This is a genomic window from Streptomyces diacarni (assembly GCF_003323715.1).
GTDB lineage: Bacteria > Actinomycetota > Actinomycetes > Streptomycetales > Streptomycetaceae > Streptomyces > Streptomyces diacarni.
Window position 1 is genome coordinate 1 of the sequence record NZ_QOIN01000070.1, and the last position, 112,758, is coordinate 112,758.

Annotated in this window: 102 protein-coding genes and 2 pseudogenes (1 of these 104 only partly in view); 46 read left to right on the forward strand and 58 right to left on the reverse strand. The window is 73.1% G+C overall.

Annotated elements, in window-relative coordinates; genetic code table 11:
• Positions 1–98: pseudogene (locus DTL70_RS34665) on the forward strand (IS982 family transposase); the annotation flags it as partial.
• Positions 99–117: 19 nt separating this feature from the next.
• Here the strand turns inward: DTL70_RS34665 and DTL70_RS31085 are convergent.
• Positions 118–348: an alpha/beta fold hydrolase gene (locus DTL70_RS31085; RefSeq protein ID WP_114025360.1), complete on the reverse strand. Its 231-nt coding sequence runs from the start codon at positions 346–348 to the stop codon at positions 118–120.
• A gap of 145 nt (positions 349–493) precedes the next feature.
• Here DTL70_RS31085 and DTL70_RS31090 point away from each other — a divergent pair, with 145 nt between their 5' ends.
• From DTL70_RS31090 to DTL70_RS31105, 4 genes are all read left to right on the forward strand, one after another.
• Positions 494–1,579 (forward strand): branched-chain amino acid aminotransferase, encoded by a 1,086-nt coding sequence (locus tag DTL70_RS31090; protein ID WP_114025361.1) that lies wholly within the window; start codon positions 494–496, stop codon positions 1,577–1,579.
• A 241-nt stretch (positions 1,580–1,820) separates the two neighbouring features.
• A complete protein-coding gene (locus tag DTL70_RS31095; RefSeq protein ID WP_147266846.1) occupies positions 1,821–2,498 on the forward strand; it encodes a hypothetical protein in 678 nt (225 codons plus the stop codon).
• 151 nt (positions 2,499–2,649) lie between these two features.
• Complete coding sequence (locus DTL70_RS31100) at positions 2,650–4,758, forward strand: SpoIIE family protein phosphatase (RefSeq protein WP_425470426.1); 2,109 nt, start codon at positions 2,650–2,652, stop codon at positions 4,756–4,758.
• 150 nt (positions 4,759–4,908) lie between these two features.
• Positions 4,909–6,054, forward strand: coding sequence for a pyridoxal-phosphate-dependent aminotransferase family protein (locus DTL70_RS31105; RefSeq protein ID WP_114025363.1), 1,146 nt, complete (start codon positions 4,909–4,911; stop codon positions 6,052–6,054).
• 63 nt (positions 6,055–6,117) lie between these two features.
• On the opposite strand, the gene DTL70_RS31110 is transcribed toward DTL70_RS31105, so the two are convergent.
• A complete protein-coding gene (locus DTL70_RS31110; protein WP_114025364.1) occupies positions 6,118–6,774 on the reverse strand; it encodes an HD domain-containing protein in 657 nt (218 codons plus the stop codon).
• 100 nt (positions 6,775–6,874) lie between these two features.
• On the reverse strand, positions 6,875–7,321 hold the full coding sequence (locus tag DTL70_RS31115; RefSeq protein ID WP_114025365.1) for a nitroreductase family deazaflavin-dependent oxidoreductase: 447 nt from the start codon (positions 7,319–7,321) through the stop codon (positions 6,875–6,877).
• A 220-nt stretch (positions 7,322–7,541) separates the two neighbouring features.
• Here DTL70_RS31115 and DTL70_RS31120 point away from each other — a divergent pair, with 220 nt between their 5' ends.
• Positions 7,542–8,435, forward strand: coding sequence for a DUF3626 domain-containing protein (locus DTL70_RS31120; protein ID WP_114025366.1), 894 nt, complete (start codon positions 7,542–7,544; stop codon positions 8,433–8,435).
• 60 nt (positions 8,436–8,495) lie between these two features.
• Positions 8,496–9,311, forward strand: a complete 816-nt coding sequence (locus tag DTL70_RS31125) for an SAM-dependent methyltransferase (RefSeq protein ID WP_114025367.1) — start codon at positions 8,496–8,498, stop codon at positions 9,309–9,311.
• Between the two features lie 37 nt (positions 9,312–9,348).
• On the opposite strand, the gene DTL70_RS31130 is transcribed toward DTL70_RS31125, so the two are convergent.
• From DTL70_RS31130 to DTL70_RS31140, 3 genes are read right to left on the reverse strand one after another with little or no spacing between them, the layout of a single operon-like run.
• Positions 9,349–10,194 (reverse strand): sugar phosphate isomerase/epimerase family protein, encoded by an 846-nt coding sequence (locus DTL70_RS31130; protein ID WP_114025368.1) that lies wholly within the window; start codon positions 10,192–10,194, stop codon positions 9,349–9,351.
• Entirely contained in the window at positions 10,191–11,378 is a 1,188-nt protein-coding gene (locus DTL70_RS31135; RefSeq protein WP_114025369.1) for a dihydrodipicolinate synthase family protein, read from the reverse strand. Before DTL70_RS31135 ends, DTL70_RS31130 begins: the two co-directional genes overlap by 4 nt.
• Before the next feature lie 32 nt (positions 11,379–11,410).
• Entirely contained in the window at positions 11,411–12,562 is a 1,152-nt protein-coding gene (locus DTL70_RS31140; protein WP_114025370.1) for a Gfo/Idh/MocA family protein, read from the reverse strand.
• Between the two features lie 363 nt (positions 12,563–12,925).
• Here DTL70_RS31140 and DTL70_RS31145 point away from each other — a divergent pair, with 363 nt between their 5' ends.
• Entirely contained in the window at positions 12,926–14,023 is a 1,098-nt protein-coding gene (locus DTL70_RS31145; protein ID WP_114025371.1) for a LacI family DNA-binding transcriptional regulator, read from the forward strand.
• 178 nt (positions 14,024–14,201) lie between these two features.
• Here the strand turns inward: DTL70_RS31145 and tatA are convergent, their stop codons facing one another.
• The 3 genes from tatA to DTL70_RS31160 are packed head-to-tail and all read right to left on the reverse strand — an operon-like array spanning position 14,202 to position 17,606.
• On the reverse strand, positions 14,202–14,507 hold the full coding sequence (gene tatA / locus DTL70_RS31150; protein ID WP_114025372.1) for a Sec-independent protein translocase subunit TatA: 306 nt from the start codon (positions 14,505–14,507) through the stop codon (positions 14,202–14,204).
• 29 nt (positions 14,508–14,536) lie between these two features.
• Positions 14,537–17,254, reverse strand: coding sequence for an HAD-IC family P-type ATPase (locus DTL70_RS31155; protein WP_114025373.1), 2,718 nt, complete (start codon positions 17,252–17,254; stop codon positions 14,537–14,539).
• A complete protein-coding gene (locus tag DTL70_RS31160; protein WP_114025374.1) occupies positions 17,247–17,606 on the reverse strand; it encodes an ArsR/SmtB family transcription factor in 360 nt (119 codons plus the stop codon). The genes DTL70_RS31155 and DTL70_RS31160 overlap by 8 nt, the downstream gene beginning before the upstream one ends.
• A gap of 244 nt (positions 17,607–17,850) precedes the next feature.
• Between DTL70_RS31160 and DTL70_RS31165 the strand changes: the two genes are divergently transcribed.
• Positions 17,851–18,117: a GlsB/YeaQ/YmgE family stress response membrane protein gene (locus tag DTL70_RS31165; protein ID WP_114025375.1), complete on the forward strand. Its 267-nt coding sequence runs from the start codon at positions 17,851–17,853 to the stop codon at positions 18,115–18,117.
• 78 nt (positions 18,118–18,195) lie between these two features.
• Here DTL70_RS31165 and DTL70_RS31170 read toward each other — a convergent pair whose 3' ends face one another.
• Positions 18,196–19,179 (reverse strand): hypothetical protein, encoded by a 984-nt coding sequence (locus DTL70_RS31170; RefSeq protein WP_147266847.1) that lies wholly within the window; start codon positions 19,177–19,179, stop codon positions 18,196–18,198.
• A gap of 174 nt (positions 19,180–19,353) precedes the next feature.
• Between DTL70_RS31170 and DTL70_RS31175 the strand changes: the two are divergent.
• A pseudogene (locus DTL70_RS31175) lies at positions 19,354–19,743 on the forward strand (BlaI/MecI/CopY family transcriptional regulator); the annotation flags it as partial.
• Positions 19,744–19,890: 147 nt separating this feature from the next.
• Positions 19,891–20,841: a M56 family metallopeptidase gene (locus DTL70_RS31180; RefSeq protein WP_114025378.1), complete on the forward strand. Its 951-nt coding sequence runs from the start codon at positions 19,891–19,893 to the stop codon at positions 20,839–20,841.
• A gap of 107 nt (positions 20,842–20,948) precedes the next feature.
• On the opposite strand, the gene DTL70_RS31185 is transcribed toward DTL70_RS31180, so the two are convergent.
• A complete protein-coding gene (locus DTL70_RS31185) occupies positions 20,949–21,179 on the reverse strand; it encodes a tautomerase family protein (protein WP_114025379.1) in 231 nt (76 codons plus the stop codon).
• A gap of 206 nt (positions 21,180–21,385) precedes the next feature.
• Complete coding sequence (locus DTL70_RS31195; protein WP_114025380.1) at positions 21,386–22,168, reverse strand: SDR family oxidoreductase; 783 nt, start codon at positions 22,166–22,168, stop codon at positions 21,386–21,388.
• Positions 22,169–22,326: 158 nt separating this feature from the next.
• On the opposite strand from DTL70_RS31195, the gene DTL70_RS31200 reads away from it, so the two are divergent.
• Together DTL70_RS31200 and DTL70_RS31205 are read left to right on the forward strand one after the other, a co-directional pair.
• Positions 22,327–23,232 carry a helix-turn-helix transcriptional regulator gene (locus tag DTL70_RS31200; protein WP_114025381.1) on the forward strand — a complete coding sequence of 302 codons (906 nt, stop codon included), beginning with the start codon at positions 22,327–22,329 and terminating at the stop codon, positions 23,230–23,232.
• A gap of 182 nt (positions 23,233–23,414) precedes the next feature.
• Positions 23,415–25,208 carry a hypothetical protein gene (locus DTL70_RS31205; protein WP_114025382.1) on the forward strand — a complete coding sequence of 598 codons (1,794 nt, stop codon included), beginning with the start codon at positions 23,415–23,417 and terminating at the stop codon, positions 25,206–25,208.
• Here DTL70_RS31205 and DTL70_RS31210 read toward each other — a convergent pair.
• Complete coding sequence (locus DTL70_RS31210; protein WP_114025383.1) at positions 25,135–27,264, reverse strand: ATP-binding protein; 2,130 nt, start codon at positions 27,262–27,264, stop codon at positions 25,135–25,137. The genes DTL70_RS31205 and DTL70_RS31210 overlap by 74 nt on opposite strands.
• A gap of 91 nt (positions 27,265–27,355) precedes the next feature.
• Positions 27,356–29,434 carry an AfsR/SARP family transcriptional regulator gene (locus DTL70_RS31215; protein WP_245980169.1) on the reverse strand — a complete coding sequence of 693 codons (2,079 nt, stop codon included), beginning with the start codon at positions 29,432–29,434 and terminating at the stop codon, positions 27,356–27,358.
• Between the two features lie 192 nt (positions 29,435–29,626).
• On the opposite strand from DTL70_RS31215, the gene DTL70_RS31220 reads away from it, so the two are divergent.
• Positions 29,627–30,529: an alpha/beta fold hydrolase gene (locus tag DTL70_RS31220; protein WP_114025385.1), complete on the forward strand. Its 903-nt coding sequence runs from the start codon at positions 29,627–29,629 to the stop codon at positions 30,527–30,529.
• Positions 30,530–30,543: 14 nt separating this feature from the next.
• On the opposite strand, the gene DTL70_RS31225 is transcribed toward DTL70_RS31220, so the two are convergent.
• On the reverse strand, positions 30,544–31,545 hold the full coding sequence (locus DTL70_RS31225) for an adenosine deaminase (RefSeq protein ID WP_114025488.1): 1,002 nt from the start codon (positions 31,543–31,545) through the stop codon (positions 30,544–30,546).
• A 250-nt stretch (positions 31,546–31,795) separates the two neighbouring features.
• Between DTL70_RS31225 and dhaK the strand changes: the two genes are divergently transcribed.
• The 3 genes from dhaK (at position 31,796) to DTL70_RS31240 (ending at position 34,104) form a co-directional block, all read left to right on the forward strand.
• Positions 31,796–32,788 carry a dihydroxyacetone kinase subunit DhaK gene (gene dhaK, locus DTL70_RS31230; protein WP_114025386.1) on the forward strand — a complete coding sequence of 331 codons (993 nt, stop codon included), beginning with the start codon at positions 31,796–31,798 and terminating at the stop codon, positions 32,786–32,788.
• A gap of 300 nt (positions 32,789–33,088) precedes the next feature.
• Positions 33,089–33,685 (forward strand): dihydroxyacetone kinase subunit DhaL, encoded by a 597-nt coding sequence (gene dhaL / locus DTL70_RS31235; protein ID WP_114025489.1) that lies wholly within the window; start codon positions 33,089–33,091, stop codon positions 33,683–33,685.
• A 2-nt stretch (positions 33,686–33,687) separates the two neighbouring features.
• The gene (locus tag DTL70_RS31240; protein ID WP_114025387.1) at positions 33,688–34,104 is read left to right on the forward strand and encodes a PTS-dependent dihydroxyacetone kinase phosphotransferase subunit DhaM; all 417 of its coding nucleotides are present in this window, start codon (positions 33,688–33,690) and stop codon (positions 34,102–34,104) included.
• A 124-nt stretch (positions 34,105–34,228) separates the two neighbouring features.
• Here DTL70_RS31240 and DTL70_RS31245 read toward each other — a convergent pair whose 3' ends face one another.
• On the reverse strand, positions 34,229–34,777 hold the full coding sequence (locus DTL70_RS31245; protein ID WP_181861151.1) for a helix-turn-helix domain-containing protein: 549 nt from the start codon (positions 34,775–34,777) through the stop codon (positions 34,229–34,231).
• Positions 34,778–35,350: 573 nt separating this feature from the next.
• On the opposite strand from DTL70_RS31245, the gene DTL70_RS31250 reads away from it, so the two are divergent.
• Positions 35,351–36,550, forward strand: a complete 1,200-nt coding sequence (locus tag DTL70_RS31250; protein ID WP_114025389.1) for a cytochrome P450 — start codon at positions 35,351–35,353, stop codon at positions 36,548–36,550.
• 173 nt (positions 36,551–36,723) lie between these two features.
• Positions 36,724–38,226 (forward strand): M28 family peptidase, encoded by a 1,503-nt coding sequence (locus tag DTL70_RS31255; RefSeq protein ID WP_114025390.1) that lies wholly within the window; start codon positions 36,724–36,726, stop codon positions 38,224–38,226.
• 19 nt (positions 38,227–38,245) lie between these two features.
• On the opposite strand, the gene xdhC is transcribed toward DTL70_RS31255, so the two are convergent.
• From xdhC to DTL70_RS31275, 4 genes are all read right to left on the reverse strand, one after another.
• On the reverse strand, positions 38,246–39,064 hold the full coding sequence (gene xdhC / locus DTL70_RS31260; protein ID WP_114025391.1) for a xanthine dehydrogenase accessory protein XdhC: 819 nt from the start codon (positions 39,062–39,064) through the stop codon (positions 38,246–38,248).
• Positions 39,057–41,474 (reverse strand): xanthine dehydrogenase molybdopterin binding subunit, encoded by a 2,418-nt coding sequence (gene xdhB, locus DTL70_RS31265; RefSeq protein WP_114025392.1) that lies wholly within the window; start codon positions 41,472–41,474, stop codon positions 39,057–39,059. Before xdhB ends, xdhC begins: the two co-directional genes overlap by 8 nt.
• Positions 41,471–42,955: a xanthine dehydrogenase small subunit gene (locus tag DTL70_RS31270; protein WP_114025393.1), complete on the reverse strand. Its 1,485-nt coding sequence runs from the start codon at positions 42,953–42,955 to the stop codon at positions 41,471–41,473. The genes xdhB and DTL70_RS31270 overlap by 4 nt, the downstream gene beginning before the upstream one ends.
• 653 nt (positions 42,956–43,608) lie before the next feature.
• Positions 43,609–44,061, reverse strand: coding sequence for a nucleoside deaminase (locus tag DTL70_RS31275; RefSeq protein ID WP_114025394.1), 453 nt, complete (start codon positions 44,059–44,061; stop codon positions 43,609–43,611).
• A gap of 659 nt (positions 44,062–44,720) precedes the next feature.
• Here DTL70_RS31275 and DTL70_RS31280 point away from each other — a divergent pair.
• Positions 44,721–45,725 carry a LacI family DNA-binding transcriptional regulator gene (locus DTL70_RS31280; RefSeq protein ID WP_114025395.1) on the forward strand — a complete coding sequence of 335 codons (1,005 nt, stop codon included), beginning with the start codon at positions 44,721–44,723 and terminating at the stop codon, positions 45,723–45,725.
• Between the two features lie 138 nt (positions 45,726–45,863).
• On the opposite strand, the gene DTL70_RS31285 is transcribed toward DTL70_RS31280, so the two are convergent.
• The 8 genes from DTL70_RS31285 to DTL70_RS31330 all read right to left on the reverse strand — a co-directional run bounded on the left by DTL70_RS31285 (position 45,864) and on the right by DTL70_RS31330 (position 55,022).
• The gene (locus tag DTL70_RS31285) at positions 45,864–46,622 is read right to left on the reverse strand and encodes an HpcH/HpaI aldolase family protein (RefSeq protein WP_245980186.1); all 759 of its coding nucleotides are present in this window, start codon (positions 46,620–46,622) and stop codon (positions 45,864–45,866) included.
• Positions 46,619–47,383 carry an SDR family NAD(P)-dependent oxidoreductase gene (locus tag DTL70_RS31290; protein WP_114025397.1) on the reverse strand — a complete coding sequence of 255 codons (765 nt, stop codon included), beginning with the start codon at positions 47,381–47,383 and terminating at the stop codon, positions 46,619–46,621. Before DTL70_RS31290 ends, DTL70_RS31285 begins: the two co-directional genes overlap by 4 nt.
• Entirely contained in the window at positions 47,380–48,702 is a 1,323-nt protein-coding gene (hisD, locus tag DTL70_RS31295; RefSeq protein ID WP_114025398.1) for a histidinol dehydrogenase, read from the reverse strand. The genes DTL70_RS31290 and hisD overlap by 4 nt, the downstream gene beginning before the upstream one ends.
• A gap of 31 nt (positions 48,703–48,733) precedes the next feature.
• The gene (locus DTL70_RS31300; protein WP_114025399.1) at positions 48,734–49,477 is read right to left on the reverse strand and encodes an alpha/beta fold hydrolase; all 744 of its coding nucleotides are present in this window, start codon (positions 49,475–49,477) and stop codon (positions 48,734–48,736) included.
• Positions 49,474–50,610 (reverse strand): cupin domain-containing protein, encoded by a 1,137-nt coding sequence (locus tag DTL70_RS31305; RefSeq protein WP_114025400.1) that lies wholly within the window; start codon positions 50,608–50,610, stop codon positions 49,474–49,476. Before DTL70_RS31305 ends, DTL70_RS31300 begins: the two co-directional genes overlap by 4 nt.
• A 393-nt stretch (positions 50,611–51,003) precedes the next feature.
• On the reverse strand, positions 51,004–51,966 hold the full coding sequence (locus tag DTL70_RS31315) for a nuclear transport factor 2 family protein (protein WP_114025402.1): 963 nt from the start codon (positions 51,964–51,966) through the stop codon (positions 51,004–51,006).
• Between the two features lie 12 nt (positions 51,967–51,978).
• Positions 51,979–53,325, reverse strand: a complete 1,347-nt coding sequence (locus tag DTL70_RS31320) for an MFS transporter (protein ID WP_114025403.1) — start codon at positions 53,323–53,325, stop codon at positions 51,979–51,981.
• Positions 53,326–53,828: 503 nt separating this feature from the next.
• Positions 53,829–55,022, reverse strand: coding sequence for an MFS transporter (locus DTL70_RS31330; protein ID WP_114025404.1), 1,194 nt, complete (start codon positions 55,020–55,022; stop codon positions 53,829–53,831).
• A gap of 234 nt (positions 55,023–55,256) precedes the next feature.
• On the opposite strand from DTL70_RS31330, the gene DTL70_RS31335 reads away from it, so the two are divergent.
• Both DTL70_RS31335 and DTL70_RS31340 read left to right on the forward strand, forming a co-directional pair.
• On the forward strand, positions 55,257–55,802 hold the full coding sequence (locus DTL70_RS31335) for a TetR/AcrR family transcriptional regulator (RefSeq protein ID WP_114025405.1): 546 nt from the start codon (positions 55,257–55,259) through the stop codon (positions 55,800–55,802).
• 888 nt (positions 55,803–56,690) lie between these two features.
• Complete coding sequence (locus DTL70_RS31340) at positions 56,691–56,987, forward strand: hypothetical protein (protein WP_147266849.1); 297 nt, start codon at positions 56,691–56,693, stop codon at positions 56,985–56,987.
• A gap of 42 nt (positions 56,988–57,029) precedes the next feature.
• Here DTL70_RS31340 and DTL70_RS31345 read toward each other — a convergent pair whose 3' ends face one another.
• Both DTL70_RS31345 and DTL70_RS31350 read right to left on the reverse strand, forming a co-directional pair.
• Positions 57,030–57,671 (reverse strand): SMI1/KNR4 family protein, encoded by a 642-nt coding sequence (locus DTL70_RS31345; RefSeq protein WP_114025407.1) that lies wholly within the window; start codon positions 57,669–57,671, stop codon positions 57,030–57,032.
• Positions 57,672–57,821: 150 nt separating this feature from the next.
• Positions 57,822–58,154 (reverse strand): hypothetical protein, encoded by a 333-nt coding sequence (locus DTL70_RS31350; RefSeq protein WP_181861156.1) that lies wholly within the window; start codon positions 58,152–58,154, stop codon positions 57,822–57,824.
• Positions 58,155–58,160: 6 nt separating this feature from the next.
• Between DTL70_RS31350 and DTL70_RS31355 the strand changes: the two genes are divergently transcribed.
• Complete coding sequence (locus tag DTL70_RS31355; RefSeq protein ID WP_220183684.1) at positions 58,161–58,760, forward strand: ester cyclase; 600 nt, start codon at positions 58,161–58,163, stop codon at positions 58,758–58,760.
• Positions 58,761–58,774: 14 nt separating this feature from the next.
• On the opposite strand, the gene DTL70_RS31360 is transcribed toward DTL70_RS31355, so the two are convergent.
• Positions 58,775–59,257, reverse strand: coding sequence for an NUDIX hydrolase (locus DTL70_RS31360; protein ID WP_114025410.1), 483 nt, complete (start codon positions 59,255–59,257; stop codon positions 58,775–58,777).
• A gap of 112 nt (positions 59,258–59,369) precedes the next feature.
• Between DTL70_RS31360 and DTL70_RS31365 the strand changes: the two genes are divergently transcribed.
• On the forward strand, positions 59,370–60,011 hold the full coding sequence (locus tag DTL70_RS31365) for a class I SAM-dependent methyltransferase (protein ID WP_114025411.1): 642 nt from the start codon (positions 59,370–59,372) through the stop codon (positions 60,009–60,011).
• Here DTL70_RS31365 and DTL70_RS31370 read toward each other — a convergent pair whose 3' ends face one another.
• Complete coding sequence (locus tag DTL70_RS31370) at positions 60,012–60,653, reverse strand: hypothetical protein (protein WP_245980187.1); 642 nt, start codon at positions 60,651–60,653, stop codon at positions 60,012–60,014.
• A gap of 95 nt (positions 60,654–60,748) precedes the next feature.
• Positions 60,749–61,549 carry a glutamate racemase gene (locus DTL70_RS31375; protein ID WP_181861152.1) on the reverse strand — a complete coding sequence of 267 codons (801 nt, stop codon included), beginning with the start codon at positions 61,547–61,549 and terminating at the stop codon, positions 60,749–60,751.
• An 84-nt stretch (positions 61,550–61,633) separates the two neighbouring features.
• On the opposite strand from DTL70_RS31375, the gene DTL70_RS31380 reads away from it, so the two are divergent.
• Positions 61,634–62,794, forward strand: coding sequence for a glycosyltransferase (locus DTL70_RS31380; RefSeq protein ID WP_114025413.1), 1,161 nt, complete (start codon positions 61,634–61,636; stop codon positions 62,792–62,794).
• 109 nt (positions 62,795–62,903) lie between these two features.
• On the opposite strand, the gene DTL70_RS31385 is transcribed toward DTL70_RS31380, so the two are convergent.
• Complete coding sequence (locus tag DTL70_RS31385) at positions 62,904–64,373, reverse strand: TerD family protein (RefSeq protein WP_114025414.1); 1,470 nt, start codon at positions 64,371–64,373, stop codon at positions 62,904–62,906.
• A gap of 423 nt (positions 64,374–64,796) precedes the next feature.
• Between DTL70_RS31385 and DTL70_RS31390 the strand changes: the two genes are divergently transcribed.
• Positions 64,797–65,483, forward strand: coding sequence for a DUF6643 family protein (locus DTL70_RS31390; protein WP_114025491.1), 687 nt, complete (start codon positions 64,797–64,799; stop codon positions 65,481–65,483).
• 108 nt (positions 65,484–65,591) lie between these two features.
• On the opposite strand, the gene DTL70_RS31395 is transcribed toward DTL70_RS31390, so the two are convergent.
• From DTL70_RS31395 to DTL70_RS31405, 3 genes are all read right to left on the reverse strand, one after another.
• The gene (locus tag DTL70_RS31395; RefSeq protein ID WP_114025415.1) at positions 65,592–65,981 is read right to left on the reverse strand and encodes a DUF779 domain-containing protein; all 390 of its coding nucleotides are present in this window, start codon (positions 65,979–65,981) and stop codon (positions 65,592–65,594) included.
• Positions 65,981–67,504: an acetaldehyde dehydrogenase ExaC gene (gene exaC, locus DTL70_RS31400; RefSeq protein ID WP_114025416.1), complete on the reverse strand. Its 1,524-nt coding sequence runs from the start codon at positions 67,502–67,504 to the stop codon at positions 65,981–65,983. Before exaC ends, DTL70_RS31395 begins: the two co-directional genes overlap by 1 nt.
• Positions 67,505–67,724: 220 nt before the next feature.
• Entirely contained in the window at positions 67,725–69,017 is a 1,293-nt protein-coding gene (locus DTL70_RS31405) for a helix-turn-helix domain-containing protein (protein ID WP_114025417.1), read from the reverse strand.
• A 149-nt stretch (positions 69,018–69,166) separates the two neighbouring features.
• Between DTL70_RS31405 and DTL70_RS31410 the strand changes: the two genes are divergently transcribed.
• Positions 69,167–71,578: a phosphoketolase family protein gene (locus DTL70_RS31410; RefSeq protein WP_114025418.1), complete on the forward strand. Its 2,412-nt coding sequence runs from the start codon at positions 69,167–69,169 to the stop codon at positions 71,576–71,578.
• A 75-nt stretch (positions 71,579–71,653) separates the two neighbouring features.
• On the opposite strand, the gene DTL70_RS31415 is transcribed toward DTL70_RS31410, so the two are convergent.
• On the reverse strand, positions 71,654–73,042 hold the full coding sequence (locus DTL70_RS31415) for a family 2B encapsulin nanocompartment shell protein (RefSeq protein ID WP_114025419.1): 1,389 nt from the start codon (positions 73,040–73,042) through the stop codon (positions 71,654–71,656).
• Positions 73,043–73,112: 70 nt separating this feature from the next.
• The gene (locus tag DTL70_RS31420; protein WP_114025420.1) at positions 73,113–74,525 is read right to left on the reverse strand and encodes a family 2B encapsulin nanocompartment shell protein; all 1,413 of its coding nucleotides are present in this window, start codon (positions 74,523–74,525) and stop codon (positions 73,113–73,115) included.
• A 575-nt stretch (positions 74,526–75,100) separates the two neighbouring features.
• On the opposite strand from DTL70_RS31420, the gene DTL70_RS31425 reads away from it, so the two are divergent.
• Both DTL70_RS31425 and DTL70_RS31430 read left to right on the forward strand, forming a co-directional pair.
• On the forward strand, positions 75,101–75,706 hold the full coding sequence (locus DTL70_RS31425) for an Rv1733c family protein (RefSeq protein WP_114025421.1): 606 nt from the start codon (positions 75,101–75,103) through the stop codon (positions 75,704–75,706).
• Positions 75,707–75,851: 145 nt separating this feature from the next.
• Positions 75,852–78,311: a right-handed parallel beta-helix repeat-containing protein gene (locus tag DTL70_RS31430; RefSeq protein ID WP_114025422.1), complete on the forward strand. Its 2,460-nt coding sequence runs from the start codon at positions 75,852–75,854 to the stop codon at positions 78,309–78,311.
• Here DTL70_RS31430 and DTL70_RS31435 read toward each other — a convergent pair.
• Positions 78,281–80,671, reverse strand: coding sequence for a hypothetical protein (locus tag DTL70_RS31435; RefSeq protein WP_425470428.1), 2,391 nt, complete (start codon positions 80,669–80,671; stop codon positions 78,281–78,283). The two genes, DTL70_RS31430 and DTL70_RS31435, sit on opposite strands and share 31 nt — an antisense overlap.
• A gap of 337 nt (positions 80,672–81,008) precedes the next feature.
• Between DTL70_RS31435 and DTL70_RS31440 the strand changes: the two genes are divergently transcribed.
• From DTL70_RS31440 to DTL70_RS31450, 3 genes are all read left to right on the forward strand, one after another.
• Complete coding sequence (locus DTL70_RS31440) at positions 81,009–81,881, forward strand: DeoR/GlpR family DNA-binding transcription regulator (RefSeq protein WP_114025424.1); 873 nt, start codon at positions 81,009–81,011, stop codon at positions 81,879–81,881.
• Between the two features lie 117 nt (positions 81,882–81,998).
• Positions 81,999–82,472 carry an SRPBCC family protein gene (locus tag DTL70_RS31445; protein ID WP_114025425.1) on the forward strand — a complete coding sequence of 158 codons (474 nt, stop codon included), beginning with the start codon at positions 81,999–82,001 and terminating at the stop codon, positions 82,470–82,472.
• A 66-nt stretch (positions 82,473–82,538) separates the two neighbouring features.
• Positions 82,539–83,369, forward strand: coding sequence for a DUF8017 domain-containing protein (locus DTL70_RS31450; RefSeq protein WP_245980190.1), 831 nt, complete (start codon positions 82,539–82,541; stop codon positions 83,367–83,369).
• An 82-nt stretch (positions 83,370–83,451) separates the two neighbouring features.
• On the opposite strand, the gene DTL70_RS31455 is transcribed toward DTL70_RS31450, so the two are convergent.
• Positions 83,452–84,594, reverse strand: a complete 1,143-nt coding sequence (locus DTL70_RS31455; protein WP_114025426.1) for a PLP-dependent cysteine synthase family protein — start codon at positions 84,592–84,594, stop codon at positions 83,452–83,454.
• Positions 84,595–84,718: 124 nt separating this feature from the next.
• Between DTL70_RS31455 and DTL70_RS31460 the strand changes: the two genes are divergently transcribed.
• Positions 84,719–85,030 (forward strand): hypothetical protein, encoded by a 312-nt coding sequence (locus DTL70_RS31460; RefSeq protein ID WP_114025427.1) that lies wholly within the window; start codon positions 84,719–84,721, stop codon positions 85,028–85,030.
• 150 nt (positions 85,031–85,180) lie between these two features.
• The gene (locus DTL70_RS31465; RefSeq protein WP_114025428.1) at positions 85,181–85,834 is read left to right on the forward strand and encodes an ATP-binding protein; all 654 of its coding nucleotides are present in this window, start codon (positions 85,181–85,183) and stop codon (positions 85,832–85,834) included.
• Between the two features lie 42 nt (positions 85,835–85,876).
• Here DTL70_RS31465 and DTL70_RS31470 read toward each other — a convergent pair whose 3' ends face one another.
• The 3 genes from DTL70_RS31470 to DTL70_RS31480 are packed head-to-tail and all read right to left on the reverse strand — an operon-like array spanning position 85,877 to position 88,089.
• The gene (locus DTL70_RS31470; protein WP_114025429.1) at positions 85,877–86,194 is read right to left on the reverse strand and encodes an SHOCT domain-containing protein; all 318 of its coding nucleotides are present in this window, start codon (positions 86,192–86,194) and stop codon (positions 85,877–85,879) included.
• Between the two features lie 40 nt (positions 86,195–86,234).
• Positions 86,235–86,852: a GNAT family N-acetyltransferase gene (locus DTL70_RS31475; protein WP_114025430.1), complete on the reverse strand. Its 618-nt coding sequence runs from the start codon at positions 86,850–86,852 to the stop codon at positions 86,235–86,237.
• A gap of 4 nt (positions 86,853–86,856) precedes the next feature.
• A complete protein-coding gene (locus DTL70_RS31480; RefSeq protein WP_114025431.1) occupies positions 86,857–88,089 on the reverse strand; it encodes an ROK family protein in 1,233 nt (410 codons plus the stop codon).
• 17 nt (positions 88,090–88,106) lie between these two features.
• On the opposite strand from DTL70_RS31480, the gene DTL70_RS31485 reads away from it, so the two are divergent.
• The 3 genes from DTL70_RS31485 to DTL70_RS31495 all read left to right on the forward strand — a co-directional run bounded on the left by DTL70_RS31485 (position 88,107) and on the right by DTL70_RS31495 (position 90,817).
• Positions 88,107–89,354, forward strand: a complete 1,248-nt coding sequence (locus DTL70_RS31485) for an MFS transporter (protein ID WP_114025432.1) — start codon at positions 88,107–88,109, stop codon at positions 89,352–89,354.
• A gap of 100 nt (positions 89,355–89,454) precedes the next feature.
• Complete coding sequence (locus tag DTL70_RS31490; protein ID WP_114025433.1) at positions 89,455–90,330, forward strand: alpha/beta fold hydrolase; 876 nt, start codon at positions 89,455–89,457, stop codon at positions 90,328–90,330.
• A 22-nt stretch (positions 90,331–90,352) separates the two neighbouring features.
• Positions 90,353–90,817: a DUF4442 domain-containing protein gene (locus DTL70_RS31495; protein ID WP_114025434.1), complete on the forward strand. Its 465-nt coding sequence runs from the start codon at positions 90,353–90,355 to the stop codon at positions 90,815–90,817.
• 65 nt (positions 90,818–90,882) lie between these two features.
• Here DTL70_RS31495 and DTL70_RS31500 read toward each other — a convergent pair whose 3' ends face one another.
• From DTL70_RS31500 to DTL70_RS31510, 3 genes are all read right to left on the reverse strand, one after another.
• Positions 90,883–91,548, reverse strand: a complete 666-nt coding sequence (locus tag DTL70_RS31500) for a response regulator transcription factor (RefSeq protein ID WP_114025435.1) — start codon at positions 91,546–91,548, stop codon at positions 90,883–90,885.
• A gap of 36 nt (positions 91,549–91,584) precedes the next feature.
• Complete coding sequence (locus DTL70_RS31505) at positions 91,585–92,925, reverse strand: sensor histidine kinase (protein WP_245980194.1); 1,341 nt, start codon at positions 92,923–92,925, stop codon at positions 91,585–91,587.
• Positions 92,926–93,056: 131 nt separating this feature from the next.
• Positions 93,057–94,469, reverse strand: a complete 1,413-nt coding sequence (locus tag DTL70_RS31510; RefSeq protein WP_245980197.1) for a geranylgeranyl reductase family protein — start codon at positions 94,467–94,469, stop codon at positions 93,057–93,059.
• 126 nt (positions 94,470–94,595) lie between these two features.
• Here DTL70_RS31510 and DTL70_RS31515 point away from each other — a divergent pair, with 126 nt between their 5' ends.
• The gene (locus tag DTL70_RS31515; RefSeq protein WP_114025437.1) at positions 94,596–96,035 is read left to right on the forward strand and encodes a dipeptidase; all 1,440 of its coding nucleotides are present in this window, start codon (positions 94,596–94,598) and stop codon (positions 96,033–96,035) included.
• Positions 96,036–96,057: 22 nt separating this feature from the next.
• On the opposite strand, the gene DTL70_RS31520 is transcribed toward DTL70_RS31515, so the two are convergent.
• Positions 96,058–97,095, reverse strand: coding sequence for an NUDIX hydrolase (locus tag DTL70_RS31520; protein WP_114025438.1), 1,038 nt, complete (start codon positions 97,093–97,095; stop codon positions 96,058–96,060).
• A gap of 309 nt (positions 97,096–97,404) precedes the next feature.
• Positions 97,405–97,974: a TIGR03086 family metal-binding protein gene (locus DTL70_RS31525; RefSeq protein WP_114025439.1), complete on the reverse strand. Its 570-nt coding sequence runs from the start codon at positions 97,972–97,974 to the stop codon at positions 97,405–97,407.
• A gap of 190 nt (positions 97,975–98,164) precedes the next feature.
• On the opposite strand from DTL70_RS31525, the gene DTL70_RS31530 reads away from it, so the two are divergent.
• From DTL70_RS31530 to DTL70_RS31540, 3 genes are all read left to right on the forward strand, one after another.
• Positions 98,165–99,088 (forward strand): DUF6597 domain-containing transcriptional factor, encoded by a 924-nt coding sequence (locus DTL70_RS31530; RefSeq protein ID WP_245980206.1) that lies wholly within the window; start codon positions 98,165–98,167, stop codon positions 99,086–99,088.
• 193 nt (positions 99,089–99,281) lie between these two features.
• Positions 99,282–99,608, forward strand: a complete 327-nt coding sequence (locus DTL70_RS31535; protein WP_114025441.1) for a DUF8129 domain-containing protein — start codon at positions 99,282–99,284, stop codon at positions 99,606–99,608.
• A 225-nt stretch (positions 99,609–99,833) separates the two neighbouring features.
• Entirely contained in the window at positions 99,834–100,610 is a 777-nt protein-coding gene (locus tag DTL70_RS31540; protein ID WP_114025442.1) for an alpha/beta hydrolase, read from the forward strand.
• Positions 100,611–100,727: 117 nt separating this feature from the next.
• Here the strand turns inward: DTL70_RS31540 and DTL70_RS31545 are convergent, their stop codons facing one another.
• Entirely contained in the window at positions 100,728–101,429 is a 702-nt protein-coding gene (locus tag DTL70_RS31545; protein WP_245980200.1) for a DUF4232 domain-containing protein, read from the reverse strand.
• A 287-nt stretch (positions 101,430–101,716) separates the two neighbouring features.
• Positions 101,717–102,661 carry an ROK family protein gene (locus DTL70_RS31550; RefSeq protein ID WP_114025443.1) on the reverse strand — a complete coding sequence of 315 codons (945 nt, stop codon included), beginning with the start codon at positions 102,659–102,661 and terminating at the stop codon, positions 101,717–101,719.
• A gap of 383 nt (positions 102,662–103,044) precedes the next feature.
• Between DTL70_RS31550 and DTL70_RS31555 the strand changes: the two genes are divergently transcribed.
• Complete coding sequence (locus DTL70_RS31555) at positions 103,045–104,049, forward strand: LacI family DNA-binding transcriptional regulator (RefSeq protein WP_114025494.1); 1,005 nt, start codon at positions 103,045–103,047, stop codon at positions 104,047–104,049.
• Between the two features lie 153 nt (positions 104,050–104,202).
• On the opposite strand, the gene DTL70_RS31560 is transcribed toward DTL70_RS31555, so the two are convergent.
• A complete protein-coding gene (locus DTL70_RS31560; RefSeq protein ID WP_114025444.1) occupies positions 104,203–105,057 on the reverse strand; it encodes an MBL fold metallo-hydrolase in 855 nt (284 codons plus the stop codon).
• A gap of 255 nt (positions 105,058–105,312) precedes the next feature.
• Here DTL70_RS31560 and DTL70_RS31565 point away from each other — a divergent pair, with 255 nt between their 5' ends.
• Together DTL70_RS31565 and DTL70_RS31570 are read left to right on the forward strand one after the other, a co-directional pair.
• The gene (locus DTL70_RS31565) at positions 105,313–105,819 is read left to right on the forward strand and encodes a MarR family winged helix-turn-helix transcriptional regulator (RefSeq protein ID WP_114025445.1); all 507 of its coding nucleotides are present in this window, start codon (positions 105,313–105,315) and stop codon (positions 105,817–105,819) included.
• 94 nt (positions 105,820–105,913) lie between these two features.
• Entirely contained in the window at positions 105,914–106,477 is a 564-nt protein-coding gene (locus DTL70_RS31570) for a DinB family protein (RefSeq protein ID WP_114025446.1), read from the forward strand.
• Between the two features lie 61 nt (positions 106,478–106,538).
• Here the strand turns inward: DTL70_RS31570 and DTL70_RS31575 are convergent, their stop codons facing one another.
• Positions 106,539–107,816, reverse strand: coding sequence for a DUF6986 family protein (locus tag DTL70_RS31575; protein WP_114025447.1), 1,278 nt, complete (start codon positions 107,814–107,816; stop codon positions 106,539–106,541).
• A gap of 426 nt (positions 107,817–108,242) precedes the next feature.
• Here DTL70_RS31575 and DTL70_RS31580 point away from each other — a divergent pair, with 426 nt between their 5' ends.
• Positions 108,243–108,686 (forward strand): subtilase-type protease inhibitor, encoded by a 444-nt coding sequence (locus DTL70_RS31580; protein ID WP_114025448.1) that lies wholly within the window; start codon positions 108,243–108,245, stop codon positions 108,684–108,686.
• A 94-nt stretch (positions 108,687–108,780) separates the two neighbouring features.
• On the opposite strand, the gene DTL70_RS31585 is transcribed toward DTL70_RS31580, so the two are convergent.
• The 3 genes from DTL70_RS31585 to DTL70_RS31595 form a co-directional block, all read right to left on the reverse strand.
• Positions 108,781–109,743, reverse strand: coding sequence for an electron transfer flavoprotein subunit alpha/FixB family protein (locus DTL70_RS31585; protein ID WP_114025449.1), 963 nt, complete (start codon positions 109,741–109,743; stop codon positions 108,781–108,783).
• Positions 109,744–109,815: 72 nt separating this feature from the next.
• Positions 109,816–110,610, reverse strand: coding sequence for an electron transfer flavoprotein subunit beta/FixA family protein (locus tag DTL70_RS31590; RefSeq protein WP_114025450.1), 795 nt, complete (start codon positions 110,608–110,610; stop codon positions 109,816–109,818).
• Between the two features lie 287 nt (positions 110,611–110,897).
• Positions 110,898–111,227 (reverse strand): TlpA family protein disulfide reductase, encoded by a 330-nt coding sequence (locus DTL70_RS31595; RefSeq protein ID WP_114025451.1) that lies wholly within the window; start codon positions 111,225–111,227, stop codon positions 110,898–110,900.
• A 213-nt stretch (positions 111,228–111,440) separates the two neighbouring features.
• Here DTL70_RS31595 and DTL70_RS31600 point away from each other — a divergent pair, with 213 nt between their 5' ends.
• Positions 111,441–112,160, forward strand: coding sequence for a lysophospholipid acyltransferase family protein (locus DTL70_RS31600; protein WP_114025452.1), 720 nt, complete (start codon positions 111,441–111,443; stop codon positions 112,158–112,160).
• Positions 112,161–112,277: 117 nt separating this feature from the next.
• Here the strand turns inward: DTL70_RS31600 and DTL70_RS31605 are convergent, their stop codons facing one another.
• Together DTL70_RS31605 and asnB are read right to left on the reverse strand one after the other, a co-directional pair.
• The gene (locus DTL70_RS31605) at positions 112,278–112,703 is read right to left on the reverse strand and encodes a MarR family winged helix-turn-helix transcriptional regulator (protein WP_114025453.1); all 426 of its coding nucleotides are present in this window, start codon (positions 112,701–112,703) and stop codon (positions 112,278–112,280) included.
• 30 nt (positions 112,704–112,733) lie between these two features.
• On the reverse strand, positions 112,734–112,758 hold the 3' portion of the coding sequence (gene asnB / locus DTL70_RS31610) for an asparagine synthase (glutamine-hydrolyzing) (RefSeq protein WP_114025454.1). It continues 1,820 nt past the right edge of the window; 25 of the gene's 1,845 nt are visible here — the last part of the coding sequence; the start codon falls outside the window, past its right edge; its stop codon occupies positions 112,734–112,736.

Genomic DNA, 112,758 nt, shown 5'->3' on the forward strand with positions numbered 1-112,758 from the left:
GCGTCGGCCAACGACTCCTCGCCCTCGCAGCCGCACTCTGGCGCAACTGGACCACCGGCGCCGACGTCAAACGATCACTGACCGCCTACGACCACTAAAAACATCGGACTCACTCATCTAGCCGGTCACCTGCTCCAGAAAGGTGCGCAGGTGGGCGTTGTAGGCGGCGGGGTTCTCCATGCCGGGGTAGTGGGCCGCCCGCTCGACGGTCGCCGTGCGCCCTTCGGGGACGGCGCGGATGAGGCGTTCGGCCATGCCGAGGTGGTCGGGGGAGTCGAGGGAGCCGTTGAGCGCGAGGACCGGGACGCCGATGCCGGCGGCGCGCTGCCAGGTGTCGGTGACCGGCACCCGCCGCCCCGGGCACCGCCTCCGCGCCCACCCGCGGTGACGTACCGCTTAACGGTCATTAACATCTGTTTCGACGCCGGCGCCCGGCGTCCGCACACCGGCGGCCCCGCCGCCGTGACCGCCGCACCGGCGTGAGGAGTTGGCCGTGGCCTCTGACTACCCACTGACCCCGACGACGAGTCCGACTCCGGCGGCGGAACGCGAACGCATCCTCGCCGCGCCGGGTTTCGGCCGCTACTTCACCGACCACATGTCCACCGCCACCTGGAGTGCGGACCTCGGCTGGCACGGCCACCGCGTCGGCCCGCTGGAGCCCTTCTCGCTCCACCCCAGCGCCGCCGTGCTGCATTACGCGCAGGAGATCTTCGAAGGGCTCAAGGCCTACCGGCACGCCGACGGCAGCGTCTGGCTCTTCCGGCCGGAGCAGAACGCGGCGCGCTTCGCCCGCTCCGCGCGGCGGATGGCACTGCCGCGGCTTCCCGAGGAGGATTTCCTCGCCGGGGTGGAGGCGCTCGTCCGCGCCGACGAGCCGTGGGTCCCGGTGCCGGGCAACGAAGAGAGCCTGTATCTGCGCCCGTTCATGTTCGCCTCCGAGGCCTTCCTCGGGGTGCGCCCTGCCACGCAGATCGTCTTCTCGGTGATCGCGAGCCCCGCGGGCCCGTACTTCACCAGCGGCCTCACCGGCGTCACGCTGTGGGTGACCAGCACCTACTCGCGGGCGGCCAGGGGCGGTACGGGCGCGGCCAAGTGCGGCGGCAACTACGCGGGCGGGCTGGCCGCCCAGCTGGAGGCCGAGGAGCACGGCTGCGACCAGGTGCTGTATCTCGACAGCGCGGGCGAGGGCAACCTGGAGGAGTCGGGCACCATGAACCTGTGCCTGATCACCGCGGACGGCCGCCTGATCACCCCGCCGCTGGGCACGATCCTCGAAGGCGTCACCCGCGACACCCTCCTCACGCTGGCCGCCGAGGCCGGGCTGACCTGCCAGGAGCGCCCGATCACCATCGAGGAGCTGCGCGAGGGCGCCGCCGACGGCACCGTCACCGAGGTGTTCGCGGCGGGTACGGCGGCCGTGGTCACCCCCGTCGTCGGCTTCAAGGGCGACGGTTACGCGTTCACCGTCGGCGACGGCGAGCCGGGCCGGCGGACGGCGGCCCTGCGCACGCGGGTGCTGGACATCCAGTACGGCCGCGCCGAGGACCCGCACGGCTGGCTGCGTCGCGTGCTGTGACTCCTTCGGGAGCGGGTCGTCGTCGATCCTCAGGCGCCGCCCGTGACCGTGGTCATCGACGCCGAGGTCCAGGCCCGCGGCTCGACGGCGGCCCCGCGCGAGAGCTGAGGGGCCCGATCGCACCGGCCCGTGCGGACTGCCCCGATCGCACCGGCCCGGGCGGATACCCCCACCGCGGCTGAGTAACCCGCTGAGTACGCGCGCTCAGGTAGGGCCGGGGGCGGACGGGAAAGCTGAGCGCATGACGACACCGCCGCTGTCCGGGCAGCCGTACCCGCCGCACCGTCCGGGCACGGCTCCCCCTCCCCGTCCGCCGGCGCCTTCGCGGGTGCGGCGCGGTCTGCGGGCGGCACTCACGGTGGCGGTCGTGCTCACGCTGGCGTGCGGCGGCGGCACGGTCTGGTGGCTGCTGCGCGGCCGTGACGACGCCCCACTGGCCGACAGGCCCCGGGTGAGCGACGACAGGGCCGGTGTCTCCTACGCCCTGCCTCCGGGCTGGGAGCTCGACCGCCGGGAAGAAGCGGGCCCGAGAGGCGCCTTCTCGTCGCGGATCACCCGCACCACCACGGGCGGCCGAAGCGGCGGCACCGTCCTCACCGGCCGGTCGGGGCAGGTGGTGCCGGACGCCGACCTCGGGACGTACACCGAGGCGGCGGCCAGGTCGAACGCGGAGCGCTTCTTCCCCCGCCGCCCGGCCGAGCTCGGCGGGTCCCGGGCCACCGAGGTCAGCGGCCATCCGGGGCACACGGTGGCGCTGCGGCTGCCGGCCCGCGGGGGAAGGCCCGCGGGCCACCTGCTGATGACCGTCTTCACGGTGGACAGCGACCGCACCTCGTTCGTCCTCGGTATCGCCAGGGGCGGCTCACGGGCGGACGTCCACGACGTGGAGGACGTGCTGGCCGGCGCCCGTACGAGGTGAGCCGGGTCCGGCGACCGCCGGTCGGGCCGCCGCCCCTGTCCTGACCACCCGAACGGGCGCATCGGATGTCACCCCGCGCGCTGGAGGGGCACGTCGCCGGGGCGCGAGGGAGGATGGAAGGGGAGCCCAGGGCAGGAAGGTAGCCGTCGTCGTGAGGAACCGCGAGGAGCCGCCGGCAGGCGACGCCGACGGCGCGCCGGAGGCAGGCGACAGACCGCGCGGCGTGTCCCTGTCGCCGCCCGGCGGGCTCTTGGACGTGCTCGGCGTGGGGGCCGTGGTGCTGGACGCGCGGGGACGCATCGTGCTGTGGAGTCCGCAGGCCGAAGAGCTGTTCGGCTACTCGGCCGCGGAGGCGCTGGGCAGCTACGCGGCGCCGCTGCTGGTGCCCGACGAGCAGCGGGAGCTGGTACTGCGGCTCTTCGACGAGGTGCTGCGGGCCGGCCGGAGCTGGGCGGGCTCCTTCCCTGTGAAGCTGCGGAACGGCAAGGTCAAACCCCTGGAGTTCCGCAACATGCGCCTCAACGACGACCAGGGTGCCGTCTTCGCGCTGGGCTTGATCACCGACCAGGCCACGCTGCGGGAGGTCGAGCGCGACCTGGCCTTCTCCGCCCGGCTGGTGCAGCAGTCGCCGATGGGGTTCGCGGTCATGGACACCGCGCTGCGCTACGTGTCCGTCAACCCGACCCTCACGCGGCTGGACGGCGTCGGTGTCGAGGAGCACCTGGGCCGCTCCGTCCACGATGTCCTCCCCCACGGCCACGCGGGCAAGGCCGAGCGGGTGATGCGGCGGGTGCTGGAGACCGGGGAACCGGTCATCGACCAGGAGGTCCTCGGCGGTGAGACCTCGCGGGGCCAGGGGCGGGCGTGGTCCGTGTCCGTCTTCCGGCTCGACGACGCGGGCGGGCGCCCGCTGGGGCTGTCCGTCTCCGTCACCGACATCACCGAGCGCCACCAGGCCGCGCTCCAGGCCGAAGCGGCCCGGCAGCGCCTCTCCCACCTGGCGGAGGCGTCGGTCCGTATCGGCACCACGCTCGACCTCGAACAGACCGCCAGGGAACTGGCCGAGGTCGCCGTGCCCGACCTGGCCGACATCGCCGCCGTGGACGTGCTGGACGCCGCCGTCAGTGACCAGCCGGTGCGCATCCCCGAGGAGGAGACCGCCACCTTCCGTGCCCTGGCGCTCGCGCTCGCCTACCCGACCGTCGCCGCGGACGCTGCCGACCTGCCGGGGCATGTGGCGCGCTACGGAGCCGACCGGCTGGTCACCCGCTGTGTCGCCACGGCGGAACCCGTGGCCGTACCGGCGGTGCGCCCCGAGGATCTGCTGCACATCGCCAGGGACGAGGAGTCCGCGGCGCTGCTGGCGCGCGCCGGGGTCCACTCCTATCTGGCCGTCCCCCTCATCGCGCGCGGTGAGGTGCTGGGGGCGCTCGACCTCAAGCGTTCCCGCAACCCCAAGCCCTTCGACCGCGACGACACCATCCTCGCCTGCGAGCTGGCAGGGCGCGCCGCCGTCTGCATCGACAACGCTCGCCTCTACCGGCAGCAGCACAACATCGCCCTCACCCTGCAGCGCAGCATGCTGCCCACGCCGGCCGCCGCCACGACCCGGCTGCGGGTCGCCTCCCGCTACCAGCCGGCCGGCGCCCACAGCGAGGTCGGCGGCGACTGGTTCGACGTGCTGGAGCTCGAAGAGGACCGCACGGCCCTCGTCGTCGGCGACGTGATGGGCAGCGGCATCAACGCGGCCGCCACCATGGGACGGCTGCGTACCGCCACCCAGACCGTCGCCCGGCTGTCGTTGCCGCCGCACGACGTGCTGCGCCACCTCGACCGGATCACCATGGGCTTCGACCCCTACATCGCCACCTGTCTGTACGCCGTCTACGACCCGGCAAAGGGCCGCTGCCGGATCGCCTCGGCCGGCCACCTGCCGCCCGTCCACGTCCCGGCCCGGGGCGAGCCCCGCCTGGTGGGACCGCCCGAGGGCGCCCCGCTGGGCACGGGGCTGGGCGAGTACGGCACCACCACGGTCGGCCTGGAGGCGGGCGACCGGCTCGTGCTGTACACCGACGGGCTGGTCGAGACGCGGCGGGACGACATCGAGGACCGGCTGGACGCGCTGCTGGATCTGCTGCGTCCGTGCGGCTCCGGCGCGGCGGAGTCGTTGGAGGAGACCTGCGACCGGCTGCTGAGGACGCTGCGCCACCCCGACAACCACGACGACGTGGCCCTGCTGGTGACCAGCCCCCGCCCCTGACCCGCCCGGTGCCGGCCGGTGCCGGTCCGTGCCGGTCGGCCTCCGGCGGTGGAAGCGGGGTACCGGAGGTGAGGCGGGCGGGTCGCGGACGTAGGGTCGTGCGGAGACGGGGCCGTGCCCAGAAGCGCCCCTCGTGGCTGGAAGGCGACCGTGACTGCGAACACCGAGCACCCGTCCCTGCTGGATCTGCCGCCGCTGACCGCGGAGCACTTCGCCGCCGTCGAGGACAAGGTCGCCGCGCTGCTGCGGACCGGGTGCGACGTGGTGGCGATGCAAGGCGAGGCGCTGCTGCCGCTGGAGGCGTGCATCCGTTCGGCGGCGGCGCCCGGCAGTACGGCGCTGAACGTGGTCAGCGGCCCCTACGGGGAGACGTTCGGCGGCTGGCTGCGTGCCTGCGGGGCCGAGGTGGTCACTCTCAGCGCGCCGTTCACCGGCGCTGTCGACGCCGAACAGGTGGCCGAAGCCCTGCGGCGGCACCCGCGCGTCGGGCTGGTCAGCCTCGTCCACGCGGAGGCGGCGACCGGCAACACCAACCCCGTCGCCGAGATCGGCGAGGCGGTACGGGAGAGCGGCGCGCTGCTGATGCTCGACGCCGTCGCCTCGGTGGGCGCAGAGCCGCTGCTGACGGACGCGTGGGGCGTGGACCTGTGCGTCGTCGGCGGCCAGAAGGCGCTGGCGGGCCCGGCCGGGGTCTCCGCCGTCTCGGTCAGCGCCCGGGCGTGGGAGCGGATCGCCGCGAACGAGCAGGCGCCGCGCCGCTCGTACCTCTCGCTGCTCGACTGGAAGCAGCGGTGGCTCGACGGCGGCCGTACCGCGCTGCCCCACGCCCCCGCCCAGTTGGAGATGCTGGCGCTGGAGCAGGCCGTCGACCGGGTGGCCGCCGAGGGGCTCGAAAGCTCGATCGCCCGGCACCGCGCGGCCTCCGCCGCGACGCGCGCCGCGGCGCGCGAGCTGCCGGGGCTGGCCCCGTACGTGCTGCGCGACCAGGACGCGGCGCCCGCCGCCACGACGCTGCGCGCGCCCGAGGGCGTGGACGCGCGCGAGGTGGTGGCCGCGGCGCTGAAGGCCGACCCTCGGGTGCCGCTCCAGGCGGCGGCGGGCGCGCTCGCCGAGGAGATGCTCCGGGTGAACCACTACGGCCGTGCTGCCGACCGCACCGTGGTCGCGGACACGGTAGCGGCCCTCGCGGCGGGGCTGCGGACGCTGGACGTCACGGGCGCGGGCACGGGGACGTCCGCGGCGGCCGCGGCCGTCGACAGCGCCGAAGCCGCCTGGGACGCGACGGCATCGGTTTGACGGCGGGGCGGCGGAGGCGGGCCCGGGCCCCGGGGCGCCTCCGCCGGTCGCGCACGCGGCGGTTCACTCCGGCCAGGGCGACTCCAGGATGGTGCGGACGAAGTCGCCGCGCTCGAAGTGCGGGTCGTAGTGCGCCAGGACGTCGGCCTTCACGTTGCCGAACGCCGTCTCGGGCTTGGGGCCCACGCCGTCCGCGAAGGCGCGCAGAATGCGCTGTTTGAACGCGGGGCGCGGATGCAGCGCGACGACGGCCGCGCGGTCGTCCGCCGCCAGTTCGTCGAAGCCGAAGCCCAGGACGTCGTACTCCACTCCCGCCGTCACCAGCGCCACCTCGGGCTCCATGAACTCCGGGATGCCCGGTGTGGTGTGCAGGGCGATCGCCGTCCACACCCGCCGGATGCTGTCCTCTGGCACGGAGCGGGCCGCGAGGAAGCGGCGGGCCTCGTCCGCGCTGTCGACCTCGAAGCGGCGTCCGCTGTCGTGGAACGGCTCGCCCAGCCCGACGTCGTGGAAGAGGGCCGCGACGTAGAGCAGCTCCGGGTCGTGGCTGAGGCCGCGGGCGCGGCCCAGGAGGCTGCCGAAGAAGAAGACGCGGCGCGAGTGGTCGTAGACCAGGTCGCCGGTCGTGTCCCGTACGAGCTCCGTGGCCTCCGCCGCCAGCCGGGAGTCCGGTACCCGCACCCCGCCAGGGCCCTCGTGTCCGTCCGTCCGCTCACCCATCCGGGCTCCTTCGCTCCTGCCTCGTGGCTTACGCCCTCGCCCACGCGCCGCTTCGGCCGCCGCCCCGGGCGCCTCGGGCCCGCGGCCTTCACCGTGCCGCTCAGTGTCCGCCAGGGGTGGGTTCGAGGACGAAGACCGGGATCTCGCGGCCGGTCTTGCGCTGGTATTCGGCGTAGTCGGGGAACGCCTCCACGGCGCGCTCCCACCACCGCGCCCTCTCCTCGCCCGTGGCCTCGCGGGCCGTCATGTCCTGCCGCTTCGGCCCGTCCTGGAGTTCGACACGGGGATCGGCGACCAGGTTGTGGTACCAGACGGGGTGCTCGGGCGCCCCGCCCTTCGAGGCGACCACGGCGTACTTCCCCTCGTGCTCCACGCGCATCAGCGGCGTCTTGCGCACCTTGCCGCTCCTGGCACCCCGCGTGGTGAGGACGATGACGGGCATCCCCCGCATCGTGGTGCCCTCCGTGCCGCCGGAGCTCTCGTACAGGTCGACCTGGTCACGCACCCACTGCTCCGGGCTCGGCACGTACTCACCCTGGATCGGCATGCTGCGTTCGTCCCCTCGTCGGTTCGCGGCCGGACCGCTCGCGGCCGTCAGATCATCTTGCCTGGCACTCCTCGGCTTACCACCGGTGACGGGGCCGTACACGTGGCCGGAAGCGGCCGGTGGGCGCCGCACCCGCCCGGTACGGGCAGGCGGGCCCCCGCCTGGCGTCCGCCCGCGATTCCGTGTGCGATCAGCGTCCTGCTCGCGGCACTGTGGACGCATGGATGCGTACTCGAGCCGCGCCACGGGCCGTGCGGGACATGTCGCCCTCGGGACGCCGCAGCTGCGGGCGTTGCGGTACGTCGCGGCGCGCTCGCGCGGCGGGCCGCTCGGCGCCGGGGCCGGCGTCACGCTGAACTTCCACCCCGACCGGCTGGTCGGCAAGGAGACCGTGCTGGAGCGGCTGGCGCGGGAGGGCACCTACTCCTCGCAGTTCGTCACCGGTGTCGGCAACGGCGGTCTGACGGCGCACCCGGGCGGCGAGCGGTGGCGGTGGGAGACCCGGATGTTCGGCGGCGCCTACGACGAGGCGCCGCCCGAGGAGCGCCCCGTCTACGGTGCGCTCGACCACCGCCGCCGTCGGGGCGGTGCGGCCCCGCGCTTCGGCTCGGCCCATCTGCGGCTCACCGCAGCGACGCTCGCGCGTACCACGTTCTGCTATCCGGACAGCGTCACCGAGCCGTCCGCCTTCGGTGTGGCCTGCCGGATGGCGCTCGTCGAACTGGCCGAGGCACAGGTCCGCGACCCGCTGGACGACTACGTCGAGGCCCACGTGCACGGCGGCGTCGAGCTCGACCGGGACGTCGACGCGCTCGTCCTCGACCCCTCCTTCCGCGACACGGCGGTGGAGGCGGCGGCCGCGCGGCTCCCCTGCCCCGTCGCATGGCACCCCGGCTTCGTGCTCACCGCGGACGAGCTGCGCCGCCATCCCGACTACCGCGGCCAGGAGTACGTGGACCTGGGCGTGCGCATCGCGCGGGAGGGCGGGGGCCGGCTCGACCCCCGGGTCCTGGGTGAGGCCGCGCGCACGGGCCGCCACGATCCGCAGGCGGTGAAGAAGGTGTGGCACTGCCTGGCGCGGTTCGGTTCCGCGTCAACCAACCTCCCCCCGTAGGGTGTCGGCAACGAGTTCGACGCTCCGGCGGACCACCGGAGCCCAGTTGGGGAGCGGCGCATGCATATCGGGGACGGCGGTCAGGAGCGGCTGAACACGGGGACGGCACACTCGGCCCGGGTCTACGACTACATCCTGGGCGGCAAGAACCACTACGAGGCCGACACGGTGGCCGGGGACGCCATGGTGGAGGTGTGGCCCGCACTGCCGGTGCACATGCGGGCCAACCGCGCGTTCATGCTGCGCGCGAGCCGCTATCTGGCGCGGGAGCGGGGCGTGCGCCAGTTCCTGGACATCGGCACGGGGCTGCCGACCTCCCCCAATCTGCACGAGGTCGTCCAGGGCGCGGCGCCCGAGTCCAAGGTCGTCTACGTCGACAACGACCCGATCGTGCTGAACTACGCGCAGGCGCTGCTCACCAGCACGCCCGAGGGCCGTACCACCTACATCGAGGCGGACATGCGGGACCCGGACGCCATCCTCGGCTCCGCCGAGTTCCGCGACACCCTGGCCCTCGACGAGCCGGTGGCACTGCTGGTCGTCGGCATGCTGCACTTCATCCACCCCGGCGACGACGACCACGGGCTGCTGAGCCGGCTGCTGGACCCGCTGCCCGCGGGCAGCTACCTCGCGGCGACCGTCGGGACCGCCGACTTCGCCCCGGAAGAGGTGGGACGGGTCGCCGAGCGGTACGCGGCGGAGGGCATGCCGATGGCACTGCGCACGCGCGAGGAGGCCGCCGCGTTCTTCGACGGGCTGGAACTGGTCGAGCCCGGTCTCGTGCAGGTCCACAAGTGGCGCCCGGACCCGGGCGACGAGCAGGTCCGCGACGAGGACATCGCGATGTACGGCGCGCTGGCCCGCAAGCCCTTCTGATCCCCGGCCGCCCGTGCCGCGCGGCCGCCCTGGCCAGTCAGCCGAGCGCGTGGCGCACGTACCGCCGGGCGGTCTGGGCCAGCACCTCGGTGCCGTCACGTGCCCACAGGCCGGGGTTGAAGATCTCCACCTCGACGGGGCCCCGGTATCCGGCCGCGTCGACCAGCGAGCGGAAGTGGCGCAGATCCACGCAGCCGTCGCCGAGCTGGCCCCGGCCCACCAGCACGCCCTCGGGCAGCGGGGTGACCCAGTCGGCGAGCTGAAAGGCGGCGATACGGCCCGTGCTGCCCGCGCGAGCGATGTGCCCGGGCACCTGGTCGTCCCACCACAGGTGGTAGGTGTCCACGACGACGCCCACCTGGTCAGGCGGAAAGCGTTCGGCCAGGTCGAGTGCCTGGCCGAGGGTGGAGACCACGCACCGGTCTGAGGCGAACATCGGGTGCAGGGGTTCGAGCGCCAGGCGCACGCCCACGGCGGCCGCGTGGTCGCCGAGTTCGGCGAGCGCGTCCGCGACCCGCTCGCGTGCCCCGCGCAGGTCGCGGCTGCCCCGGGGGAGCCCGCCCGAGACGAGCACGAGGGTGCCGGTGCCCAGCGCGGCGGCCTCCTCCAGTGCCGCGCGGTTGTCGTCCAGGGCGCGGCGCCGCTCGCCGGGATCGGTGGCGGTCAGGAAGCCTCCCCGGCACAGTGAGGTGACGGTGAGGCCCGCGTCCCCCATCAGCCGGGCCGCCGCCTCGACGCCGTACCGGCGCACCGGCTCGCGCCACAGCCCGGCCTGGGTGACGCCCAGTTCGCCGCAGGCCTCGGCGAGCGCGGGCAGGGAGAGTTGTCTGACGGTCTCCTGGTTGATGGAGAAGCGGGCGAGCTCGGGCGGGGTGGCTGTCACCGGGGTACTCCGTGGACGGCGAGAAGCTGCTGCATGCGGGTGCGGGCCAGGTCGGGGTCGGGGAAGAGGCCGAGTCCGTCGGCGAGTTCGTAGGCGCGCGCCAGGTGGGGCAGGGAGCGTGCCGTCTGCAGGCCGCCGACCATCGCGAAGTGGTCCTGGTGGCCCGCGAGCCAGGCGAGGAGGACGACGCCGGTCTTGTAGTAGCGGGTGGGCTCCTGGAACAGGTGCCTCGAAAGCGGGACGGTGGGGTCGAGTACCGCGCGGAAACCGGCGGTGTCCCCGGCATCGCCGGCGTTCCCGGCGTCCAGGGCGCGGACGGCCTCGGCGGCCAGCGGGGCGAGGGGGTCGAAGACGCCGAGCAGCGCGTGGCTGAAACCGCGCCCGTCGCCCGCGATCAGCTCGGGGTAGTGGAAGTCGTCTCCGGTGTAGCAGCGCACCGTGTCGGGCAGGCGGCGGCGCAGTGCGGTCTCGCGGCCGGCGTCCAGCAGGGAGACCTTCACCCCGTCCACCTTACCGGGGTGTTCGGCGATGATCGTCAGGAACGTCTCGGTGGCGGCGTCCAGATCCTGGCTGCCCCAGTAGCCCTCCAGCGCGGGGTCGAACATGGGGCCGAGCCAGTGCAGGATGACGGGCTCGGCGGCCTGGCGCAGCAGATCGCCGTAGAGGGCGAGGTAGTCCTCGGGGCCGCGGGCCGCGGCGGCCAGCGCGCGGGAGGCCATGACGATGGCCTGGGCACCCGCGTCCTCCACGACACCGAGTTGCTCCTCGTACGCCGCACGCACCCGCTCCGTCCCGGCTGCGGGGCCGCTCAACTGGTCGGTGCCCACCCCGCAGGCGATGCGGCCGCCCACCGCGCGCGCCTCGGCGGCGGAGCGGCCGATCAGCTCGGCGGCGCGGGGCCAGTCGAGCCCCATGCCGCGCTGGGCGGTGTCCATCGCCTCGGCCACGCCGAGACCGTGCGCCCACAGGTGGCGGCGGAACGCCAGGGTGGCATCCCAGTCGACGGCCGCGGCGGCGCCGGGGCGGTGGTCCGCGAACGGGTCGGCGACGACGTGCGCGGCGGCGAAGACCGTGCGGGAGGCCGGCGGCGCGGCCCCGGGCCCGGCGCTGACGGCCGGGGCCGGTTCGGCCCGTGGCACGTAGGTGCGCAGCGCACCGGTGGCGTCGGGCAGCCGGATCCCCACGGGCGCTCCTGCGGCCGTGGGTGGCGCGGCGCTCACAGCGACAGCTCCGGCACGGGCAGGCGGCGGCCCTCGGCCGACGACCGCAGACCGAGCTGGGCGAGTTGGACACCGCGCGCCCCGGCCAGCAGGTCCCACTCGTAGGGGGTGCCGAGTGCGACGTGGCGGAGGAAGAGTTCCCACTGGGCCTTGAAGCCGTTGTCGAAGTCGCCGTTGTCCGGCACCTCCTGCCACTGCTCGCGGAACCTCTCGGTCGCGGGCAGGTCGGGGTTCCACACCGGTTTGGGTGTGGCGGCCCTGTGCTGGGCGCGGCAGCGGCGCAGCCCGGCGACGGCCGACCCCTCGGTGCCGTCGACCTGGAACTCGACCAGTTCGTCGCGGTGTACGCGCACCGCCCAGGAGGAGTTGATCTGCGCGAGGGCGTCGCCCTCCAGCTCGAAGATGCCGTAGGCGGCATCGTCCGCGGTCGCCTCGTAGGGCCGGCCGCGCTCGTCCGCGCGGCGCGGGATGTGGGTGGTGGCGTGGGCGGTTACGGAGGTCACGCGGCCGAAGAGGTTGTGCAGCACGTACTCCCAGTGCGGGAACATGTCGACGACGATGCCGCCGCCGTCCTCGGCACGGTAGTTCCAGGAAGGGCGCTGCGCCTCCTGCCAGTCCCCCTCGAACACCCAGTAGCCGAACTCGCCGCGTACCGAGAGGATCCGGCCGAAGAAGCCGCCGTCGACGAGCCGCTTGAGCTTCAGCAGGCCCGGCAGGAAGAGCTTGTCCTGTACGACGCCGTGTTTGACGCCCGCGCTCGTGGCGAGCCGCGCCAGTTCCAGTGCGCCGTCGAGCCCGGTGGCGGTCGGCTTCTCGGTGTAGAGGTGTTTGCCCGCGGCGATGGCCTTCTTCAGCGCTGCCTCGCGTGCGGAGGTCACCTGCGCGTCGAAGTAGATCTCGATGGTCGGGTCGGCCAGGACGGCGTCCAGGTCGGTGCTCCACTCGTGCAGCCCGTAGCGGGCGGCGAGGGATTCCAGCGCGTGCGCGCGCCGGCCCACCAGTACGGGCTCCGGCATCAGTACGGTTCCCTCGCCGAGGTCGAGGCCGCCCTGCTCGCGCAGTGCGAGGAGCGAGCGCACGAGGTGCTGGCGGTGTCCCATGCGGCCGGTCACGCCGTTCATGGCGATCCGTACGGTCCTGACTGTCACGTGTGCGTCTTCCTCTCGACTGCCTCTCGATCCGCTCGCGCCGACGGTCGGTCCCGTGCGGGGCCGCCGTGCAGTCGATGAGCGTCGGTAAGCGCTTTCTCCGCGGCACGCTAGCTGCCCCCGGAAGAGCCCACAAGAGGGCCGTGCGGAGAAGCGGCAGTCCGCACGGATGCTTCATGGGAGAGTGGGCGAAGAGGGAAGACCTGTTCGAGGGAAAGCGCTTGTGCAGTGAAAGAGGGTCTCACCGTGGAGGGGAGTCAAGGACACGCCCGGAGGTGAGAACATGGCGCTCGCCCCTCGGCCGCAGCCCCACAGCGCACGCGGGAGCCGGGGGCGCGCGGGAGCGGGAAGACGGAGGAAGACATGACAGTGACCCTGGCCGACGTGGCCGCCCGGGCCGGGGTCTCCTCGGCGACGGTCTCCCGCGTGCTCAACGGCAACTACCCGGTGGCCGACGGAACCCGCACCCGCGTCCTGCGCGCCGTCGACGAACTGCAGTACGTCGTCAACGGGCCCGCGAGCGCACTGGCCGCCGCCACGTCCGATCTGGTCGGCATCCTGGTCAACGACGTCGCCGACCCCTTCTTCGGCATCGTCGCGAGCGCCGTGCAGAGCGAGATGGGCGGCGAAGGGGCCATGGGCGCGGGCCAGAAGCTCGCCGTCGTCTGCAACACCGGCGGCTCCCCCGAGCGGGAGCTGACCTATCTGACGCTGCTGCGCCGCCAGCGGGCCGCCGCCGTCGTCCTGACCGGAAGCGCCGTGGAGGAGACCGCACACAGCACCGCGCTCACCGACCGGCTGCGCCACCTCGCCGCCTCAGGCACACGGATCGTCCTGTGCGGCAGACCCCCGCTCGCGCCCCGCAACGGCACGGGGGAAGAACCCGCCCTCGCCGACGACGGCATCGTCACGCTCGCCTTCGACAACCGGGGAGGAAGCCACCGCCTCACCGCGCACCTCCTCACCCTCGGACACCGCCGCATCGGCTACGTGACGGGCCCCGCGGAACGCTCCACCACCCGGCACCGGCTGGAGGGACACAGGAGGGCCCTGGGTGAACAGGCGCCCGAGGCGCTCGCCGAAGCGGAGCGCCTCACCGTGCACGGCGGCGCATACGACCGTTCGGCCGGCTACGACGGCGCACTCGAACTGCTGCGCCGCGCACCGGACCTGACGGCGGTGCTGGCCGCCAACGACACCGTGGCACTCGGCGTCTGCGCCGCTCTGCGCGACCGCGGGCTGCGCATACCCGAGGACGTCTCGGTGGGCGGCTTCGACGACCTTCCCTTCGCGGCGGACGCCTCCCCCGCGCTGACGACCGTGCGCCTGCCTCTCTACGAGGCGGGCGCCAGGGCCGGGCGTCTCGCCCTGGGCCTGGAGACTCCGCCACCCGGCGACGTCGCCACGGTCCGCGCCGAGTTGATGGTGCGCGCCTCGACGGCCCCACCCGCCCCACGCTGACACCCCCTGTGCCCCGGGATGCGCCCCGCACGGACGCGGGGAACGGCTCCCCTGAGGGCACCTCCCAGCCCACAACCCACCCGCGGGCCGCACGCTACGGGCAGAGGCACCCCTCATCAGAGCACCTTCCGCAGGAAAGCCCCGGGCCCGGCCGAGTCGCTGCGGGGGCCACCCGGGCCTACCCCCGCGCGGCAGGAGGCGCGGCCGCGGCCTCGCCGTCCGCGCCCTGGCCCTCCCCCACGCGCGAGGTTGCGTCCGCGTCCGAGGTCTCCCGCGCAGGGGAAACCTCGTCCGCGGACGAGCGGGAGGACGGAGGCCGCCCGCCGTCCTCCTCCTTCATCGCCCGCGTCTCACTCTTGAGAATCCGCAGGGACTTGCCCAGTGAGCGGGCGGTGTCCGGGAGCCTCTTGGAGCCGAAGACGAGGAGCGCCACCAGCGCCACCACCAGCAGATGCCAGGGCTCCAGACCGTTGCGCAAGAACACTGCCGCCTCTCCCTTCCTCGACAGTTGCGTTATTGCGCAACCATACAACCGGCGCTCTCGCCGGCACCGGTGGGCTCCTCGCGTGCGTACCGCCTCATGGCCGCGGCGAGCGCGGCGCCGTACAGCAACAGCACCAGCGCGAGCAGCGCATAGGACAGCGGCGTCAGCGCGGCGACCATGCCCAAGAGCGGGCCGAGAGCGGTGAGGGGCAGCAGAATGCCGGTGGCCGCCAGCAGGAGAGCGGCGAGCGCGACGGGTCCTGGCAGGGCGGGGCGGCGAAGGCGGGGCACGGTGCGCAGCAGCACCATCACCATCGCCTGGGTGAGCAGGTTCTCCGTGAACCAGCCCGCGTGGAAGAGGGCCTGCCCACTCGCGTCGGCCGCGCCGCGGACGGTGAGGGCGAGCACCCCGAAGGTGGCGAGGTCGGCCGCGGCGTTCAGCACGCCGAAGGCGGTGATGAACCGCAGGATCTGCCCGGGCCGCAGCGCGGCGGGCCGCCGGGGCGAGGCGGGGCCACACCGGTCGAAGGCGAAGGCGAGTTGCGCCGCGTCGAAGAACAGGTTCTGCACGAGGACCTGCGCGGGCAGCATCGGCACGAACGGAAGCAGCAGCGCGGCGGCGAGCATCGCCAGGGCGTTGCCGAGCTGGGAGGAGAGGGTCACGCGCAGATAAGCGGTCAGGGAGACCCCCGCGCGGCGGCCCGCGTCCAGCGCATGACCCAACCCGGCGAACGGGTGCTCGCCGAGGACCACGTCGGCGCTCTCGCGCGCGGGCGCGACCGCGTCGCGCGGGCACAGTGCCACGTCGGCGGCGCGGAGCGCCGCCAGGTCGTTGACACCGTCGCCGAGGAACCCCGTGGTACGCCCGTCGGCCTGCAGAGCGGCGACGACGCGCGCCTTGTGGCGCGGGGTGCACCGGGCGAACAGGCGGACACGCCCGGCCTCGCGGGCCAGTTCGTCGTCGCCGAGCGCGTCGATACGGCGAGCGGTCAGCACGTCGTCGCCCGGGTCGAGGCCCAGCTCCCGGCAGGTACGGACGGCGGTACCCGGATCGTCACCGGTGAGGACCTTCACCTCCACGCCGCGCCCGCTCAGCGCGCGCAGCACCTCCGGCGCGTCCTCGGTGAGGGAGTCACGCAGCGTCACCAGCCCGACGAAGGTCAGACCGCGCTCGTCCGCCACGCCCACGGCGCGCCCGTCGGCCCGGGAGCCGCGTTCGGCGGTGGCCACAGCGAGCAGCCGCAGGCCGTCGGACGCGTACCGCGCCGCCACCGCGCGCAGCGCCTCACGGTCGGCTTCCGGCAGCGCGCACCGTTCCAGCACGGTGTCGACCGCGCCCTTGACCACGAGCGTGTGCACGCCCAGGCGCCCCGGCTCCCGGACGACGGCCGTGGACAGCCGCCTGGCCGGGTCGAAGGGGAGCGCGGCCACGCCCTCCCAGGCCTCGGCACCGGGTTCGGTACCGCTCCCGTCCACGGGCCCCGCCGCCTGCGCCGCGGCGCCCAGGACCGCCTCGTCCAGCGCGTCGGGCACCGGGTTCTCGGCCAGCTGCACGGTCCACAGCGCGTTGAGCGCCGCCCAGCGCAGGACCGCGGGGTCAGGACGCAGGTCCGCGCCCAGCGCCTGGTCGACGACCGGACGGTCCTGGGTGAGGGTGCCCGTCTTGTCGAGGCACAGGACGTCCATGGCGCCGAGGTCCGGCAACGCGGACAACCGCCGCACGATCACCCGGAGTTCCCGCGCGAGGGAGACGGCACCGCGGGCGAGGACGGCGGTCATGACGACGGGCAGCATCTCCGGGGTCAGGCTGACGGCGACCGCCACGGCGAAGGGCAGGATCTGCACCCCGTGCCCGCTGACGGCCGCGTCGGCCGCGAGGGCGAGCGGCGGCGTCAGCAGCATGAAGCGCACCAGGGTCCGGGCGACGCCGCGCACCGAGCGGTCGAAGGCGCCGTGCGTGACGCGTGCGTGCCCGTGCCCGGCCGCCAGCCGGGTGGCCGCGCCGGTGGCGATCACCACAGCGGTGCCGCCACCCGCGACCACGCTGCTGCCCTGGAAGCACAGATGGGGCTGTTCGAACAGTTCGGTGTCACCGGCGGGCGGCACGGCCGCGGCGTCGGCGCGGTGCTTGGGCAGCGGGCCCGACTCGCCGGTCAGCGGCGCCTGGTGCACGACCAGACCCGTGGAACGCAGCAGCAGCACGTCGGCCGGGACGAGATCGCCGGGGCCGAGCCTGATCACGTCCCCCGGCACCAGATCACCGACCGGAAGCTCCCGGGACAGCGGTCGCGCCGCGTCCGCGTCGGGGCGCCGCACCACCGTGACGGTCCCGGCGAGCAGCGCCCGCAGACCCGCGACCGACCGGTCGGCCCGCAGCTCACCGCAGGCCCGCAGCACACAGCTGACGGCGACCAGCGCCGCGATCACCCCCGCCGCCCCCAGCGACCCCACGGCCGTGGAGACGACCGCCAGACACAACAGGACGGCCGTGAACGGGTCACGCACACCGCGGCCGAGGCGCCGCCACAGCGACGGGGTGCGCCACGAGGGCGGGGCGTTCTCGCCGTACCGCGCCAGCCGATCCGCCGCCTCGGCCTCGGTGAGCCCGCGCGGGCCCGCCTCCAGCCGCCGCAGCGCGGTGAGCGGGGCGTGGGCCGCCAGCCCTGCCGCGTGCTCCAGCGGCGCCGCCTCGCCACGGGCGCGCACCGGCCCCTCCCCGCACCGGGAGAGGCCCGCCGTCTCAGGCACCGAACTCGCTCAGCCGCGGAACCCGCCGCGGCCGCGAGGGCTCCACGTCCAGTTGCCGCACCATCTCGTGCACCACGGCGACCACGACCGGGTCGTCGACCAGATACACCTGCCGCCGGCCCTCACGCCGGGCCCGCACCAGCCCGGCCAGCTTCAGCTTCGCCAGATGCTGGCTCACGGCCGGCAGCGTGCCACCGACCCGCTCGGCGAGGTGGGTCACATCGCACTCGCCCTGGGAGAGCGCCCACACGATGTGCACCCGCGAGGGCGAGGCGAGCAGACCGAAGGCCGCAGCGGCCTCTGCCAGCACCCGAGGGGACGGGTCCGTGTGACCGCCTGCCTGCGATGCCACCGCTGCACTCCCGTCCGCACGTCCGCACGTCTTCGAGCGACCGGCCGGCGGCCGCCCCCGCCACGGACCGCGCCCGCGACGGGCCTCAGTCTAGAGGCGCCTGGTGCCGGTGATGCCGGTCAGGCCGCCCCACCTCCTCCCCCACGGCACCCCGTCAGTTGCGCAACCATGGAACTGTTTTGCGCCTCTCGGCGTCTTCCCGTGCGCCGGTACGTCCGTTGCCGGTGAACTGGAGAGGTATGTGATGGGCATCATCAGTTGGATCATCCTCGGCCTGCTGGCGGGAGCCATAGCCAAGGTGCTGCTACCGGGCCGTGATCCGGGCGGCCTGATCGGCACCGTGCTCATCGGGGTCGCGGGCGCGTTCGTCGGCGGCTGGCTCTCGAGCACGTTCCTGGACCGCCCCATCCGGCAGGAGTTCTTCGACCTGCCCACCTGGGGCGCCGCCATCGGCGGCTCGCTGGTCCTGCTCATCCTCTACCGCCTCCTGCTGGGCAACTCCCGCAACTGAGTGCCCGTGCTCCCCGCGCGGGCCGCGGCCCGCGCGGGGAGCACGGGATCGCGGGCGCGCCGGCGTCGCCCGGCCCCCTCACCCGCCGCGCGGGCCCGCTCCGCCGGCTGGGCCCCACGAGTCGGAGTCGCGGCCTCCGGAGCCGGAGTCGGGTCCGTCGGGGCCGGAGTCGCGGCCGGAGCCGGCGGAATCGGGCGCATCGCGGTCGGGGTCGCGGTCGCCGGTTCCCGGACCGCCGCGTGCGGGGCTGCCGAAGTCCGGGCCCGCGTAGTCAGGGCCGGCGAAGTCGGGGCTGCCGAAGTCGAAACTTCCGTAATCGAAAGACCCGTAGTCGGGACTGTGATGACCGGACCGCCTCGCGGACGTCTCACACTCCTCGGAGGCCTCCTGCTCCGCGGATACCTCCCGCTTCGCGTCGGGCAGCCGATCGCGCAGGTACGGCAGTACCGCGCGCTCCAGCAGAGCGGCGCGCCACGCCGTTCTAGCGTTCCCCTCCGCACGCCGCTCCTCCGCGAGGCCCGGTGCACCGCCGGGCCCGGACGCGGGGCCCGATCTGGAGTGGCGGCGCGCTGTGACGACGAGCCTGCCCAGCCCCAGGGCGCCCGTCACCGCGGCGACCCCGGCCCCCGACCACCCCGTCACCACGAGCGAGGCACCGACATCCCGCTGAGCGCGTACCAGCATCAGCCCGTATCCGAGCACCAGAAAGATGACGGCCGCGGCGGCGGCGACCAGGGGCACCAGTACGGCGAGCGCCGCGAACAACCCGCCGCCGCGGATCCGGTGCACCCTCCTCGGAGAGGCTGCCGCCCGGCCGCGGGCGATACGGTCGTCGCGTATCCGGCACAGCGCGCGGTACTCCGCCGCCGCCCCACCCGCCAGCTCTTCGGCGGACGCGTGCGCCCAGTCCCTCAGACGCTCCGCGGTGCCGGCCGGCGCTCCCCGCAGCTCTCGCCGGAAGGCCTCCGAGCGCAGGGCTTCGTCCACCACCTGCGCGAACTCCCTGCCGGTTTCCGTCTGGAGGCGGGGGACGGCCCCACTCCCGGGCGGCGAAGCTCCCATTACTCTTCCTCCCAGACACCCGGCGGGCTGCCAACAGCCCGGCGGGACGCGAAAATCTACAAGACTGTAGAAGATACTCAAACGAGCGGCGCGGCGACCACACATCCCGAGCGCACGGGGCCGGTCGCACGGTGGCCGGCCGACGCGCGGCGCCGGCCGGCGGAGGGAGGAGATGTGGGCGAGACAGCGCACGAGCGGGGACGCCGACGCGGACAAGGCGAGCTGGAAGCCACGGTGCTGACCGCTCTGCACGCCGCGCCGGGGCCCGTCACCGCCGCCTGGGTGAGGGAACAGCTCGGCGGCGGCCTCGCCTACACGACCGTCGTCACCATCCTCACGCGCCTGCTCGCCAAACGGGCCGTCACCCGCGAGAAGTCCGGCCGCTCCTTCGTCTGGACGCCCGCGGCGGACGCGGCGGGGCTGGCCGCTCACCGGATGCGGCAGGTGCTCGACAGCGAGAGCGACCGGGGCACCGTGCTGACCCGCTTCGTCACAGGGCTGACCGACGACGACGAGCAACTGCTGCGCTCGCTGCTGACGCAAACCGGCGACGAGGGTCACGAAGGCGGGCACGAGACCGGACGTGACAGCGGGCACGACCGCGCCCCGCACCCGGCCAGCGGCACCCGCAGCGGCACCGGCACCGGCACCGGCACCGGCACCCGCACCGAGGCGCCGGACAGCGACGCGGAGGGGAAGAGCGACTGAGCCGTGGGGTTCTTCGTCCTCCTTCCTCTCGTCCTGCCCCTGACGTCCTGGCCGGTGGCCCGGCTCGCCGAGCGGCGTCTGCACCCCAGGGCCACGACGCGCCTGCTGGTCGCGGCCGGCGTCGTCCTGGCCGCGTGCAGCACCCTGTGCCTGGGGCTGCTGGTCGTCGTCGGCACCGCCCAGTTGCCCGGCAATCCGCTGCCCGACGCGTGGTCTCATCCGGAAGTACGCGCGGCCGTCCCCTACGACGAGATCCTGGGGAAGGCGGCCATCCCGGCGCTCCTCGCCCTCGTCGGCGCGGGCTGTGTCACCGTGGCGCGCCACCTCCGCGTCCGGCGGCGTGTTCGACGCGCGCTCGACGGCTTGCCGCCCTCCCCCGTCGCCGTACTGCCCGACAGCGTCCCCTACGCTTTCGCTCTGCCGGGAAACCGGCGTACGCGCGCACGGGTCGTGGTCACCAGGTCCCTGCTCGGCGCGCTCGAACCGGCCGAACGGCGCGCGCTCTTCGCGCACGAGCGCGCACACCTGACAGCCCGCCACCCCCTGCTGCTGCTCCTCGCCGAACTCGCGGCCGTCGCCAACCCCTTCCTGCGGCCCCTGCGCACGGCCGTCACCTTCGGGGTGGAGCGGTGGGCCGACGAGGAGGCCGCCCGGATCGTCGGTGACCGCCGGCTGACCGCCCGCGCGGTCGGCAAGGCGGCTCTCCTCGCGCGCGACGGTCCGCCGCGGACCCTTCCCGCGCTCGCGGGCACGGGGCAGGTCCCCCGGCGCGTGCAGGCGCTGCTCGACCCGGCACCGACCGCGCGGCTCTGGCTCCCGCCGACCACCGCCCCCGGGCTCGTCGCGGGGCTCGCCGCGTGGCTCGCCGCCGTCGGCGCCGCCGTCTCGGCCCTCTCCTCGGCCAACGCCGCCGTGGCCCTCGTCGTCATCCTCCACGCGGCCACCCCGCTGTGAGCCGGCGCCGGCCGAGTGGCCGGCCAGTCGGCCCCCGGCCTGCGCCGTGAGATCCGCGGCGGCCCTCGGCTTCGAGGCCCGTCTTGGCCGACGGCCGGTTGGTGCGGTCAGGCGTCGCTGGTGTCGGCCGGTGCCGCCTCGCCGAGCATGGCGAGGGTCAGCACGTTGCCGGAGATGCCCCAGCCGCCGTCGGCGACCTCTTCGACCAGCACCATGGTGTTGTCGCGGGCGCGCTCACCGTAGAGCTCGACGTACAGCTCGGTGGTACGGGTGACGATCTCCTCCTTCTGCCGCGGGGTGAGGGTCTTCTCGGGGACCTTGAAATTCGCGAAAGGCATGGCTGGTCGTTCCTTTTCTCGGTGGGGCGTTACAGGGAGCTGCCTGCGGTGAGCAGGCTGCCCAGTCCGACGCGGCGGAAGAAGTCGGCGCGGAAGCGGTCGGCGACCGCGGAGACGACTTCGCCGCCGCCCTGGCTGGGGTCTGTGTGGGTACGCGGGGGGCAGCGTGCCTCTCTCCCCCCGCGACCAGACGACGCGGAGTCGGTTCAGACGATTCCGCCGTTGGCGCGGACGACCTGTCCGTTGATCCAGTGGCCGGCCGGTGCGGCCAGGAACGCCACGACCTCGGCGATGTCGGCCGGGGTACCGAGGCGCTCCAGCGGAGGCTGGGCGGCCAGGCGGGCGATGGTCTCCTCGTCCTTGCCGTCCAGGAACAGGTCGGTGGCCGTGGGGCCGGGCGCGACGGCGTTGGCGGTGACGTCCCGGCCCCGCAGCTCCCGTGCCAGGATCAGCGTCAGCGCCTCGACCGCTCCCTTGCCGGCGGCGTACGCGCCGTAGCCCGGGAAGGCGAGCCCCACCACGGACGTGGAGAACGTCACGATCGCGCCGCCTGGACGCACCCGACGGGCGGCCTGCTGGACGACGACGAACGTGCCGCGGACGTTGGTGCGGTGCAGGTCGTCCAGGGCGGCCAGGTCCAGTTCGGCGATCGATGCCAGGTGCATCCGCCCGGCCGCGTGGACGACGACGTCGACCCCGCCGAACTCTGCTTCGGCCCTCTCGAACAGGGCCGCGACCGCGTGTTCGTCGGCGACGTCGGCGCGTACCGCGAGCGCCCGGCCGCCACCGGTGACGGCCTCCTCCACAGCTGCCTCCGCCTCGTCCCGGTTGCCGGCGTAGCCGACCACGACGGCGTACCCGTCAGCGGCCATCCTGCCGACGGTCCTGCGGCCGATGCCGCGCGAGCCGCCGGTGACGATCGCGACACGGGGTGAGGGGGAGGGCTGTGCCGAGGCGACGGCCCCGTCGAGGGCAGTGGGGACAGGCATAGCTGACTCCTGTGAGGGATGGGGGTGGGGCCGCGGCGTTGCCGTTGCCCTGCTGCGTCCTCCACGATCGGCCGCTCCCCCGTCCCCAGCCAGGGCGGCGTTTACCCAGGGGATGCCACCCCCTGGCTGGGCTGCGGCACACGAGCGACCATGGACGGGTGAACCTTCCAGAACTCGGCGCCTTCCTCAGGACACGCCGCGACCGCGTCCGTCCCGCCGAAGTCGGTCTCCCCCAAGGCCCGCGCCGGCGCGTCCCCGGGCTGCGCCGCGAGGAAGTCGCCCAGCTGGCGGGGCTGTCAGCCGACTACTACACCGAGCTGGAACGCGGCAGCACGAAGAACGGGGCGCAGCCGTCGGCCCAGACCCTGGCCGCGCTCGCCCGAGCTCTGCGCCTGAACGGCGACGAGCGCGACCACCTGTTCCACCTGGCCGAACGGCCGGTCCCCCCGTCCGTACACGGACCCTCGGCACATGTGCAGCCCGCGCTCCTCGGGCTCCTGGACCGGCTGTCCCGCACGCCCGCGCGCGTCATCACCGACCTGCACGAAACCCTGGTGGAGAACGACCTGGCCTTGGCCCTGCTCGGCAAGTCCCCGGCACACCGCGGCCGCTCGGCGAGCTTCGTGTACCGCTGGTTCACCGACCCGCGGGCCCGTGAGATCTACCCGCCCGAGGACCACCCGCGGCACTCCCGGGTGTTCGTGGCCGACCTCCAGGCAGCGGCCGCCCGGCGTGGCCGGGACGCGGAGGTCACGCGGATGGTCGCCGTGCTACGCCGCCGCAGCCAGGAGTTCGCAGCTCTCTGGAACACTCACGACGTCGCGGTGCGCCGCATGGACCACAAGAGGATCGTCCACCCCATGCTCGGCGTCATCGCACTCGACTGCTACAACCTCCTCAGCGAGGACGGACGCCAACGCCTGCTGTGGTTCACCGCTGCGCCCGGAAGCCCGGGCGCCGAGCAGCTGGAACTGCTGTCCGTCGTGGGAACCCAGGAGCTGAGCGTCACGGAGGACGTGGCACCGGAGAGGTTGTCCGCCGCGGAATCCGGGACGCGGCGCTGACCCGCGTGTCCCCCGGCGAGGACGTCATCGCTCCGCTGCCTCGGGGCTGGTGTCCGAGCCAGGGCACTGGAGCCGAGCCGGACGGACGTGTGCACCGACGCGTCCGTCGGCAGGGCCTCTCGTTAGGGTGATCCGCTGGGCCGGTGCGGCCGTACGGCGCGGAGGGGAAGCGAGGGTGACGCGTGGGAGCAGCTGACACGCCGACGATACGGGTGCCCGTGGGGCGGGACGCCGAGCGCTGGACCAGCCGGAGCACCGAGCGGCGGGTACTTCTCGTGGTGCACAACGTCACCTCGGCGGGCCGGCTGCTGGACGTGCTGCCGCTGTTCCACGACGACTTCCGGCTGCAGTTGCTGGTCACCTCGACGGAGTCCTCCGCCTACCAGGCAGGTACCCGTGAACTGTTCGCCGAGCTGGGCCTGCCCGTGCTGCCCTGGAGTCAGGCGTTGACAACCCCGGTGGATTTGGCCGTCTCCTCCAGTTTCGGTGGTCAGATCGAGTTGCTTCAGGGCAAGTTGGCCGTACTGTCACACGGTGTCGGATATACTAAAAAACTGGCGGTGCCGGGTGCCGGGTGCCGGGTGCCGGGTGCCGGGAGCCGGGAGCCGACGTTCGGGTTGTCCCGGGAGTGGTTGCTCGCGGAGGGCGAGCCGTTCGTGGACGCTCTGGTGCTGTCCCACCCGGAACAGGTCGAGCGGCTGCGCCGGACGTGTCCGGAAGCGGCCCCGGCCGCCGTCCTCGCCGGAGACCCCTGCTTCGACCGCATGCTGGCCGGCCGCCCCTACCGGGACCGGTTCCGCCGCGCGCTGGGGGTGCGCGACGGACAGCGCCTTCTCGTGCTCAACTCCACGTGGAACCCCGAGGGGTTCTTCGGCAACGGCGGTGGCCAGGACCTGCTGCCCGACCTGCTGCCCCGTCTCGCGGCGGAACTGCCTGCCGACGAGTACCGGGTCGCCGCGGTGCTGCACCCGAACATCTGGTACGGACACGGTCCGGGCCAGATCCGCGCCTGGCTGGACCGGGCGCGACGCGGCGGGCTCACTCTGATCGACCCCGTGCACGCGTGGCGGCAGGCGCTGCTGGCGGCGGACGTGGTGCTGGGGGACTTCGGCGCGGTCACCTACTACTCGGCCGCGCTCGGCGTGCCCGTGCTGCTGGCGTCCGCGAACGACGACAGGCTGGACCCCGAGGCCCCGCTCGCGGAGTTCATACGGGAGGCTCCCCGGCTGGATCCGCGCCGTGAGCTGCCCGACCAGTTGGAGAAACTGCTGGCGGACCACAGGCCGTTCAGCGGTCCGGCCGAACACACCAGTTCGGCGCCCGGCGCCTCGGCCGCCGCGCTGCGCCGCCGCTTCTACACCCTGATGGAGCTGCCGGAGCCCGGCGCGCCCGCCCTGCTGGAGCCGCTGCCACTGCCACCGTACGCGCCGCCCCACCGCACGGCGCCCCTGCACGTGCGCACGCGGGTCGAGGGGCGCGACGTGCACCTCGAACGTTCGACGGACCAGCCGTACCACGCCCACACTTTCGGCGAGACGCATCTGGCCGTCCACGAGGACACCCGGGACCCGGGTGACCTGGAGGTGGCCGACGTGATCGTGCGGGAAGGCGGAGCCGACGATCCCCGCCTGGGTGGTCCCGGCCGGTGGAGCGCGCAGGTGCTGCGCCGGCATCCGCACTGCGCGCTGGCCGGCTTCGTGACCGGGCCCGACTCGTGCACCGTGCGCACCAGGGAATGCGGTCTGCTCGACCTGTCCGCCGAGGACGGAGCGGACGCCGATCCGGCCGCGTACGCCTCGGCGCTGTACGCGTGGCTGGCGAGTGGCGGCTCACTGCCGCCCGACGGCACGACGCTGCGGGTGCGCACCGCCGCGCTGTCGCACCCGGTGCGGGTCAGACCGGCTACGGCGCGCCCTCGCAGCGCCGCCGCAGATCCGCCAGATACCGCAGGTGCGTCGTGGCCTTTTCCGGTGTGAGCAGCCGCTCGGCCTCGGCGATGGCCTCCAGCGCCCCGGCCTGGTCGCCCTCGTCGTGCAGCGTTTCCGCGAGGTCGGTGAGAGCGCGGGCGTGGTTGTAGGCCTCGCCTGCTTCCGCGAAGAAGTCCCGTGCGCTGACCAGCCGGGCGCGGGAGCGGGCGAACTCGCGCATGCCGCGCAGCGCCCTCCCCTGGTGGCGCGTGGCCAGGGCGAGCGCGCGGGGAACGTCTGCTGCGCCCTCCTGTCCCGGCGTGATGAGCCGGTAGAGGCGCTCGGCCTCGGTGAAGCACTCGAACGCCTCCTCCCACCGCCACGACGCCAGCCGCAGCAGGCCCCGCAGTTCCACCGCCGAGGCCTCGCCCCGCAGATGCCCCACGGCGCGCTCGCACGCGAGGGCCGCCTCGATCTCGCCGTCCGCCTCGTCGTGGTACCGCAGTTCGCCGAGGCAGTGGGCGAGTTGGAAGTGCAGCGCGCCGGTGATGCGGGAGCGCGGACTGTGCTGCTCCGCGCAGCCCGCGGCGAACCGGAGGGCGGGCAGCACGTCGTCGAAGTGCCCGGCCTTCAGCTGGAGCGGCCACAGCGCGCGGGCCAGTCGCAGCGCGGTATCGGTCTGTTGGTACTCCTGCGCCACGAAGACCGCCCTGAGCACGTTCGCGCGGTCGGCCAGCAGTGCCGTCATGCCGTCGGCCTCGTCGGCGTACGCGGTCCCCTCCGCGGGTGCCGGCTCGACACGCCAGCTCTGCGGCAGTGCCGCGTGGGCGCCGTGCAGCGCCCTGTTCAGCAGGCCCTGGACCACGCGGGAGACCGCGGCCACGCACACCGGAACGGTCTCCTGCGAGCCCGCCGCGTCGGCCAGCGCGCGCCGCACCTCGGGCCTGAACCGGTAGCGGCCCTCCGCGGTGGGCTCCGCCAGCTGTGCCTCGGCGGCCTCGTCGAGCATGCGGGCCGCCTCGTCGGGCGCGACCTGCGCGGCCCAGCCGGCCAGTTGGGCGTCGATCTCCGGCCAGTCGCCCAGGCAGACCAGTCGGCACAGCCGGGCCGTCTCCGGGCGCAGGCGGCGCGACGCGGCGTGCACCAGCCCGCGTACAGGGTGTACGGAACGTTCCATGGTCTCCTCCGCGTCGTCGGGGAGGGGGGCTTCTTCGGTGAGCAGACGCGTCGCCGCGACCTTGAGTGCGTAGGCGTTGCCCGCGCAGTGGTCCAGCAACGCCGGCATGTGCCGCTTGGCCCGCGTCACCGGCTCCTGGCCCGCCACCCGCCGCAGCAGCTTCACCGCGTCCCGGTCCGTCAGCGGGGGTACGGCGACGCGTTCCGCCTCCAGCGCGAAGGCCGGGCCCGAGGAGACGACCAGCAGGAAGACCTCAGGCGTCGCGGGGATCAGTGCGCGGACCTGGGCCGCCGTGCAGGCGTGGTCGATCACCACCAGCGCCCGGCGTCCCGCCGTCAGGCTTCTGTAGAGCTCCTCTCGGGCCTCGCCTGTGGGCGGCATCCGGTCGGGCTCCACGCCCATGCGCTCCAGCAGGCGCCCCAGCACGGCGGCCGGTGCCACGCGGTGCTCCCCGGCGCCGTCGCGGAGGTCCACGTAGAACTGCCCGTCGGGGAACCGGTCGGCCTGGCCGGCTCCCCAGTGCAGGGCCACCGCGCTGGTGCCGATCCCCGGGGGCCCGTGCAGCAGCGCCACGCGCGGACGGCCTCCGGCGGCCCGCCTCGCCTCCCGCTGCAGCTGCCTGACCACGCTCTCGCGGTCGGTGAAGTGGCGCGTGGCGGGCGGCAGTCCCGCGCCAGGGCGCAGCTCGGCCGCGTCCCGCGGCAGGCTCCGCAGCAGCAGTGCCCACTCGTCCGCCTGCCGACGGTCCGCGCTCACCCGGATGTGCACGCGGCAGGCGAGGTCCTCGCGCTCCTCCTCGGTGTCCGGCAGCGGCGCTCCCCACCCCAGGGTGCGGCGCACCTGTGCGCCGGTCGACAGGAGCAGCCGTTTGCCCAACTCCCCGGCGGCGCCGTTTCCCACCGCGCCGAAGAACGCCGCGAGCGCCCCCACCGTGACGACCTCGAACACGCCAGCCCTCCCCTGAGTCCGGTACCGGACCGACTGTATCGGCCCGGTCGCGCACCGAGACAGTCCGAACTCCCCTGCGGGGAAGGGTCGGTCAGCTCTCCAGGGCCGCGGCCATGACGCGCAGGTGGTCGGCGACGGGCCCGAAGGTGAGCAGGCCGCTGCCCGCGCCGGCCTGTTCCCCGGCGGCCGGCGCCAGCTGGGCCAGGGCCCGCCGCGTGACGGCGCTTTCGCCCACCGCCGCCGCGGCGTCGCCGACGAGGCACCACATCGCCTCGAACAGGAGGTCACGCGGCGGTGGGGGCATCGCGCGCAGCGCCGCGCCGGCCTCCTCCCTGCGCCCCTGGGCCACGAGCAGTGCGGGGCGCACCCAGGGTTCGTACGGGCCCCAGTCGGCCGCCTCGTCCACGGTGAGCGGCTCGCCGTGCGCGATCTGCACGCTCAGCAGGGCGAGGGGCGGCAGGCCGTCGCGCAACCCCGGCATGCCCGCGCCGTCGAGACACGCGGCGGCCTGCTCGTAGGCGTGCCGGGCCGACTCGGGCGCCCCGGTCATGGCAGTCCGCAGCGCCCTGTACCAGGTGGTGAGGACGGCGACGAGCGGGAGTTCGTGCCGTGCGGCCAGCGCGTCGGCCGCGGCGGCGTGCCGGTCGGCTCCCGCCAGGTCGCGGCGGGCGCACCTGGACTGGAGGCGGATGAGGTGGCCGAGCACCTCGTACCGCGCCAGCCCGTGGCGCGCGGCGAGGTCCACCACCTCGGCGCCGATCGCGTCCCGCCGTGCCGCCAGTCCGGCGCGGTGGAAGGTCTGCATGAACGTGCCGTTGAGGGCGAAGGCGAGCAGCGCCGCGTCGTCGAGGCTCCGGGCAATCTCCTCGGCCTGCCGGGCCGCCTGGAGCGGGCGCGCCGTCGTCCCCCGGGTGGCTTCCCCGCCGGGCAACGCTCCCCGCGACTCCACGGCGACGGTGGCCAGCAGCCGGCAGCGCGCCGCGGCGTGCTCGTCGGCCGCTGGTGACGAGTGCCCCGAGGGGTCGCGGGCGGCGGGCGGAAGCAGGCGCAGGGTCCGCTCCGCCGCGCCCACCAGCCACCGCGACTGTTCGGGGTCGTCCGCGCGGGTCCAGATCGCGGGCACGTCGAAGACGCCGATGACGCGTGCCGTCAGTTCGGGATCGCCCATCTCTTCGGCGGCGGCCACCGCGGCGACACGGTGGTGCCGGGCCGACTCCAGTCCCCCGCCCCCGGTGACGGCCAGGTCCCGCATGAGGCCGACGGTGGACTCCAGGTGGACCCGGGAGCGCGCCGAGACGTTGCTCTCGTAGGCGGTGGTGGCCTGCGCCCACACCTGGGCCGCCGTGCCGGCGGCGCTCTGGTCCAGGTGTTCCGCCTGGCGCAGGATGTCCTCCTCCAGGCGGCGCAGCCGGGGGCCGGGGTCCACGCCGAGCTGTTCGGTGAGTGTGCCGCGGGCCCTGCGCAGCACGGACAGCGCGTCGGCCTGCCTGCCGGTGCGGTACAGGGCCCGCGCGAGCAGCTGCCAGGCGTCCTCGCGCCACGGGTGCTCCGCCACGTGGGCGTCCAGGTCCGGCACGGCCCGCGCGGCCTCCCCCAGCGCGATGCGGGCCTCGGCGCGGCGTTCGAGGGCGTGGAGGCGCAGCTCGGTGAGCCGGGCCCGCTCCCCGCGCGCCCACGGCGCGTCGCCGAAGTCGGCGTAGGCGGGGCCCCGCCACCAGCCGAGTGCTTCGGTGAGGCGGTCCGCCACCTGCGCGGGCTGCGCGTCGGTGAGGGAGGCAACGGACTGTTCGAACCGCCAGGCGTCGACGTCGTCGGGCGCGGCGCGCAGCGCGTAGCCGGAGCCCTCCGTGACCAGCAGCCGGGAGGGGCTGCGGGGCGGCCGCTCGGGTTCCAGGGCCCGCCGCAGCGCGGAGACGAAGGTGCGCACCGCGCCCACGGCGTCGTCGGGCGGGCTGTCCCACAGGTCCTCCACCAGCCGCGTCACCGTCACGACCTGCCGGCGGGCGACGATCAGGCGGGCCAGGACGGCCCGGTGCCGCGGCCCTTTGAGGGCCAGGGCCTCACCGTCCGGGCTCCAGGCCGCGACCGCGCCCAGAACTCCGTATCGCACCCGCACTCCGGCGTCCCGTTCTCCCGTACCACTCGCCGCCCCCAACGTATACGTGCTCATCGGTTGCTCATCCACGGCCCGCAGGGTGGAGACGCGAAGCGCGGGACGGCGAGGCCGAAGCCCCCGCCTTCGGTGCTGCCGCAGGCGACCCCGCTGAGCGGCGACACGACGAGAGGGCCGGTACGGCCGAAACAAGTGACGGCAGTGACGGCAGTGACGGCAGTAATGGCAGTGACAACAGTGAGGACAGTCATGACAGCACGCACACCTTCCGGGACCGACCCCCGGATCCCCGGCTTCGCGTACCGCCGCATCCGGGTGGCGGACGGCGTCACGCTCCGGGCGGCGGTCGGAGGGGCGGGCTCGCCGGTCGTTCTCCTGCACGGGTTTCCGCAGACCCACCTGATGTGGCGGCACGTCGCCGCGGACCTGGCCGCCGACCACACCGTCATCTGCCCCGACCTGCGCGGCTACGGCGACAGCGACAAACCGCCGGAGGAGGACGGCGAGACCTACTCCAAGCGCACCATGGCGGCCGACGTCGTCGCGCTCGCGCACGCCCTGGGGCACGACCGCTTCGCCCTGGCAGGCCACGACCGCGGGGCACTCGTGGCCTTCCGGGCCGGGCTCGACCATCCGGCCGCCGTCACCCACCTGGCCTGCCTCGACGTCCTGCCCACCCTGGACATGTGGGAGGCCCTGCACGGCACCACGGCGGCCGTCGGCTTCCACCTCTACCTCATGGCCCAGCCCCCCGGCCTGCCCGAGCGCATGATCGAGGCAGCCGCCGACACCTTCTTCTCGCACTTCCTCGACATCTGGGCCAACGACCCCGACGCCCTACCCGCCGACATCCGCGCCGCCTACCTGGCCGCCTGCGCGAAGGCGGTGCCCTCCATCGTGGCGGACTACCGCGCCTCGGCGGGCATCGATGTCGAGCACGACCGGGCCGACCGCGCCGCGGGGCGGCAGTTGACCATGCCGGTGTCCGTGCTGCAGCAGGACTGGGGCGCGGCGCTCGGTTACGAAGCCGCCGCCCTGTGGCGAGCCTGGGCACCCGACCTGCGGCACTCCACCGTCTCCTGCGGCCACTTCATGGCCGAGGAAGCGCCGCGGGACATCAGCGAGGCCCTGCGGGAGCTGCTGGCCCGTTAGGAGCGGCTCCGTCCTTACGGCTCGCGTCGGAAGACGTGGGCGTCGACCTCCTTGAGGTAGGCCTCCCGCGTCGTCTCGTCGAGGAAGGAGGCCCGGAAGGAGTTGCGGGCCAGGGTGCGCAGCGTCTCCTCGTCCAGCCCGAGCGCCTCGCGCACGGCGGTGAAGTTGTCCTCGGCGTAGCCGCCGAAGTAGGAGGGGTCGTCGGAGTTGACGGTGACCATCAGGCCCGCGTCGAGCATCGCGGGCAGCGGGTGGTCGGCGAGGCGGTCGACGACGCGCAGCCGCAGGTTCGACAGGGGGCACACCGTCAGCGGCACCCGGTCGGCGGCCAGCCGCGCCACCAGTTCCGGATCCTCCATGCTGCGCACCCCGTGGTCCACGCGGTCCACACCCAGCACGTCCAGGGCCTCCCACACGCCCGCGGGCGGGCCCTCCTCCCCGGCGTGTGCCACACGCTTGAGGCCCGCCTCCCGCGCCAGCTCGAACACCTCGCGGAACTTCGCGGGCGGGTTGCCGACCTCCGCCGAGTCCAGGCCGACCGCGGTGATGCGCTGAAGATGCGGGCGCGCTTCCTCGAAGGTGCGCAGCGCGGAGTCGGCGCTCTCGTCGCGCAGGAAGCACATGATCAGCCGCGTGGTGATGCCGTACTTGTCCTGCGCCGCGTCCAGCGCCCGCGCGAGCCCGCGGATCACGGTGCCCACAGCCACGCCGCGCGCGGTGTGCGCCTGCGGGTCGAAGAAGATCTCCGCGTGGCGTACGCCCTGCTCACGGGCGCGGGCGAGGTAGGCGTCGGCCAGGTCGGCGAAGTCGTCCTCCGTGCGCAGCACCGTCATCAGCGCGTAGTAGAGGTTCAGGAAGGACTGGAGGTCCTGAAAGGAGTAGGCGGCCCGCAGGTCGTCCTGCGAGGCGAAGGGGAGAGTCAGCCCGTTGCGCTCGGCGAGGGTGAAAGCGAGCTCGGGTTCGAGGGTGCCCTCGATGTGGAGGTGCAGTTCTGCTTTGGGGATCGGTGCTGCCATGGCGTGGAAGCCTATCGGTTCGGCTCCGGTGAGGTCGTGCGCGGTTCCCCGGGTGCCGCGCGCCGTGGACGGGCCCACGGGGCGCGGTGGGCCCGTCCACGGCGCCCGCGCGAGGTCCCGGCCCGCCTGGCACCACCGCTCCGGGTCGGCACTCGGCAGCGTGCCCATGACGTACACGGCTCCCCCGGGGCGCGCGCACTTCGCGGCCGCGGCTCGCCGGCGTGGCTGCTAGTCTCGCCCGGAGGTACACATGCGAATGCTGATCAACGTGCCCGAGACCGTGGTCCCCGACGCGCTGCGGGGGATGGCGGCGGCGCATCCGGAGCTGACGGTCGATGTGGACAGGCGGATCGTGGTCCGCCGGGACGCGCCCGTGGCCGGAAAGGTGGCGCTCGTCTCGGGAGGCGGCTCGGGTCACGAGCCGCTGCACGGAGGTTTCGTCGGGCCGGGGATGCTGGACGCCGCGTGCCCGGGCGAGGTCTTCACCTCTCCCGTCCCCGACCAGATGGTCGCCGCCGCGGCGGCCGTGGACAGCGGCGAGGGCGTGCTGTTCGTCGTCAAGAACTACACCGGCGACGTCCTGAACTTCGACATGGCGGCCGAGCTCGCCGAGGACGAGGGCGTGCGGCTCGCCAAGGTGCTGGTCCAAGACGATGTCGCCGTCACCGACAGCACCCACACGGCCGGGCGCCGGGGCACCGGCGCGACCCTGTTCGTGGAGAAGATCGCCGGGGCGCTCGCCGCCGAGGGCGCGCCGCTGGAGCGGGTCGCGGACACCGCGCGTCGCGTGGCGGAGTCGTCGCGCAGTTTCGGGGTGGCGTTGAGCGCCTGCAGCACCCCGTCGAAGGGCGGGCCCATGTTCGAGCTGCCGCCGGGCGAGCTGGAGCTGGGCGTCGGCATCCACGGGGAGCCGGGCCGGGAGCGGCGCGCGATGATGACCTCGGGTGAGATCGCTCAGGCGGCCGTTGACGCCGTGCTGGAGGAGCTGCCCTCCGATCAGCCGGTGCTGGCGCTGGTCAACGGCATGGGGGCGACGCCGCTGCTGGAGCTGTACGGCTTCTGCGGCGAGGTGCACCGGGTCCTGGCCGAGCGGCGGGTTCCGGTCGCCCGTACCCTCGTCGGCAACTATGTGACCTCGCTCGACATGGCAGGCGCCTCCGTGACGCTGTGCCCGGCCGACGAGGAGCTGCTGCGGCTGTGGGACGCGCCTGTGCGCACCCCGGGGCTGCGGTGGGGCGTCTGAGCAGGAGCGCGCAGCGGCGGTGAGGGGGGACACCGTCGCGGGGCGGTCCTGGCCCGCCGGGATCCGTACCGCATCCGGTACCGGTCCGGTACCGCGGGATTCCGGCGCGGCCGAGGTGCCGCGTGCGGGGCAGGGCGCGCCGCCGTCGCCGCCGGGCGCGGTACGCCCCGCACGTGGCAGCACGAGAGAAACCGGGACAGCGGCGAAGGGACAGTGGTGAGCGGCAAGGTGACGAACGGCGCCGGCGAGGGCACCGGCGGGAGCGCGGAGGGCTGGGACGCCGCCTTCTTCGCGCGCTGGATGCGGGCCGCGGCGGACGCGGTCGACCGCGAGGCCGACCGGCTGACGGAGCTGGACTCGGCCATCGGCGACGCCGACCACGGCGGCAACATGCGCCGCGGGTTCGAAGCGGTCCGCAGTGAGCTGGACGAGGGCGTGCCCGCGACGCCGGGCTCGGTGCTGATGACGGCCGGCCGCAAGCTCGTCTCGACGGTCGGCGGCGCGTCGGGCCCGCTGTACGGGACACTGCTGCGCCGTACGGGCAAGACGCTCGGGGACGCGGAGGTGGTGACGGGCGAGGAGCTGGCCGGGGCGCTGAGCGCGGGCATCGACGCGGTGGCCCAGCTGGGCGGCGCCGCCGCGGGCGACAAGACGATGCTGGACGCGCTCAGGCCGGCCGCCGACGCGCTGGCGGACAGTGGCGGCAAGGATCTGCGAGCGGCCCGGACGGCGGCCGAGAAGGGCGCGGAGGAAACCACTGGGCTCCAGGCGCGCAAGGGGCGCGCCAGCTACCTGGGCGAGCGGAGCATCGGCCACCAGGACCCGGGAGCCGCCTCCGCGGCGCTGCTGATGGCGGCGCTCGCCGAAGCGGGCGGCGAAGCGGAAGGGAGCGCATGAGCATGGCGGACGCGAACGACGGAGCCCGGGTGGGGATCGTGCTGGTCTCCCACAGCAAGCAGGTCGCCGACGCGGTGGCCTCGATGGCCGCCGCTCTCGCCGGGGTGCCCGACGCGCCCGTCACCGGCGCGGGCGGCCTGCCGGACGGCGGTCTGGGCACGAGCGAAGAGGTGATCACCGAGGCGGCCCGGCGCGTGGACGCGGGGGCGGGCGTCGCGCTCCTCGCCGACCTGGGCAGCGCCGTGCTGACGGTCAAGACGCTGCTGGCCGAGGGCGACGAACTGCCCGACCCGGCCCGGCTACTGGACGCCCCGCTGGTAGAGGGGGCGATCGGCGCCGTGGTGACGGCCGCGGGCGGCGGCGACCTCGCCGCGGTGGCAGCGGCGGCCGAGGAGGCGTACACCTACCGCAAGGTGTGAGGCTTACCCCCGAGCGGGCTTACCCCCAAGCGGTGAGGCGGGCGCGGGTGTCCGCTCGGGCGCCCGCGCCGCGCCGTCCCGCGCCGATGTCCGGCCCGGGCCACCTCTCACCCTCTCGTGCGCGTCACCGTGCCGGGACCGTGAACACGGGGGCTGTCCGGGCGCAGGCAGCGCCCTCCACGGGGGCCGGGGCCGGCCGCTCCCGCGCGGCCGCCGGCCCGGATCCCCGCCCTGTCACCGACGCCTTCGCCCCTCCCGCCGTCAGCGCCCTCGCCCTGCGCACTGCCGGCGTCACCGGCATCGCCGCCGGAGGGCGCGCCGTACCCGTTGCGGACCGTGCCGCCGGGCTCGCCGAGGGGCGTGCCGCCGGATGTCCCGCGGGCCGCGCCGACGGACCCGCCGTCGCGGGGCGTGCCGCCGCGTCCGTCGCCGCCGCTTTCGGGGACAACGCGTAGCGGCCGTAGCCGGTCCGGCGAACCAGCCCGTGCTCCTCGGCCTGGGCGAGGAGCTTGTTCGTCTGGGAGGGGCTCAGACCCGCGCGGCGGGCGATGACGCCCAGCCGGTGGGCGCCCGGCTCCTCTTCCTCCAGTTCCGCGAGAGCTGCCAGTAACGCGAAGGCCCGTGCGGCGCTCACGACGTACGCCCCGGTCTCCGTCTGCTGCGTGGTCTGCACTCCACCCGTATCTCCATAGGTACACACCTTTGCAGTCGCGTCCTGTCGAGCGGCTTGCCGAATATGTGCGTGCCCCGCTCGCCCGTTCCGCATTCACTGTTCCGGACCGGCCCCCGTACGTCACGGCGGAATACGTCGTTCACTTTTCCACCGGTGGAAAAGTGGCGTTTTTCGACGTGCCGCCCCTTGCGCGGAACGCAATCGCTGTCGGAGGGTGACGACGGTCGACTTCCGGCCGCCACCGCACCAGCAGGGAAGGCGGGATGCGCGGAATGCTTTTCTTTCAACGAGTGAGCACCGCCACCGCCATGGATGTGCAGGCGTCACCCGGGAGGAACGGCGCCCCCGTTTCCGGATGAATTCCGCCCGCCCCGAAATACCGGGGCCCTCATGAACGCGCCGTCGACTCCTGTGTCCACGGCGTTGCTGACACCCCTTCACGGAAAGGAGAGTGCCATGCGCTACGTCCACTGATGACATCACGTCACCGCGGCCACGCGTGAGAACGCGTGGCCGCGAACGGCGCCCCCGCAAGGCGCACTCCGAGAACCGCACCGGCGAGAGAGGCAGACCATGACGGGAGCCGCGGCGCACCGACAGCGGGACACCCGCTACGACCCACTGGCGCCCGAGGTCATCGCCGCACCGCACCCCTTCTACCGGCGGCTGCGCGAGCATCAGCGCGTCTACTGGCACGGGCAGCTCGACTCCTGGGTCCTCACCGGGCACGCCGAGTGCCGTGCGGTTCTCGGCGATTCGGCCTCCTTCGGCTCGGACTTCCGCAGGGTCGGAGAGGAGATCCCCGAGGCCCTGCTGAGCGTGCAGTCCCTCGACCCGCCCGCCCACGGAGCGATCCGGCACCTGCTCGTCTCCGCGCTGCACACCCGCTCGCACACGGCGGTGACCGACACCGCAGCGCGGCTCGCCGCGCAACGGCTGGCCGCCGTACGCGGCACGGACCGCCCGGTCGATCTCGTCAGCGAGGTCGCCCGCCCCCTCGCCCTGCACACGATGTGCGACTTCCTGGGCGTCGCCTCCCCCGACGGGCCCTGGTTCGAGGAGATGTCGAACGCCATCGTCCGCAGCATGGACGCCGGTCTCGACCCCTCGCGCGCCGAGCCCGGCATCAAGGCCAGACAAGAGCTGAGCCGCATGGTCGGCACATGGCTGGAGACGGCCGAGGAGAGCGGCTTCGTCGGAGCCGTGCGGGCGGCCCGTGCGCGCACGCCCGAGGTCTCGCAGGCCGTGCTGGCCAACTCGCTGCGCGCCGTGCTGCACGCGGGGTACGAGTCGGTCAGCCGTCTGCTGGGCAACGCGCTCGCCCGCCTGGTGACGGGCGAGCAGGCGCTGCCGGAACGCGCGGCCGCCGAGGGGCGGCTCGACACGCTGGTGGACGAACTGCTGCGGCTGGAGGGCCCGGTGCAGGCGGACGCCCGGGTGTGCGTGCGGGACGGCGAGGTGGCCGGGCAGCGGATTGGGCGCGGTGAGGTGCTGGTGCTGCTGCTGGGCGCCGCCAACCGCGACCCGGACGTCTTCCCCGACCCGGACACCGTCGACCTCGGCCGCCGCAGGGGGCAGCACCTGGCCTTCGGCCGGGGCGCGCACGCCTGCCTGGGCGCGGGCCTGGCCACGCTGCAACTGCGCGCCGTGCTCGTGGCGCTGCGTGCGGCGCGCCTCGGATTCGTCCCGTCCGGCACGGCCGAGTACGAGCCGACCGCGACCCTGCGGGGACTGCGGACGCTCCCCGTCCGTGTACGCGACACCGGCCCGTGACCGTGCCCGCGACCGACCCTCGCGGCCTCCCCGGCCCGGCCCCGGACCCGGAGCGCTGACCCGGCACATGCCCGGGCCCTGCCCTTCCCCGGTCAGGAGCCCAAACCGGCCGTCGCCCGTGCGCGGCCGGTCCCCCGCCCGCCGTCGCGGGTCATCGCTCGAAGGGACTTCCTGTGCGTACCTCTTCCCGCCCGCCGCGCCGGGTGCTGAGACTGACGGCGGCAGCCGCGCTGACGCTGACCTGCCTGGCCGGCCAGCAGACGGCGGCCGGCGCCGCGACCGCGCCCGCCGGGGAAGGACCGGCACGCGCCGCCGCGTCGCGCGCGCTGACGGCCGACCGGCTGGCCTCACAGGTGCGCGGCCGTGTCGTGTTCCGCCACCTGCGGGCCTTCCAGCGGATCGCGGACGCCAGCGGCGGCGACCGCGGCTACAACCGGCCCGGGTTCACGCGTTCGGTGCGGTACGTCGCCGGGCGGTTGGAGGACGCGGGGTACGCGGTGCGGCGGCAAAAGGTCCCCTACACCGACTTCGACGTCACGAGCGAGCGGCTGTCCGTGCGGGCGGGCCACGGCGGGCCCCGCGACGTGCCCGTGCTGATGACCCGGTTCACTCCCTCGACCGCCGCGCACGGCGTCAACGCGCGGGCCGTCGCCCTGCCCGAGGGCAGAACCGGCTGCGAGCCCGGCGACTACGAGGGGGTGGCCGTCCGCGGCTCCGTCGTCGTCCTGGCCAGGAACGCCTGCGGGTACGCGCACCAGCAGCAGGTCGCCGCTCGGGCCGGTGCACGCGCTGTGGTGATGTACTACCCGACGCCGTCACCGCGGAACAACTACCGCCTCATGGCCATCGATCCGGAGGATTTCCGCATCCCCATGGGCATGGTCTCGCAGACCGACGGGGAGCGGCTGGCCCGGCAGGCGGCGGCGCGGCCCGGGGCACGGGTGCGCCTGACCCTGCGGGCGCGGAACGTGGAGCGTGAGACGGTCAACCTCATCGCCGAGACCCGCGGCGGCGACCCCGACGACGTGGTCGTGCTGGGCGGGCACCTGGACAGCGTCCCCGAGGCCCCCGGCATCAACGACAACGGCTCGACGGCCGCGACCGTCCTGCAGACGGCGCTGGCGATGGCACCGCACCAGGACGCGGTGCGCAACAAGGTCAGGTTCATGTGGTGGGGCGCGGAGGAGATCATCGACGTCGGCTCCGGGTACTACGTGGACCACCTCTCCCCCGCCGAGCGCGGCAGGATCGCGGCCGTCCTCAACGGCGAGCTGCTGGCGCCCTCCAACTCCGGGCGGTTCGTGTGGGACACGGGGTCGGGCGGCAGCCACGAACTCGCCGAACTGTTCGCCGGGTACTTCACCCGGCACGGACTGCCCTTCGAGCGCCAGGACCCGGGCGCCATCGGCTCCGACCACCTGGTCTTCCAGGAAGCGGGGCTTCCGGTCGGCGGCATCGACGGGGGCAACCTGGGGGTGAAGACGGCGGCACAGCAGAGACTCTTCGGCGGCACCGCCGGGCAGATGTTCGACCCCTGCTATCACCAGCCGTGCGACCGGCTGTCCGCGATCGACCGCCAGGACCTCGACCGCAACGCCCCCGCGCTGGCCTGGGTCACCGCCCGGCTGGCCACGGACGACGACGCGGTCCGAGCCGTACGCAGGGCAGGGCCCTGACCCACCCGGCGCGAGGCGCTCAGCGGCGGTCCGCCTCGAAGGTCCGCAGCAGGTCCGCCGCGACGCTCACCGCGATCGTGGCGGGCTCCTTGCCGGTGATCTCGCTCAGGCCGATCGGGGTCTTGATCCGGTCGATCGCGGCGTCGTCGTGACCGCCCTCGGTGGCCAGGCGCTGCCGGAACCGCGACCACTTGGCGGCCGAGCCGATCAGGCCGATCGAACCGAGTCCCGTGGTGCGCAGGGCCGCGTCGGCCAGCGCCGCGTCCTCGGCGTGGTCATGGGTCATGATCAGCACGTGGGTGCCGGGCGCCAGCTCCGCCAGCGCCTCCTCGGGGAGCAGCGGGTTGTGGTGCACGTGGATCTGCGCCACCGCGTCCGCGAGCACGTCGAGCCGTTCGTCGGTGAGCATGTCGGTGCGGGTGTCGACCAGGTGCAGGTCGAGGCTGTGGCGGGCCAGGACGCGCGCCAGTTCGAGACCGACGTGCCCGACACCGAAGATCGCCACTGCGGGCACCACGGGCAGCGGTTCGAGCAGTACGGTGACGGCTCCGCCGCAGCACTGCACGCCGTGCCGGTTGGTGACCTTGTCGTTGAGGGCGAAGTCCATCAGTTCGGGCTCCGGATCGTCGGTGCCGATCCGCTCGCGGGCCCGGTCGATGGCCACGGCCTCGATGTTGCCGCCGCCGATCGAGCCCCAGGCACCGGCCCGCCCCACGACGAGTTTGGCACCGGCCCTGCGGGGCGCGTGACCGCGCACGGTCGCGACGGTCACCAGCACGCCGGGTTCCCGGCGTGCCCGCAACCGCGCGACCGCGGCCAACCAGGTCGTGTCAGGCATTGCTCAGGGCGCTCACGCCGGCGCGGACCGCGCCGCCGTCACGAGCGTCGTGCCGCACGTGACCGCCGCGCTGTGCGGCACCGCCGCGGGCCGCTTCGACCGCCCAGAACACCGCCTCCGGCGTCGCGGGCGAGGCGAGTTCCACGCTGACCCCGGCGGGACCGAACGCCGCCGCGGCCTCCCGCAACGCCTCCCGTACCGAGAACGCCAGCATCAGCGGGGGCTCGCCCACCGCCTTGGAGCCGTAGACCGCGCCCTCCTCGGCGGCGTTCTCCAGCAGCGTGACGTTGAACTCCTCGGGCATCTCCGAGAAGCTCGGCAGCTTGTAGGTGCTGGCCGCCTGGGTGAGCAGCCGGCCGCGGTGGGGTCCCTCGCCGGTGTCCCAGCGCAGGTCCTCCAGGGTCAGCCAGCCCGCGCCCTGCACGAAGCCGCCCTCGACCTGACCGATGTCGATCATCGGGGAGAGGCTGTCGCCGACGTCGTGCACGATGTCCACCCGCCGGATGCGGTACGCGCCGGTGAAGCCGTCGACCTCCACCTCGGTCGCCGCGGCGCCGTGGGCGAAGTACTTGAACGGCGAACCCCGGAAAGTCTTCGCGTCCCAGTGCAGCCCCTCGGTGCGGTAGAAGCCGGACGCCGACAACTGCACCCGCTGGAAGTACGCGGTGTGCACCAGCTCGTCCCAGGCCAGCTCCTTGTCGCTGCCCAGAGCGCGCGCGACGCCCTCGACGATGCGCACGTCGGAGGCGTTCGCACCCAGCTGCGAGGCGGCCACCTGGAGCAGCCGCTGACGCAGTTGCTCGCAGGCGTCCTTCACCGCGCCACCGTTCAGGTCGGCTCCGGAACTGGCGGCGGTCGCCGAGGTGTTGGGCACCTTGTCGGTACGCGTCGGGGCCAGCCGCACCTTGTGCAGCGGGATGCCCAGCGTGGTCGCGGCCACCTGCAGCATCTTGGTGTGCAGGCCCTGGCCCATCTCGGTGCCGCCGTGGTTGATCAGGACGGAGCCGTCCTTGTAGATCAGCACCAGCGCGCCGCCCTGGTTGAAGGCGGTGAGGTTGAAGGAGATGCCGAACTTCACGCCTGTGAGCGCGAGGGCCCGCTTGGTGTGCGGGTGCGCGGCGTTGAAGGCCGCGATCTCGCGCTTGCGGTCGGCGAGACCGCCGTCCTCGTGGACCTGCTGCCAGACGGTGGAGATCCGCTCGGGCTGCGTCACCGGCTGCCCGTACGGAGTCGTCTGGCCCTGTCCTGGCTGGTAGAAGTTGCGCTCGCGCAGCTGAATGGGGTCCAGCCCGAGCCGCGGCGCGCAGCGGCCCAGGATGTCCTCGATCACCAGCATGCCCTGCGGTCCGCCGAAGCCGCGGAAGGCGGTGTTGGAGACCGCGTGGGTCTTGGCGATGCGGCCGGCGACGCGCGCGTTGGGGATCCAGTACGTGTTGTCGATGTGGCACAGCGCGCGGGCCAGCACCGGCTCGGACAGGTCGAGGCTCCAGCCGCCGTCCGCGGTCAGGCGGGCCTCCAGCGCCTGGATGCGGCCGTCCGCGTCGAAGCCGATCTTCCACTCGGCGTGGAACCCGTGCCGCTTGCCGGACATCGTCAGGTCCTGCGTCCGGTTGAGGCGGAACCTGACCGGACGCCCGGTCAGCTTCGCGCCGAGCGCCGCGACCGCCGCGAACCCGTGCGGCTGCATCTCCTTGCCGCCGAAGCCGCCGCCCATCCGCAGGCACTGCACGGTCACCTCGTGGCTGTGGAGGCCCAGCACGTGCGCGACGATCTCCTGGGTCTCCGACGGGTGCTGGGTGCTGCTCTGGATGAACACCTGCCCGTTCTCGTCGACCTGCGCCAGCGCCGCGTGTGTCTCCAGGTAGAAGTGCTCCTGACCGGAGAACTGGAACTCGCCGCTGAACACGTGCGCGGAGTCGGCGAAGCCCGCCTCCACGTCGCCGGTGACCACCACCGGCTGCGCGCCGTGGAAGCTGTCGGCCGCGATCGCCTCCTGGAGGGTGAGCAGGGAGGGCTGTTCGTCGAGTTCCACCTCGACGGCCGCCGCGCCGAGCCGGGCCGCCTCCAGGGTCTCGCCGAGCACCCAGGCGACCGCGTGGCCGTGGAACATGACCTCGTCGGGGAAGAGCGGCTCGTCGCGCTTCATCCCCGCGTCGTTGACGCCGGGCACGTCGGCGCCGGTCAGCACCCGGACCACACCGGGCACGGCCAGCGCGGCCTCGGTGCGCAGCGCGGTGATCAGGCCGTGCGCCTTCATGACCTGGACGGGGTAGGCGTGCAGCACGTCCTTGGTGCGGTGGACCAGGTCATCGGTGTACAGCGCGGTACCGGTGACGTGCTGACTGGCGCTCTCGTGCGGCATCGGTACGCCGACGACAGGTGCTTCGGGACGCTCGGACAGATGGCTCATGCCGACACCGCCTCAGTGGTTTCCGCGTGCAGCTTCAGCAGGCTCTGGCCGAGCATCGCGGAGCGGTACTCGGCGCTGGCCCGGTGGTCGTTCATCGGAGTGCCCTGGGCCCGCAGCACCTCGGCGGCGGCCTCGGCGGTCTCCCGCACCCACGGCTTGCCCTCCAGGGCCGCCTCGGTGGCCAGGGCGCGGACCGGCGTGGCGGCGACGCCGCCCAGCCCGATGCGCGCCTTGCGGACGAGGCCGTCCTCGATGTCCAGCGCGAAGGCGACCGCCACGCTGGAGATGTCGTCGAAACGCCGCTTGGCGATCTTGTGGAAGGCCGCGAGGGGCGACAGCGGCAGCGGGACGCGCACCGCGCGGATCAGTTCGCCGGGACGGCGCACGCTCTGCCGGTAGCCGGTGAAGTAGTCCGCGAGCGGGACCTCGCGCTCACCGTCGGCGTCGGCGAGCACCACCGACGCCTCCAGCGCGAGCAGCACGGGCGGGCTGTCCCCGATGGGCGAGCCGGTGCCCAGGTTGCCGCCGAGGGTCGCGCCGTTGCGGATCAGCCGGGAGGCGAACTGCGGGAACAGTTGCGCCAGCAGCGGGACGCGGCCGTCGAGCCGGCGTTCGATCTCGGTGAGCGTCAGTGCCGCGCCGATCTCGATGTGGTCGGACTCGACGCTCAGGCCCCGCAGTTCGGGCAGCCGGTCGATGGCGACCACGCACTCCGCCCGGCGGGAGCGGATGTTCACCTCCACACCCCAGTCGGTGCTTCCGGCGACCAGCACCGCCTCGGGCCGCTCGCGCAGCACCCGCAGCGCCTCGCTCAGCGTGCCAGGACGCAGGAACACGCTCTCGCCCTGGGCGTACTCGGTGGCGACAGGTGCGGGCGGAGACTGCTCGCGGCGCTGTGCCAGCGGGTCGTCCTCGGTGGGCGCGCCGAGGGCGAACGCGGCATCGCGGATCGGGCGGTAACCGGTGCAGCGGCACAGGTTTCCGCTCAGCGCGTGCAGGTCGAACCCGTTGGGACCGTGCTCGGCGTCGGGCGTGCCGGCCGCTTCTCCCTCGGCCGGGTCCGTGCCCGCGTGCGCGCAGCGGTCGGGCCGGTAGTACTCGGCGGCCATACTGCACACGAAGCCCGGTGTGCAGTAACCGCACTGGGAGCCGCCGCGGAGCGCCATCTCCTCCTGCACCTGGTGCAGCGTGGGCGGCGTGCCGGGTTCGCCCGCGGTGGCGAGTCCCTCGGAGGTGACGATCTCCTGCCCGTCGAGGGCCGCGGCCGGAACCAGGCAGGCGTTGACCGCCACCCAGTCGGTCGGCTTGTTCACCCCCGGACGGGCCACCAGGATCGAACACGCGCCGCATTCGCCCTCGGCGCAGCCTTCCTTGCTTCCGGTGAGCCCGCGCTCACGCAGGAAATCCAGAACCGATGTATGGGGTGCGGCCGGGGAAATCGGGGTGACCTTCCCATTGACCGTGGCCCGCGCCGCTACCATGACACATCCTCATTTCGGTGCGCGGTCGTACTGATGATCCTAGTCGCCATTTCAGTGGCTTTCTCTTTCGGTGGCGCGGCTGGGGAACCGGGTGCGCGGATCGGCACGGAACGGCGTGCCGCAGGCGATGACGAAGAGCGGAAGACGCCGGGGCCGCTGTACGGGCGCGCCGGGAGGAAGGGGGCTGCTCAGCAGCCGTGTGCTACGCGACCCGGAACCCAGGCGGTCCGCTGAGCGAGGCGCTGCAGGTCGGAGAGAGTGGACATCCGACTTCGCCTCCTTCTGGCCGCCTAGGGGTCGGTGTGCTCGAAGCTAAGTTGCCGCAGACCCGCCAGTCAACCCGACCTGGGAAAACGAGTGTCGGACTCAGAGGAAGCTCTGACGAGCTGATCGAAAGCCTCCTCGTGGATTGGCCTATCGTCCAAAGAGACCCGGCGCCGGGCCTCCCGGAGTTCCCGTACGCGGTGCCCGGTGTTTCCCGTACGCCGGTGCCCGGAGTTTCCCCTACGCCGGTGCGCGGTGCGTCGCGCCTCAGAGCAACTCCCCTTGCCGCGGCGCGGTTTCGTGCCGGCACGTGCGATGTTCCGCGCGGGCGGCCGGCCCCCCGATACGGGTGACCGGCCCCGGCAGGTGAGGCGCGGCGGAGCGGGCAGTCAGTAGTCGACGCGGTCGGACTTGGCCAGCCACGCGTCGAACGGCGCCGTGCGGTGGGGCAGGTCCAGCTGCTCGACGTGCACCGGCCACATCGACGTCGGCTGCTTCTCGAACAGGTCGTAGAACTTGCGGTCGTCGAAACCGGCGACCGCGGCGTCGTGCCGGTCGGCGGAGAAGACGATCCGGTCGACCCGCGCCCACAGCGCGGAGGAGAGGCACATCGGACACGGCTCGCACGAGGTGACCAGGACGCAGCCCTCGAGTGAGAAGGTGTCGAGCTGCTTGCAGGCGGCACGCATCGCACTCACCTCGGCGTGCGCCGTCGGGTCCAGAGCCGCGGTGACCTGGTTGTTCCCGAGCGCGATGATGTCGTCGCCCTTGGCGACCAGGGCACCGAACGGACCGCCGCCGTTCGCCACGCTGTCGGTGGCCAGCCTGATCGCCTCGCCCATCCAGGCACGCTCGCGATCTTGGGTGTTCGCTTCTTGGGTCTGCGCAGTCACGGTCGCTTCTTTCGGTTCGGAGACGGCGGGGACTCCCCGGCTGCCTCGGCCGTGCGGGACACCGCACGGCCAGGGCAGCCGGCGGGTTCCACACGTGCGGTCGCGAGCTCGGCTCGTCCGACGGCACCCGCGGGGAGTCAGCGCGCCTCGACGCCTTCGTTCAGCTTGTGTGAGGAGTACACCGCCCCTCGTGTGACGTCAGCCAGAGGTGGAAGACATGAAGACTTTCGCAGGCAGGGACCCGCTCTTCGTAGGACTCTACGAAGAGCGGGTCGGCTCGCGTTGTCGCACTTGGCCAACGCCGCTGCCGGAAGGCCGGCACCAAGCGCGCCCTCACACGCCCGGGTAGGGCCGGAGTACGGGCATGCCTGGCCGGCAGGGGCCACTGGTCCACCGCCGCGTCGCTCCCCTCGGCCCCGCCACGCCGAGGCGGGCGCCTCGCCGCACGCCCTGACGGGCCCGTCGGGCCACCGGTGGCTCTACGTATGTATGCCGGCGGTCGGGACGGACCTGTCCCCGTGCCTTGACGGCCTCACCCCCGCACGTCCATGGGTGTGTTCCGACGTATGCTGAGCAGCCGAAGACGCAGACATACGGGAGGCACGGCCGTGGCGATCACCAGCATTGACGTCGCACGGCTGGCCGGTGTGTCACAACCGACGGTGTCGCGAGCCCTGCGGGGCGACCCCCGCGTGTCCGAGGAGACCCGGCAGCGCGTGCGGCAGGCAGCCGAGGCGCTCAACTACGTGCCGAGCGAGACGGGCCGCAGCCTGTCCACCCGCGCCACGCGCCGGGTCGGCGTCGTGGTCACCGACCTGACGAATCCGTTCTACCCCCACCTGGTCGCCCCGCTCCACGACGAACTGGAACGCTGCGGCTACCGCATGATGCTCTTCACCGAGCGGTCCGAGGACGCGGTGGCCACCGAGCGCCTGCTGGGGCAGTCGGTCGACGGCGTGGTGCTGACGACGGCGACGACCGAGTCCGCTCTCCCCGCCGAACTCACCCGGCGCGGCCTCCCGTTCGTCTTCCTCAACCGCGAGACGGGGATCTCGGGCCCACCCGTCGCCGTCGTGGACAACACCAACGGCGGCGAACTGGTGGCCCGGGAGCTCGTCGCACTCGGCCACCGCCGCATCGCCGGCATCTTCGGCCCGCGTAACACCACCACCGGGCAGGAGCGTGAGCTGGGGTTCCGCCTCGCGCTGGCGGAGGCCGGGATCGGCCTGGCCGAGGAGGCGGTGTTCCGAGGCCCCTTCGAGTTCGCCACCGGGTACGCCGCTCTCAGCGAACTGCTGGCCTTGCGGCCACGCCCGACCGCCGTCTTCTGCGGCAACGACGTGGTGGCCATCGGCGCCCTCAACGCGGCTCTCGCCGCGCAGGTCACCGTGCCGGACGAGCTCACCGTCTTCGGCTTCGACGACATTCCCATGGCCGGCTGGGAGAGCTTCCGGCTCAGCACCGTCCGCCACGACATGCACGAGATGGCCCGTACGGCGGCCAGATTGCTGGTGCAGCGCATCGCTGAGGGCGGCGAGGGAGAGGCGGAGCGCGTCGTCTTCCCGCCACAGTTGGCGCTGCGCGGCACCCACGCGGCCGCCCGAGCGGACTGAGGCACCGCGACCGCGGGCCCCGTTCGTCCGATGTCGCCGCTTCCCCTTCGGGCACGGGGTGCGGGCGGGGAATGTGCGCTTGCCGGTGTGCCGTCGAGGACGGCACACCGGTCGGCCGCCGGAGAGAGCGCACGTCAGCTACCGCTCCGGCGTGCTGAGCGCACGCAGAGTCCGCATCAGGACGTGCGTGAGGTTGTAGAGGACGGCCCCCGGGGGCGCGGCGGCAGCCTGCTGTGTCGAGTTGACGATCGTCACCATCGGCTTGCCGGACCGCTTCGCCGCCTCGACGACCTGCTGCGTGGCACCGCGCACCTGCGGTTCGGCCGCACCGCCCGTCAGCCCCATCGCGACCGACAGGTCCGCGGGGCCGACGAGCACCGCGTCCACGCCCGAAACCGCCAGGATCTCACCGGCCGCCGCACACGCCTGCGGCGTCTCCAGCATCGGCACGACCACCGTGGTGGCGGCGGCGTGCGCCAGGTGCTCGGCGATGCCCGCCTCGCCGAAACGCCCGGACCGGCTGTAGGTGGCGAAGCCCCGCTCCCCCCGCGGAGGGTAGTGCGCCCAGGCCACCGCCCTGCGGGCGTGGTCCGCGCTGTCCACGTGCGGCACGATGACGCCTTGGGCCCCCGCGTCGAGTGCCCGCAGGACGAGGGAAGGTTCCTCGGTGCCGACGCGGATCAGCACGGGAAGCCCGTGGGCCGCGGCTGCCTGGATGTGCTGCTGCAGGGGCACGACGTCGGCGGGACCGTGCTCGCAGTCGATCACCACGAAGTCGAGCCCCGCGACACCGGCCATCTCCACCAGCGGCCCTGCGGGCAGCCTCAGCAGTCCGCCGAGGAGGCGCTCCCCGCCGGCCAGCCGCTCCTTGAGCGGCACCGGATTCGTGTCCTTCACCGTGCCACCATCCCCGCGGACAGATCGATGTCGGCCGCGCACAGGCCCGGCATCTGCAACATGGCGACCAGCGCGGACGCCACCTCCTGTTCGGTGACCATGCGCCCGAGCAACGCGCGCGAGACGAAGGCGTCCTCCGCCGCCTTGGGAGTGGTGCCCGTGCGCTCCGCCTCCAGCCGGAAGTTCCGCTCCATCCGCGGCCCGCCGACCGGCCCAGGAGAGAGGGAGTTGACGTTCACACCGGCAGGCCCCGCCTCCCCCGCGAGGGTGGTGGTCAGCCCGAGCACCGCCATCTTCGAGGCGCAGTACGGCGTACGCCGCACGAGCGGGCGCTTGCCCGAGACCGACGCGACGTTGACCACGTCGCCCCGGCCGCGTTCGATCATCGCCGGGAGAAACGCCCGGCACATCAGGTAGACGCCGCGGACATTGACGCCGAAGACCCCGTCCCACTCCTCGGGCTCGATGTCCACCAGCGGTTTGACCGGCCCGGGGACGCCCGCGTTGTTGACGAGGACGGAGACCTCCTCGCCGGCGAGTTCCCGCGCCAGGGCCGCCACGGACTCGTGGCTGCCCACGTCGCAGGTCGCCGCGCGGCCCGGCCCGGCGAGAGAGGCGGCGGTCTCCTCCACCGTCGCGCGGGTGCGGCCCACCGCGATGACCCTCGCCCCGGCGGCGGAGAGTGCCTGGCACATGGCACGGCCCAGCCCGTTACCGCCCCCGGTGACCAGTGCGGTACGTCCCTCGACGGGCGCCGTCACCGCTGTGTCCCGGTCGGTTCGCCCTGTGCCCAGGGCAGCTCGGCGTTCCCGTACTTGGCCGCCCGCACGTCACCCGAACGGGCATGCCCCTCGAACAACTCCACGCGGGCCGCCCGTCCGCACACCTCGCCCAGGTGCGCGCTGGAGGAGGTGTCGGTGACCTCCTGGTAGGTCACCGTCTTGAGGTACTTGCCGACCCACAGGCCACCGGTGTAGCGGGCGGCACCCCGCGTCGGCAGCACGTGGTTGGTGCCGATGACCTTGTCCCCGTAACTGACGCACGTGCCCTCACCGAGGAACAGCGCTCCGTAGTCGCGCATCTTCTCCAGCGCCTGCCGCGGGTTCTCGGTGAGGACCTCCACGTGCTCGCTCGCGTAGCCGTCGGCGACCGCGAACGCCTCGTCCAGCGAGTCCACGACCACGACCTCGCCGTGGTCGCGCCACGCGGGCTCGGCGAAGTCCCTGGTCGGCATGCCGGGCAACAGGCGCTCGATGTGCTCGATCACGGCCCTGCCCAGCTCCGCCGAGGTCGTGACCAGCACGGCGGGCGAGTCGGGCCCGTGCTCGGCCTGGGAGAGAAGATCCACGGCGACCACGAACGGGTCAGCGGCCTCGTCCGCCACGACGAGGATCTCGGTGGGCCCGGCGAACAGGTCGATGCCGACCTCGCCGAACAGCTGTCGCTTGGCCTCGGCCACATAGGCGTTGCCGGGGCCGGCGAGCAGGTCCACCCGGTCGATCGTCTCGGTGCCGACCGCCATCGCCGCGACGGCCTGCACCCCGCCGAGCAGGTGGATCTCGTCGGCCCCGGCCAGGTGCATGGCGGCCACGGTGGCTGCCGGGACCTCTCCCCTGATGGGTGGGGTGCAGGCCACCACCCGCGGCACACCGGCGACTTTGGCGGTCACGATCGTCATGTGCGCGGAGGCGGTCAGCGGATACCGTCCGCCGGGTACGTAGGCGCCCGCGGCGGACACCGGCAGGTGCCGGTGTCCGAGGTGGACCCCGGGCAGTGTCTCCACCTCGATGTCGCGCAGCGCCTCCCGCTGGTGCCGGGCGAACGTGCGCACCTGTTCCTGGACGAAGACGATGTCCTCGATCACCTGCTGCGGAACGTCGGCGACGATCTTCTCGATCTGCTCGGGCGACAGGCGGAACGTCTCAGGCGACCACTTGTCGAACCGCTCGGAGTACGTGCGGACGGCCGCGTCACCCCGGTCACGGACGTCGGTGAGGATCGCGGAGACACGGTCGGCGACCCGACCGGAGTCCTGACCGGCCTTCTCCTTGGGAACGGGTCGCTTCAAAAACTCTCGCATGGCGGGCTCCTGGTGGTACGTGCGGAAGTGTTCAGTCAGAGGTGGCGGCAGACGGCGTACCGACCACGTCGGTGAGCCAGTGGCGCAGCGACGCGGCGGTCTCACCGGGGCGCTCCAGCGGGAGCAGATGGCCGGCGTCGGCGAGCACCCGGAGTGAGCCGGCGGCTGCTCGCTGGGCGACCTCGCGGTGGAACGACGGCGGACACAGGGCGTCGCGTTCGCCGCACAGCGCCAGCACCGGGCAATCCAGCGCCGCTACGGCCGCGTGCGCGTCCATGCGGGTCGCCTGGGCCGCCAGCTGGGCGCGGAAGGTGTCAGGGCCGATGCGGCGCGCCATTCCGAGGAACCGTTCCCGCAGCGGCTCCGAGGGATCCGCAGCCGCGTACATCGTGGGCAGGATCCGGTCGGTGAGCACCGACTCGAACTCACCTGCCTCGACACGCTCCGCCAGCTGCCGCCAGCCGGCGAGTTGCCCGGGCCGCGGCGCCTTCGCGTTGGTCGAGAGTGCGCAGAGGCCCGCCAGTCGCTCGGGGGCCCGCCGGGCCACCTCGAACGCGACGATCGCCCCGAGGCTCAGCCCGACGAGCACGAACTCGCCCTCGACGCTGGAGAGCACCTCCTCGGCCATGTCCGCTATGGACGGGGCGGTGATCCGCGCGTGGACGACGGGCCCGGGCAGCGCCGGCTCGACGTCGCTCCACAGCCCGGCGTCGCACAGCATGCCGGGGACGAGTACCGAAGGGAGCGGCCCCCTCCCCGTCCTCGGGCCTGTCATCGAGGCGCCGATGCCGGTACGAGGTGGGCCGGGGCGAGGTAGCCGTTGTGATCGCGCGCGACACCGGCGTCGGCGGCCGCCTTGACGACCTCGTCCGCCCACTCCAGGCGCACCCGGCCGTCACCGCCGTTCACGACGGCCATGGTCGCCGGGGAGTCCGACACGTTGCGCATCGAACGCCAGGCCCCTGCCGGCACGGACAACATGTCCCAGGGGCCGAGCCGCACGGTCACCTCGTCATGGTGGTTGAGACGGACCTCCCACTCGCCCTCCTTCACCATCAGCACCTGGGTCTCACTGTGGCGGTGGGTGAGCAGGCCCTCGCCCGGGTCCGCGCGCAGCCACGCGATGTTGTGCCCGTGCGGGTGGTAGATCCGCGGCTCCTGGCGGCGGTTCTCGGTCATGCCGAATCCGATCACCAGGGCGAGCTCCGCGCGCCCACTCGGTACAACGCCGCAGAGGAACGCCCGGTCGCACCACTCCAGGTCGTCCCGCGTGGCGACGTACCTGCGCATGTCGTCCGCCGAGTAGTCCACGAGAGACGCGATGTCCGCCGGATCCATCGGCCGGACCAGCTCCTCGCTGTCCGGCAGCTGCTCACCGGCGACGGTGTCCACGAGCTGGTTGTCCGAGGTGAGGTAGAGGCCGTGCCCTTCGGCCTCGCGGAGCACGGTGGGGCCCCAGATGATGCCGCCGGTCTCGTCGTGGCCCAGGCAGGTGAACAGCCAGCCGTCGTCGGGCCCCGTGTTGGTGAAACCGCGGAAGATCCAGGTCGGAACGGAGGCGATGTCCCCTTCCCGCAGGGTCAGCTCCCCCTCCTCCCCCTCGGCGCCCCAGCGCAGCAGGTACTCCCCCCGGAAGCAGAGGAAGACCTCCGCGGTGAAGTGCAGGTGCAGATTGTTGGTGATGCCGTGCGGCATGGCGGCGGCTCCGATGTTGTAGCCGTGCGGCTCACGCAGGTTCACCACCTGACTGGAGCTTTGTGTGACGCCCGGGCCGACCATGGCGTAGTTCTCCTTCTGGTCCGAGCCCGGCGTACGGCAGTCGATGAACGCCTGGTTGCACGAGACGAAGTCGCTGCGGCGGATGGTCCGCCGGTCGAGCTCCTCCTGAGTGACGAGAGGCGATGTCATGGTTCTCCTTTCCTGCTGCACTTTCCTACTCGGTGTGCATACGTATGTAGCACATGCAAAACCCGTTTCGCGTGTTTGTCAATCGCGGGATGCGGTCGGCGACTTCGTGAGCGTCGCGCGTGCGCCGCACTGGCAGCGGCGCGGGTTGCCCACTCGGCCCGGACCTGGCCGCGGCGATGCGGGGGCGGTGACCGGTCACCAGTCACCAGTCACCAGTCACCAGTCACCAGTCACCAGTCACCAGTCACCAGTCACCAGCGGAGCCTCGACGCCGGTTCGGGCTGCGACGTGAGGGCAGCGCGGAGTACGTGCCGCGGCGAGCGCATCGACCCGGGCCCCACGGCCAGGCCGCGCCCGTACGCGCTCGCGCGCCTCACAGGCCTTACACGCCTGTCACATGCCGGTGATCTGGCGGTGCAGTGACAGCTCGTCGAACTCCGCGAATTCCGCGACGATCTTGTCTCCGTGCACATGGACGTGGTTGATGCCCATGACCGACACCTCACGCTCGCCGCGTGGGGTCGGCACCGTCCCGGCGAGGTTCCACCTGACCGCCACCCGGTCGAGGTTGAAGTCCTCGAGCCAGTACAACTCGTCGATGCGGAACTCCCTCTCGGGCATCAGCCGCAGCCAGTCGTCCACGTAGTTCTTGATACCCGCGAGGTGCTGGTACGTCCGCGACGTGCCGACCGAGAGCCGCGCGTCATTGCTGTAGGCCGCGAACACCCGCTCTGCGTCTCCCCTGCCGAACAGGGCCGTCAGATGGTCCTGGACGAGTTCGCCGGAGCCGTGCACGCGTGCGGGGATCGCGGGGACCCGCACGCCGAACTCCGCCGCGGGACGCCCCTCCGGCTGTCGCTTGCCCGTGGACGTACTGCCCCACATCCGCGCCGCGGCGTCGAGGCCGATGCCCAACTGGGCAGCACGGGCGCCCGGGTTCCACGCCTTCCACTCCTCGACGTAGTTCTCCCCCTTCACCGCGCAGTTCGCCGTGGCGCTGACCCGGATCCAGCGTCCGGTGGGGCCACCGAAGACGGGGTCGCCCGCGTTGCGCGCGGTCCACGTCCAGCGCATCGACGTGCGGTACCCGTCCCGGTCGTTGCCCGTCCAGATCGTCTCGTCGATACGCCCGCGGAAGCCCTCCCTGCCGGCGAGCGCGCGCTCGGTGTCCTCGACGACGTGCTCGACACCGACCATGTCACCGGAGTCCATGTGCGTGATCGTCTGCGGCGTGTAGGTCCGCGTGATCAGGTCCACCTCGCGCTCGTTCCAGATGCGGTAGGTCGAACGCTCGACGAAATCCACGATGTCATGCCATTCCGTGCCCGCCATGCTCGACGTGGGCTGCTCGGACATGTCGCTCCTCGCTCAGTTGTGCGCTGCGTACTTGTCGTCGGAAAGCGCACTGCGATAGGTCTCCTGCATGAAACGCAGAATGACGAAGAGGGAGAACACCGCGAGCGTGGCGAGGAAACCCCACAGTGCGTAGACCGTGCCGAACCGCGACACCAACAGGGTCGCGATGAAGGGCGTCGCACCGGCGAAGATGGCGAACGAACTGTTGAACGCGATCGCACTGGCGCTGTACCGGGTCTTGGTCGGGAAGAACTCCGCCGCGCACACGGTGACGATGCCGGTGAGGAAGAACTCCGGGACGATGTAGATCAACTGGCCGAGCACCGCGCTGGTGAACGTGCCCTCCTCCAGCACCAGAAAAGCGAGGGGGACCAGGAAAATGCAGGCGAGTACGCCGATTATCAGCATGGGTTTGCGGCCGATCCTGTCCGAAAGCGCCCCGGCCATCGGCAGCAGAGGCACCAAAACTGCGATCGAGATGACGTTGGACAGGAAAGCCTCGCCCTGCGGGACCTTCAGTGTGCCGCTCAGGTACTGGGGCAGGTAGGTCACCCAGCCGTACGACAGCACGGCCAGTGTGATCGACGCACCGCAGAAGACGAGGATGCCCCGCCACTGCGACACGAGGGCCTCTCGCAGCGGGGTTTGCACGACCTCGTCACCGCTGCGTGTGGCGGCCTCGAATTCCGGAGTCTCCTTGATGCGGAGCCGGAGGTGGAGACCCGTCAGCGCCAGCGGCAGCGCCAGGAGAAACGGCAGCCGCCAGCCCCACGTGGTCATCTCCTCATGCGGCAGGACTGTGGTCAGCAACGACGACAGTCCGGCACCGCCCAGCAGACCGAGGAAAACGCTCATCGAAACAAACGAGCCATAAAAGCCACGCCTCCGCTCGGGGGCGTATTCGACGATGAACGCGATGGCTCCCACGTACTCGCCGCCCTGCACCACTCCCTGCAGGATGCGGACCACCAGCAGCAGCGCGGGGGCGAAGAAGCCGACCTGCGCGTAGGAAGGCAGTACACCGATCAGCGCGGTGAGGACACCCATCAACACGATCGCCAGCGAGAGCGTCTTGCGCCGGCCGACGCGGTCGCCGAACCGGCCGAACACCAAACCTCCCACGGGCCGGATGAGGAAGGAGATGGCAAAGAGCGCGTACGTGCTCAGCACGCTGGCCAACGGGTCGGTCTCGGGAAAGAAGACCGGAGCCATCAGAGGTGCCAGGTAGCCGTACACGGCGAAATCGAACTGCTCCACGAAATTGCCGATTCCGCCGGCCCAGATGGCCTTGCGGACCTCGGCGGGTGTGGCCTGGGTTCTGCCGCCTGCTTCGACGGCGGCCGTAGCGGTCGCGGTCACGAGTCCTCCCGTTGCATCACGGCCGGCTTGCGCGCCGGACCACGTCAGTCCCTCCCCTTGGCATGAATACGTATGCCAACGCGAGCACCGTAAGAGGTGCCGAACGCTGGGTCAAGGCTTGGACGCACGCGTACCTGATGTGGCCGGACGAGTGGCGAGAGCCGACGGCCACCCTCGCCAGCGACCTCCGGCTACGGCCACGGGCCCGGCTACGGGTATGGGTATGGGTATGGGTATGGGTCCGGCTACGGCTGCGGAGAAAAGGACAGGACGAAGGGGCGCAGCGAGGTCGTGCTGTCCCACCATCGTGTCGGCTCGCCGGTTAAGGTGCTGCCCCCACAGCGACGGCACCGAGGTACGCGCGAGTCGCGAGTGAGGCGCGGGAACGGGCCGTGCCGCTCACACTCATCGGTAGAGGTCGCGAGGGATCGGCAGGAGCGGGGGAACCTGTTGTGCCGAGCCGAGCCCGCACCAGCCTGGTGGCGCTGCCGGGCTCGGACGGATCACCGCACGGCACTGGGCGTGTGGCGTGGCCGCATGGCGCCGGCGAACAAGGAGGCGGTCACCAACAGGACGAGGACGGCGGCCATGGCCGTGCGCAGTCCGACGTGTTCGGCGAGGAAGCCGAGGAGGGGTGGGCCGACGAGGAAGGCCGCGTATCCGGCGGTGGCGACCGCGCCCACCCTGGCCGCGGCGTCCGTCTCGTCGTCCCCGGCAGCGGACACGCTGACAGGGAAACCGAGGGCCGCGCCGAGGCCCCACAGGACGACGGCCGCGCCGGCGAGAACCGCACTGGAGGAGAAGATGACCAGGGCGAGACCGGCTGCCGCGACGAGAGCGCCGGCGCGGATGACGACAGTCCGGCCGTAACGGGCCAAGGGAGCGTTTCCGGCCAGGCGGCCACAGGTCATCGCGGCGGCGAAGAGCAAGTAGGTGAGCGAGCCACCGGTGGCACTGGTGCCGTGCCCGTCCACCATCAACAGCGGTAGCCAGTCGTTGGCGGATCCTTCGACGAAGGCCATGGCCAAAACGATGACGCCGATCAACACGAGCCGCCCGTCGCGCCATACCCGCAACTGGGCCCGCCGGCCCGACCGCCTCGCCTCGTCCGGGTCGCCCGCCGCCCTGCCCGTCCCGGCCGGTATTCCGCGTATCGCCCACACGGATGCGGCGGCGACCACCGCCGTCGCCGCCAACAGATGCCAGACGACGGGGAACCGCCACGCGGTCAGCGCCATCCCCAGCCCAGCGCCCACGACGGTACCCAGACTGAAGCCGCCATGCAGCATAGGGAGAACAGGCCGGCTCAGGTGGTGTTCGACGGCGGCGCCCTCGATGTTGAGGGCGATCTCGCCGAGACCGACACCCGCTCCGAACAGCGCCAGGCCCAAGAAGACGCCAGGGGCCTGCGCACCGGTGGCGGCACCGGCGACGACGGCCAGTCCTGCCACCATGAGGACGGCACTCACGAGCAGCGTGACCCGCCCCCCGGCCCGCCGCACCATCCCGCTGGAGAGGAGTACGCCCGTCATGGACCCGGCGGAGAGCCCGAAGAGGACCAATCCCATGCCTGCGCTGGAGACCGCCAGGGAGTCCCGGATCGCCGGAGTACGCGCGATCCAAGAGGCCATCCCGATGCCGGTGGCGAGAGTGAGGACGAACAGGGAGGTGCGCCAGTGTCGGAGTGAAGGGGCCATGGAGCCTCGGCAATCGCACGACAGCAGGAGCGTACGATCGTACACTGCGGTGCGTACGAGCGTACGCTAGCGGACCATGTGACCGGTGCTGCCTCGCACACCGACCCCGAACCGGCGCTCTGGAGCGCGGTGCCGCCGGCGTGGGCGGGTCAGGCCGTCGGCAGGTTCTGCCGGACCGCGTGCTCGCCAGGGATGATCCTGCCCGTAGACCCGCTCCCCGCAACAGGAGGACCCTTGGCAACCGGACGCGTTGATCCCCAACGTCGTGAGCGCATCATCAGCGCCGCGCTCGACCTCATCGCCGAGGAGGGTGTCGCGGGCGTCTCCCACCGCAAGGTGGCAGCCCGAGCGGGCGTACCACTCGGCTCGATGACCTATCACTTCCACAACCGTGACGAACTGCTCCGCGAGGCGTTCACCAGTTTCTCCGGCACCATCATCGCGCTCTTCGAGGAACACCTCGCCACCGCCACCACCCCGGACGAGGCCCGCAAGGCCGTCGCCGACCTCGTGCACCGCCTCTCGGACGGCAACGAGAGAGAACTCGTGCTCACCCACGAGCTGTACACCCTGGCGGCCCGGGAACCGGCCTACCGAGAGCTGACCCGCGCGTGGATGCACAGCAGCCGGCAGGCCCTGCAGCGGTACTTCGACCCCTCGACGGCGCGTCAGCTCGACGCCCTCATCGAAGGGCTGTCCCTCCACCGCGCTCTCGAAACCCAGCCCCACGAGCGGGCCCTGACCATCGAGGCGATCGCCCGCATCACCGCGTCCAGCTGACGCGGCGATGCGGGAGCCCGGAGCAGCAGGACAGCAGGTGCGCGCCGCCTCGGCGGTCAGGGGAACGGACAGTCCCCGACCGTGCGGCACGGCGGCCCCTGTCACCCGCGCCTCGCCTGCACCTCCGCGGGCGCAGGCGCGCCCACGCACCGGCCGTCTTCGGCATCCCGTGTATATCGGACCGAGAGTGACCGACTCGTCCCGGTGGCCGCAGAGATAGCCGACGATCTGCGTCTCGGACCGGACGACACGACAGAAGTGTGGGGCAGGAGACTGGTTCGCTCCTTCGATGTACTGCCGCCACTCCGCGAGGCCTTGCGCTGTGGCAGACGAACCGCGGTGCTCACGGATCCAGGACTGATCGACCCCAGCTTCTGCGTTGAGGTGGTTCTGCAGCCGCTGATGAGAAGCGGTTGAACAGGGGATGCCCGCTATGGCCACGTCGACCTGTCGCCATCGTCTCGTACGAGTCCTTCGGCCGCTGGGACAAGACCTTCACCGACCCGTCTCTGAGCAGCCGTTGCCGACCGGCTGACGTTCACCGGCACCCTCATCGAAACCGGCATTGGTGTCCTGTCTCTGTGATGTCCCGGCAGCCTCGGAGATCTCCCGGCAAGTGAGCTGACGTCTCCGTCAAGGCCGGACATCTGCGGGTACGCCGTCTCCCTCGTGTTTACGGTTGCCGTGGCTGGTCGGCGTCGTTCCGGAGGCCCAGGTGAATGCGTATGAAGTGTCGACGGAGGACATCGAGCGGAGTACGCCGGCTCGACCGGGCCCGAGCGCCGGTTTCCGGCTGTCCGAGGGCAGGACAATCGGCACACGCCGAACTCCTTCATGACCTGGTCCGAGTCAAAGGGGTCGGAAGTCGAGCCGGACAGGAAGGCCCCGTTGCTGACAGCAGCCGGGTTCCCCGAACGCGTCGCGCCGGCCCACGTATTCGCATCTACCCGCTGGAGGAAACTGACGATCAGCGATGACTTCTCCGTCTCCGCGCGCAGCATCGCCGAGTTCCACCAGCGCTTTCCTACCGAGAGCCCCCTTCGTGGCACGAGCCGCATCTGGCTCACGAAGACCGTCAAGACTTCATCCGCGGAGATCGAGTCCCGGCTCGGCAACCCCGAAGGCATCACCACACTCATCGCCAAACGAGTCAGCCCCTGCCTTCCACGTCCCCGCCAGCTCTAGGTATCCCTCGGCAACGTCCCAAGTCCGCGCCAGGGATCTGATCTACGAACGAATCTCCCATTTGATGCAGGTCCTGCCGGAAGAGTGCTCGAAGGTGGCCGGCCAGTAGTGCTTGAACGGGGTGCCCGTCTCCAGCGCGTCCGTCACAGCACGGATGAACTCGGTCAGGCTTGAGCCCCAGAGAGTGCCTTCCAGATCACCGGAGCCGATACCCATCTCATACACGTGCCCATACGTGGGCCCGGGCCGGTGGTCGACGAACGCGACACCTCCGTCGTTGGGCAGTGCGAACGGCACACAGAGATGCAGATGGCCGGCAAGGTCGTCTTCACCCCACAGATCGACCTCGGTGTTGTCCTCGCCGATGTCCACGAGAATCTCATGCACTGATGCGATCTCAGCCGTCGAGCTGAGCCGATGGCCCAGCGGCAGAATGCTGCCAGCCGGGAAAACTCCTGGCTCGGGTCCGCTGTTCGGCTCGGGCTCGGCAACACCGTTCCGCCGCTCCAGCAGCCCTCTGAGCTCAGGATGAAGGGCAAAGCCCAGCTGCTTCTCCAGCTCAGCAATCTCAGCAGCCGTTGCCGGCGATCGGAGTGCGGTGTGATCCGCTGGCGACTGGGTGGCCAGCCACGACTCGAACCGGGCCCATGCCTGATCAAACAGAACGAGATCTGTCGATGTCATGGGCAGACGATAAACGGCGGGTCTGACAAGACCGGCTGCGCCGGCTGAACCTTCCCAGGGCGTTGGCACGAACTCGTGGACAAAGCCCGGCAGTGCGGTGATGGGGGTGGCCCACCCTCTACAAGCTCACGCAGGTGTCCCTCGACGGGCTCAGCGCGCTGACCCGGTGGGCGAGGTGGCCGGACGGTCGCCTCGCGCGCCGTCCGGCCCCGGCGCGTGCGGGCCGGGTGCGCGCTCGCCCTCGGGGTGCTCGTGCCGGTCGGACACGCGTCGGTGTCGTTGCCGTCGCTGCACGTACAGGCCCGCGAGGACGAGGATGGCGGACAGGGTCAGGGAGAGCCACAGTTCGAGCCGGTGGCCGGGGGTGACGGCCATGATGAGCAGGACCGCGGCGATGAAGGCGATCGTCGCGAGGGTCAGCCACGGGTGCAGCCACATCCGTACCTGGGGGGTCTCGCCCGCCGCGTCGGTCCTGCGGCGCATGGCGAGTTGGGTGACCGCGATCGGGGCATCGACGTGCGCGAGGCCGCCCGCGCCTTCGGCGACGAAGGGGGCCTCAACCCGCTCACCGAACGGCAGTTGGGCGACGTCGACCGTCTCACGGGCGGCCGCAAGCCCCTCCCCTACCCGCGCCGTGCGGACGGAGCCGGGTGCGACCCTGACCACCTGGTGCGGGCGCTGTACCACGACGTCTACAACCGGCGCGACCTGAGCGCCGTCGACCGGGCGTACGCGCCCAACGTGCGCTGGTACGGGCCGACCAACCGGACAGGTTACGGCCGTGCGGACGTGCGCGGCATGGCCCGCGCCCTGCTCGCGACGTTTCCCGACCTCGGCCACCAGGTCGACGAGGTCTACTGGATGGGCAACGAGGCCGACGGCTACCGGGTCTCGGTGCGCTGGACGGCGGTGGGCACCCACCGGGGCCACGCGCTCTACGGCCGGCCCACCGGCCGCCGTGTCCACCTGTGGGGGCTCACCCAGCTCTACCTCTCACAGGGCCGGATCACCGAGGAGTGGACGCTGTTCAACGAGTTCGACGTACTCGCCCGACTCCTGTGCGACGACCCGCCGGACGGGTTCGTCTGACGGGGCCGCCCCGGCTACGCCTTCGGCATGCCCTCGAACCAGGCGGGTCCTTCCTGCGTGGCCTGCTTGATCCGGAAGACGGCGAAGTCCGCGAGGGGCGGCAGCGCGTCCAGGCCGAACCAGCCCACCTCCAGCGACTCGTCGTCGTTGACGCGGGCGTCGTCGCTGACCGCACGGCAGCGGAAGGTGATGTCCATGAACTGGCAGACGTCGCCGTTCGGATAGGTGACGGGCTTCTCGATGCCGTGGACGGAGACGACCCGCTCCGGCACGCACCGCACGTGCGTCTCCTCGAAGACCTCCCGCACCGCGCAGTCCGCGGGCTGCTCGCCCGGCTCCGGGATGCCGCCGATCACCGACCACGTACCGGTGTCGGCACGCCGGCCCAGCAGCACCCGCCCCCGGTCGTCGAAGACGACCGCGGTGACACCCGGCAGGTACAGCAGCTGGTGTCCCGCGGAGAGTCGCAGGTCACGGATGAAGTCAGGAGTGGCCATACACCGACCCTACGACGCGGTCGGCGCCACGGCCGTGCGAGGAGGCGAGCCCCGTGCGGCAGGTGCGGTATCCGGTCGTCAGCGTGCCGGAAAGGCTCTAGTGTCCTCGCCTGTGACGGAACCTTCCTCGTACCACCGTGTGACAGCCGACGCCTACGACGCCGTCGCCGTTGTCTACGCCGACCTCGCCCGCAACGCGCTCGATGGGTTCCCGCTGGACCGTGCGGTGCTCGCCGCCTTCGCCGAGACCGTGCGGGCCGCGGGGCCGGGGCCCGTGGCCGAGCTGGGGTGCGGCCCGGGGAGCCTCACGGCGCACCTGCGGGATCTGGGGCTGGACGTCTTCGGCGTCGATCTGTCGCCCGCGCTGCTCGCTCTCGCCCGCGAGGCGTACCCGGACCTGCGGTTCGAGCTCGGTGCCATGGAGGCCCTGGACGTGGGCGACGGCCGGTTGCGGGGCATCGTGTCCTGGTATTCGGTCATCCACGCCCCACCGCGGGACCTGCCCGCGTACTTCGAGGAGTTCCGTCGGGTACTCGCGCCCGGCGGAGCGCTGCTGCTCGCCTTCTTCGAGTCGGAAGGAGAGCCGACCACGGCGTTCGACCACAAGGTGACGACGGCCTACCGGTGGCCGGTCGACGGCCTCGCGGGCCTGGCAGGCGAGGCGGGCTTCACCGAGGTCGGCCGGATGCTGCGGGAGCCGGGCGAAGGAGAACGGTTCCGTCGCGGGCATCTCCTGCTGCGCTCGGGCTCGTGATCAGGTGGGGCCGGGATCAGGCCGCAGTACGGCGAGGCGGGCGCGGATGTGGTGGACGGCCGCCTCGGCGTCGTCCACGGTGACGGTGAAGACACGGCCGTCCCCCAGCCGCAGGACGACGCCCTCGCCGCGCCGGATCACCACCGCCGTGCCCATCCCGGGGCGCCAGCGGTAGCCCCAGCCGCCCCAGTGCCGTGGGGTGACGGTGGGCGCGTGGTCGGCCGCGACGACGTCCCGCAGGGGAATCCGCCGTCGCGGCACGCCGGCGTGGCCGCAGCGCACCTGGAGGCTGTCCTCGTCGATGGTGACCTCGACGTGGACGAAGGCCAGCGTGCCGAAGAGGATCAGCAGCCCGGCGGCGACGCAGCCGACGACCGACATGACCAGCGGCACGAGACCGCCCGACCAGCTGGTGTCGACGGCGAGCTCGATACCGAGCGCCAGGCAGCCGGCTCCCAGGGCGGCGAGCCCCCACTGGAGGCGGCTGGTGGCCCGTCCTGTCCACCCCTCGGCTCTCGCGCCCGAGGCGGAGTCCGCCAGGGGCGCGGGTGGGGCGAGGGGTGCGAGAGGGGTGTCGTCGGGGCCGCGGAATCCGGCGCCACCTTCGGCGGGGGGCGCGCCGTCGCGGGGCAGATCCGTCATGTTCGGCAGCGTACTCCCGCGGCGCGGCGGGGGCAGCCCGTGGAGCCGAGCCGTCCGCAAAGCCCCCGAAGGGGTGTATACGGGGCGTGAGGCCGTCAGCGGCGCGCGGCCGGTGCGGGGACCAGCAGGCGGCCCTCCGCGTAGGTGAGCGCGGCGGCGGGGAGGGTACTGGTCCTGCCGCTGTGCAGCACCGTGAGGCCGCCGGTGGGTGCGGCGCCGGGGTCGGGGGAGATGCCCGCTCGGCGCAGCGCCTGCGCACAGACGGCGACGGCGGAGCCCTGGAGCGCGGGCCCGCCGGAGCCGGAGCCGCCGAGGGCTTCGCGGATACGCTCGCCGACCAGTTCGTAGTGGGTGCAGCCGAGGACGACGGTCCGCGCTTCGGCGGGCGTGCGCTCGGCCGCGGCCTCGACCGCCGCCGAGATGAGCTGTTCGTCGCCGTTCTCGATGGCTTCGGCGAGACCGTGGCAGGGGACGCCGGTGATGTCGGCGCCGTTCGCGAACTCCTCGATCAGCTGCTGCTGGTAGGAGCTGCCCGTGGTGGCGGGCGTGGCCCAGATGGCGACACGGCTTCCGGTCGTCGCGGCGGCCGCGGCCGCGGGTTTGACGGCGGGGACGGTGCCGATCACCGGCAGCGCGGGCTCCAGTTCGGCCCGGAGGGTGGGCAGCGCGTGCACGGAGGCGGTGTTGCAGGCCACGATCAGGGCCTCGGGCTCGTACGCGGCGGCCGCGCGGGCACACAGGAGGGCTCTCTCGGTGATGCCCTCCGCGTCGCGGGGCCCCCAGGGCATTCCGTCGGGGTCGAGCGAGAGGACCAGGTCGGCGTCGGGGCGTGCGCGGCGTACCGCCGCCGCGGCGGCGAGCAGGCCGATACCGGAGTCCATGAGCGCGATCTTCACGGTGAACAACTGTAATCGATCGGCTCCGCGGACCCGGCTCGTCATGGTGCCCCCGACGGCCCGCGTGCGGCAGACTGCCGCTCGATGACCACCCTCACCTGGACCTCCGCCGTTCCGCTCGCCTCGCTGGCCGCGTGGGTGTGGCTGCTGCTGGGGCAGGGCTTCTTCTGGCGGACCGACGTGCGGATGCCGCCCACGCCCGCCGAGGAGCCCGCCGGCTGGCCGTCCGTCACCGTGGTCGTGCCGGCCCGTGACGAGGCCGAGGTACTGCCGGTGAGTCTGCCGTCGCTGCTGGCGCAGGACTACCCGGGGCGGGCGGAGATCCTGCTGGTGGACGACGGGTCCACGGACGGTACGGGGCGGCTCGCCCGCGCGCTCGCGGAACGCACGCCGGACGCCCTGCCGTTGACGGTGCTCTCCCCCGGGGAGCCGGAGCCGGGCTGGACGGGCAAGCTGTGGGCTCTGCGGTGCGGGATCGCCCACGCGCGGGCGGGCCACAGCACCGGTGGCCAGGCGCCGGAGTTCCTGCTGCTGACGGACGCCGACATCGCGCACGGTCCCCACTCGCTGCGCCGTCTGGTGCGCGGGGCGCTCGCCGGGCGGCTCGACCTGGTGTCGCAGATGGCGCGGTTGCGGGTGCGTACGGGCTGGGAGCGGATGATCGTGCCGGCCTTCGTGTACTTCTTCGCGCAGCTGTACCCGTTCCGCTGGGTCAACAGGCCCACGGCGCGTACCGCGGCCGCGGCGGGGGGCTGCGCGCTGCTGCGGACCGAGACCGCGGTGCGGGCCCGGGTGCCGGACAGCATCAGGGACGCGGTCATCGACGACGTGACGCTGGGCCGCGCCGTCAAGCGCGCCGGGGGCCGGATCTGGCTGGGCCTCGCGGACTCGGTGACGAGTGTGCGCCCGTACGCGGGCCTGCGGCCGCTGTGGCGCATGGTCTCGCGCAGCGCCTACGCGCAGCTGCTCAACAACCCGCTGCTGCTGGTCGGCACCGTGGTGGGGCTGGTGTTGGTGTATCTGGTGCCGCCGGTGTGGGCGTGCGCGGGGTCGCCGGTGGGTGGGGCGGCGTGGCTGCTGATGACGCTGACGTACCTGCCGATGCTGCGCTACTACGGCCAGCCGCTGTGGCTCGCGCTCCTGCTCCCGGTGACGGCCGCGCTCTACCTGGCGATGACCGTCGACTCGGCGGTGCAGCACTATCGGGGCCGGGGCGCCGCGTGGAAGGGCCGCACCTACGGCTGACGGCGCCTCCCTCGACCGGTCGGCCTCCGCTCTTCCGGGGCGGACAGGTCTTCCGGTGCGGACAGGCGCTCCCCGCGGCCGCGACGCCGTGCCGCGCGCCGGACCCCCGTCACTTGCGCCCCGGCGTCCACTGCATGCCCCAGCCGTACTCCTGATCGACGGTGCGCTGAGGACTCATGCCCCGCTGCGGCACCAGGTAGCGCGCTTCGCGACGCACCATCAACTCGCCGCTCTCGTTGCTGATCAGGGCGAGGGCGCACACGGTGGAGGGGATGGTGCACTCGTCGAGGGAGAAGTCGACGGGCGCGCCGTGCTGCGGCCTGAGGGTGACGGTGGCGTGCAGCCCGGCGAAGCTGCGCGCGCCCTCGTAGATGGTGACGAAGATGAGGACGCGCCGCAGTTCGGCCGCGTGGTCGAGGTTGAGCGTCAGGTTCTCGCCGGTCTCCACGGCGCCGGTGCGGTCGTCGCCGTCGAGGTGGATGTAGGGCGGCCGGTGCAGCGAGCCGAAGGAGTTGCCGAGCGCCTGCACGACGCCCTTGCGGCCGTCGGCCAGCTCGTAGAGGGCGCACAGGTCCAGGTCGGGTCCCGTCAGCGCGCCCATGGCCTTGCTCAGCCGTCCGGCCAGCCCCTTGGGCTGCTGGGCCTGGGTCGTCCAGTTGAGGTTGACCCGCATGGCGCCCGAGGTGCCGCCCTGCTTGGTCAGGGAGACGGACGGCGCCTCCTTGGTGAGCGTCACCTTGCTCAGCCGCACGGGCGCGGCGGGGGCGGCGGGCGCGGGCTGAGGTGCCGGCGGTGTCGGAGCCGAGGGCGCGGGGGCCGGGGGCATGGAGGGGGCGGGCGGTGCTGGGGGTGCGTCCGCCGTCGGACCGGGGACCGAGGGGGTCGGCAGGTCGGGGGTGCTCGGCGCACCGGGGCCCTGCGGCAGGCCGGGCGCCCGCACCCCGGGGGGTTCCGGCACGTGCGGGGTGGGGGCGCTGTGCGGGTGCAGCGGCGCGCCGTTGCCGGCCGGGGCGGGCGCACCGCCCGCGGCGGACGGCTCGTCGACGCTGATGCCGAAGTCCGTGGCGAGACCGGCCAGGCCGCTGTCGTACCCCTGACCGACGGCGCGGAACTTCCACGCGCCCTGCCTGCGGTAGAGCTCCCCCAGCAGATAAGCGGTCTCGGCGGCGGCGTCGACCGGGTCGAAGCGGGCGATCTCCGGCCCGGTGGCCGGGGTTCCGGGGGCTTCGGCCTCCAGCAGGCGTACGTACAGCCCTTGCACCTGGCCGAAGCTGCCGCCGTCGGCGGAGGCCGCGATGACGATGCGGTCGATCTCCGGTTCGACGCGTGCGAGGTCGACGGTCAGCGCGTCGGTGCAGGCCTCACCTATCGGGTTCTTGCCCTCGTGGTGCACTGCCGACGAGGAGTGCCGGGGCTGGTTGTAGAAGACGAAGTCCGCGTCGGAGCGGACCTTGCCGTGCGAGTCGAGCAGGAGTGCCGACGCGTCGACGTCCGGCGCGAGCGGTCCTGACGACCAGCCCAGCTCGATCCGGACCATCGCAGCGGATACGGGGACGTTGGTCCCCTTGCGCATCGTCATAGCCACTCCCCCTCGGGCTCGGTGGGCCCCGCGTTCCGGTCCCTTCCAACCTATTGCACGCGTCCGCGCCCGCCGAAGCCCCTCCGCGCTCTTCTCGCCGCAGCCCGCGAAAGTCGAACAACTTGTTCGGGCAGGGGCGTTTGGGGGCATTGCCGGTGGGCTTATGCTTCTGTCAGCTTCTCCTCCCGCGCGCCCGTATCAGGAGACAGGCGGGAACGAGCCGTCTCGCCATGCCTGACCGCGTGTCAACACGGTCGGTATGAGGGGGCTTCGGCCCCCGGTCGAGCTCCTCCCGCGCGCTCCCCTGGCGCGGTCGCTCCCGCGAGGTGAAAACAGGTGCCCGCCTGCGGTGATGCGGGTGGGCCAGGCGTTGTGTGTGTACCTCTCTAGTGCCGATGCGGATTGTGGGCTTACCTTATGAGCATGACCTCCCCCCGCAGCTCTTACAGCGGCGGCTACTACGCTGCATCGTCCTATCCCGAGACGCCGATCTACGACATGCTCGTCGCTGAGCGGGGCACACCGCAGATCGCTCCCATCCGGGTGCCGTCGGCCTATGACACGGGGAGTACGGGCGGCGCGCTCGCGGCGCTGCCCCCGGCACTGCCCGCGGGCCCCGACCTGCGGCAGCCGCAGATGCCGCAGCCCGCTCCGCTGCAGCACGCACCCGCGCCCGGATACGGATATCCGGGCGCTGCCGCACCCCAGCCCCCGGCGCCGCAGCCCGTAGCGCAGCAGGCCGCGCCGATGCGCCAGCAGCCCGTCCGGCAGGCTCCGGCCGCCCTTCCGCCCGGCGGAGGCTCGGGCATGCAGGGCGGCCCTGTTCCGCTCCAGCACACGCCCGCGCCGCACATTCCGCAGCAGGCGCCGCCGCGCGGCTACGGCTACCCGGGGCCGCAGGGCCCGGCGCAGCCGCAGGCACCGATGCAGCAGATGCCGCAGCAGCCGCAGCCGCAGGTCCAGGTGCAGCAGTACCAGCAGCAGGCGATGCACAACCAGGCGACGCAGTACATGCGTCCGGTGGCCCCGCGCCCGGCGGCTCCCCGCCAGATGCCGGGCCAGCACGAGGACCCTTACGGCGGCCACCAGTACGGCGGGCGGGGGTACTGACGCGCCGTCGCGAGTACGACGCACGCGTTCGGAACGCTTGCGCGGGCACCGCCGTGGGGGAGACGGCGGTGCCCGCGGGTGTGTACGGACCCCGGGGCGCCGGAGTGCTCAGCTACCGACCAGCCGCGACCTGATCAAGAAGCGCACCCCCTCGGGGGCCTCCAGTGAGAAGCCGCTGCCCCTTCCCTCGACGACGTCGACGGTCAGATGGGTGTGGCTCCAGAGCGCGAACTGCGCGGACGACATCCAAAACGGGACGGGTTCGGCCACGCCGTCGATCTCCAGCTCGCCGAGCAGCACGTCGGAGCCGCCCGTGCGGAACTCGCCCCTGCCGTAGCACATGGGACTGCTGCCGTCGCAACAGCCGCCGGACTGGTGGAACATCAGCGGCCCGTGCTTGGCGGTGAGCGTCCGCAGCAGTTCGGCGGCCGCGGGCGTGACGGCGACCCGCTCGGGCTCCGCCGGCTCGGACTCCGACCGCTCGTCAGGCGTGCCCATCAGAACATTCCGAGCTTCTTGGCGTCGTAGCTGACCAGCAGGTTCTTGGTCTGCTGGTAGTGCTCCAGCATCATCTTGTGGTTCTCCCGGCCGATGCCCGACTGCTTGTAGCCGCCGAAGGCGGCGTGCGCCGGGTACTGGTGGTAGCAGTTGGTCCACACCCGCCCGGCCTGGATGGCGCGCCCGGCGCGGTAGGCGCGGGAGCCGTCGCGGGTCCACACGCCCGCGCCCAGCCCGTAGAGGGTGTCGTTGGCGATGCGGATGGCGTCGTCGAAGTCGTCGAAGCCGGTGACGGAGACGACGGGGCCGAAGATCTCCTCCTGGAAGACACGCATGTCGTTGCTGCCCTCCAGGATGGTCGGCCGCACGTAGTAGCCGCCCTCCAGCTCGCCGCCCAGTTCGGCGCGCCCGCCGCCGGTCAGCACCCGTGCGCCCTCCTGAGCGCCGATGTCGAGGTAGGAGAGGATCTTCTCCAGCTGGTCGTTGGATGCCTGCGCGCCCACCATGGTCTCGGTGTCGAGCGGGTGCCCCTGAACGAGCGCCTGGGTGCGCTGCACGCCCGCGTCGAGGAAGGCGCGGTAGTGGCTGCGCTGGATGAGGGCGCGCGAGGGGCAGGTGCACACCTCCCCCTGGTTGAGGGCGAACATGGCGAAGCCTTCGAGGGCCTTGTCGTAGAAGTCGTCCGCGTCGTCGGAGACGTCCTCGAAGAAGATGTTGGGGCTCTTGCCGCCCAGCTCCAGGGTGACGGGCCTGAGGTTCTCCGAGGCGTACTGCATGATCAGCCGCCCCGTGGTCGTCTCCCCCGTGAAGGCGACCTTGGCCACCCGCGCGTTGCTCGCCAGCGGCTTGCCCGCCTCGGCGCCGAATCCGTTGACGATGTTGACGACGCCTGGCGGGAGCAGGTCCGCCACCAGGCTCATCCAGTAGTGGACGGACGCCGGGGTCTGCTCGGCGGGCTTGAGCACGACGGTGTTGCCCGCCGCCAGCGCGGGCGCCAGCTTCCAGGTCGCCATCAGAATCGGGAAGTTCCACGGGATGATCTGGGCGACGACGCCGAGCGGCTCGTGGAAGTGGTAGGCGACGGTGTCCTCGTCGATCTGGGAGAGCGACCCCTCCTGGGAGCGGATCGCCGCGGCGAAGTAGCGGAAGTGGTCGATGGCCAGCGGGATGTCGGCGGCCAGCGTCTCGCGGACGGGCTTGCCGTTCTCCCAGCTCTCGGCGACCGCCAGCTCCTCCAGGTGCGCCTCCATGCGCTGCGCGATCTGGTTGAGCACCTGCGCGCGCTCCGCGGGTGAGGTGCGTGACCAGGCCGGGGCGGCGTCGTGGGCGGCGTCGATGGCGCGTTCGACGTCCTCCGCCGTGCCGCGGGCGATCTCCGTGAAGGGCGCTCCGGTGACCGGGGTGGGGTTCTCGAAGTAGCCGCCTTGCTTGGGGGCGACATAGCTGCCGCCGATCCAGTGGTCGTAGCGCGACTGGTAGCTCATCAGCGCATCGTCGGTTCCGGGTGCGGCGTAGCGGCTCATGCTCTGCCTCCCTGTGCTGGCCGGCTCCTGCGCCGGCCGACTCGTACGGGCCCCGCCCGCCGGTCGGCGCACGCGGGTCGGCGCGGCCGACCGGCGGGTGGTGCCGGGAGGCTAGTCCCCGCGACGTTGCGGATACGTTGCGAGCGCTGACGGTGTCCGGCATGCCGCCGCTCGTCACGCGCGGGTGTCCCGCCGCTCGTCATGCTGGCGTCCCGGCCCGTCACGCTCTACGGGCGGTCCCGACCGCGCCCGGTGCCAGCCCGTAGAGCGCGCTCAGTTCGCGCACCCTGGCCGCTGTACGCGCTGACGGGCGCAGGCCGTGCAGGGCCTCCCACACCTCAAGGTCGTCCTCCGCGCCCGCGGTGCACAGCCACCGCTCCAGCAGCCCTGGTTCGGCGCCGGACAGCAGGTGGCGGCGGAGTCGGTTCTCCAGCAGCCGGCGGAGCCGCACCACTCCGGGGGCCTCGGAGGCGGGCAGCAGCGGACCCGTGTAGGCGTCGAGCGCCGCGGCGGGATCGTCCGCGGCCAGCGCCTCGCCCACGGCGTCGTAGTCGGTGTACGGGCGGTGCCGTAACCGGTAGGGGCGGGAGGCCAGCAGCGGTCCGAGCAGCTGCCGCAGCCGGGAGAGTTCGGCGCGCAGGGTGACGGGGTTGACGTCGCGTTCCCCGTACAGCTCGCGGGCGAGCGCCTCACCGGTCAGCCCGTCGGGGTGCGCGGCGAGCAGCAGCAGGATCTCGCTGTGCCGCCGCCCGAGCCGCAGACTGCCCGCCCCGGGGCGGTGGAGGCGGGCCTCGTCGCGGCCGAGAACGGCGAGCAGGCCGCCGTCGGGTGGCGTGCCGGCGTCATCCGGGCCCGGGCCCAGCGCGGCGAGACGGGCCTCGGCGGCCCGCGCCGTGGCCTGGACGAGGGCGAGGCTGTGCGGAGAGGCGAGGTGGTCGCCGCCCGTGAGGTCGACGGCGCCGACGACGCGCCCGGTGCGCGGGTCGTGCACGGGTGCGGCCGCGCACGTCCAGGCCTGTACGGGGCGGCAGTAGTGCTCGGCGGCGAAGATCTGCACGGCGTGGTCGACGGCGAGCGCCGTGCCGGGCGCGTTGGTGCCGCTGGCGCGCTCGGCCCACTGGGAGCCGGGGACGAAGTTCATCCGCTCGGCCCGGCGCAGCACTTGGGGGTGGCCCTCGACCCAGAGCATGGTGCCGCGCTCGTCGCAGACGGACAGCAGGTGGGCGCCGTCGTCGGCGATGGTGCCCAGCAGCTCGCGGAAGAGCGGCATCGCGCGGGCCAGGGGGTGACGTTCGCGGCGCAGGGCGAGGCCCGCGTCGTCCACCTCGACACCGGCCATGCTCTCGGGAGCCAGCCGCGCCCCGGCGCAGCGCCGCCACGAGTCGGCCACCACCTCGCGTACGGGCGCGTCGACGGTACCGCCGGTCAGGAACGTCTCGTGGGCGCGGCGCAGGGCTCCGGCCCGCTGGGCCGCGTCCGCTCCCGCCTCGAGCGCCAGCCATGGATTGCGCACCCCGTCATCGTGCAGCGGGCGCAGCCGGCGGGCAACGCCCCGGACGAGTCGGGCCGGCAGCCACGGGCGCGGGGCGCGTCCGGGGTGTCATACGGGATGCGGGGGGCGCGCGGGGTGTCGGATCCGCCCCGGCCTGGTACCCATCCGGCATGCCGGAACACGAGCCCCTCACCGAGCGTGAGGCCGACGGGCTGGACGCGCACTGGCGCGCCCTGAACTACCTGTCGGCCTGCCAGCTCTACCTGCGCGCCAACCCGCTGCTGAGCGAGCCGCTGCGCCCCGAGCACATCAAGCCGAGGCTGCTGGGCCACTGGGGCACCTGCCCGGGGCTGACCCTGCTCTACACCCACCTCAACCGGCTGATCCGCACCCGCGGCCGCCGCACGCTGGGGGTGTGGGGTCCTGGCCACGGGGCCGCGGCGGTGCTCTCGGGCGCCTGGCTGGAGGGCACCTACTCTCAGCTGCGCCCCGACGTGCCGCGCGACGAGGAGGGCATGCACAGGCTGTTCGCGGAGTTCTCGCAGCCGGGTGGGGTCCCCAGTCACACGGCGCCGAGTGTGCCGGGATCGATCCAGGAGGGCGGGGAGCTCGGGTACGCGCTGGCGCACGCCTTCGGCGCGGCGTTCGACAATCCCGACCTGCTGGTGTGCGCGGTCGTGGGAGACGGCGAGGCGGAGACGGGTCCGCTGGCAGGATCGTGGCACGCGAACAAGTTCCTGGACCCGGTGCACGACGGCGCCGTGCTCCCGGTTCTGCATCTGAACGGGTACAAGATCGCCAACCCGACGGTCCTGGCCCGGCTGCCCGAGGACGAACTGGAAGCGCTGATGCGCGGCTACGGCTACGACCCGCTGTTCGTCACCGCGGACCCGGACACCCCGCCCGCGCAGGCGCACCGCGCGCTGGCCGGCGCGCTCGATTCGGCGATGGAGCGGATCGACGCCATCCAGCGTGCGGCCCGCGAGGGCGGTGGCGGTGCGGCCCGTGAGGGCGGTGACGGTGCGCGGGCCAGGCCGCGCTGGCCGATGCTGGTGCTGCGCACTCCCAAGGGCTGGTCGGGGCCGCGGGAGCTGGACGGGGTCCCGGTGGAGGACACCTGGCGTGCGCACCAGGTGCCGCTGCCCGGGGTGCGGGACCATCCGGAACGGCTGCGGCAGCTGGAGCGGTGGCTCCGCTCCTACCGGCCCGAAGAGCTGTTCGACGAAGCGGGCAGGCCGCGCCCGCGGGTACTGGAGTGGGTACCCGAGGGCGACCTGCGCCTGGGCGCCGTCCCCGAGGCCAACGGCGGACGGCTGCTGCGCGAGCTGCCGCTGCCCGGCCTGGAGTCCTGCGCGGTGGCCGTCGAGCGGCCAGGCGCCTCCTCCCACGAGCCGACGCGCGAGCTGGGCTCCTTCCTGCGGGAGCTGCTGCGCGACACCGAGGAGCGGCGCGACTTCCGCCTGTTCGGGCCCGACGAGACGGACTCCAACCACCTGAGCGCCGTCTTCGACGCCACCGACCGCGGCTGGCAGGCGGAGCTGCTCCCCACCGACCAGCACCTGGGCCGCCACGGGCGCGTACTGGAGGTCCTGTCCGAACACCTGTGCCAGGGCTGGCTGGAGGGGTACGTCCTCACCGGCAGGAGTGGCATGTTCGCCTCCTACGAGGCGTTCACCAACCTCGTCTCCAGCATGGCCTCGCAACACGTGAAGTGGGTGCACAGCGCCCGCGAGGTCCCCTGGCGCCGCCCCGTCGCCGCCCTCAACTACCTGCTCACCTCGCACGCCTGGCGCCAGGACCACAACGGCTTCTCCCACCAGGACCCGGGCTTCATCGACCACGTGCTCAACAAGAGCCCCGACGTGGTGCGCGTCTACCTGCCGCCGGACACCAACACCCTGCTGTGCGTCACCGACCACGCGCTGCGCACCCGCGACACCGTCAACGTGGTGGTGGCGGGCAAGCACCCCTGCTTCGACTGGCTCGACCTCGACGCGGCCCGCGACCACTGCGCGCGCGGCGTCGGCGTGTGGGAGTGGGCCGGAACCGAGCACGGCCGCAACGGGCCCGACGTGGTCCTCGCGTGCGCCGGTGACATCCCCACCCAGGAGACGCTGGCGGCCGCCTCACTGCTGCGCGAGTGGCTGCCCGAGGTGGCCGTGCGGGTGGTGAACGTGGTGGACATGGCGCGGCTCATGCGCCACCGCGACCATCCGCACGGCATGGCCGACACCGAGTTCGACGCTCTCTTCACCCGCGACAGGCCGGTCATCTTCGCCTACCACGGCTACCCGTGGCTGGTGCACCGCCTGGTCTACGGGCGCACCGTCCACCCGAAGCTCGCCGTGCGCGGCTACCGCGAGTCGGGGTCCACGACGACGCCGTTCGACATGGTGGTGCGCAACGACATGGACCGCTACCACCTGGTCATGGACGTGATCGACCGGACGGAGGGGCTGGGCGCGCGCGCCGCGACCGTACGGCAGCGCGCGGCCGACCTGCGCGAGCGCCACCACCGCTACATCCTCGAACACGGCGAGGACATGCCCGAGGTCACCGCATGGCGCTGGCCCGGCAGGTGACCCGACGCCCCGGCTCGGGGGCGGCCCACCACGGTGGGCCGCCCCCGAGACCGGCGTTCATACCTCGGCGTCCTCTCAGACCTCGACGTCCTCCAGGATGCCGAGCGCGTCGGGAACCAGCACGGCGGCGGAGAAGTAGGCGCTGACGAGGTAGGAGATCAGGGCCCGCTCGTCGACGCCCATGAAGCGGACGTTGAGCGAGGGCTGGATCTCGTCCGGCAGCCCCGTCTGATGCAGGCCGATGACTCCCTGGTCCTCCATCCCGGTGCGCATGGCCAGCACCGAGGTGGTGCCGTCCTCGCGCACCGGGATCTTGTCACAGGGCAGGATCGGGATGCCGCGCCAGGCGCGCGTCTTGACGCCCTCCACCTCGACCTGGTCGGGATAGAGCCCGTGCCTGCTGCACTCGCGGCCGATCGCGGCGATCGCCTTCGGGTGCGCCAGGATGTACCGGGTCTTGCGGCGGCGGGAGATCAGCTCGTCCATGTCGGCGGGCGTCGGCGGACCGCTGCGGGTGTGGATGCGCTGGGTCAGGTCGGCGTTGTGCAGCAGGCCGAACTCCCGGCTGTTGACCAGCTCGTGCTCCTGGCGCTCGCGCAGCGCCTCCACCGTCAGCCGCAGCTGCTCTTGGACCTGGTTCATCGGGTCGTTGTAGACGTCGGCGACCCTGCTGTGCACCCTCAGCACGGTCTGCGCGACCGACAGCTCGTACTCGCGGGGGTTCAGCTCGTAGTCGACGAAGGTGCCGGGCAGCGGTGCCTCCCCCGCGTGGCCCGAGGAGAGGGCGATGTCGGCCTCGCCGCGCCGGTTCTGTGCGGGCACGGCGCGGGAGAGCACGGCGTCGAGGTGGCTGCGCAGCGGCGGTGAGTTGTCCGCGGTCCGCTGGAAGGTGTCGCGGGGCAGCGCGAGCACGATGCAGCGCGTCCTGGCCCGCAGCGTGTGCTCCCAGGTGCCCGGGTCCGAGGTGAGGATCTGGTCGCCGGCGTGGTCACCGTCGGCGAGCACGCCCAGGTCGACCTCGTCGTCGTAGCGCCCCGCCGCGTGCTTGCCGACCCGGCCGTGTGCGATGAGCAGCAGCTCGTCGGCCGGCTCGCCATGGGTGGTGAGCGCGTCGCCCGCCGCGTACTCGCGCTGGGTGAAGCCGTCGGCGAGGGCCCGCAGGGTCGCCTCGTCATCGAGCCCGCGCAGCAGCGGGATCTCCCGCAGCTCCGAGGGGATGACCTGGACGTCGGCGCCGGTGGTCACGAACTCGATCCGGCCGTCGCCCAGGGTGTGGGTGAGGCGCCGGTTGACGCGGTAGCTGCCGCCCGTGGTCTCGGTCCAGGGCAGGACGCGCAACAGCCAGCGCGGGGAGATCCCCTGCATCTGCGGGGGCGTCTTGGTGGTGCCGGCGAGATTGCGTGCCGCCGCCGTGGCGAGGCTGGAGGGGGTCTGCTGCTGGGTCTCTTCGGGGTGCGTGGTCATCTGTCCCCAGTTTCTGGTGCTTCCTGGTACCTGTTTCCGGATTTCCTGGCGGCTGCGTCAGCCGCCCGCCTCAGTGCCCGATTTCCACGTCCTCCAGCATTCCGAGGGCGTCGGGAACCAGCACGGCGGCGGAGTAGTAGGCGCTCACCAGATAGGACATGACGGCCTTCTCGTTGATACCCATGAAGCGAACCGAAAGGCTCGGGCTGTATTCGTCGGGGATTCCCGTCTGGTGGAGTCCCACGACGCCCTGGGCCTTTTCTCCGGTGCGCATGGCCAGGACGGAAGTGGTGCCCTGCGGGCTGACCGGGATCTTGTTGCAGGGCAGGATCGGCACGCCGCGCCAGGCGGGCACCGAGTGGCCCTCGTAGTCGACGGACCGCGGGTAGACGCCGCGGGCGCTGGCCTCGCGGCCGAAGGCGGCGATCGCCTTCGGGTGCGCCAGGATGACGCTGGGGTCCTTCCAGACGGTGGCCAGCAGCTCGTCGAGGTCGTCGGGGGTGGGCGGGCCGGAGCGGGTGTGGACGCGCTGCTTCATGTCCACGTTGTGCAGGAGTCCGACCCCGCTGTTGTTGATCAGCTCGTGCTCCTGGCGCTCGCGCAGCGCCTCCACCGTCAGCCGCAGCTGCTCCTCGAGCTGGTTCATCGGGTGGTTGTAGAGGTCGGCGACGCGGGTGTGGACCCGCAGCACGGTCTGGGCGACCTCCAGGTCGTACTCGCGGGGCTTGAGTTCGTAGTCGACGAAGGTGCCGGGCAGAGCGTGCTCGCCGACGTGCCCGGAGGCCAGCTCGATGGCGGACTCGCCGTTCTCCGTGCGCTGGGAGGGGATCAGCGACCCGGAGGCGCTCAGGTGGGCGCGGAGCGAGTCGGAGTCGGCGAGGACGGAGTCGAAGGCGCCGCGCTCCAGGGTGAGGACCGTGCCGCTGGTCAGCGACGTCAGGGTGTGGTCCCAGGTGCCCGCCTCGCCGGTCAGCCGGTCGTCGCCGTCGAACTCGCCGTCCGCCAGGACACCCTGGGTGCTCTCCCCGTCGTACCGCCCGCGGGTGGACTTGCGCAGCTTGCCGTGGGCGATCAGCACCAGCCGGTCGGCGGCCTCGCCCTCGCGCACGATCACTTCGCCCGGGCCGAAGTCGCGCTGCTCGCAGCGGGCGGCGAGGGCTTCGAGGGTCGGCAGGTCGTCGTAGCCGCGCAGCATGGGCAGCTCGGACAGCTCCAGGGGGATCACCCGCACGTCGGACCCTGTGGAGACGAACTCCACGCGCCCGTCACCGAGGGTGTGGCTGAGCCGCCGGTTGACCCGGAAGGTGCCGCCGGTGACCTGGACCCAGGGCAGGACCCGCAGCAGCCACCGGGAGCTGATGCCCTGCATCTGCGGGGGTGTCTTCGTGGTGGTCGCGAGATTCCGTGCCGCCGCCGTGGCAAGGCTCTGCTGCGCCGCTTCCGCGCTCTCGCTTCCGGAATTACGCTCCGCCGCAGTCGTCATCCGACACCGCCAATCTCAGTGATCATCTGGTAATTCACGCGCTGCGGCCATGAAGCTAAGTGAGCCGCGCGAGATGCGGCAATCACTCAAAAGATGCACGAGCACGTCGAATGTCGCGACAACGACCGGGGTATGGCGGGCCGCCGAGGCGTATCCTCATCCACCGAGCGTGATGAAAGTGCCACTGTGATCACTCTGCGCAACACGTGTGTCGGTGCCCGCCGCCCGCCCGGCCCCGCAAACTCACCAGGACGTGCGGGGGCGCGTGGGGGCGCGCGGACGGCGGATCCGCGCCCGCCGTCCGCCCGCGGCGGATCGCTCAGTAAACTCGGCGGATCACGAGGGGATCCGAGGAGCTCACGGCCCTCGGGCGCAGCGCGCCCCGACCCGTCCCCGTGCGGCCGTCTCGACCAGGCGGCTGCGCGGACACGCGGCGCCCCGTGCAACCCGGCCGCCCGGCCGCCGCACCCCGGCGAACGGGCGCGGACCGGCCGCGCGGAGCACCCCGGTCCCTCTCGTGCGGGTACCGCGCCCGTCGAGAGAGCTGACGGACGGCGAGAAGGGGGTGTGCGGCGGTGCTGACGATCGTCGGTCTGTGGCGCTGGCGTGGGAACGCGCTGGCCCGCCGCAGCGACCGCCGCGAAGCCTGGCTGTCCCTGTGGGCGGCGGTGCTGATGGTCGTGGGGGTCCCGCTGGTGGGCTGGGCCGCGCAGGAGGCCACGCACGACGCGATGCTGCGCACGGCGCACGAGCAGCAGCGCGACCGCCGGCGCACGTGGGCGACGGCCCAGCACGTCATCGTCCGCCCGCCGCTGGACTCGGAGACGGAGACGGCGGCGGGTCAGCAGCCGAACCGCAACCAGGTCACCGCCCGCTGGGCGGGGCCCGACGGCTCCTCCCACACGGGCACCCTCGTGCTGCGCACCCCGGTCAGACCCGGCAGCCGCTTCCTGGTGTGGACCGACCGGCACGGCCGGCTCACCTCCCGCCCGATGAGCCCGCGCGGCGCCGCCTCGCACGCGCTCCTCGCGGGGCTGGGCGCCGCCGCGCTCACCGCCGCCGTGCTGGAGGCCGGGCGGCGGGCCGCCATCCGGCTGGCGCTGCGACGCCGGTACGCGCGCTGGGACGAGGAGTGGGGCCGCATCGGCCCCGACTGGGGACGTACCGGCAACAGCAGTTGAGTTCTGTACGGGTCACTCGCCCGTACCCGTCAACCCGGAGTACCGGCGCACGCTACGGTGGTGCGACCAGCACGGACGGCGCACTCCGCGATCCGTGCGAGGGACAACGCATCTTGCATCGCACGAGGTTGGGGCACAGCACTCCATGGCACAGGGCTCGGTCCAGGTGACGCACGGCGGCACGTCGCGTTGGCGGCGGCGCACGGGCGAGTACGCGTCGTTGTCGGCGGCGCTGGAGGCCGCGAGTGACGGTGACGTCCTCACCGTGGCGCCCGGCACCTACCGGGAGAACCTCGTCATCGAGCGCACGGTGACCCTGCGCGGGCCCGAGAGGTCGGGCGGCGGCCCGGTCCGCATCGCGCCCGCCGACGGGGTGGCGCTGACGCTGCGCTCCGCCGCCCTCGTCCAGGACCTCCAGATCGAGGGCCAGGACTCCGCCGTTCCCGCCGTGCTGGTCGAGGACGCGGCGCCCGAGTTGGCCGGGCTGCGGGTGATGACCCGTTCGGCGGCCGGCATCGAGGTGCGCGGCGGCGCCCGCCCCACCGTGCGGCGCTGCACGGTGGACAACCCGGCGGGGCTCGGGCTGAGCATCATGGGCGCGGCGAGCGGCAGTTACGAGGAGTGCGAGGTGGTGGCGGCCGGGCAGTCCGGTGTGCTCGTGCGCGACGGCGCGCGGCCGCGACTGGCGCACTGCCGGGTGCACCTGGCCTCGGGCGCCGGCATCACGCTCCAGGGCGAGGGCAGCACGCTGGAGGCGGTCGGCTGCGAGGTGTACGAGATCAAGGGCAGTGGTGTGCGGGTGGCGTCGCGCGCCAGCGGCCACTTCACCGACTGCCGGGTGCACCGCACCTCGGCGGACGGCGTCACCCTGGACACCGACGCCGTGGTCACCCTCGCCGACTGCGACATCCACGACATCCCCGAGAACGCCGTCGATCTGCGCTCCCGTTCGGTGCTGACGCTGACGCGTTCCACCGTGCGGCGCTTCGGCCGCAACGGTCTGTCGGTGTGGGACCCGGGCACCCGCGTGGACGCCAACGGCTGCGAGATACACGAGAGCACCGGCGACTATCCGGCGGTGTGGGTCAGCGACGGCGCCACCGCCGTCCTGGACACCTGCCGGGTGCACACGGTGCCCGACGCGCTGTTCGTCCTCGACCGCGGCTCGCGCGCCGACGTGCTCGACAGCGATCTGTCCCAGGTACGCGGCACCGCGGTCTCGGTCAGCGACGGGGCCGTCGTCCAGCTGGACGACTCGCGCATCAGCAAGGCGGGCACCGGCGCCTGGTTCCGCGACCACGGCAGCGGCGGGGTGCTCAGCGGCTGCACGGTCGACGAGACCGCGACCGGCGTCATCGTCACCAAGGGCGCCGATCCGACGGTGGAGCGCTGCACGGTGAGCGGCGCCGCTGAAGCCGGTTTCTACGTTTCGGCCGAGGGGCGGGGCACCTTCCACAACTGCCGGGTGACCGGCTCGCGCGGCTACGGCTTCCACGTCATCGACGGGTGCCGTACGACGCTGCGGCGCTGCCGCACGGAGCGGTGCACGCGCGGCGGTTACGAGTTCGCGGAGGAGGGCCCGACCGTCGAGGACTGCACCAGCGACGAGAGCGCGGCGCCCGTGGCACCGCTCGCCGCACCCGCCGTCGGCACCGCCCCCTCGGCCGCTCAGGGCACACCGGGGCTGCTGACCGCCACGGTCACCGTGCCGCGGCAGCGCACGGCGAGCCCGCGCACCGAAGCCGCACCGGCCGGTGACGAGAGCGCCGCCGCTGAGCAACCCGAGGAGGAGGCGCGCGCTCCCAAGGAGGTGCTGGGCGAACTCGACGCGCTGGTCGGGCTGGAGGGCGTCAAGCGCGAGGTCCGCGCGCTGACCGACATGATCGAGGTCGGCCGCAGGCGGCAGGCGGCGGGTCTCAAGGCGGCCTCCGCGCGGCGGCATCTGGTCTTCACCGGCTCCCCCGGCACCGGCAAGACGACGGTGGCCCGGCTCTACGGCGAGATCCTGCGCTCCCTCGGTGTGCTGCGGCGCGGCCACCTGAAGGAGGTCTCGCGTGTCGATCTGGTGGGCGAGCACATCGGTTCCACGGCGATCCGCACCCAGGAGGCGTTCGAGAAGGCCAAGGGCGGTGTGCTGTTCATCGACGAGGCGTACGCGCTGGCGCCCCAGGACGCGGGCCGCGACTTCGGCAGGGAGGCCATCGACACGCTCGTGAAGCTGATGGAGGACCACCGGGACGACGTGGTGGTGATCGTCGCGGGCTACACCACCGAGATGGAGCACTTCCTGGCCTCCAACCCGGGTGTGGCCTCCCGTTTCTCGCGCACGATCTCCTTCGGCGACTACGCGCCCGAGGAGCTGCTGCTGATCGTCGAACAGCAGGCGGACGAGCACGAGTACGACCTGAGCGAGGGTGCCCGCCAGGCGCTGCTGCGCTACTTCGCGCGGCTGCCCAAGGGGCCCTCGTTCGGCAACGGGCGCACGGCGCGGCAGACGTTCGAGGCGATGGTCGAGCGGCACGCGGGCCGGGTCGCGCAGCTGCCGGACCCGACCACCGAGGACCTGACCCTGCTCTACCCGGAGGACCTGCCCCGCTCCGCCTGAGCGTGCGGCCGGCCCGGTTCCGGGTCCGCCACGGGATCGGGCTGGCGCGGTATGCCCGTACCGCGCGCGTACCCCGCGCCGTCGCTCGGCGTGCTCCTCGGCTTCTCGGCGGTGTGCGCGGAGCGCTCCTTGAGGCGGGCGAGCAGCCCGGCACGCTCCTGTTCGAAGGCCGGGTCGGCCTGGTAGTCGCTGTGGGCCAGGATCGGCTCGGGCAGCGGCAGCGCGGGGGTGCGGCCGTAGGCGAGGGGGTCCAGCAGCGGGCCGCGGTCGACGCCCCGGCACGTGGCGGGCGGTCCGGACTCGGGGGTCTCGGCCCGCTCGGGCCGTACCGGCCCGCCGATCGGGTCGGTGAGCCGCCACAGGTTGCGCCAGCACTCCAGGTCGCCGTGGAGCGCGCCGAGCCGTGCGGGCCCGAAGTAGGCGGGGAACCAGCGCCCGTAGAGGCGTTCGAGGGGCGAGCCGTAGGTGAGCAGGGCGATCTGGCGGCGCGTGCCCGGATCGAGTTGCCAGACGGCCGCTGCCGCCAGCACGCTGCCCTGCGAGTGGCCTGAGATCACCAGGCGCCGGGTGGGCTGCCGGTCGGTCCACAGCGCCATCCGCCAGGCGAGGTCGGGCACCGCGCGCTCCGCGTAGCACGGAGGTGCGAAGGGGTGGGCGCAGCGCGGCCAGAAGGTGCCCACGTCCCACAGGATGCCGACGGTGCGGCGCGCCGAGGGGTCCTTGTAGGCGCGGCGCCCCCAGGTGAGCAGGAGGACGAAGCCGAAGCCGATCAGCCAGGATCCGAGGGCCTGCACGGTGTCGGCGAAACCGGCCACGACGGCGGGTGCGCCCTCGGTCGCCTCGCCCGGTACCTGGCCGGTCGTCAGCGTGCCGAGCACGGCGGCGCCACCGAGGACGAGAGTGGCCACGGCGACGGTCGCGGCGAGCCAGGCCGCCTCGTCGGTGAGGCCGGCCCGCGCGATGGCGGCGGCGATCCTGCCCGAGCGCGTCGGGTCGGGCACGCAGCCGGGGTAGCCGGCCGTGACGTCGTCGGTGAACCGCCGCGCGTCGCGCCAGACGCGGTAGGCGAACCAGCAGACCAGCAGCAGTACGAGCGTGAGCAGCACGGGGATGACGGAGGCCTGCCAGGTGAGGATCGTGGGCGGGCCGCCGATGTGGCCGTCGCCCTCGCCGGGCGTGCCGGGCCCGTCCAGCCAGTCGCCGACCCGCTGGGAGACTCCGCCGGACAGCAGCCCGCCGAGTGCGCAGGCCAGCATGGCGACGGCCGCCGAGGCCAGTCCGGCGAGCGCGGTGCGCGGCAGGCGGGTGGTGCGGTGCAGCCGCAGGCTCAGCGCGCCGAGCGCGAGGACGAGCGTGCCCTGGAGCACCGCGAGGACGCTGAAGGTCTCGTCGCCCGGGAGGGTGCCGCCCGAGGTCCAGCCCGGGCGGCTCCAGCCGCTGTGCACGACGGCGAGCACCAGCACGCCGACGGAGGCGCCGGGCAGTACCCGCACGGTGAGGCTGTCGATACGGTCGTCCGGCTCGCTCTCCTTGCGTCCCCTGCGGCCCACGACGAAGAGCACGCACAGGCCGCCCGCCACCACCAGGCTCTCCAACGCCCAGCCCACCGCGTCCAGTGCCGCGCTGCCACCCGGCCTGCGGTCCTGCCGGGTGGTGGCGGCGGTCAGCGCGGCGGCGACAGTGAGGAAACCGGCCGCGGTGTGCGCGGCGCGCAGCCGGGCGACGAGCCGCTTGCCGTACCAGAATCCGGGCAGGGACAGCGGTGGGCGCCCTTCGGCGGCGGGGTCGTCCTCGGGGACGGGGCGCTCCAGCGGGGGCTGGGACTCGTACGCGCTCCACGTGCGGTGCGAGAGCCACCACAGCAGCACGGTGAGTCCCGCGGGCAGTACCGCGGCGAGAGCGAGTCTGCGCCCCGGCTGGCTCCACCAGCCGCCGTGGCCCGCGGACGCGTCGGGGGCCATGAAGGCGAGCCAGGAGCGGTCGCGGGCGCACGCGCTGCTTCCCGCGCACTGCCAGGCGATCAGGTCCAGCGCGACCTCGCAGGCGGCGGCGACCAGCAGCACGGTCAGCGAGAGCGCGGTCAGCCGCACGAGGAGTCCGTGGGCGCGCTCGGTGGTGCGGCGGCCGCGGGAGGCGGGCCTGGTCCAGTGTGCGAGGTTGACGACCATGAAGGGCAGCAGCATCAGCCACAGGGCACGGGCTCCGTTGCCCGAGGTGAGGTTGGACCAGCAGTACGCCTCGCGCACCGGTGCGTCCGCGTAGTCCTCGGGGTGTGCCTCGGCGTCCTCGTCCTCGGTGCGGCGGTACACGGCCGCCGTGCGGTCCCCGGTGACGCGTACGGTGCGTGGGTCGCCGAGCATCTCGGACGGCGTCGTTCCCCCGACACCGTGGACGAGCAGTTCCAGCGAGAGGCCGCCCGCCTGGTCCGCGGGCGGGTCTGTGTGGTGTGACGGCACTGTGCTTCTTCCCCCGGATCCCCCGAACGGTGTGTCAGCTGTGCGGACGTCCGCGCACAGGACAGCATCACCGCCGAGCGGCCCCTGTGCCACCCCCTCAGGGGTGAAGGTGGCGTGCGGAGTGCCGGTTCCCGGCCTGAGCGTGCCTGTTGCGCACGTGGGAGGATGACCCCCGTCAGGGGCCTCCCCACAGCCTCGACGGTGCGGGTCACACCAGGCGGGAACGGAACGGAGAAGGGCAGTGAGCGACAACCAGAACCTCCTCGCCGAGCAGCGGCGTGCGCTGATCCTGGAGGAGGTACGGCGCAGGGGTGGGGCGCGGGTCAACGAGTTGACCAGGAAGCTGTCCGTCTCCGACATGACGGTGCGGCGGGATCTGGACGCGCTGGCACAGCAGGGCGCGCTGGAGAAGGTGCACGGGGGCGCGGTGCCGGTCGCCGAGGCGAGCACGCACGAGCCGGGGTTCGAGGCCAAGTCCTCGCTGGAGTTGAGCGCGAAGGAGGACATCGCCCGCGCGGCGGCCACCATGGCGCAGCCCGGCAGCGCGATCGCCCTGTCCGGGGGGACGACGACGTTCGCGCTGGCGCGGCATCTGGTGGACGTGCCGAATCTGACGGTCGTGACGAACTCGGTGCGGGTCGCCGATGTCTTCCACGCCGCGCAGCGCTCCGGCGGCGGCCAGGGTTCCGGGAGCCGTCCCGGCGCCGCCACGGTGGTGCTGACGGGCGGGGTGCGCACGCCGTCCGACTCGCTGGTGGGGTCCGTGGCGGACGCGGCGATCCGCTCGCTCCACTTCGACGCGCTGTTCCTGGGTGTGCACGGGATATCGGCGGAGGCGGGGCTCTCGACGCCGAACCTGGCCGAAGCCGAGACCAACCGGCACTTCGTGGGCTCGGCGCGCCGGGTGATCGTCGTCGCCGACCACACCAAGTGGGGCACGGTGGGCCTGAGTTCCTTCGCCTCGCTGGACCAGGTGGACACGCTGGTGACGGACGGCGGGCTGCCGTCCGAGGCGCGCGCGGAGATGCAGGAGAGGCTGCCTGAGCTGATGGTGGCCGGCGAACAGGAGGCGCGGGAGACGGGGCCCGAGGAGCCGGACGCACTCCAGGTCTAGTGCCCCGAGAGGTGCGGGACGCGTCCCGGTGGGCGGGTGGGGGCACGTCGGGGGTGCCGGGGCCGCGGCTACGCTGGGGACTTCCGTACACCTGTCCGCTCCTTGGGGGTCGCCCGTATGGCTCGTCAACTTCGCTCCGTCGAACTCGACTTCGCCGACACCGCGCCGCTGCGGCTCTCCTTCGTCGCCGACGTGGCGGCACCGGCCGAGACGGTGTACGCGGCGCTGGCCGACGACGTGACGGCGTGGCCGTGCTGGTTCACGGCGGTCACCGAGGTGCGGCCGACGCAGGGCGGCTCCGGGCGCGCTGTCCGGTTGAAGGGCGGCGGCTTCTTCGACGAGACGATCGTGGCGGCCCACCGCGCCCAGCGCTACGCCTACCGCATCGACCGCACCAGCGCACCCGGCATACGGGCGATGATGGAGGACTGGGAGCTGCGGCTCTCCCCCGCGGGCAGCACGCGGGTGCGCTGGACGATGGCCGTGGACGGTACGCCGGTGCTGCACGCGGCGCTGCGCCTGGGCAGGCCGGGCATCAGGGCCTCGTTCAGGGACGCGATGCGGAAGCTGGAGGGCCGGCTGCGCGCCTGAGGGAGGGATACGGTGCGGATCGGCCCGGGTGCGGGGGGACATCGCGGTCCACCTAGAGTGGTGATCATGTCTCGGTCAATGTTCCTCCCGCACCTCGTTTCCCACCGGCAGTCGGCCCCGATCCCCTCCCCCCGCAGGAAGAGGACCCTGCTCGCGGCCGTCGGCATCGGCACGGTCCTCGCGCTGAGCGGGTGCGACGACGACGGCAAGACCGCGGACAAGGACACCGGCGCCGCCGGCTCGAAGGCCCCCTCTGGTGACGCCTCCTCCGCCGCCCCGTCGAGCCCGTCGGCCGACGAGCCGCTGCACTCGGGGTGGCAGACGCAGTCCATGCCCAAGCACCACTTCCGCTACGACGTGCCGGGCAAGACCGCGGAGTGGAAGGTGCTCGACAAGGGCACGGCCCTCTCCTACACGGGGAAGGACGGCAAGCCGATCGTCGTCATGACCGGAACCGCGAACTACCGCGAGGGCGGCTGCGCGTCGAGCCCCAACCCGGACGCGATCGGTGCGGCGGGCAAGGGACAGCTCGCCACCGTCGGCACCACGGGCGGCGGCAAGGACGGCACCCTGCAGGAGAACGCGCGCAACTGGGCGGGCAACTGGGGCTTCGCCGCGTACGGCGGCGAGGACCACAAGCCGAAGATCAAGGTGAGCAAGGCCGAGCCCTACCGGCACGGCGGCATCGAGGGCTACACCGCGACCGCCGAGGTCACCGTCACCCACCGGCCGAGTTCGTGTGTGCCGCCGAAGGCCGTCGTGCACAGCATCGCCCAGAAGCTCCCCGACGGCACCATGCACGGGTGGGTGATCTACGCGGACCAGGGGGTGCCGCACGCGCTGAAGGACGCCGACATCAAGAAGATCATGGACACCGTCCGGCCCACGAGCGGCTGACGCGCGTTCGGGCGGGCGGGCGCGGCCCACCCCTGGGGTGCACGCCCGCTCCTCCCCGCGCTTCACGGCCACCCCCGCGTGGTCAGACCCACTCCCCCGTGGTCAAGAAGCGCTCCAGGGTGCGGGTGTAGGGGGCGATGTCCAGTCCCTGCCCGGCCAGCCAGGCGTCGGAGTAGTACTTGTCGAGGTAGCGCTCGCCCGGATCGCACAACAGCGTGACCACGCTGCCGCTTTCACCGCGGGCCAGCATCTCGGCCACGATGAGCAGGCTGCTCCACAGGCCGGTCCCACTCGAGCCGCCCGCCTTGCGGCCCAGCGCCCTCTCCAGCATCCGCACGGCGGCCACGCTGGCGGCGTCCGGGACCTTCATCATCCGGTCGATGGCGCCGGGCACGAAGCTCGGCTCCATCCGGGGGCGGCCGATGCCCTCGATGCGGGAGCCCGCCTCGGTGGTGACGTCGGGGTCGCGGCGGGTCCAGCCGTCGAAGAAGCAGGAGTTCTCGGGGTCGGGGACGCACACCCGGGTGTCGTACTGCATGTAGCGGATGTAGCGCGCGAAGGTGGCGGAGGTGCCCCCGGTGCCCGCCGTGGTCACGATCCAGGCCGGTTCCGGGTGCCGCTCCGTGCACAACTGCTGGTAGACGGACATGGCGATGTTGTTGTTGCCGCGCCAGTCGGTGGCCCGTTCGGCGTAGGTGAACTGGTCCATGAAGTGGCCGCCGCTGTCGGCGGCGAGCCGGGCGGAGACCTCGTACACCGTCCGCGGGTCGTCCACCAGATGGCACGTGCCGCCCTGGAACTCGATCAGCCGGGTCTTCTCGCGGCTGGTCGTGCGGGGCATCACCGCGATGAACGGCACCCCGATCAGCTTGGCGAAGTAGGCCTCGCTCACCGCCGTGGAGCCGCTGGAGGCCTCGATGACGGGCCGTCCGGGGCTGATCCAGCCGTTGCAGAGCGCGTAGAGGAACAGCGAGCGTGCCAGCCGGTGTTTGAGGCTGCCCGTGGGGTGGGTCGACTCGTCCTTGAGGTAGAGGTCGATGTCCCACTCCTCGGGGAGCGGGAAGGAGAGCAGGTGCGTGTCGGCGCTGCGGCCGCTCTCGGCCCGCAGCTTGCGCACTGCTTCCTTGAGCCACGCGCGGCGGTCGGTGTCGCTGCGGTCCACGTCCTGGGTGGGGAGGTCGGGGACGGGAGGGGCGGGTTCGGTGGCGCTCACGGAGTCGATCATAGAGGCGGGCTGATAGACGGAGGCGGACCTGGGCATGCTCCTGGCAAGGGGTGGGCCTTCCGGGGGTGTGTGCGCACTGTTCGGGGGTACCTCCGCGGGATGACCCGGTGGGAGGCGGTGTGTCGTGGTGGATCCGGAGTTCGACGCGACCGGCGTGGGGATACGGCGGATGCTTCGCTCACTCACCCGGGCCGGCCACGTGCTGGTGCGGGACGGCGAGCTGGTGCTGATGACCAGCTACGGGAGTGAGATCGACAGCGCGCCGGTGGACGAGGTACGCATCAGCGGCTACGGACTGCGCGATCAGGCGCTGGCGACGCTGCGCGGCCGTCGCTATGTCCTGCGGCTGGGCCTCAGACACCGCGAGGGCCTGCTGTCGGCGGTGCGGACGGCCCGGGCGAAGTCCGCGGCCGAGCGCGGCGTACTCGGCACCTGACGCGGACGGTAGCCACTCCGTCGCTCCGCGTTGCGGGCCTGTCCTCCGGACCGCATGCTGACCCTGTAACGCACGTGCACACACGTCACATGTGGTGGTCCGGCCCCGCCCTCTTTCGGGGCAGGCCTGAAGCAGGCAGGGAGTCGCGTCGTGATCAGTCCATCGAGCAGCACGACCGAGCACACCACCCCGGCCCCGGGGCGGCACTGCGCCGTGGAGTTCCAGGCGTTGCCCTCACGCATCGGCGAGGTGCGCGGCATCGTCTCCGCCCAGCTGTACCACTGGGGCCTGGAGACCCTCGTCGACACCGCGAGCCTCGGCCTGACCGAGTTGCTGACCAACGTCCTCAAGCATGCGGCGTGCGACGAGGCGGTGGGCGAGAACCCCGCCCCGGCCGGCAAACACTGCACGGTCGAGCTCTCGTTCGTCTGGAACCGTCTGACGGTCTCGGTCCGCGACCACGACCCGCGGCTGCCGCACGCCGCCCGCGGCGCCGGGGCGCGGCGGGAAGAGTTGTCCACGCACGGGCGGGGGCTCGCGCTGGTCGCGGCGATCAGCGAGAGCTGGGGGGTACGTACCCAGCACGACGGTTCGGGCAAGACCGTCTGGTTCGCGCTGCCCGCGCCCTCGCGGAAGGCGGCTCCCCGCCGCCGCTCCAGTACGGGGACGGAGGGGGCGGGCAAGTCTTCGGAGTCAGGCCCTCACGCGGCGCGCGCCGCCGCCCCGGTGGAGCGGCGGCCACACACCTCCCCCGCGGCGGCCGTACCGACCCCCGCGGAGGCGGAGACGGCCCCCACGGGGTGAACCCCGCGGAATCGCGGCGCCCGGGCGGTGGCGGCGGCACGCTCATCGCCTGCCGCCTTGCGAGTCACCGTCCCCCTCGCTGAGGCTCGCCCTGAGCACGGAGGTGCGGCGCCAGTACTCGTCCTCGTCGATCTCTCCGCGGGCGAAGCGGCGGCCGAGCAGGCCGAGCGCGGTCTCGGTGGCGTGCGGAGTCCGGGGGCCGTGTGCTGTCCGCGGCTGCCAGGGGGCGCGGCGACCGCGCACTGCGGTGCGGCGCAGCAGGGTGATGCCGCCGGCCACGACGGCCGCCCAGAGCAGCGGGAAGAACAGGATCCAGGGGCCGGGGCCCCCGCCGTCGTGCCAGTGCGCCAGCAGGTCCATCTCTCTCAGCTCCTCCGTAGCGGGCCGTGGTGTGTGCTCGCTACCGAGGGTGCCCGCCGGAGGGCGGCTTGGTCGTCGTACGGCCGGCGGCGACGGAGGTACCTCGCGGGGAGTACGGGCTCCCGGTCGGCGCGGGGCCCACCGGGCGGCTCGTCTCGCGGCGCATGCACAGGCGGGGCCAGCGGTCGAGACCCGCGGCGGCCTCGTCGGCGCGGATCTGCCGCAGCCCGGGGGTGAGGTCGCCCGCGGCGAGGGCCCGGAAGCCCAGGCGCGCGTAGTAGGGCGCGTTCCAGGGCACGTCGGCGAAGGTGGTGAGGGTGAGGGCGGGTATCCCGCCGGCGGCCGCCCTGGCGGCCAGCTCGTCGAGGAGGGCGCGGCCGATACCGCGGCGGGCGCTGTCGGGGTGCACGGAGATCTGTTCGATGTGCAGGCAGCCGTCGACGGGTTCGGTCAGCGCGTAGGCGACGGGCCGGCTCCCGGGCTCGGGGGTGACGACCCACAGTCCGCCGGAGCGCGCGTAGCTGCCCAGCGACTCCAGCGTGGGCGGCTCGTCGTCGGCGATCTCGTCCATGCCGATGTCGCGGAACCAGCGCCCCGCCGCCCGTTCGATCTCCTGGAGTACGTCGAGTTCGCGGGCGCGTCCCGCTTCGATCCGCATGGGTTCATCCTCCCAGCGCACCGATCGGATCGTCGAGAACGGGCTGCCAGGCCAGTTCGGCGGCGCCGACCAGCGAGCTGTGCTCCAGCGCGCTGGGCAGTACGGGCACGCTGCCGCTGCGGCCCCACAGGCTGCGGTCGGCGACGACGCCGCGCAGCCGCTCCCCGTCGGCCTCGACGAGGGCGCGGTGCAGTCCGGCCAGCACGATGCGGTCGGGGTTGAGGATGTTGACCAGCCCCGCGAGTCCGAGGCCGAGCCGGTCGACGAGCCGCCCCGCCGCCGCGCGTACCCGGGCGTCGGTGGCGTACTCGGTGCGGATCAGTTCGCCTGCCTGGGCCAGCAGCGAGTCGCGGTCGGACGGGGTGCGTCCGGCGGCGGCGAAGAGGGCGGCCGGGTCGGTCTCCACGTCCAGACAGCCGCGGCTGCCGCAGTGGCACGGGCGGCCGCCGGGGTCCACGGTCAGGTGGCCGACCTCCAGGGCGAGGCCCGAACTGCCGGTGTGCAGGCGGCCGTCGAGCACCAGGGCGCCGCCCACGCCGTGGTGTCCTGTGCCGACGACGAGCAGGTGTCCGGCTCCGCGTCCCGCGCCGTGCCGGTACTCGGCGAGGGCCGCCACGTTGAGGTCGTTGGCGGCGAAGCCGGTGACCGGTGGGCCGCCCGCCGCGTGCGTGATGCCGGCCTCGGCGAGGGAGGCGCTGAAGGTGTCGCGCACGGGGGCGCCCGCCTGCCAGGCCAGGTGCAGGGGGTTGAGCGCGGTCCCCTCGGGTTCGGCGACGGCGGAGGGCACCGCGAGTCCGGCGCCGACGCACCGCCGCCCGGTGTCGCTCAGCAACTGGGCGCCCGTTCGGACGACTTCGCTGATGACCTGTGCCGGGTCGGCGTCCACGGTGCCGCAGCCGGGCGCGGTGGCCACCAGGTGCCCGCCGAGGCCGACGAGGGCGGCGCGGTAGCCGTCCGCGTGGATCTGGGCGGCCAGCGCCACCGGGCCGCGCGGGTTGACGGCCAGCCGGTGGGAGGGGCGGCCCTGGGTGCCGACCGGTGCCGTGGGGTGGGGGTCGACGGTGATGAGCCCGAGGGTTTCGAGTTCACTCGCGACGGCTCCCGCTGTCGCCCGGGTCACGCCGAGTTCGGCGGTGAGCACCGCGCGGGTGGGCGCCTGCCCGGTGTGGACCAGCTCCAGCGCGGGTCCGAGTGCCGAACGCCCTCGCTCCAGCCTTGTTGTACGCGTCTGGGTCACGCCTCTATTCTCTCTTTGTGCCGACACTGAACAAAATACGGTCGGCGCTCGCCGGTGCAACGGGGCACCGCGGTCGTCCATCCGCCGCCTCCCCTCGCCCGGACCTGCGCCGCTTCCGCATCACTCTGACAGTCTTCTTCGCTCTCGACGGCTTCCTCTTCGCCGGTTGGGTCGTCCGCATCCCCGCCGTCAAGGCACAGACCGGCGCGTCGTCCAGCGCGCTCGGCCTCGCCCTGCTCGGCGTCTCAGCGGGCGCCGTGGCCACCATGATGCTCACAGGGAGACTCTGTTCGCGCTTGGGCAGCCAACCCGTCGTGCTCGTCTGCGGGCTGCTGCTGCCGCTGAGCGTCGCCCTCCCGCCCCTCACCCGCTCGGCGCTCGCCCTCGGCCTGGTGCTGCTCGTCTTCGGCGCCGCGTACGGAGGCATGAGCGTCGCCCTCAACAGCGCGGCCGTCGACCTGATCGCCGCGCTGCGCCGCCCCGTGATGCCCGGCTTCCACGCCGCGTTCAGCCTCGGCGGGATGCTCGGCGCGGGCCTGGGCGGCCTGGTCGCGGGGCGGCTGAGCCCGACCCGGCACCTACTGCTGCTCGCCGCCGCCGGGCTGCTGCTCGCGCTCCTCTTCGCCCGGCCGCTGCTGCGCTTCCCCCTCGAACCCGCGCGGCGCGAGCCGGACGGCGCCGAGACGACGGGCGGCACCGCACGGGCGCCCGGGCGCGCGCGATGGCTGGTCGCCGTCCTGGGCCTGATCGCCCTGTGCACGGCGTACGGTGAGGGCGCTCTGGCCGACTGGAGCGCCCTGCACCTGGCCGACGACCTGTCAGCGGGCGCCGGGTTGGCCGCCGCCGGGTACTCGGTGTTCGCCGGGGCGATGACGCTGGGGCGGCTGTCGGGGACGACCCTGGTCGAACGACTGGGCCCCGACCGGGTGTTGATCGCGGGCGGCGCCCTGGGCTGCTGCGGCATGCTGCTGGGCTCCCTGGCGCCCTCGGTGTGGCTCGCCCTGGCCGGGTTCGTGGTGACCGGGCTGGGTCTCGCGAACGTCTTCCCCATCGCCATCGGGCGCGCCGGGGACCTCGCGGGTCCCGGCGGCGTCGCCGCCGCCTCCACCTTCGGCTACGGCGGCATCCTCGTCGGCCCGGTGGCCATCGGCTTCCTGGCGGACTGGTTCTCGCTACCGACCGCGCTGCTGACGGTGGCCGTGCTCGCCGCGTTCGCCTCCCTCACGGCGTGGGCGACGCGGCGGGCGGTGCTCCCGCACGGCTGACCCGCCACCGCGCCCACCACAGCCGATGTGGCCAGATCCTTGCACTTGTCGGCCCTCCGGCCAATGGTGTGCGGGCCCACCGGCCAGCACAGTGGTCTCCATGAACGAGACCTGGACGCTGGATCGCACCTACGCCAGCCCCGCGGGCACCGTGCGCTGGACCGCGCTCGGCGACCCCGCGCTGCCGCCCGTCGTCCTGCTGCACGGCACCCCGTGGTCCTCCTTCGTATGGCGCGACACCGCCCGCGCACTGGCAGAGGACCACCACGTGTTCGTGTGGGACATGCCCGGTTACGGCACCTCGGCCAAGTACGAGGGCCAGGACGTCTCGCTGGACGCGCAGGGCCGGCTGTTCGCCGCGCTGCTGGAGCACTGGGGGCTGGAGCGGCCCGCCGTGGTGGCGCACGACTTCGGAGGCGCCGTCGCCCTGCGGGCCCACCTGCTGCACGGTGCGCGTTTCGCACGGCTCGCGCTGGTGGACGTGGTCGCGCTCGCCCCCTGGGGTTCGGGCGCCTACCGGCTGCTGGGCGAGCACGCCGAGGTGTTCGCCCAACTGCCGCCCGCCCTGCACGGCGCGCTGGTACGGGAGTACGTGGCCTCCGTCGGCGGGCCCGGGCTGCGCCAGGAGGTGATCGAGCGGCTGGCCGAGCCCTGGACGGGCGAGGAGGGGCAACCGGCGCTCTACCGGCAGATGGCGCAGAACGGGCAGCGCTGGACCGACGAGATCGAGCACCGCTACGGCGGCCTCGCGCTCCCCGTCCTCGTCTGCTGGGGCACCGAGGACGCCTGGATCCCCGTCGCACGCGGGCGGGCGCTGGCTGCGGCGATCCCCGGCGCCACGCTGCACCTGCTGGAGGGCGCCGGGCACCTCGTCCAGGAGGACGCGCCCGCCGAACTGGCGGCGGCGCTGGGCGCCTTCCTGCGGGCGGAGCGCCCGGGGGCCTCCGGCGCCGAGTCCGCCATTACCCATGGGTAACGCGCGTGGTAGCTTCGCCGCCATGGCAAACGTGCTCCGCACACCCGGCGGCCTGCGGCGGGCGCTGAACTGGTACCCGCCCTACCGGTTCACCGGCGTGCGCGTGCTGGAGGTCGCCGACGACTGGAGCAGGGCCCGGGTACGGCTGCGCCTGACCCGGTTCAACCGCAACTACTTCGGCACCCAGTTCGGCGGCTCGCTCTACTCGATGAGCGACCCCTTCTTCTGCCTGCTGGCGGTCAACAGGCTGGGGCGGGACTACGTGGTGTGGGACAAGGCGGCCGAGATCGAGTTCGTCTCCCCCGGGCGGGGCGACGTCTACGCCGACTTCCGGCTGACCGAGGACCGCGTGGAGGAGATCCGCGCGGCCACCGCGGACGGCTCCAAGGCGCTGCCGTGGTTCGAGTCCACCGTCACGGCCGCGGACGGCACCGTCGTCGCACGCGTCCGCAAACAGCTCTACGTGCGCCGCAAACGGGACACGTGACCGCTCGCGGGAGACGCGACCGCTCGCGGGACGTGTGGCCGCTCGGCCGCCGGGTGGGGCTCGGCTCAGCCCAGCCAGCCCGGGCGCACCAGTCCCGACTCGTAGGCGAGGACGACCAGTTGCGCGCGGTCGCGCGCGCCCAGCTTGACCATCGTGCGGCTCACGTGGGTCTTGGCCGTCAGCGGGGAGACGACCAGCCGGCGGGCGATCTCCTCGTTGGACAGCCCCAGGCCCACCAGCGCCATCACCTCCCGCTCCCGCTCGGTCAGGCGGGCCAGCTCCTCGGCCGCCGCGGGCTGCTTGGAGCGGGCGGCGAACTCCTCGATGAGGCGGCGGGTCACGCCGGGCGAGAGCAGCGCGTCCCCGTCGACGACCGCGCGCACCGCCCGTACCAGCTCCTCGGGTTCGGTGTCCTTGACCAGGAACCCGGAGGCCCCCGAGCGCAGCGCCTCGAAGACGTACTCGTCCAGCTCGAACGTGGTCAGCATGACGACCTTCACCGCCGCGAGCCGCGGGTCGCCGGTCAGGCGGCGGGTCGCGGCCAGGCCGTCGAGCACGGGCATCCGGATGTCCATCAGCACCAGGTCGACAGAGGTCTCCCGGACCAGCGCGACCGCCTCCTGGCCGTCAGCCGCCTCGCCCGCGACCTCGATGTCGGGCTGCGCGTCCAACAGCGCACGGAATCCGGCGCGGACGAGGACCTGGTCGTCGGCGAGAAGGACGCGGATCACGGTGTCTCCCTGTGGTTCTGCGGTGCGGCAGGGCGGTCACTGTAGCGGCGCGCCGCTCTGCGAGGGCGGCAGCGGGATCGTCGCCAGGACGCGGAAGCCACCGCCTGGGCGCGGGCCCGCCTCGAGCGTGCCCCCGAAAGCCGCGGCCCGCTCGCGCATGCCCACCAGCCCGTTGCCACCGCCGGTCGGTCCCGTGCCGGTCGCCGGCCCCTCGTCGTCGACGAGCAGTTCCATGGCGGTGCTGCCGTAGCGGATGCGCACCAGCGCGGTGCGGGAGCCCGAGTGGCGCACGATGTTGGTGAGGGCCTCCTGGACGATGCGGAACGCCGCCAGGTCGGCGCCCGGCGGCGGCGGTACGGGCACCCCCTCCGTCTCGGTGGCGACCCGGAGCCCGGCGCGCGCGGCCTGCTCGGTCAGCTCGGCCAGCCGGTCGAGCCCGGGCGCGGGGGCGCGGGGCGCGTCACCCGGCGCACGGAGCGTGTCCAGGACCTGGCGCACCTCGCCCAGCGCCTCCTTGCTCGCGGCCTTGATCGTGGTGAGCGCGGTCCGCGCCTGTTCCGGTTCCGCGTCGAGGAGGGCGAGGCCCACCCCTGCCTGGATGTTGATGACGGAGATGCTGTGGGCCAGCACGTCGTGCAACTCGCGGGCGATGCGCAGCCGCTCCTCGCCGGCCCGCCGCTTCTCGGCCTCTTCCGCCTCGCGCTGCCTGCGCTCCCGTTCGGCGCGGCGCACCCGGGCCAGCTCACCCGCCGTGCACAGCGCCACCATCCACACCAGCATGAACAGGTCCGCGCCCCAGGACGACCCCGGCGGATCGCCACCGGGCGGCAGCAGGCGGGAGAAGGCGTGGGCCACCAGCAGGTTGCCCAGCCACAGGACCCCGAGGGCGGACCAGGTCACATACCGGCACCCCTCCACGAGCGCGGCGAAGCCCGCGACGACGACGCTGAGCAGGATCGGACCGTAGGGGTAGCCGGCCGCCAGATACGCCAGCGTCACCGCCGACGTCCCGCACACCGCACAGCGCGGGTAGCGGTACCGGACCAGCAGCAGGAGCGGCCCCAGCGTCAGCAGGAGGCGGGCGGCCCCGTCGGGACCGACCACGTCGGCGGCCCGCTGATTGTGCGCGGCGAAACCCGTGCCGGCCTGCTGGATGACGAAGACGGCGACCGACGTCGCCCACGGAACGCGCCGCCGCGCCCAGGGCGGCGGAGCCGGGAGCTCTCCCGGCCGACGCCGCCACCGGGACCGCCGCGCCGGTCCCGCGCCCGCCACCGCGGCGGCGTCGCCGCCACCGGGAACAGGGGCGGCGCCGTCACCGAGGGCAGGCGCGGTGCCGTCACCGGAAGCCGCGGCGGAAGAAGGGGTGCTGGCCACGCCTCTCACGCTAGACGCGCCTCGCACGGTGCGTCGTCAGCCGGGCGCGGTGCTCGCGGCTACTCCCCGGGGAGTACGGGCTAGCGGGTGGCCGCGTGGGGCCGCCCGCTCGGTACGACGCACGGACCGGGTCAGGCCGAGGGGCGTCGCGCCGACTCGCCACCCGGCTCGTCACGGCCCTGCGAAGGCCGCTCACCGGCTCCGTCCGCGCGGTCGTCCTGCTCGGCGCCCTGCTGAGCGGCGGCCTCGGTGCCCTCCCCCACGTCCTCGGCCGTGTCGGAGCCGTCGCGTGCCGCCTCGGCCTCCCTGCGGTCGAACGTGTCCAGAACGCGGCGGGCGAGGGGGTGCACCCGGACGACCTCGGCCAGCGAGGTGGCGCCGCGGGTGAAGCGCGCGAAGACGTTCCAGGCGGGCCTGAAACCGGTCAGAGCAGCGTGGAAGAGGCCGGGGCGGCGGGCGAAGATCCGCAGCAGCCGCCGTCCGACGCCCATCTCGACGCCGAGGCCCGCCTTGACGGCGAACGCGTAGTTGAGGGCCTGCCGGCGCGCGTCCACCGCGTCGTGCGCCTCGGCGACGCGTACCGCCCACTCCCCCGCCAGCCGTCCGGAGCGCAGCGCGAAGGAGATGCCCTCGCGGGTCCAGGGCTCCAGCAGGCCGGCCGCGTCCCCGGCGACGAGGACCCGGCCGCGGGAGAGCGGTGAGTCGTCGGCGCGGCAGCGGGTCAGATGTCCCGAGGAGATACGGGGCTCGAATCCGGCGAGGCCGAGGCGGCCGACGAAGTCGTCCAGGTAGCGCTTGGTGGCCGCGCCGTCGCCGCGGGCGGAGATGACGCCGACGGTGAGGGTGTCCCCCTTGGGGAAGACCCAGCCGTAACTGCCCGGGAGCGGGCCCCAGTCCACCAGCGCCCGCCCGGCCCAGTCCTCGGCGACACTGTCGGGGACGGGGATCTCCGCTTCCAGACCGAGGTCGACCTGCTCCATCTTGACGCCCACGTGGGCACCTATCCGGCTCGCGCTGCCGTCCGCGCCGATCACCGCCCTGGCCAGGACCGGCTCGTCCTCGCCCGCCAGCACGACGGCGACCGTGCGGCGGTCGGGCACGGCGGGCCCGTGCTGCTCGACGCGGGAGACGGCGACACCGGTGCGCACCTCCGCGCCGGCCTTGACGGCCGCCTCCGCCAGTGCGTTGTCGAACTCGGGCCGGTTGACCAGGCCGAAGAGCATGCTGCGGGCGCGCCGGGTGCGGGCGAGCTTGCCGTTCAGGGTGAAGGTCACCGCGTGCACGCGGTCGCGCAACGGGAGGTCGAAGCCGGGCGGGAGCGAGTCCCTGGAGGGGCCGATGATGCCGCCGCCGCACGTCTTGTAGCGCGGCAGCTCGGCCTTCTCCACGAGCAGCACCTTGCGACCGGCGACGGCCGCCGCGTACGCGGCCGAGGCGCCCGCGGGCCCGGCGCCGACCACGACGACGTCCCAGACGGGGCGGTCCTGCCACCGGTCCCCCGCGGGCTCGACGTCCTCGTTCCCGGCTGCGTTCTCGCTGCTCACGATGTGCTGTGCTCCCGGTTGACCTCTGTTGACGGTATGGCCCACCGCATCCTACGGGGCGGGTCACGTGCGATACACATGTGTCCGTACACGTGTGCCAACGTCGCGCCCACAAGGAGCGTTCCCATGCCGCAGCCCCCGTCAGAACCGACGGCCACGCCCGCAGCAGCCCCCACGTCCACCGCGTCAGGACCGGCCGCCTCCACCGCGGATGTCGCGGCCACCGTCGCCTCGCTGATGTCCCGCGCCAAGTCCGAGCTGAGCGAGCTGGTGGCGTTCCGCTCGGTCGCGGACCCGGAGCAGTTCCCGGTCAGCGAGTGCGAGGGGGCCGCCAGGTGGATCGCCGACGCGCTGCGTGCGGAGGGCTTCCAGGACGTCGCGGCACTGGACACGCCGGACGGCACCCAGTCGGTCTACGGCTACCTGCCCGGCCCCGCGGGTGCGCCGACGGTGCTGCTGTACGCGCACTACGACGTCCAGCCGCCGCTGGACGAGGCGGCCTGGCGCACCCCGCCGTTCGAGCTGACCGACGGCGCCGACGGCCGGTGGTACGGCAGGGGGGCGGCCGACTGCAAGGGCGGCTTCGTGATGCACCTGCTCGCGCTGCGGGCCGTGCGGGAGAACGGTGGACTGCCCGTCTCGGTCAAGATGATCGCGGAGGGCTCCGAGGAGCAGGGCACCGGCGGTCTGGAACAGTACGCGCGTGCGCACCCCGAACTGCTGGCCGCTGACGCCGTCGTCATCGGGGACACGGGCAACTTCCGCTGCGGCGTGCCCACCGTCACCGCGACGCTGCGCGGCATGACGCTGCTGCGGGTCCAGGTCGACACGCTCGAAGGGAACCTGCACTCGGGCCTGTTCGGCGGCGCGGCACCGGACGCGCTGGCCGCGCTGCTGCGCACGCTCGACTCCCTGCGGGACGCCGAGGGCAACACCGTCGTCGACGGCCTCGACGCGGACGCGCGGTGGGAGGGCATGCCGTACCCGGAGGGGGACTTCCGGCGGGACGCCAAGGTGCTGGACGGGGTCGGTCTGCTCGGCGGCGGCGCCGTCGCCGACCGGCTGTGGGCACGTCCGGCCGTGACCGTACTGGGCATCGACTGCCCGCCGGTCGTGGGCGCCACCCCATCGGTGCACGCGTCGGCGCGCGCCCTGGTCTCGCTGCGTATCCCGCCGGGCACCGACGTCGAGGAGGCCATCGAGCTGCTGGTCGCGCACGTCGAGTCGCACGTGCCGTGGCAGGCGCGGGTGACGACCGAGGTGATCGGTCGGGGGCAGCCGTTCAGCGCCGACACCTCCAGCCCTGCGTACACCGCGATGGCCACCGCGCTGCGCGAGGCGTACGACGGGCTGGAGATGCAGGTCTCCGGGATGGGCGGCTCGATCCCGCTGTGCAACGCGCTGGATGCCCTCTACCCGGACGCCGAGATCCTCCTCATCGGTCTGAGCGAACCCGAGGCGCAGATCCACGCGGTGAACGAGAGCGTGGACCCGCGCGAACTGGAGCGGATGGCGGTGGCCGAGGCGCTCTTCCTGCACGGATACGCGCAGCAGAAGAACGCCTGATCACCGCAGGCCCGGGGCCCCGTCAGCGCAGCAGGTGGCCGCAGCCGGTCGGGACACCGCCCTCGAGGTAGAGGGGGTGTCCCGCCCTGCGGGCCCGCAGGGCGCAGCGCAGCCGCTCCAGGCGGTTGGCAGGAAGAAGCCGCGCGGCCTCCTCCTCGGTGACGAAGCGCCAGTCGCGGAGTTCGGCGCCCGGCAGCAGGAGCGCGGCCTCGTCTTCGGCCGCGAGCCGTCCCCCGTCGAAGAGCAGCCGCATCCCGCCGAACGCGGGTGGGCGCGGCGGCTCCCAGTCGACGACGAGCAGCGCCGGCTGCGCGGGCAGCCGCAGTCCCAGTTCCTCGAAGACCTCGCGGACGCCCGCGGTGCTGGGCGCCTCACCGCGCTCGACCACGCCGCCGGGGAACTCCCAGCCCGGCTTGTAGGTGGGGTCGACGAGGAGCACCCGGTCGCGGTCGTCGAACAGCAGCACCCCCGCGGCGACCGTCTCGGCCGTCGGCTCGGGGGTCTGCACGATGCCCGTGGTGCCCGCCCCCTCACCGATCGCCTCGGCGAGGCGCTCGGCCGTGCGCCGGGGGGTGAGGTGGCTGGTGTCGAGCGTGTGCGCCTCGGCGGTGATCCACGGCAGGGCCGCCCGGTACGAGGACAGGTGGGCCAGGCACCAGGCGCGGGTGGAGCCGCCGTCATCGGCGGCGCGGGTGTCGATGCGCTCGCGCAGTACGGGTTCGTCAGCGTGCAGCAGCAGGTGCTGTACGGGGATGCGGCGGGCGGCGAGCGCGCCGAAGATCTCGTCGCGGTACTCGCGCCGCAGCAGCGTCATCGGGGCGATCAGCGGTCCTTCGACCTCTGTCAGCAAAGCGGCGGCCGTGTCCACCACGAGCCGCCGCCATGAGTGCAGGTCCTGGAAGTCGGCTATCTGTCCGAGGCGTTCCTTGGGCAGCATGCGGCGCAGTGCGGCACCGATGGCTTCGGGTTCGTAGAGCGTGCTGCCGGGAAGCAGGTCGAGCAGTTCGTTCGCCGCGGTGGTCTTGCCCGCGCCGAACGCGCCGTTCAGCCAGACGATCACGGTGTTCCCCCCTCATCCGTCGTCCCCGTTCAGTTGCCCGCATCACCCGGTGGGGGAAACGCGCCGGGGCGGCTCTCCCGGCGCCCGAAGGGGCACGGCGCCTGCGCCCCGGCGCGTACGGCGGGGCGCGCGCGGCCCGCCGGGAGGGCGGAAACGGCAGGCGGGCGGGCGGGGGGCCGGCCGACCGGCGACCCCCGGCGGCTCCGGCGCGAGCAGGGACGGACGAGGCGCCCGCCCCCGAGGACAGGATCAGCCGGGCGGCCGGGGGCTCAGCCGGGTGACCAAGGGATCAGCCGGGCGGCCAAGGGTTCAGCTGGATGACCAGCGCGGGTCGCGGCCGGTGGCGGCGAGCAACTTCTCCAAGGGCGTGGCGTCGGGCGGTACGGCCACCTCCTCGCCGTAGACGCCCGCCTCGCGCGCCATGGGTGCCATGTCGTCGACAGCGGGCCGCACCTCGTCCAGGGCCGCCTGGTCGGGCCGGTAATCCTGGCCGGTGGCGCGGGCCAGGTCCCAGCCGTGGACGAGCAGATCGCCGAGCACCATGTGGGCCACGGTGCGCTGCGGCAGGCCCATGCCCGGCGAGACGCCCTCCAGCGCGCCGGGCGCCGCCCACGCCGTGACCAGCTTGCCGGTCTCCGCACCGAAGCGGGCACGCCACTCGCCCTGGAGGTAGTCGGGTGTGGTGGAGAAGTCGGCGGCCTCCCGGGCGGCGAGGGCCTGGAAACCGACGACGACGTGGAAGAGGTGGTTGAGCAGCGCCCGTACGTCGTACTCGGCGCAGGGGGTGGGCAGCGTGAGCTGCTCGTCGGTGATGCCGCGCACGACGGGGTCCGCGGCGCGGGCGGCTCCGCCGATGAGAGGGGAAAGTTCGTTGGCCATGCCGTCACGCTAGGTCCCGGCCACGGGCCGGGGCTTGAAGAAACGCGACAGTGCCGGGCATAGGATCGCCGTCATGGCAGGTGGGGGCAGCGTGAACGCGCCGGACGGCGAGAACCGGACGCCCGCTGCCCGTGAGGCCGCCGCGGAACCGCGCAGGGACACGCGGGGCATCGTGCAGGCGCCGTCGCTGATGGCGCGGGTCCACTTCCGCCGCAGGCCGGCAGCCGAGCCGTTGCGCCACTGGGTGGAGCACTACTGGCTGATCGACTGGGACCTGGAGGAGCCGTACGTCTCGCAGGTCGTCCCGCACCCGTGCGTCAACCTCGTCTTCGAACGGCGCGGCCCCGCGGAGATCGCGGTCGCGAGCGGGCTGGTGGCGGGGGTCGCCACGGACCTGTTCACCACGAAGCTGGCGGACTCCGGGCGTGTGTGCGGCGTCCAGTTCCGCCCTGGCGGCTTCCACACCTTCCTGTCGCCGCCCCGCCCGCTCACAGCCCTGAGAGGCAGGCAGCTGACGCTGCGCGAAGCGTTCGGCGACGGAGGAGCACCCGGCGGGGAGGCGCCCGGTGGGGAAACGTCTGCTGGAAGGGAAGCGGCAGGAAGCGAGGCGGCCGGAAGAGGAGCGGTCGGGGCGCGGGAGGTTCTCGCCCGCGTCCGGCCGCAGGACGTGCCCGCCCGTGTCCTGGGGCCGGACGCGGAGGACCGGAGAGTGGCCGCGCTCGACGCCTTCCTGCTCTCCCTCTCCCCCCGCACCGATCCCGCCGCCGAGCAGGCCATGGCGCTGGCCGACCGGATCCGCACGGACCGCTCCGTCCTGCGCGTCGAGCGCCTGGCCGCGGACGAGGGCGTGTCCGTGCGCACCCTGCAACGGCTCTTCGCCACCTACGTCGGCGTCAGTCCGAAGTGGGCGATCCTGCGCTACCGCGTCCACGAGGCGATGGAGCGCGCCACCGCCAGGCCCGCGACGGACTGGGCCCAGCTGGCCGGCGAGCTGGGCTACAGCGACCAGGCCCACCTGGTCCGTGACTTCACCGCCACCGTGGGGGTCACGCCGACCGCGTACGCCCGGGCGGTGGAGACCCCGCCGCGCCCGGAGACCCCCGCCGAGGCCTGACGGCACCGGGGGTGCGAGAGCGCCGCCGCCCCCGGTGACGGTCTTGACGTGTGCCGGGCGCGCTCGGTGGTTACCCGCCGAGCTGTGGTGCTCGCCGCACGGCGGGGCCACACCGTGAACAGGTGGCGTCCGCTCCTGCGACGAGCGGACGCCCGACCACCGGAATCCGTCGCACCCCAGGAGGCCGGAAGCCATGTCAGCACACCAGTCCGACGCTCTGCCGCTGCCCGACTACGATCAGCTGCCGGCGGGGAGCGTGGAGCACAGGATCAGGTCGCTGGGAAGCGACGACGTGCGGCGGCTCGCGGAGTACGAGCAGGCACACGCCGACCGGCCGCAGGTGAAGGAGATCCTGGCCGCGCGCCTGGAGCAGCTCGACGCGGGCGCGGAGCCCTCGCAGGGCGACGCACGCGCCGGAGGCCCCGACATCCCCGCCGGCACCTCGGGCGGCTCCCCGGTCTCTCCCGCCGGCGCGGCCGAGCCGGAGGAACCGCTGCGCCACGGCAAGCACGAGATGTGAGCGCACCGGCTTTTGAAGCACGCTCGCCGACCTGACGTATGCCGCAAAAACACTTGGCGGACGGAGGCCGCCCACTGCTACGTTTCCGGAAGGCCGTGCGAGAGGACGAGGAGGTGGTACCCGTGAACGCAGTATTGCCATGGGTGCTCCCCTCCGGGGTCACGGTCGGGCGATAGTCAGGTCGTCCGGGAGCGCCGTTTGAGTGCACTCCCGAAAGGCACGACCATGCAGATCACTTCCGCGCAACGCCTCGACGACGGCGTCCTCGAACGCGCGTTCACCCTCGGTGGGATCCCCGGGCTCCTGTGGACGCCCGAAGGCGCGTCCGCTTCCGCGCCAGTGCCACTGATCCTGCTCGGCCACCCCACGCTCGGACTGCGCCGGATGTACCCCCGGCTGGTGGCCCGCGCCCGGCACTCCGCGGCGGAAGGCTTCGCCACAGCCACCATCGAGCTCCCCGGAAGCGGCGACCGGCCCGGTTGGCCGGCTCTCGACCGGGCCCGCGCCGACCTGCGCCGGGCGATGCAGGCCGGCGAGCCGGTCAGCGACGAGAGCGTCGACGCCCTCATCCTCCCCCTGGTCGACAAGGCGGTGCCCGAGTGGCAGGCCGCGCTGGACGCCTTCCTGTCGCTGCCCGAGATCGGCGGTCCTGTCGGGTACTCGGGGGGAGTGATCTCCATCGGGATCCGGCTGGCGGTGGTCGAGCCACGCATCGTGGCCGCCGGTCTGTTCGCGGGGAGTCTGGTGCCTCGCACCATGTTCGAGGAAGCCCGAAGGGTCACTGTTCCCCTGCACGTCCTGCTGCAGTGGGACGACGAGGGCAACGACCGGCAGGCGGCCCTGGACCTGTTCGACGCCTTCGGTTCGAAGGAGAAGTGCCTGCACGCCAACATGGGCGGCCACACCGGCGTCCCGCAGTTCGCGGGGGAGGCCGCGGTCCGGTTCTTCACGCGGCATCTGAAGGGAGTCCGGGCCGTCAGGCCGGCGGCAGACGTCAGCTGAGGCCGGCGGCACACCGCTCGTCGAGGACAGGCTCCGGGCCTCTTTGCCACGCGTCACCGTGTGCAGTCGCTGTGGCTGCGCCGGCCGAGCCGCACCGCACCACCCGGCCGGCACAGCTCAGAAGTTGTACGGCTTCTCGGTGTTCCAGTTCAGCACGTCGGCTTCGTTCCAGCTGAACTGCGGCTTCTCGCCCTTGGAGTCGACGGAGTAGAAGGGGCCGACGTCACCGTCCGCACCGCGCAGACCGATGGCGAACGAGTCCGCCGTGTGGTTCTTCGAGCCGTAGTCGAACAGGTTCACGGCGCTGTATGCCTTGCCTCCCGGACGGAGCGTGACGCGCTCGTCGCCGCTGGGGTCGTCCTTCTTCGCGTGCGGCAGTGCGGCGCTGTCGACGTCCCCGCCGAGCTTCACGGCCGGGTACGAGGTGACCCAGCACGGCTTGCCGCCCTCGTTCGACGCGGTGATCAGCAGGTGGTCGCCCTCCTGACCCGCGAACCGGTGCACCGCGGTGACCAGCATCTCGTCCCCGCGGCACTGCTGGGTGCCGGAGTCCGCGCCCCGGCCCGCGGCCTCGTCCGTTCCGCCCGAGGCGGCGGCTGAGCCCTCCCGCTCGTCGGTGTCACCACCGCTCTTGGGCTCCGCACCGTCCTTGCCGCTGGACGCGGGCCGGTTGTCCGCCGTGTCGGCGGCGCGGTCGGCGCTCGCCGTCTTCGCGTCGTCATCGGCACCGTTGCAGGCGGTCAGGCCCAACGCCAGCGCGGCGGTCACGGCTGCCAGGGTGGCGGAACGGGCGGTCCGGCGGGCACGGTGCGTGATCACGATGAAGCTCCCCAAGGTCTGTCGGACGCGGCGCCTCCGCCTCGTCCCGCGGGGCGAGCGGCCACATCGGCTGTTTCGCTGTACCCGGTGAGATGGCGCCGTGGCGGACGTTGTTCTCCCGGGTCCGTCCGGATTCGGTAACAGGGAAACCGGGGCGCCCGCCTCGAGTGTGCACGCGCCGTGCAGGCCGGCGGCGCAGCACGCGGCCGCGGCACAGATGTGGAGCTCGACCACCGCAGAGTGACACCGCCCTGCGCAGAGCGGGGCGCCGCGCAGGGCGGCTGCGTTCAGGCGGTCTCCGCGCCGATCAGTTTCCGCGCCTCGGCGGCCGCGCCGACGAGCCCGGCGTCCGTGCCGGTGGTGGCCGGCGCGATCTCCAGGCCGCGTACGTAGGGCAGGGTCGCGTACCGCTTTAGTTCCTGGCGGAGCGGGGTGAACAGGACGTCGCCCGCGTGGGCGACGCCTCCGCCGATGACCGCGATCTCGATTTCGACGAGGGTGGCGGTGGCGGCGATCGCCGCGGCGAGGGCACGTGCGGCGCGGTCGTAGGCGGCGCGGGCCGCCGCGTCGCCCGCACGGGCCGCCGCGGCGACTCCGGCCGCGGTGGCGTCCTGGTCGGGTCCCGGCTGCCAGCCCGAGGTCAGCGCGTGGCGTGCGATGTTCGTGCCGCTCGCGATGGTCTCGACGCAGCCGTGCGAGCCGCAGGGGCACAGCTCGCCGTTCATGTCGACGCTGATGTGGCCGATGTGCCCGGCGTTGCCTGTGGGCCCGGGGTGGAGGGCGCCGTCGAGGATGAGGCCACCGCCGACGCCGGTGGAGACGACCATGCACAGGGCGTCGGCCCGCCCCCGCGCCGCGCCCTGCCAGTGCTCGGCCGCCGCGATGGCCGGGCCGTCCCCGATCAGGGAGAGCGGGAGCCCGCCGGTGCGTTCGCGGACGTCGGCGGCCAGGGGGTGCTCGCGCCAGACGGGGATGTTGACCGGGCTGACGGTGCCCGCCTTCGCGTCCACGGGTCCGGCGCTGCCGATGCCGACGGCACCGACGCGGGCCCACGCGTCGGTGGCGGTCAGCTCGCGCAGGACGTCGTCCACGGCCGCGCTCATCGCTTCGGCGCTCTCCTTGGCGGGGGTGGGCCGCCGCGTGCGCGCCAGCAGTCTGCCGCCGCTGTCCACCAGGGCACCGGCGATCTTGGTACCGCCGATGTCGAGCGCGGCGACGAGGTCGTTGAGCATGAGCAGCTGACTCCTGCGCGTGCGGGGGACGAGCCCACGGCGAAGCGCGGGCGGACCGCACAAGTCTTGCCACTTCTGACAACGTTGTCCAGTCCCGACCCTCCTCGGGGCTATGCTGCTCGGTACGCGATCACCGCCCCACCCCGCAGGGCGGCACCCCCGACAGGCGACACCCACCCCGACAAGGACAGTCCCTCGTGGCCGACGCCCCCAACGCCTCCGGCACCGCCGACCCCGCGCACCCCGCCTGGCCCCCCACCGACGAGAGCGGACCGGCCGCCTCCCCCACCGCGTCGCCGGCCCCCGGCACACGGACCGGCGCCCGTGCCGCCGTCCCGCACGCGGCGCGGCACGGCGGACGCCCGCACGCGGGCCGGCCCACCATGAAGGATGTGGCGGCACGCGCCGGAGTCGGCCTCAAGACCGTCTCGCGGGTCGTCAACGGCGAGGCCGGGGTCTCCAGCGACACCGAGCGCCGGGTGCGGGAGGCCATCACCGCGCTCGGGTTCCGGCGCAACGACAGCGCCCGCGTGCTGCGCAAGGGCACGACGGCCAGCATCGGCCTCGTCGTCGAGGACCTGGCCGACCCGTTCTACTCACCGCTCAGCCGGGCGGTCGAGGAAGTGGCCCGGGCGCACGGAGCGCTGCTGATCAACGGGTCGAGCGCCGAGGACCCGGAGCGGGAGCGCGAGCTGGCACTGGCCCTGTGCGCCCGCCGCGTCGACGGACTGGTGATCGTCCCCGCCAGCGACGACCACCGGTATCTCGCCCCGGAGATCGCCGCCGGCGTCGCCACCGTCTTCCTCGACCGGCCGCCGGGCCGGATCGAGGCCGACATGGTGCTTTCCGACAGCTTCGAGGGCGCCCGCTCCGGGGTGGCCCACCTGATCGCGCACGGACACCGCCGGATCGGCTTCATCGGCGACAGGCCGGGCATCCACACCGCCAAGGAGCGCCTTCGCGGCTACCGTGCGGCGATGGCCGAGGCCGGGCTGCCGGTGAGCGAGTCGTGGGTCGCGCTCGGCCCGACCGGCTCGGACCGGGTGCGCACCGACGCGGCCCGGATGCTCGACGGCAGCGGGGGCGCAGCGCCGGTCACGGCCGTCTTCTCGGGGAACAACCGGGTGACGGTCACCCTGGTGCGGGTGCTGGCCGAGCCCGAGTGGCGGGGCCGGCCCGTGGCGCTGGTCGGCTTCGACGACTTCGAGCTGGCCGATCTGCTCTCCCCGCCGGTCACGGTCATCGCGCAGGACCCGGCCGACCTGGGCCGCAGCGCCGCGGAGCTGCTGTTCAGGCGGCTGGACGGCGCCGAAGAACCGCCGCGCACGCTCTCCCGCCCGACGAAGCTGGTCGCCCGCGGTTCGGGCGAGATACCGCCCCCGGACTGACGCGGACGGCAGCGGGGGCGGCGGTGACACGCGCCACCCCGAGCCACCGCGGGCGCGCCTACCCGACGGCAGGTGGCTCGGGCGGGCCCGGCAGGAGGAGCAGGCGTCCCCGGGCCGACCGGGTCGGGACGGGTCGGGTCGGGTCGGGTCGGGTCACAGCGCCGGTGCCCGCACCGGGCCGACCTTGCTGACCTCGGCCGCAGCGCCGACCGTGACGCGGGCGCCGCGGGGGCAGTCCACGAGCCTGTCCTCCAGGCCTCGGGCCTCCAGCGCGGAGACGAAGTCGTCGAGCGGCGACTTGAACACCGTGTAGTCGTCGTAGTGCACCGGAAGCGTCAGGCGCGGCCGCAACAGCCGAACCAGCTCGGCTCCCTGACCGCCGTCCATCGTGACGACCTTCCCGCCCGGCAGCGTCGTCCCGCCCAGGTGGAGGACCGCCAGGTTGAGGTCGGGGCAGCGGGCTTTGATCTCGCGCAGCCCCTCGAAGAGGAGGGTGTCGCCGCTGAGGTAGATCCGCAGCCGCGCGGGCCCGGTGGCGGGCCCGCACTCCAGGACGCTGCCCATCACCGGCGGGAGCAGCTTCTCCAGCGGGCCGAAGGCGTGGCGCCCCGGCACCGCGGTGACCCGCACCCGGCTCTGGCCCCGCACCAGCGTGTGGCTCTCCCAGGTGCGCAGTCCCATGGCGCGGCGGAAGCCCTGGGCGCCCTGGAGGACGCGGGAGGCGTGCGGCGTCGTCAGGATGGGCAGCCCCCGGTCCAGGCCGCGGCGTGCGGTCCGGTCCCAGTGGTCGCCGTGCAGGTGCGAGAGCACGACGGCGTCCAGGTCGGGCGGCAGGTCCTCCAGGTCCACGGCGGGCTCGGTCAGCCGCCGGGAGAGCAGCCCGTAGCCGAGGTGCGCGTGTTGCCCCTGATGCAGGAAGTTGGGGTCGGTGAGCAGGGTGAGCTCGCCGTAGCGGATGAGCAGCGTGGCGTTGCCGATGAACAGGATCTCGGCGCTGTCGTCGTCCATGGTCCACCTCCGCCCCGCGAGGTACCCACGGTGCGGCCGTGATGCGCACGAGGGGGAAGATTCGTCTCCGGGCCCGCCCGTGCGCGGTGACCCGCGGTGAGCGTCGGGCACCGAACCGTACACGGACGGGGTTCTCCGGTGTCCGGCCGGGACTCGGCTGGGACTCGGCCGGGTCTCCCGACGCGGCGCCCGCCGGAATGCGGCGGTCCGCCCCGCGCTTCCTGACCTGTCCAACTGCCGTGCTTAAGTGGCTCTATGGCTGACAAGACCCCGACTCCTGCGGATTCCGCGGCGGTGGCCGCGCCCGCGTCCCCGCCTGCCGCTCCCGCGCGGCTCACGAGCGCGCCCGGCTATCAGGTCAGGCGCCTGCACCAGGCGTATCTGGCGGCGTGGGTGCGTGCCGTGGACCGGACACTGACCGGACCGCAGTTCGCCGTGCTGACCACGGTGCACGTCTACCCCGGCAGCGACCAGAGCTCCCTGGCCTCGGCCGTCGCGCTGGACACCTCGACCATGGCGGACCTGGCCCTACGCCTGGAGAAGCGCGGCCTGTTGGAGCGCAGGACGACCGCGGCCGACGGCCGCCGCAAGCTGCTGTATCTCACGCCGGAGGGCGAGCGTACCCTCGCGGCGGCCGAGGCACGGGTGCGGGAGCTGGACGAGCGCCTGCTCGACACGTACGGCCCGGCCGACCGCGAACGGCTCCTGCGGGAGCTGACGTCGCTCGCCGACCGGTGGGAGCGGCTGGGGGCCGAAGGCTAGCCTCGCCGGCGCTCTCGCCGTTCTCCCGGTGCGCCCGGGCGGCGGCGCGGAAAACCGCTGTGCCGTGCCGCGCTCCGCCTGGCAGGGTCGGCCGATGGACGATACGCGACGTGCCGTGCTGTGCCGGCAGTTCGACCTGGTCTGGTCCCTGTTCGCCTACCACCTGGAGCGGCTGACGCCCGGCGACCTGCTGTGGGAGCCGACCCGCCACTGCTGGACGGTGCGCCCAGGCGCTGACGGCGCCTGGGTGCCGGACTTCGCCGAGACGGAGCCGGAACCGGTGCCCGTGCCCACCATGGCGTGGCTGAGTTGGCATGTGGCCTGGTGGTCGGGCGTGGCGCTCGACCACGCGCGAGGCCGCCCGGCGCGGGACCGCACCGACATCGCCTTCCCCGGCGGGCAGCCCGGCGCGGCGAGCGGGTCGGAGGGGGCGGTCGAGGCGGCCACCGTCGCACGACTGCGCGGGCTGCGCGAGGAGTGGCTGGCGGCGCTGGAGGGGCTGACCGACGCCGAGTGGGAGGCGGTCGCGCCGTTCCCCTGGGACAACGACCCCGCGCACACCGTCACGGACATGGTGGCCTGGGTCAACGCCGAGCTGATGAAGAACGCCGCCGAGTTCGGCCAGTTGCGTCTGTTGCGGGCGGCCGCGTCGGCATGAGGGGCGGCCAAGCCGGGCGGCCGCGCGAGACCAGGGCGGCCGCCCGGGGACTGGGCGGGGCTCAGCGCCCCGCGAGGCGGTCGAGCTCGGCCCGGTCGAGACCGGAGACCTCCTTGACCTCCGCGGTGTCGAGCGCGCCGCAGTCCAGGCCGCGGAGCAGGTACCCGCTCAGCGCGCGGGCACTCGCGGGCTCGTCGGCGACCTCGCCGGCCGTCTGCGCCACGTAGGCCGCCAGGCGTTCACCCGCGCGCCGCATGCCCTCGCGGTAGAAGGCGTAGACGGCGGCGTAGCGGGTGGGCAGGTGGCCCGGGTGCATGTCCCAGCCCTGGTAGTAGGCGCGGGCCAGCGAGCGGCGCACCAGCTGGTGGTGGAGGCGCCAGGCGTCGTGGACCTGGGCACGGTCGCCCACCGGGAGGACGTTGGTGGAGCCGTCGGAGAGGCGGACACCGGTACCGGCGGCGGCGACCTGCATGACGGCCTTGGCGTGGTCGGCGGCAGGGTGGTCCATCGCCTGGTAGGCGGCGGAGACGCCGCACGAGGCGCTGTAGTCGAACGTGCCGTAGTGCAGCGAGGTCGCCCTGCCCTGGGCCGCGTCGATCATCCGGGCCACCGTCGCCCGGCCGTCGGCGCCCAGGATCGACTGGGTCGTCTCGATCTGGATCTCGAACCCGATGCGGCCGTGTGCGAGGCCGCGGGCCTTCTCGAACTCGTCGCACAGCCGGACCATCGCGGTGACCTGCTCGGCGTAGGTCACCTTGGGCAGCGTCAGCACCAGCCCGTCCGGCAGGCCACCGGCCTCCATCAGTCCGGTCAGGAAGAGGTCGAGGGTGCGGATGCCGCGGTCGCGGACGGCGGCCTCCATGCACTTCATGCGGATGCCGGCGTAGGACGGTGCGGGGCTCCCGGCTCCACCGGCGAAGGCGTCGGCGACCAACTGGGCGGCCCGGACCGCCGCGGCGTCCTCCTCCTCGTCGGACCTGGCCCCGTAGCCGTCCTCGAAGTCGATGCGCAGGTCCTCGACGGGCTCGCGGCGCAGCTTGTCGCGTATGCGGTCGTAGACGGGGCCGGCCAGCGACTCGTCCATGTCCAGGACGCGGGCGAGGGCACCCGCGTCCGGAGCGTGCGCGTCGAGCAGTGCGAGGGCCGCCTCGCCCCACTCGCCGACCGTGCCGGGCGAGACGGCGTCGGCGGGCACGTACACGGTGTGCACCGGTTGCCGCGTGCCCGGGTCTCCCGGGTACCGCCGTGCGAGCTCGGCGTCCACCGGCGCAAGCGCCTCGGCCACCTCCGCCACGACGCCGGCGCCCAAGCTGGTCCCGGCCGTCCCACCCTGCGACATCTACGCTCCTTCTCAGTGACGACAACGTGCTGACGACAACCCGGCCTCAACAAAACGTTGAAGTCGGTTGCCGCGACGTTATGGCCCGCTGACCAGCCAGTCAAGGGTCCTCTGAGGCCCGCAGGAGCCCCGGTTCAACTCCGCGCACGGCAGGGGCCCTCGCACACGGAACCGGCCCATGGCCCGCAATCCGGCCGATGTGGAGGGGCGGGTTTCAGCCGGCGAGGCTGAACGGGGGGCGAACGACAGGGTGTTGCCGCAGGCGGGCACGGAGGTCACGCATCACTTTGCGCCACCGATTCAATGCACAATGTTACCGAAACGCGGGGTGCCGATGTGCTTTCCGCATCCGGACTCGGCAGACTCAAGCCCGCCGATCCGGCACAACCCTCAACAGACCCCTCAAAGCGGAAGGCAGCACACACAATGCGGAAGATCGCGTCCCGGAACGCCGCCCTCACCCTGGCGGCCGCTGTGACAGGGACCGTCAGCGCGTTCGCCCTCGCAACCGCGCCCGCCCAGGCCGCACCCGCCGAGGCGACCTCCCTCTACGCCCCCTCGGCTCTGGTCCTCACCGTCACCGACGGAGACAGCGCCGCCGCGGCTGCGAAGCGTGCCGTCACCCTCAACTGCACGCCCGCCCCTTCCGGCACCCACCCCGCCGCCGACACGGCATGCGCCCAGCTTCGCGCGGCCGACGGGAACTTCACCGCACTGGCCAGCGAAGAGGGCCGCCTGTGCACCAGGGAGTGGCAGCCCGTCACGGTCACCGCGCAAGGCGTGTGGCAGGGCGAACGCGTCGACTTCGCCCGCACCTGGGCCAACCCCTGCGTGAAGGGCGTCGAAGGAGCTGCGGTCTTCTCCTTCTGAGCGGGCCCCGCCGCCCCGTGAGCGCGGGGTGAGCGGGCCGCGCACGCCGAGGGGCCCCGCACCGGTCCGGTGCGGGGCCCCTCGGTGTCGGTGGTCAGCCCTTGCGGGTCTTGACCTCCTCGGTCAGCTGGGGAACGACCTCGAAGAGGTCGCCGACGATGCCGTAGTCGACCAGGTCGAAGATCGGGGCCTCGGAGTCCTTGTTGATGGCCACGATCGTCTTGGAGGTCTGCATGCCGGCGCGGTGCTGGATCGCACCGGAGATGCCGGTGGCCACGTACAGCTGGGGCGAGACGGTCTTGCCGGTCTGGCCGACCTGGTGGGAGTGCGGGTACCAGCCGGCGTCGACGGCTGCGCGGGAGGCACCGACGGCGGCGCCCAGCGCGTCGGCCAGGCCCTCGATCAGCGGGAAGTTGTCCGCACCGTTGACGCCGCGGCCGCCGGAGACGACGATCGCGGCCTCGGTCAGCTCGGGGCGTCCGGTGGACTCGCGCGGGGTGCGCGAGGTGACCTTGGTGCCGGTGGCGGCCTCGCCGAAGCCGACCGACAGCTCCTCCAGAGCACCGGCGGCGGAAGCGGTCTCGGGGCTCGTGGAGTTGGGCTTGACGGTGATGACCGGCGTGCCCTTGGAGACGCGGGACTTGGTGGTGAACGCCGCGGCGAACACCGACTGGGTGGCCACCGGGCCCTCGTCCGAGGCGTCCAGGTCCACGGCGTCGGTGATGATGCCCGAGCCGATGCGCACGGCGAGGCGGGCGGCGATCTCCTTGCCCTCGGCGGAGGAGGGCACCAGCACGGCGGCGGGCGAGACGGCGTCGTAGGCGGCCTGCAGCGCGTCCACCTTCGGTACGACGAGGTAGTCGGCGAACTCGGCGGCGTCCGCGGCCAGCACGCGGGTGGCGCCGTACTCGCCGAGCGTCTTGGCGGCCTCCTCGGCGTTCGGGCCCAGGTGCACGGCCACCGGGTCACCCAGCTTCCTGGCCAGGGTCAGCAGCTCGAGGGTGGGCTTGCGGACGGCGCCGTCCACGTGGTCGACGTAGACAAGGACTTCAGCCATGGGATTGCTCTCCTGCGCGGGATCGGGACGGGGTCGGGAAGGGGGTCAAGCGAGGTCGGGAAGGGCGGCCGCTCAGATGAACTTCTGACCCGCCAGGTACTCGGCCAGCTGCTTGCCGCCGTCGCCTTCGTCCTTGACGACGGTGCCGGCGGAGCGCGGCGGGCGTTCGGCCGCGTCTTCGACCTTGGTCCAGGCGCCGTCCAGGCCGACCTCGTCGGCGTCGATGTCCAGGTCGTCGAGGTCCAGCGACTCGACGGGCTTCTTCTTGGCGGCCATGATCCCCTTGAAGGAGGGGTAACGCGCCTCGCCCGACTGGTCGGTGACCGAGACGACGGCGGGGAGCTGGGCCGACAGCTGCTCGGTGGCGGCGTCGCCGTCGCGCCGGCCTGTGACCGTCCCGTTTTCGACCGAGACCTCGGACAGCAGCGTCGCCTGCGGCACACCGAGCCGCTCGGCGAGCATCGCGGGCAGCACGCCCATCGTGCCGTCGGTGGAGGCCATACCGCACACCACCAGGTCGTAACCGGTCTTCTCGATGGCCTTGGCCAGCACGTGGGAGGTCCCCAGCGCGTCGGTGCCGTGCAGGTCGTCGTCCTCGACGTGGACGGCCTTGTCGGCGCCCATGGACAGCGCCTTGCGCAGCGCGTCCTTGGCGTCCTCGGGGCCCACGGTCAGCACGGTGATCTCCGCCCCGTCCTCGGAGTCCGCCTCGTCGGCGATCTGCAGCGCCTGCTCGACGGCGTACTCGTCCAGCTCGGAGAGCAGGCCGTCGACCGACTCGCGATCGGTGGTCAGGTCCTCCGCGAAGTGCCGGTCACCGGTGGCGTCGGGCACGTACTTCACACAGACAACGATCCTCAAGCTCACGCCGGCTCTCCTACTGCTTCGACTTACGGGTTCCGGCCCCTGCGGGACCGGCGGTCCGTCCACAATATTACTCGTCAGTACACCCAGCACGTTCCCCGTTCTCAAGACCGCCGAACTGTGACGTTGCCAACGGGGAGAGTGATGAGCCAACTCCATCACGCGGGGCGACGCGAAGCGAGTGCCACTCAACGGGATCTCGATCACGCCCGCGCACGCGGACCGCGCGCCAGCGGTGAGCGGCTCGCCTCCTCGGACTCAGGCGCGGTGAGCGGCTCGCCTCCTCGGACTCAGGCAAGGGCGGCGCCCAGCGCGGCGATCACGTCGGCCTTGCGCGGCTGGCCCGCCGCCCGTTTGACGACCCGCCCGCCCCCGTCGAGGACGAGCACCGTGGGCGTGGCCTCGATCGCGAGCGCGCGCACCAGCGACAGGTGCTCCTCGGCGTCGATCTCGATGTGCGCGACGCCCGGCACCATGGCGGTCACGTCCGCCAGGACGCGGCGGGTGGCGTGGCAGGGCCGGCAGAAGGCGCTGGAGAACTGCAGGAGCGTCGCCCGCTCCCCCAGGTCCCGCCCGCCGAGCAGTTCGGCGCTCACCCGCTGCGTCACGAAAGCCTCCATTCCCTGGCCGAGTACGGGATACCCGCGTGCTTGGGGACAAGTCTGCCGTGAGGGTAGCCAGGAGGAATGCTTTGGGGAACGATCTGCCGGAGCCGGAAGTTACGCACCCGTAAGTACGGACCGTAGGTTCCCGATGCACGGAACCACCCGTTCCGTCACCGTACGGCCTGCTGGAGACCGCTTGCAGGCACCCCGACGAAAGGGTCCCCCGACATGGCCGATCTCCTCTACCCGCCCGTGATCGGCGCGGCGCGCGCCTGGTTCAAGGCGCTCGACCTGCGCTTCGACGTACACGGCAGCGAGCACGTGCCGGCCCACGGGGGCGCCGTCCTGGTGAGCAACCACATCAGCTACCTGGACTTCATCTTCACCGGCCTGGCCGCCCGGCCCGCCAAACGGCTGGTGCGGTTCATGGCCAAGGACTCGGTCTTCCGGCACAAGGTCTCCGGGCCGCTGATGCGCGCCATGAAACACATACCGGTCGACCGCTCGCGCGGCGAGCACGCCTACACGCACGCGCTGGGCGCACTGCGCGCGGGCGAGATCATCGGGGTGTTCCCCGAGGCGACGATCTCCCGCTCCTTCACCCTCAAGGACTTCAAGTCCGGCGCCGCCCGGCTCGCCCAGGAGGCGCGGGTGCCGCTCGTCCCGATGGCGCTGTGGGGCACGCAGCGCCTGTGGACCAAGGGGCACAAGCGGGACTTCGGGCGCAACCACCTGCCCATCACCATCCGCGTCGGTCCGCCCGTCAGCCCCGACCCCGACGAGACGGCCCTGAGCCTCACCGACCGGCTCCGCGAACGCGTGCACGACCTGCTGGAGACCGCCCAGCGGGCGTACCCGGCCTCTCCCGGGGGCGCCGCCGACTCCTGGTGGCAGCCGGCCCACCTGGGCGGCACCGCTCCGACACCGGCACAGGCCCGCGCCCTGTAGCCCGGCGCGACCCCGGCAGGCCCGCCGCCGGTGCACGGACAGCGCCCGGCTGCGGGCGACCCTGCCTCCTCCGTACCGCTGCCCCGGTGCTGTGGCGCTGTGTCCCGGCGCCCTGCCTCAGCGGTCTGCCTCGGCGAGCCGCCGCAGCAGCGGCGCCGCCGCGAGGACCCGGGCCGCCTCGTCGTCGGAGAGCGAGCCGAGGCGCCGCAACAGCTCCTCGGCCTCGCCGTGCGCCACGCCCCGCAGTGCGCCGGTCCCGTCCTCGGTGACGGCCACGCGGGTGGCGCGTCCGTCGGTCGGATCGGGTTCCCGGCGCACCAGGCCGAGCGTCTCCAGTTCCGCCACGACGGCGGTGGCGGTCGGCTGGGAGCAGGGGACCCGCTCCGCGATCATGCCGACCCGGCTGGGTCCTGCCTCGGTCAGCATGGACAGGACGATCAGCTGGGTGGGCTGCAGCCCGCCCGTCGGGCTCGTCCTGCGCAGTGAGCGCAACAGCCGGTGCAGGGCGATCACCGTGTCGAATGCCGCGTCCCGGGTCCCCATCGCTCCCCCCACGGGCTCGTCCTGATCAGGTCAGGAGAGTGTAAGCGTGGGGGCG

Bases quoted from the DNA above. Each gene is read 5' to 3' on its own strand.
- dhaL (WP_114025489.1), top strand. From the start codon at position 33,089: ATGCGGGCCGCGGCGGACGCGGTCGACCGCGAGGCCGACCGGCTGACG.
- DTL70_RS31145 (WP_114025371.1), top strand. From the start codon at position 12,926: ATGACAGTGACCCTGGCCGACGTGGCCGCCCGGGCCGGGGTCTCCTCG.
- DTL70_RS31115 (WP_114025365.1), bottom strand. From the start codon at position 7,321: ATGCCGATCCAGGGTGAGTACGTGCCGAGCCCGGAGCAGTGGGTGCGT.
- DTL70_RS31555 (WP_114025494.1), top strand. From the start codon at position 103,045: ATGAAGGATGTGGCGGCACGCGCCGGAGTCGGCCTCAAGACCGTCTCG.
- DTL70_RS31565 (WP_114025445.1), top strand. From the start codon at position 105,313: ATGGCTGACAAGACCCCGACTCCTGCGGATTCCGCGGCGGTGGCCGCG.
- DTL70_RS31410 (WP_114025418.1), top strand. From the start codon at position 69,167: ATGCCGGAACACGAGCCCCTCACCGAGCGTGAGGCCGACGGGCTGGAC.
- DTL70_RS31330 (WP_114025404.1), bottom strand. From the start codon at position 55,022: ATGGCCCCTTCACTCCGACACTGGCGCACCTCCCTGTTCGTCCTCACT.
- DTL70_RS31120 (WP_114025366.1), top strand. From the start codon at position 7,542: ATGGATGCGTACTCGAGCCGCGCCACGGGCCGTGCGGGACATGTCGCC.
- exaC (WP_114025416.1), bottom strand. From the start codon at position 67,504: ATGAGCCGCTACGCCGCACCCGGAACCGACGATGCGCTGATGAGCTAC.
- DTL70_RS31560 (WP_114025444.1), bottom strand. From the start codon at position 105,057: ATGGACGACGACAGCGCCGAGATCCTGTTCATCGGCAACGCCACGCTG.
- DTL70_RS31220 (WP_114025385.1), top strand. From the start codon at position 29,627: ATGACAGCACGCACACCTTCCGGGACCGACCCCCGGATCCCCGGCTTC.
- DTL70_RS31270 (WP_114025393.1), bottom strand. From the start codon at position 42,955: ATGGTAGCGGCGCGGGCCACGGTCAATGGGAAGGTCACCCCGATTTCC.
- DTL70_RS31390 (WP_114025491.1), top strand. From the start codon at position 64,797: ATGACCTCCCCCCGCAGCTCTTACAGCGGCGGCTACTACGCTGCATCG.
- DTL70_RS31475 (WP_114025430.1), bottom strand. From the start codon at position 86,852: ATGCGGATCGAAGCGGGACGCGCCCGCGAACTCGACGTACTCCAGGAG.
- xdhB (WP_114025392.1), bottom strand. From the start codon at position 41,474: ATGAGCCATCTGTCCGAGCGTCCCGAAGCACCTGTCGTCGGCGTACCG.
- DTL70_RS31345 (WP_114025407.1), bottom strand. From the start codon at position 57,671: ATGACATCGACAGATCTCGTTCTGTTTGATCAGGCATGGGCCCGGTTC.
- DTL70_RS31415 (WP_114025419.1), bottom strand. From the start codon at position 73,042: ATGACCACGCACCCCGAAGAGACCCAGCAGCAGACCCCCTCCAGCCTC.
- DTL70_RS31490 (WP_114025433.1), top strand. From the start codon at position 89,455: ATGAACGAGACCTGGACGCTGGATCGCACCTACGCCAGCCCCGCGGGC.
- DTL70_RS31455 (WP_114025426.1), bottom strand. From the start codon at position 84,594: ATGATCGACTCCGTGAGCGCCACCGAACCCGCCCCTCCCGTCCCCGAC.
- DTL70_RS31530 (WP_245980206.1), top strand. From the start codon at position 98,165: ATGGCGCGGGTCCACTTCCGCCGCAGGCCGGCAGCCGAGCCGTTGCGC.
- DTL70_RS31275 (WP_114025394.1), bottom strand. From the start codon at position 44,061: ATGGGCGAGGCGATCAGGCTGGCCACCGACAGCGTGGCGAACGGCGGC.
- DTL70_RS31315 (WP_114025402.1), bottom strand. From the start codon at position 51,966: ATGTCCGAGCAGCCCACGTCGAGCATGGCGGGCACGGAATGGCATGAC.
- DTL70_RS31495 (WP_114025434.1), top strand. From the start codon at position 90,353: ATGGCAAACGTGCTCCGCACACCCGGCGGCCTGCGGCGGGCGCTGAAC.
- DTL70_RS31515 (WP_114025437.1), top strand. From the start codon at position 94,596: ATGCCGCAGCCCCCGTCAGAACCGACGGCCACGCCCGCAGCAGCCCCC.
- DTL70_RS31600 (WP_114025452.1), top strand. From the start codon at position 111,441: ATGGCCGATCTCCTCTACCCGCCCGTGATCGGCGCGGCGCGCGCCTGG.
- DTL70_RS31185 (WP_114025379.1), bottom strand. From the start codon at position 21,179: ATGCCTTTCGCGAATTTCAAGGTCCCCGAGAAGACCCTCACCCCGCGG.
- DTL70_RS31225 (WP_114025488.1), bottom strand. From the start codon at position 31,545: ATGGCAGCACCGATCCCCAAAGCAGAACTGCACCTCCACATCGAGGGC.
- DTL70_RS31575 (WP_114025447.1), bottom strand. From the start codon at position 107,816: ATGTCGCAGGGTGGGACGGCCGGGACCAGCTTGGGCGCCGGCGTCGTG.
- DTL70_RS31250 (WP_114025389.1), top strand. From the start codon at position 35,351: ATGACGGGAGCCGCGGCGCACCGACAGCGGGACACCCGCTACGACCCA.
- DTL70_RS31305 (WP_114025400.1), bottom strand. From the start codon at position 50,610: ATGACATCGCCTCTCGTCACTCAGGAGGAGCTCGACCGGCGGACCATC.
- DTL70_RS31360 (WP_114025410.1), bottom strand. From the start codon at position 59,257: ATGGCCACTCCTGACTTCATCCGTGACCTGCGACTCTCCGCGGGACAC.
- DTL70_RS31525 (WP_114025439.1), bottom strand. From the start codon at position 97,974: ATGGCCAACGAACTTTCCCCTCTCATCGGCGGAGCCGCCCGCGCCGCG.
- DTL70_RS31110 (WP_114025364.1), bottom strand. From the start codon at position 6,774: ATGGGTGAGCGGACGGACGGACACGAGGGCCCTGGCGGGGTGCGGGTA.
- DTL70_RS31580 (WP_114025448.1), top strand. From the start codon at position 108,243: ATGCGGAAGATCGCGTCCCGGAACGCCGCCCTCACCCTGGCGGCCGCT.
- DTL70_RS31385 (WP_114025414.1), bottom strand. From the start codon at position 64,373: ATGACGATGCGCAAGGGGACCAACGTCCCCGTATCCGCTGCGATGGTC.
- DTL70_RS31395 (WP_114025415.1), bottom strand. From the start codon at position 65,981: ATGGGCACGCCTGACGAGCGGTCGGAGTCCGAGCCGGCGGAGCCCGAG.
- DTL70_RS31435 (WP_425470428.1), bottom strand. From the start codon at position 80,671: ATGCTCGGCGACCCACGCACCGTACGCGTCACCGGGGACCGCACGGCG.
- DTL70_RS31595 (WP_114025451.1), bottom strand. From the start codon at position 111,227: ATGGAGGCTTTCGTGACGCAGCGGGTGAGCGCCGAACTGCTCGGCGGG.
- DTL70_RS31300 (WP_114025399.1), bottom strand. From the start codon at position 49,477: ATGACAGGCCCGAGGACGGGGAGGGGGCCGCTCCCTTCGGTACTCGTC.
- DTL70_RS31445 (WP_114025425.1), top strand. From the start codon at position 81,999: ATGGCTCGTCAACTTCGCTCCGTCGAACTCGACTTCGCCGACACCGCG.
- DTL70_RS31430 (WP_114025422.1), top strand. From the start codon at position 75,852: ATGGCACAGGGCTCGGTCCAGGTGACGCACGGCGGCACGTCGCGTTGG.
- DTL70_RS31240 (WP_114025387.1), top strand. From the start codon at position 33,688: ATGGCGGACGCGAACGACGGAGCCCGGGTGGGGATCGTGCTGGTCTCC.
- DTL70_RS31370 (WP_245980187.1), bottom strand. From the start codon at position 60,653: ATGACGGATCTGCCCCGCGACGGCGCGCCCCCCGCCGAAGGTGGCGCC.
- DTL70_RS31450 (WP_245980190.1), top strand. From the start codon at position 82,539: ATGTCTCGGTCAATGTTCCTCCCGCACCTCGTTTCCCACCGGCAGTCG.
- DTL70_RS31215 (WP_245980169.1), bottom strand. From the start codon at position 29,434: ATGAGCACGTATACGTTGGGGGCGGCGAGTGGTACGGGAGAACGGGAC.
- DTL70_RS31535 (WP_114025441.1), top strand. From the start codon at position 99,282: ATGTCAGCACACCAGTCCGACGCTCTGCCGCTGCCCGACTACGATCAG.
- xdhC (WP_114025391.1), bottom strand. From the start codon at position 39,064: ATGCCTGACACGACCTGGTTGGCCGCGGTCGCGCGGTTGCGGGCACGC.
- DTL70_RS31170 (WP_147266847.1), bottom strand. From the start codon at position 19,179: ATGGGAGCTTCGCCGCCCGGGAGTGGGGCCGTCCCCCGCCTCCAGACG.
- DTL70_RS31585 (WP_114025449.1), bottom strand. From the start codon at position 109,743: ATGGCTGAAGTCCTTGTCTACGTCGACCACGTGGACGGCGCCGTCCGC.
- DTL70_RS31380 (WP_114025413.1), top strand. From the start codon at position 61,634: ATGACCACCCTCACCTGGACCTCCGCCGTTCCGCTCGCCTCGCTGGCC.
- hisD (WP_114025398.1), bottom strand. From the start codon at position 48,702: ATGCGAGAGTTTTTGAAGCGACCCGTTCCCAAGGAGAAGGCCGGTCAG.
- DTL70_RS31165 (WP_114025375.1), top strand. From the start codon at position 17,851: ATGGGCATCATCAGTTGGATCATCCTCGGCCTGCTGGCGGGAGCCATA.
- DTL70_RS31095 (WP_147266846.1), top strand. From the start codon at position 1,821: ATGACGACACCGCCGCTGTCCGGGCAGCCGTACCCGCCGCACCGTCCG.
- DTL70_RS31470 (WP_114025429.1), bottom strand. From the start codon at position 86,194: ATGGACCTGCTGGCGCACTGGCACGACGGCGGGGGCCCCGGCCCCTGG.
- DTL70_RS31195 (WP_114025380.1), bottom strand. From the start codon at position 22,168: ATGCCTGTCCCCACTGCCCTCGACGGGGCCGTCGCCTCGGCACAGCCC.
- DTL70_RS31420 (WP_114025420.1), bottom strand. From the start codon at position 74,525: ATGACGACTGCGGCGGAGCGTAATTCCGGAAGCGAGAGCGCGGAAGCG.
- DTL70_RS31125 (WP_114025367.1), top strand. From the start codon at position 8,496: ATGCATATCGGGGACGGCGGTCAGGAGCGGCTGAACACGGGGACGGCA.
- DTL70_RS31550 (WP_114025443.1), bottom strand. From the start codon at position 102,661: ATGCTCAACGACCTCGTCGCCGCGCTCGACATCGGCGGTACCAAGATC.
- DTL70_RS31605 (WP_114025453.1), bottom strand. From the start codon at position 112,703: ATGGGGACCCGGGACGCGGCATTCGACACGGTGATCGCCCTGCACCGG.
- DTL70_RS31570 (WP_114025446.1), top strand. From the start codon at position 105,914: ATGGACGATACGCGACGTGCCGTGCTGTGCCGGCAGTTCGACCTGGTC.
- DTL70_RS31540 (WP_114025442.1), top strand. From the start codon at position 99,834: ATGCAGATCACTTCCGCGCAACGCCTCGACGACGGCGTCCTCGAACGC.
- dhaK (WP_114025386.1), top strand. From the start codon at position 31,796: ATGCGAATGCTGATCAACGTGCCCGAGACCGTGGTCCCCGACGCGCTG.
- DTL70_RS31350 (WP_181861156.1), bottom strand. From the start codon at position 58,154: ATGCGCCGCAGGACCGACGCGGCGGGCGAGACCCCCCAGGTACGGATG.